This is a genomic window from Burkholderia sp. B10 (genome assembly GCF_004368385.1).
Lineage (GTDB): Bacteria > Pseudomonadota > Gammaproteobacteria > Burkholderiales > Burkholderiaceae > Burkholderia > Burkholderia vietnamiensis.
The window spans coordinates 1-89,519 of the sequence record NZ_PQMX01000021.1 but is presented as its reverse complement, the minus strand read 5'-3'; the positions used below and the strand labels follow the sequence as shown (position 1 = coordinate 89,519).

The 89,519-nt window shown below is 67.2% G+C and carries 84 protein-coding genes and 1 tRNA gene; 54 read left to right on the top strand and 31 right to left on the bottom strand.

All coding sequences use genetic code 11. The features are described 5' to 3' along the window. The first annotated feature begins 266 nt into the window (after window positions 1-266). The 17 genes from mraZ (at window position 267) to lpxC (ending at window position 19,541) form a co-directional block, all read left to right on the top strand. Entirely contained in the window at window positions 267-695 is a 429-nt protein-coding gene (gene mraZ, locus C3Y15_RS13530) for a division/cell wall cluster transcriptional repressor MraZ (RefSeq protein ID WP_006400450.1), read from the top strand. A gap of 23 nt (window positions 696-718) precedes the next feature. Beyond that, complete coding sequence (gene rsmH, locus C3Y15_RS13525) at window positions 719-1,660, top strand: 16S rRNA (cytosine(1402)-N(4))-methyltransferase RsmH (protein ID WP_124260051.1); 942 nt, start codon at window positions 719-721, stop codon at window positions 1,658-1,660. Beyond that, window positions 1,657-1,998, top strand: coding sequence for a cell division protein FtsL (ftsL, locus tag C3Y15_RS13520; protein WP_011883170.1), 342 nt, complete (start codon window positions 1,657-1,659; stop codon window positions 1,996-1,998). The genes rsmH and ftsL overlap by 4 nt, the downstream gene beginning before the upstream one ends. Continuing rightward, window positions 1,995-3,845, top strand: a complete 1,851-nt coding sequence (locus tag C3Y15_RS13515) for a penicillin-binding protein 2 (RefSeq protein WP_011883171.1) — start codon at window positions 1,995-1,997, stop codon at window positions 3,843-3,845. Before ftsL ends, C3Y15_RS13515 begins: the two co-directional genes overlap by 4 nt. Then, window positions 3,842-5,380 carry a UDP-N-acetylmuramoyl-L-alanyl-D-glutamate--2,6-diaminopimelate ligase gene (locus C3Y15_RS13510; protein ID WP_011883172.1) on the top strand — a complete coding sequence of 513 codons (1,539 nt, stop codon included), beginning with the start codon at window positions 3,842-3,844 and terminating at the stop codon, window positions 5,378-5,380. The genes C3Y15_RS13515 and C3Y15_RS13510 overlap by 4 nt, the downstream gene beginning before the upstream one ends. Continuing rightward, window positions 5,377-6,783: a UDP-N-acetylmuramoyl-tripeptide--D-alanyl-D-alanine ligase gene (gene murF, locus C3Y15_RS13505; protein ID WP_034194187.1), complete on the top strand. Its 1,407-nt coding sequence runs from the start codon at window positions 5,377-5,379 to the stop codon at window positions 6,781-6,783. The genes C3Y15_RS13510 and murF overlap by 4 nt, the downstream gene beginning before the upstream one ends. A 16-nt stretch (window positions 6,784-6,799) precedes the next feature. Beyond that, on the top strand, window positions 6,800-7,969 hold the full coding sequence (gene mraY, locus C3Y15_RS13500; protein ID WP_011883174.1) for a phospho-N-acetylmuramoyl-pentapeptide-transferase: 1,170 nt from the start codon (window positions 6,800-6,802) through the stop codon (window positions 7,967-7,969). Window positions 7,970-7,997: 28 nt separating this feature from the next. After that, complete coding sequence (murD, locus tag C3Y15_RS13495) at window positions 7,998-9,509, top strand: UDP-N-acetylmuramoyl-L-alanine--D-glutamate ligase (protein WP_069246133.1); 1,512 nt, start codon at window positions 7,998-8,000, stop codon at window positions 9,507-9,509. Continuing rightward, on the top strand, window positions 9,506-10,789 hold the full coding sequence (gene ftsW, locus C3Y15_RS13490) for a putative lipid II flippase FtsW (RefSeq protein WP_011883176.1): 1,284 nt from the start codon (window positions 9,506-9,508) through the stop codon (window positions 10,787-10,789). The genes murD and ftsW overlap by 4 nt, the downstream gene beginning before the upstream one ends. Before the next feature lie 121 nt (window positions 10,790-10,910). After that, entirely contained in the window at window positions 10,911-12,014 is a 1,104-nt protein-coding gene (gene murG / locus C3Y15_RS13485) for an undecaprenyldiphospho-muramoylpentapeptide beta-N-acetylglucosaminyltransferase (protein ID WP_011883177.1), read from the top strand. Continuing rightward, window positions 12,011-13,408, top strand: coding sequence for a UDP-N-acetylmuramate--L-alanine ligase (murC, locus tag C3Y15_RS13480; RefSeq protein WP_011883178.1), 1,398 nt, complete (start codon window positions 12,011-12,013; stop codon window positions 13,406-13,408). The genes murG and murC overlap by 4 nt, the downstream gene beginning before the upstream one ends. 1 nt (window position 13,409) lies before the next feature. Next, window positions 13,410-14,351: a D-alanine--D-alanine ligase gene (locus C3Y15_RS13475; RefSeq protein ID WP_011883179.1), complete on the top strand. Its 942-nt coding sequence runs from the start codon at window positions 13,410-13,412 to the stop codon at window positions 14,349-14,351. A 19-nt stretch (window positions 14,352-14,370) separates the two neighbouring features. Next, window positions 14,371-15,123, top strand: a complete 753-nt coding sequence (locus C3Y15_RS13470; protein ID WP_011883180.1) for a cell division protein FtsQ/DivIB — start codon at window positions 14,371-14,373, stop codon at window positions 15,121-15,123. Window positions 15,124-15,149: 26 nt separating this feature from the next. Further along, entirely contained in the window at window positions 15,150-16,382 is a 1,233-nt protein-coding gene (gene ftsA, locus C3Y15_RS13465) for a cell division protein FtsA (RefSeq protein WP_006752447.1), read from the top strand. A 111-nt stretch (window positions 16,383-16,493) separates the two neighbouring features. Continuing rightward, complete coding sequence (ftsZ, locus tag C3Y15_RS13455) at window positions 16,494-17,690, top strand: cell division protein FtsZ (protein WP_011883181.1); 1,197 nt, start codon at window positions 16,494-16,496, stop codon at window positions 17,688-17,690. A gap of 187 nt (window positions 17,691-17,877) precedes the next feature. Further along, entirely contained in the window at window positions 17,878-18,384 is a 507-nt protein-coding gene (locus C3Y15_RS13450; protein ID WP_011883182.1) for a peroxiredoxin, read from the top strand. A 239-nt stretch (window positions 18,385-18,623) separates the two neighbouring features. Continuing rightward, a complete protein-coding gene (gene lpxC, locus C3Y15_RS13445) occupies window positions 18,624-19,541 on the top strand; it encodes a UDP-3-O-acyl-N-acetylglucosamine deacetylase (RefSeq protein ID WP_134206842.1) in 918 nt (305 codons plus the stop codon). Between the two features lie 78 nt (window positions 19,542-19,619). Here lpxC and C3Y15_RS13440 read toward each other — a convergent pair whose 3' ends face one another. Beyond that, window positions 19,620-20,099: a DUF721 domain-containing protein gene (locus tag C3Y15_RS13440; RefSeq protein ID WP_011883184.1), complete on the bottom strand. Its 480-nt coding sequence runs from the start codon at window positions 20,097-20,099 to the stop codon at window positions 19,620-19,622. A gap of 269 nt (window positions 20,100-20,368) precedes the next feature. Here C3Y15_RS13440 and secA point away from each other — a divergent pair, with 269 nt between their 5' ends. From secA to C3Y15_RS13420, 4 genes are all read left to right on the top strand, one after another. Next, window positions 20,369-23,161 carry a preprotein translocase subunit SecA gene (gene secA, locus C3Y15_RS13435; protein ID WP_014722396.1) on the top strand — a complete coding sequence of 931 codons (2,793 nt, stop codon included), beginning with the start codon at window positions 20,369-20,371 and terminating at the stop codon, window positions 23,159-23,161. 143 nt (window positions 23,162-23,304) lie between these two features. Then, complete coding sequence (gene argJ / locus C3Y15_RS13430) at window positions 23,305-24,546, top strand: bifunctional glutamate N-acetyltransferase/amino-acid acetyltransferase ArgJ (protein WP_059476091.1); 1,242 nt, start codon at window positions 23,305-23,307, stop codon at window positions 24,544-24,546. A gap of 19 nt (window positions 24,547-24,565) precedes the next feature. Next, complete coding sequence (locus C3Y15_RS13425) at window positions 24,566-25,435, top strand: ATP-binding protein (RefSeq protein WP_034194185.1); 870 nt, start codon at window positions 24,566-24,568, stop codon at window positions 25,433-25,435. Next, window positions 25,432-25,890 (top strand): NUDIX domain-containing protein, encoded by a 459-nt coding sequence (locus tag C3Y15_RS13420; protein ID WP_011883188.1) that lies wholly within the window; start codon window positions 25,432-25,434, stop codon window positions 25,888-25,890. The genes C3Y15_RS13425 and C3Y15_RS13420 overlap by 4 nt, the downstream gene beginning before the upstream one ends. Before the next feature lie 65 nt (window positions 25,891-25,955). Here the strand turns inward: C3Y15_RS13420 and C3Y15_RS13415 are convergent, their stop codons facing one another. From C3Y15_RS13415 to C3Y15_RS13370, 10 genes are all read right to left on the bottom strand, one after another. Next, entirely contained in the window at window positions 25,956-26,156 is a 201-nt protein-coding gene (locus tag C3Y15_RS13415; protein ID WP_011883189.1) for a DNA gyrase inhibitor YacG, read from the bottom strand. 28 nt (window positions 26,157-26,184) lie between these two features. Then, window positions 26,185-26,940, bottom strand: a complete 756-nt coding sequence (gene zapD / locus C3Y15_RS13410) for a cell division protein ZapD (protein WP_011883190.1) — start codon at window positions 26,938-26,940, stop codon at window positions 26,185-26,187. Between the two features lie 109 nt (window positions 26,941-27,049). Continuing rightward, window positions 27,050-27,658, bottom strand: coding sequence for a dephospho-CoA kinase (coaE, locus tag C3Y15_RS13405; RefSeq protein ID WP_034194193.1), 609 nt, complete (start codon window positions 27,656-27,658; stop codon window positions 27,050-27,052). 90 nt (window positions 27,659-27,748) lie between these two features. Next, window positions 27,749-28,660: an A24 family peptidase gene (locus C3Y15_RS13400; RefSeq protein WP_011883192.1), complete on the bottom strand. Its 912-nt coding sequence runs from the start codon at window positions 28,658-28,660 to the stop codon at window positions 27,749-27,751. 39 nt (window positions 28,661-28,699) lie between these two features. Next, window positions 28,700-29,914 carry a type II secretion system F family protein gene (locus C3Y15_RS13395; RefSeq protein ID WP_011883193.1) on the bottom strand — a complete coding sequence of 405 codons (1,215 nt, stop codon included), beginning with the start codon at window positions 29,912-29,914 and terminating at the stop codon, window positions 28,700-28,702. Continuing rightward, window positions 29,911-31,188, bottom strand: a complete 1,278-nt coding sequence (locus C3Y15_RS13390; protein WP_043290764.1) for an ATPase, T2SS/T4P/T4SS family — start codon at window positions 31,186-31,188, stop codon at window positions 29,911-29,913. The genes C3Y15_RS13395 and C3Y15_RS13390 overlap by 4 nt, the downstream gene beginning before the upstream one ends. A gap of 82 nt (window positions 31,189-31,270) precedes the next feature. Further along, window positions 31,271-32,557, bottom strand: coding sequence for an HlyC/CorC family transporter (locus tag C3Y15_RS13385; protein WP_011883195.1), 1,287 nt, complete (start codon window positions 32,555-32,557; stop codon window positions 31,271-31,273). A gap of 354 nt (window positions 32,558-32,911) precedes the next feature. After that, entirely contained in the window at window positions 32,912-34,357 is a 1,446-nt protein-coding gene (locus tag C3Y15_RS13380) for a GSCFA domain-containing protein (RefSeq protein WP_014722403.1), read from the bottom strand. A gap of 458 nt (window positions 34,358-34,815) precedes the next feature. Further along, window positions 34,816-34,892: transfer RNA gene (locus C3Y15_RS13375), tRNA-Pro, on the bottom strand. A 151-nt stretch (window positions 34,893-35,043) separates the two neighbouring features. After that, a complete protein-coding gene (locus tag C3Y15_RS13370) occupies window positions 35,044-36,039 on the bottom strand; it encodes a polyprenyl synthetase family protein (protein ID WP_011883197.1) in 996 nt (331 codons plus the stop codon). A 210-nt stretch (window positions 36,040-36,249) separates the two neighbouring features. Between C3Y15_RS13370 and rplU the strand changes: the two genes are divergently transcribed. The 4 genes from rplU (at window position 36,250) to proB (ending at window position 39,355) form a co-directional block, all read left to right on the top strand. Then, window positions 36,250-36,561, top strand: a complete 312-nt coding sequence (gene rplU / locus C3Y15_RS13365; RefSeq protein ID WP_006025184.1) for a 50S ribosomal protein L21 — start codon at window positions 36,250-36,252, stop codon at window positions 36,559-36,561. Between the two features lie 24 nt (window positions 36,562-36,585). Then, complete coding sequence (gene rpmA / locus C3Y15_RS13360) at window positions 36,586-36,849, top strand: 50S ribosomal protein L27 (protein WP_006476999.1); 264 nt, start codon at window positions 36,586-36,588, stop codon at window positions 36,847-36,849. Between the two features lie 185 nt (window positions 36,850-37,034). Continuing rightward, window positions 37,035-38,147 carry an Obg family GTPase CgtA gene (gene cgtA, locus C3Y15_RS13355; protein ID WP_011883198.1) on the top strand — a complete coding sequence of 371 codons (1,113 nt, stop codon included), beginning with the start codon at window positions 37,035-37,037 and terminating at the stop codon, window positions 38,145-38,147. Between the two features lie 89 nt (window positions 38,148-38,236). Continuing rightward, on the top strand, window positions 38,237-39,355 hold the full coding sequence (gene proB / locus C3Y15_RS13350) for a glutamate 5-kinase (RefSeq protein WP_011883199.1): 1,119 nt from the start codon (window positions 38,237-38,239) through the stop codon (window positions 39,353-39,355). A gap of 102 nt (window positions 39,356-39,457) precedes the next feature. Here proB and C3Y15_RS13345 read toward each other — a convergent pair whose 3' ends face one another. Continuing rightward, window positions 39,458-40,066, bottom strand: a complete 609-nt coding sequence (locus C3Y15_RS13345; RefSeq protein WP_011883200.1) for a CNP1-like family protein — start codon at window positions 40,064-40,066, stop codon at window positions 39,458-39,460. 13 nt (window positions 40,067-40,079) lie between these two features. Further along, window positions 40,080-40,727, bottom strand: a complete 648-nt coding sequence (locus C3Y15_RS13340) for an RNA pyrophosphohydrolase (protein WP_011883201.1) — start codon at window positions 40,725-40,727, stop codon at window positions 40,080-40,082. Between the two features lie 216 nt (window positions 40,728-40,943). Here C3Y15_RS13340 and C3Y15_RS13330 point away from each other — a divergent pair, with 216 nt between their 5' ends. After that, window positions 40,944-42,680, top strand: a complete 1,737-nt coding sequence (locus C3Y15_RS13330) for a proline--tRNA ligase (protein ID WP_011883202.1) — start codon at window positions 40,944-40,946, stop codon at window positions 42,678-42,680. 21 nt (window positions 42,681-42,701) lie between these two features. Next, window positions 42,702-43,304, top strand: a complete 603-nt coding sequence (locus C3Y15_RS13325; RefSeq protein WP_011883203.1) for a MarC family protein — start codon at window positions 42,702-42,704, stop codon at window positions 43,302-43,304. A gap of 77 nt (window positions 43,305-43,381) precedes the next feature. Here C3Y15_RS13325 and C3Y15_RS13320 read toward each other — a convergent pair whose 3' ends face one another. After that, window positions 43,382-43,933, bottom strand: a complete 552-nt coding sequence (locus tag C3Y15_RS13320) for a hypoxanthine-guanine phosphoribosyltransferase (protein ID WP_011883204.1) — start codon at window positions 43,931-43,933, stop codon at window positions 43,382-43,384. Window positions 43,934-44,030: 97 nt separating this feature from the next. After that, the gene (ffh, locus tag C3Y15_RS13315) at window positions 44,031-45,398 is read right to left on the bottom strand and encodes a signal recognition particle protein (RefSeq protein WP_011883205.1); all 1,368 of its coding nucleotides are present in this window, start codon (window positions 45,396-45,398) and stop codon (window positions 44,031-44,033) included. 90 nt (window positions 45,399-45,488) lie between these two features. Between ffh and ccsA the strand changes: the two genes are divergently transcribed. The 7 genes from ccsA to C3Y15_RS13275 all read left to right on the top strand — a co-directional run bounded on the left by ccsA (window position 45,489) and on the right by C3Y15_RS13275 (window position 53,460). Then, window positions 45,489-46,382 carry a cytochrome c biogenesis protein CcsA gene (ccsA, locus tag C3Y15_RS13310; RefSeq protein ID WP_011883206.1) on the top strand — a complete coding sequence of 298 codons (894 nt, stop codon included), beginning with the start codon at window positions 45,489-45,491 and terminating at the stop codon, window positions 46,380-46,382. A 13-nt stretch (window positions 46,383-46,395) separates the two neighbouring features. After that, a complete protein-coding gene (locus C3Y15_RS13305; protein WP_011883207.1) occupies window positions 46,396-46,692 on the top strand; it encodes a PP0621 family protein in 297 nt (98 codons plus the stop codon). Window positions 46,693-46,702: 10 nt separating this feature from the next. Continuing rightward, entirely contained in the window at window positions 46,703-47,293 is a 591-nt protein-coding gene (ampD, locus tag C3Y15_RS13300) for a 1,6-anhydro-N-acetylmuramyl-L-alanine amidase AmpD (protein ID WP_034194192.1), read from the top strand. Window positions 47,294-47,756: 463 nt separating this feature from the next. Further along, window positions 47,757-50,747 (top strand): ribonucleoside-diphosphate reductase subunit alpha, encoded by a 2,991-nt coding sequence (locus C3Y15_RS13295; protein ID WP_011883209.1) that lies wholly within the window; start codon window positions 47,757-47,759, stop codon window positions 50,745-50,747. 362 nt (window positions 50,748-51,109) lie between these two features. After that, window positions 51,110-52,321: a ribonucleotide-diphosphate reductase subunit beta gene (locus tag C3Y15_RS13285; protein ID WP_011883210.1), complete on the top strand. Its 1,212-nt coding sequence runs from the start codon at window positions 51,110-51,112 to the stop codon at window positions 52,319-52,321. A gap of 82 nt (window positions 52,322-52,403) precedes the next feature. Next, window positions 52,404-52,730, top strand: a complete 327-nt coding sequence (locus C3Y15_RS13280; RefSeq protein ID WP_081056201.1) for a hypothetical protein — start codon at window positions 52,404-52,406, stop codon at window positions 52,728-52,730. A gap of 28 nt (window positions 52,731-52,758) precedes the next feature. Next, window positions 52,759-53,460, top strand: coding sequence for a histone H1-like DNA-binding protein (locus C3Y15_RS13275; RefSeq protein ID WP_134206840.1), 702 nt, complete (start codon window positions 52,759-52,761; stop codon window positions 53,458-53,460). A 217-nt stretch (window positions 53,461-53,677) separates the two neighbouring features. Here C3Y15_RS13275 and C3Y15_RS13270 read toward each other — a convergent pair whose 3' ends face one another. The 10 genes from C3Y15_RS13270 to C3Y15_RS13225 all read right to left on the bottom strand — a co-directional run bounded on the left by C3Y15_RS13270 (window position 53,678) and on the right by C3Y15_RS13225 (window position 62,237). Beyond that, window positions 53,678-54,151, bottom strand: coding sequence for a glycine zipper 2TM domain-containing protein (locus C3Y15_RS13270; protein WP_011883213.1), 474 nt, complete (start codon window positions 54,149-54,151; stop codon window positions 53,678-53,680). 19 nt (window positions 54,152-54,170) lie between these two features. Beyond that, window positions 54,171-55,109 (bottom strand): carbohydrate kinase family protein, encoded by a 939-nt coding sequence (locus tag C3Y15_RS13265; RefSeq protein ID WP_011883214.1) that lies wholly within the window; start codon window positions 55,107-55,109, stop codon window positions 54,171-54,173. Between the two features lie 94 nt (window positions 55,110-55,203). Then, window positions 55,204-55,707, bottom strand: a complete 504-nt coding sequence (tpx, locus tag C3Y15_RS13260; RefSeq protein ID WP_034194191.1) for a thiol peroxidase — start codon at window positions 55,705-55,707, stop codon at window positions 55,204-55,206. 71 nt (window positions 55,708-55,778) lie between these two features. Then, window positions 55,779-57,416 carry a DUF3426 domain-containing protein gene (locus C3Y15_RS13255; protein WP_059476092.1) on the bottom strand — a complete coding sequence of 546 codons (1,638 nt, stop codon included), beginning with the start codon at window positions 57,414-57,416 and terminating at the stop codon, window positions 55,779-55,781. A 45-nt stretch (window positions 57,417-57,461) separates the two neighbouring features. Then, window positions 57,462-58,364, bottom strand: a complete 903-nt coding sequence (gene prmA / locus C3Y15_RS13250; RefSeq protein ID WP_011883217.1) for a 50S ribosomal protein L11 methyltransferase — start codon at window positions 58,362-58,364, stop codon at window positions 57,462-57,464. Between the two features lie 2 nt (window positions 58,365-58,366). Continuing rightward, a complete protein-coding gene (gene accC / locus C3Y15_RS13245) occupies window positions 58,367-59,734 on the bottom strand; it encodes an acetyl-CoA carboxylase biotin carboxylase subunit (protein ID WP_011883218.1) in 1,368 nt (455 codons plus the stop codon). 84 nt (window positions 59,735-59,818) lie between these two features. Next, on the bottom strand, window positions 59,819-60,292 hold the full coding sequence (accB, locus tag C3Y15_RS13240; protein WP_011883219.1) for an acetyl-CoA carboxylase biotin carboxyl carrier protein: 474 nt from the start codon (window positions 60,290-60,292) through the stop codon (window positions 59,819-59,821). 64 nt (window positions 60,293-60,356) lie between these two features. After that, entirely contained in the window at window positions 60,357-60,809 is a 453-nt protein-coding gene (gene aroQ, locus C3Y15_RS13235) for a type II 3-dehydroquinate dehydratase (protein WP_034194178.1), read from the bottom strand. Window positions 60,810-61,003: 194 nt separating this feature from the next. Next, window positions 61,004-61,585, bottom strand: a complete 582-nt coding sequence (locus C3Y15_RS13230; RefSeq protein WP_014722417.1) for a TlpA disulfide reductase family protein — start codon at window positions 61,583-61,585, stop codon at window positions 61,004-61,006. Window positions 61,586-61,592: 7 nt separating this feature from the next. After that, window positions 61,593-62,237, bottom strand: coding sequence for a UDP-N-acetylmuramate--alanine ligase (locus C3Y15_RS13225; RefSeq protein WP_014722418.1), 645 nt, complete (start codon window positions 62,235-62,237; stop codon window positions 61,593-61,595). Window positions 62,238-62,459: 222 nt separating this feature from the next. On the opposite strand from C3Y15_RS13225, the gene mpl reads away from it, so the two are divergent. From mpl to pyrF, 17 genes are all read left to right on the top strand, one after another. Continuing rightward, window positions 62,460-63,845 carry a UDP-N-acetylmuramate:L-alanyl-gamma-D-glutamyl-meso-diaminopimelate ligase gene (mpl, locus tag C3Y15_RS13220; protein ID WP_011883223.1) on the top strand — a complete coding sequence of 462 codons (1,386 nt, stop codon included), beginning with the start codon at window positions 62,460-62,462 and terminating at the stop codon, window positions 63,843-63,845. Continuing rightward, entirely contained in the window at window positions 63,842-64,411 is a 570-nt protein-coding gene (locus C3Y15_RS13215; protein ID WP_011883224.1) for a YqiA/YcfP family alpha/beta fold hydrolase, read from the top strand. Before mpl ends, C3Y15_RS13215 begins: the two co-directional genes overlap by 4 nt. An 81-nt stretch (window positions 64,412-64,492) precedes the next feature. Then, window positions 64,493-66,601 carry an RNB domain-containing ribonuclease gene (locus tag C3Y15_RS13210; RefSeq protein ID WP_059735994.1) on the top strand — a complete coding sequence of 703 codons (2,109 nt, stop codon included), beginning with the start codon at window positions 64,493-64,495 and terminating at the stop codon, window positions 66,599-66,601. Beyond that, window positions 66,598-67,464, top strand: coding sequence for a shikimate dehydrogenase (aroE, locus tag C3Y15_RS13205; RefSeq protein ID WP_011883226.1), 867 nt, complete (start codon window positions 66,598-66,600; stop codon window positions 67,462-67,464). The genes C3Y15_RS13210 and aroE overlap by 4 nt, the downstream gene beginning before the upstream one ends. A 14-nt stretch (window positions 67,465-67,478) precedes the next feature. Beyond that, on the top strand, window positions 67,479-68,216 hold the full coding sequence (gene mtgA, locus C3Y15_RS13200) for a monofunctional biosynthetic peptidoglycan transglycosylase (protein WP_014722419.1): 738 nt from the start codon (window positions 67,479-67,481) through the stop codon (window positions 68,214-68,216). Window positions 68,217-68,642: 426 nt separating this feature from the next. After that, a complete protein-coding gene (locus C3Y15_RS13195; protein ID WP_011883228.1) occupies window positions 68,643-70,253 on the top strand; it encodes a peptidase S10 in 1,611 nt (536 codons plus the stop codon). Between the two features lie 64 nt (window positions 70,254-70,317). Then, window positions 70,318-70,716 carry an EF-hand domain-containing protein gene (locus C3Y15_RS13190; protein ID WP_014722420.1) on the top strand — a complete coding sequence of 133 codons (399 nt, stop codon included), beginning with the start codon at window positions 70,318-70,320 and terminating at the stop codon, window positions 70,714-70,716. Window positions 70,717-71,049: 333 nt separating this feature from the next. Then, on the top strand, window positions 71,050-71,949 hold the full coding sequence (locus C3Y15_RS13180; protein WP_011883231.1) for an IclR family transcriptional regulator: 900 nt from the start codon (window positions 71,050-71,052) through the stop codon (window positions 71,947-71,949). Then, entirely contained in the window at window positions 71,946-72,950 is a 1,005-nt protein-coding gene (locus tag C3Y15_RS13175) for a 2-dehydro-3-deoxygalactonokinase (RefSeq protein ID WP_014722422.1), read from the top strand. Before C3Y15_RS13180 ends, C3Y15_RS13175 begins: the two co-directional genes overlap by 4 nt. 13 nt (window positions 72,951-72,963) lie before the next feature. Beyond that, window positions 72,964-73,641: a 2-dehydro-3-deoxy-6-phosphogalactonate aldolase gene (locus C3Y15_RS13170; protein ID WP_041493750.1), complete on the top strand. Its 678-nt coding sequence runs from the start codon at window positions 72,964-72,966 to the stop codon at window positions 73,639-73,641. After that, window positions 73,641-74,420, top strand: coding sequence for an SDR family oxidoreductase (locus tag C3Y15_RS13165; RefSeq protein ID WP_069246367.1), 780 nt, complete (start codon window positions 73,641-73,643; stop codon window positions 74,418-74,420). Before C3Y15_RS13170 ends, C3Y15_RS13165 begins: the two co-directional genes overlap by 1 nt. A 111-nt stretch (window positions 74,421-74,531) precedes the next feature. Continuing rightward, window positions 74,532-75,527, top strand: coding sequence for an arabinose ABC transporter substrate-binding protein (locus C3Y15_RS13160; protein ID WP_011883235.1), 996 nt, complete (start codon window positions 74,532-74,534; stop codon window positions 75,525-75,527). Window positions 75,528-75,602: 75 nt separating this feature from the next. After that, on the top strand, window positions 75,603-77,114 hold the full coding sequence (araG, locus tag C3Y15_RS13155) for an L-arabinose ABC transporter ATP-binding protein AraG (protein WP_011883236.1): 1,512 nt from the start codon (window positions 75,603-75,605) through the stop codon (window positions 77,112-77,114). A gap of 79 nt (window positions 77,115-77,193) precedes the next feature. Then, window positions 77,194-78,210, top strand: a complete 1,017-nt coding sequence (araH, locus tag C3Y15_RS13150) for an L-arabinose ABC transporter permease AraH (protein WP_011883237.1) — start codon at window positions 77,194-77,196, stop codon at window positions 78,208-78,210. Between the two features lie 23 nt (window positions 78,211-78,233). Further along, complete coding sequence (locus C3Y15_RS13145; protein WP_034194169.1) at window positions 78,234-79,031, top strand: SDR family oxidoreductase; 798 nt, start codon at window positions 78,234-78,236, stop codon at window positions 79,029-79,031. Window positions 79,032-79,104: 73 nt separating this feature from the next. Then, a complete protein-coding gene (locus tag C3Y15_RS13140) occupies window positions 79,105-80,166 on the top strand; it encodes an aldose 1-epimerase (RefSeq protein ID WP_059740377.1) in 1,062 nt (353 codons plus the stop codon). 39 nt (window positions 80,167-80,205) lie between these two features. Then, window positions 80,206-81,033 (top strand): orotidine-5'-phosphate decarboxylase, encoded by an 828-nt coding sequence (gene pyrF / locus C3Y15_RS13135; RefSeq protein WP_011883240.1) that lies wholly within the window; start codon window positions 80,206-80,208, stop codon window positions 81,031-81,033. Window positions 81,034-81,223: 190 nt separating this feature from the next. On the opposite strand, the gene C3Y15_RS13130 is transcribed toward pyrF, so the two are convergent. Genes C3Y15_RS13130 through thiL form a run of 3 tightly spaced genes read right to left on the bottom strand, consistent with a single transcriptional unit; the run spans window position 81,224 to window position 83,325 of the window. After that, the gene (locus C3Y15_RS13130; RefSeq protein ID WP_011883241.1) at window positions 81,224-81,724 is read right to left on the bottom strand and encodes a CinA family protein; all 501 of its coding nucleotides are present in this window, start codon (window positions 81,722-81,724) and stop codon (window positions 81,224-81,226) included. Window positions 81,725-81,755: 31 nt separating this feature from the next. Next, a complete protein-coding gene (locus C3Y15_RS13125) occupies window positions 81,756-82,301 on the bottom strand; it encodes a phosphatidylglycerophosphatase A (RefSeq protein WP_034194167.1) in 546 nt (181 codons plus the stop codon). Next, complete coding sequence (gene thiL / locus C3Y15_RS13120) at window positions 82,291-83,325, bottom strand: thiamine-phosphate kinase (RefSeq protein ID WP_069246134.1); 1,035 nt, start codon at window positions 83,323-83,325, stop codon at window positions 82,291-82,293. The genes C3Y15_RS13125 and thiL overlap by 11 nt, the downstream gene beginning before the upstream one ends. A gap of 100 nt (window positions 83,326-83,425) precedes the next feature. Between thiL and C3Y15_RS13115 the strand changes: the two genes are divergently transcribed. The 3 genes from C3Y15_RS13115 (at window position 83,426) to C3Y15_RS13105 (ending at window position 87,156) form a co-directional block, all read left to right on the top strand. Continuing rightward, window positions 83,426-85,768 carry an NADP-dependent malic enzyme gene (locus C3Y15_RS13115; protein ID WP_269152895.1) on the top strand — a complete coding sequence of 781 codons (2,343 nt, stop codon included), beginning with the start codon at window positions 83,426-83,428 and terminating at the stop codon, window positions 85,766-85,768. Between the two features lie 376 nt (window positions 85,769-86,144). Next, entirely contained in the window at window positions 86,145-86,576 is a 432-nt protein-coding gene (locus tag C3Y15_RS13110) for a ribonuclease (RefSeq protein ID WP_011883245.1), read from the top strand. 16 nt (window positions 86,577-86,592) lie between these two features. Further along, complete coding sequence (locus tag C3Y15_RS13105; protein ID WP_011883246.1) at window positions 86,593-87,156, top strand: barstar family protein; 564 nt, start codon at window positions 86,593-86,595, stop codon at window positions 87,154-87,156. 162 nt (window positions 87,157-87,318) lie between these two features. Here the strand turns inward: C3Y15_RS13105 and C3Y15_RS13100 are convergent, their stop codons facing one another. From C3Y15_RS13100 to speE, 3 genes are all read right to left on the bottom strand, one after another. After that, entirely contained in the window at window positions 87,319-88,086 is a 768-nt protein-coding gene (locus C3Y15_RS13100; RefSeq protein WP_011883247.1) for a 16S rRNA (uracil(1498)-N(3))-methyltransferase, read from the bottom strand. Window positions 88,087-88,103: 17 nt separating this feature from the next. Continuing rightward, the gene (locus tag C3Y15_RS13095; RefSeq protein ID WP_011883248.1) at window positions 88,104-88,520 is read right to left on the bottom strand and encodes a VOC family protein; all 417 of its coding nucleotides are present in this window, start codon (window positions 88,518-88,520) and stop codon (window positions 88,104-88,106) included. A 133-nt stretch (window positions 88,521-88,653) separates the two neighbouring features. Then, window positions 88,654-89,511: a polyamine aminopropyltransferase gene (speE, locus tag C3Y15_RS13090; RefSeq protein ID WP_011883249.1), complete on the bottom strand. Its 858-nt coding sequence runs from the start codon at window positions 89,509-89,511 to the stop codon at window positions 88,654-88,656. Window positions 89,512-89,519: the final 8 nt, after the last annotated feature.

The following is an 89,519-nucleotide window of genomic DNA, read 5'->3' as shown; positions in this document are numbered from 1 at the left end:
ACGTATCACCTTCACAAGTTGCACTAGCCCATTCATTTATAACGATTTTTAGTTTGCGGGGCCGCATGAGCAACCGCGCGTAAGTCCTTGTTCTGAATAACAAAATTCGTCAAAAAAGCGGGCCGCTCCCTTGACCGTGCCAAACCCTTCCTCTAAAGTGGGAGACAGTGTGAGAAAGTGTATTTTTGTGTGATTTGGCGGGCCATTCGGGCTAAATTCTTGAGCGTTGGGCGGGTGCTTCGGTGCCCTGAACGGGAGAGCGGAACGTGTTCCAAGGGGCGTCGGCGCTGACGCTCGATGCGAAAGGCCGGATGTCGGTGCCGGCCCGCTATCGCGAAGCGCTGCAAGGACAGGCAGAAGGACGGGTGACTGTGACCAAGCACCCGGACGGCTGCCTGTTGCTGTTTCCGCGCCCGGAATGGGAAGTGTTTCGCGCCAAGATCGCCGCGCTGCCGATGGACGCCCATTGGTGGCGCCGTATTTTTCTCGGCAACGCGATGGACGTCGATCTCGACAGCGCGGGCCGGATTCTCGTATCGCCCGAGCTGCGAATGGCAGCCGGACTGGAAAAGGAAGTCATGTTGTTGGGAATGGGTAGTCACTTCGAGCTGTGGGATTCGCAGACCTACATCGCGAAGGAGCAGGCAGCGATGGCGCAGGGCATGCCCGACGCGCTGAAGAATTTCACGTTCTGATTGCGGTGACGGAGACGCCCGCGATGGGAAACGAATTGCAGCATCGGACCGTATTGCTGGACGAAGCGGTCGATTCGCTCGTGACGCGACCGGACGGCATTTACGTCGACGGCACATTCGGGCGCGGCGGCCATAGCCGCGCGGTGCTCGCGCGGCTCGCGCCGGGCGGGCGGCTGATCGCGTTCGACAAGGATCCGAGGGCGATCGAGACGGCGCAGCGCATCGAGGATGCGCGCTTCTCGATCGTGCACGACAGCTTTGCATCGATGCGCGACGCGCTTGCGGCGCGCGGTGTCGAGAAGGTGTCGGGGGTGTTGCTGGACCTGGGCGTGTCCTCGCCGCAGGTGAACGATCCAGCGCGCGGCTTCAGCTTCCGCGCCGATGGCCCGCTGGACATGCGAATGGATCCGACGCGCGGCGAGTCGGCGGCCGAGTGGCTCGCGCGGGCTTCGGTGCAGGAATTGACGGAGGTGATACGAGATTATGGGGAAGAACGGTTTGCTTTTCAGATTGCAAAGGCGCTTGTTGCTCGCCGGGCAGAGTCCGACCGTCTTGGGCCTCTCGACACCACGGGCGAGCTTGCCCAAATCGTGGGTCACGTCGTCAAAACCCGTGAGAAGGGCAAGGATCCGGCAACCCGCACCTTTCAGGCTATACGGATTCACGTCAATCAAGAGCTTGCGGACCTGCAAGTCGTACTAGACGCGGCATTGTCGTTGCTGGAGCAAGGGGGGCGGCTGGTGGTCATCAGCTTTCATTCACTCGAGGATCGAATCGTCAAGCGATTCATGCAGGCGCACGCGAGTGCGCCTGCGGTCGACCGTCGCCTGCCGATTCGCGCCGTCGACCTCCCGAGCCCGCCTCTGAAGATCATCAGCCGTCAGTTTCCGAGCGAAGCGGAAGTCGCCGCGAATCCGCGCGCCCGGTCGGCCGTGATGCGCATTGCGGAGCGCGTCACGCCATGAGCCGCTTCAACATCTTCCTGCTGATCATCGTAATGGGTTGCGCGTTGTCGGTCGTCAATTCGACGAACCAGCAGCGCCAGATCTTCATCCAGCTGCAGCGCGCGCAGTCGCAGGAGCGTCAGCTCCAGCAGGATTACGCGCAGCTTCAATATCAGCAGAGCGCGCTGTCGAAGACCTCCCGCATCGAGCAGCTCGCGAACGATACGCTGAAGATGCAGCCGATCACGACCGGCCGCACGCAGTACCTGACGCTGCCGCCGGGCGCCGCGAAGGCGATCGACGCACCGATTCCCGCGTCGGCCGATGCCGGCGCGAAGGGCCGCGGGGGCGCACGATGAAGCCGTCGCACAAGCGCCAGGACGTGAAATTCTCGTCGAGCCCCGTGCTCGGCGTGCACCTGCCGATGTGGCGCTCGAAGCTCGTCGTGTTCCTGCTGTTCATGGCGTTCGTCGCGCTGACCGCGCGCGCGTTCTGGATCCAGGGCCCCGGCAACGCGTTCTACCAGAAGCAGGGCGAGAGCCGCTATCAGCGCACGATCGAGCTGCCGGCCACGCGCGGCAAGATCCTCGACCGCAACGGGCTCGTGCTCGCGACGAGCCTGCCCGTGCGCGCGATCTGGGCCATTCCCGACGCCGTGCCGGACGACCTCGACGCCGCCAAGATCAACCAGCTCGGCAAGCTGCTCGGCATGACGCCGAAGGAGCTGCGCATCAAGCTGTCGGAAGACAAGGGCTTCGTCTACGTGAAGCGTCAGGTGCCGCTCGACGTCGCCGACAAGGTCGCCGCGCTCGACATCCCGGGCATCTATCAGCGCAACGAGTACAAGCGCTTCTATCCGGAAGGCGAGATCACCGCCCATCTGATCGGCTTCACGAACGTCGAGGACGAAGGGCAGGAGGGCGTCGAGCTCGGCGACCAGAAGTCGCTGTCCGGCACGTCCGGCGTGCGTCGCGTGATCAAGGACCGGATGGGGCACATCGTCGAGGACGTCGCCGAACAGATTCCGCCGCACAACGGCACCGACGTCGACCTGTCGATCGACAGCAAGATCCAGTACATCGCGTACGCGAACCTGAAGGCCGCCGTCGAGAAGTTCAAGGCCAAGGCCGGCGCGGCGATGGTCGTCGACGTGCGCACCGGCGAAGTGCTCGCGCTGGTCAACTATCCGACCTACAACCCGAACGACCGCACGCGCCTGACCGGCGAGCAGCTGCGCAACCGGATCCTGACCGACGTGTTCGAGCCGGGCTCGATCATGAAGCCGTTCACCGTGTCGCTCGCGCTCGACCTGCATCGCGTGACGCCGAACACGCTCGTCGAGACGGGCAACGGGCACTTCGTGCTCGACGGCGCGCCGATCACCGACGATGCGGGCTTCGGCACGCTGACGGTCGGCGGTGTGATCCAGAAGTCGAGCAACATCGGTGCGACCAAGATCGCGATGACGATGCGGCCCGAGGAAATGTGGAACATGTATACGAGCATCGGCCTCGGCCAGGCGCCGAAGGTCGGCTTCCCCGGCGCCGCGGCCGGCCGGCTGCGCCCGTGGAAGAGCTGGCGCCGCATCGAGCAGGCGACGATGTCGTACGGCTACGGGCTGTCGGTATCGCTGTTCCAGCTGGCGCGCGCGTACACCGCGATCGCGCACGACGGCGAACTGATGCCGGTGACCATTTTCAAGACCGACCCCAATCAGCAGATCACGGGCACGCAGGTATTCACGCCGACCACCGCGCGCGAAGTGCGCGCGATGCTCGAGACCGTCGTCGCGCCGGGCGGCACGTCGCCGGACGCCGCGGTGCCCGGCTATCGCGTCGGCGGCAAGAGCGGTACCGCCTACAAGCACGAAGGTCATGGCTACACGCGCAAGTACCGCGCGTCGTTCGTCGGGATGGCGCCGATGCCGAATCCGCGCATCGTGGTCGCGGTGTCGGTGGACGAGCCGACCGCGGGCAGCCACTTCGGCGGGCAGGTCTCGGGCCCCGTATTTTCGGCGATCGCGGGTGATACGATGCGCGCGCTGAACGTGCCGCCGAACATGCCGATCAAGCAGCTCGTCGTATCGGGCGACGCCGCGCCGGCGGCGCCCGCCGCGTCGGGGCCGCAAAAGCTCGCCGGCAGCGGCCACGCGAAGCATATGATCGTTTCCAGCACTACACGTAATTCACCAGGAGTTGTTCGATGAGCGCCGCTCGCAGTTCTCATCCGGCGCATCAGCAGATCGCAGCCGCGCTTGCGTGGCTGCGCCAGCATGTGGCCCCCGCGGCGCAGCTGCATGCCGACACGCGCAGCCTGCAGGCAGGCGACGTGTTTCTCGGCTATGCGGTCGACGGGGCCGACAATCGCGCGTTCATTGCCGATGCGGTGGCCCGCGGCGCGGCCGCCGTGCTGTATCAACCGGAAGGCCTCGCTGCCGCGCCGGCCGTTCCGGTCGCGTTCGCGGTGCCGGGGCTCGACCAGCTCGCCGGCGAAATCGCGAGCGGCTGGTACGGCGATCCGAGCGACGCTCTGCTCGCGATCGGCGTGACCGGTACGAACGGCAAGACGTCGTGCACGCAATGGATCGCCGCCGCGCTGACGGCGCTGCACCAGCCCTGCGCGCTGATCGGCACGCTCGGCAGCGGCATGCCGGGCCAGCTCGTGCCGACCGGCTTCACGACGCCCGACGCGCCGCAGTTGCAGCGCAGCCTCGCGCGCCTGCGCGATGCGGGCGCGAAGGCCGTCGCGATGGAAGTGTCGTCGCACGCGCTGCATCAAGGCCGCGTGAACGGCACCGCGTTCGACATCGCGGTGTTCACGAATCTCACGCAGGATCATCTCGACTATCACCGCACGTTCGACGCGTACGAGGCGGCGAAGGCGAAGCTGTTCACGTGGCGCGGGCTGCGCGCGGCGGTCGTCAATCGCGACGACGCGGCGGGCCGCCGGCTGCTCGAGAAGCTGGCCGGACGCGTGCGCACGATCGCGTACGGCATCGGCGACGCGCCGTCGGCCGGCGCCGACCGCGAGCTGGTCGCGACCGACGTGCGCGCGACCGCCGCGGGCACCGCGTTCCGGCTGCGCTCGTCGTGGGGCGAGGCCGACGTCGAGGTCGGCACGCTCGGCACGTTCAACGTCAGCAACCTGCTCGCGGTGCTCGGCTCGCTGCTCGCGGCCGACGTGCCGTTCGACGCGGCGGTTGCCGAGATCGCGCGGCTCGAGTCCGTCAACGGCCGCATGCAGCGGCTCGGCGGTCGGCCGCAGAACGACGAGCCGCTGGTGGTGATCGACTATGCGCACACGCCGGACGCGCTCGACAAGACGCTCGAAGCCCTGCGCCCGATCGCGGCGGCGCGCGGCGGCCGGCTCGTCTGCATGTTCGGCTGCGGCGGCGACCGCGATGCGACGAAGCGCCCGCTGATGGGCGCGATCGCCGAGCGGCTCGCCGACGAAGTCGTCGTCACGAGCGACAACCCGCGCAGCGAAGATCCGCAGCGCATCATCGACCAGATCGTCGCGGGCATGACGGCGCCCGATCGCGCACGCCGCATCGAGGATCGTGCGAGCGCGATCCTGCAGGCCGTGCGCGGCGCCGCGCGCGAAGACGTCGTGCTGCTGGCCGGCAAGGGCCACGAAGCGACGCAGGAAATCATGGGCAAGAAGCGCACGTTCTCGGATCAGGATCACGCGCGGCTCGCGCTGGCGGCGCGCGCGACCCACGGCAAGGGAGGCGGCGAATGACGATGCTCAGTCTCGGCGAAGCCGCGCGCCTGATTCCCGGCGCCGTCGTTCACGGCGATCCGGCCACGACGTTCGAGCGCGTATCGACCGACAGCCGTACGGCCGGCCCCGGCGACCTGTTCGTCGCGCTGAAGGGTGAGCGCTTCGACGCGCACGACTTCCTCGGCGACGTGGCCGCGCGCGGCGCAGCCGCGGCGCTGGTCGCGCACGTGCCGGCGGGCCTCGCGATGCCGGTCGTCGAAGGCGGCGAGACGCGCGCCGCGCTCGGCGCGCTCGCGCATGGCTGGCGCAAGCGCTTCGCGCTGCCGCTCGTCGCCGTGACGGGCAGCAACGGCAAGACGACCGTCAAGGAAATGATCGCGTCGATCTTCGCGGCAGCGGTCGGCGCCGACGCACGGCTCGCGACGGCCGGCAACCTGAACAACGACATCGGCGTGCCGCTGACGCTGCTGCGGCTGTCGGCCGCGCACCGCCTCGCGGTGATCGAGCTCGGCATGAACCATCCGGGCGAGACCGACGTGCTCGCGCGCCTCGCCGCGCCGACCGTCGCGCTCGTCAACAACGCGCAGCGCGAGCACCAGGAGTTCATGGCGACGGTCGAGGCGGTCGCGCTCGAACACGCGGCGGTGATCCACGCGCTCGCGCCGGACGGCGTCGCCGTGTTCCCGGCCGACGATGCGTACGCGGGCATCTGGCGCGTCGCGGCGACCGGCAACCGGATTCTCGATTTCGCGCTGCACGACGCGCAGCGGCAGGTCGACGCCCAAGTCACCGGCCGCTTGCAAGGCGGCGAGCTCGCGATCGACACGCCGTCCGGCGCGCTGACCGTACGGCTGCGCGCGCTCGGCGAGCACAACGCGCGCAACGCGCTGGCGGCCGCGGCCGCGGCGCTCGCGGCCGGCGTCGAGCTGGCCGCGATCGGGCGCGGGCTCGAAGCGTTCGAGCCGGTCAAGGGCCGCTTGCAGGTGCGGCGTGCGGACGTCGGCAGCCTCGCGGGCGCGACGGTCGTCGACGACACCTACAACGCGAACCCCGACTCGATGCGCGCGGCGATCGACGTGCTGGCCGCACAGGCGGCGCCGCGCGTGCTGGTGATCGGCGACATGGGCGAAGTCGGCGACGAAGGCCCGGCCTTTCACCGCGAGATCGGCGCATATGCCCGCGAGCGCGGCATCGACGCGCTGTTCGCGCTCGGCGATGCGTCGCGCGACGCATGCGCGGCGTACGGCGACACGGCCCGCCATTTCGGCGACGTCGGCGCGCTGCTGACCGCCTTGCTCGCGGCCGGCTACGGCGCGCACGCGACGGTGCTGGTCAAGGGCTCGCGGTACATGAAGATGGAGCGCGTGGTCGACGCGCTGACGAACCAACCCGCGGCGGGCACGGTGCCCGCCGCTCACTGAGTAGAAGGAAGGAAGCATGCTGCTGGCGCTGGCGCAATGGCTGCAAGGAGACGCAAGCTTTTTGCGCTTGTTCACGTACCTGACGTTCCGTGCGGTGATGGCTACCATCACCGCGCTCGGCATCGGGCTCGTGTGCGGACCGTGGGTGATCCGCAAGCTGACGCAAATGAAGGTCGGGCAGGCCGTGCGCAAGGACGGCCCGCAGAGTCATCTCGTCAAGTCCGGCACGCCGACGATGGGCGGCGTGCTGATTCTGATCGGCATCGCGGTCGCGACGCTGCTGTGGGGCGACCTGACGAACCGTTTCATCTGGATCGTGATGCTCGTCACGTTCGGCTTCGGCGTGATCGGCTGGGTCGACGATTACCGCAAGGTCGTCCACAAGGACCCGCGCGGGATGTCGTCGCGCGAGAAGTATTTCTGGCAGTCGGTGATCGGCCTGTTCGCGGCCGTCTACCTGGCGTTCAGCGTGTCCGAGGCGAACAACGTGCGCGTGCTCGACCTGTTCATGGCGTGGGTGAGGAGCGGGCTGTCGATGGGGCTGCCCGCGCGGGCCGACCTGATGCTGCCGTTCCTGAAGTCGATCAGCTACCCGCTCGGCGTGTGGGGCTTCATCGTGCTGACCTATTTCGTGATCGTCGGCGCGAGCAATGCGGTGAACCTGACCGACGGCCTCGACGGCCTCGTGATCATGCCGGTCGTGCTGGTCGGCGCGTCGCTCGGCGTGTTCGCGTACGTGATGGGCAGCTCGGTCTATTCGAAGTACCTGCTGTTCCCGCATATTCCGGGCGCGGGCGAATTGCTGATCTTCTGCTCGGCGATGGGCGGAGCCGGGCTGGCGTTCCTCTGGTACAACACGCACCCCGCGCAGGTGTTCATGGGCGACGTCGGCGCGCTCGCGCTCGGCGGCGCGCTCGGCACCGTCGCGGTGATCGTGCGCCAGGAAATCGTGCTGTTCATCATGGGCGGCATCTTCGTCGCGGAAACGTTGTCGGTGATGCTGCAGGTGTCGTGGTTCAAGTACACGAAGAAACGTTACGGCGAAGGGCGCCGCCTGCTGAAGATGGCGCCGCTGCATCACCATTTCGAATTGTCCGGCTGGAAGGAAACGCAGGTGGTGGTGCGTTTCTGGATCATCACGCTGATGCTGTGCCTGTTCGGTCTGTCCACCCTCAAGCTGCGGTAAAGGAAAGGTAACAAGGATGTCTGGCGAGATGTTTGGAGATCGGCAAAGGCCGATGGTGCTCGTGCTGGGGCTTGGGGAATCGGGCCTCGCGATCGCGCGGTGGTGCGCGAGGCACGGGTGCCGGCTGCGGATTGCCGATACCCGCGAGGCGCCGCCGAACCTTGCCGCGCTGCAGGCGGAAGGCATCGACGCCGAATTCGTCGGCGGCCCGTTCACGCCTGCGCTGCTCGACGGCGGCATCGACATCGTCGGGCTGAGCCCCGGCCTGTCGCCGCTCGAGCCGGCGCTCGCCGCGCTGCTCGCGGCCGCGAGCGAACGCGCGATCGCGGTGTGGGGCGAACTGGAATTCTTCGCGCAGGCGCTGCGCGCGCTCGGCACGAGCGGCTACCAGCCGAAGGTGCTGGCGATCACCGGCACCAACGGCAAGACCACGACGACGAGCCTCACCGGCTTGCTGTGCCAGCGCGCGGGCAAGAAGGTCGCCGTCGCCGGCAACATCAGCCCGGCGATGCTCGACCGGCTCGCGAGCGCGATCGACGAGACGGCGCTGCCCGAGGTCTGGGTGCTCGAACTGTCGAGCTTCCAGCTCGAGACCGCGCGTACGTTCGCGCCCGACGCGGCCGCGATTCTGAACATCACGCAGGACCATCTCGACTGGCACGGCAGCTTCGACGCCTATGCGGCGGCGAAGGGCCGCATCTTCGGCGCGACGACCACGCGCGTGCTGAACCGCGACGACGCGGCCGTGATGAAGTTCGCGCCGGCCGCGGGCGCCGCCGATGCGGCGCGCACGGTGACGTTCGGCCTCGGCGAGCCGACGCGGGACGGCGACTACGGGCTGTCGCGCGACAACGGCATCGCGTGGCTCGTCGAAGCGATCGACCGCGACGCGCCGGACGAAACGACGACGACCCGCCGGCGCAAGCGCGACGGCGCGCATACGCCCGATATCGCGCACAAGCGGCTGATGCCGGTCGACGCATTGCGCATCCGCGGGCTGCACAACGCGGCGAACGCGCTGGCCGCGTTCGCGCTCGCGCGTGCGATCGACCTGCCGGCCGCGCCGCTGCTGCATGCGCTGCGCGAATACCGCGGCGAAGCGCATCGCGTCGAGGTGATCGCGACGATCGACGACGTCGACTACGTCGACGACAGCAAGGGCACGAACGTCGGTGCGACGGTAGCCGCGCTCGACGGCCTCGCGCAGAAGATCGTGCTGATTGCCGGCGGCGACGGCAAGGGCCAGGACTTCGCGCCGCTCGTCGCGCCGGTCGCGCGCTGGTGCCGTGCGGTGATGCTGATCGGCCGCGACGCGCCGGCGCTGCGCGCGACGCTCGCCGACACCGGCGTGCCGCTCGCCGACCACGCGACGCTCGAAGGCGCGGTGCGTGCGGCCGCCGAGCTCGCCGAGCCGGGCGATGCGGTGCTGCTGTCGCCTGCCTGCGCGAGCCTCGACATGTTCCGCAACTACGCCCATCGCGCGGACGTGTTCCGCGCGGCGGTGGATGAAATCGCCATCGACAAAGGAGCGACGCCATGAGCTGGTCCGATCGCCTCGTCTCCCGCTTCAACGATCGGCGCGACACCGGCGGCAATGCCGCGGGCGGACGCGCCGCCTCGGCCACGCGCGCCGCGACGGGCGGCCTCGCGAGCGTCGTCAACGGCGTGCGGCCGAGCCGCTCGCGGATGCTCGACTTCGACTACTCGCTGCTGTGGGTCGCGATCGCGCTGCTCGGGCTCGGCGTCGTGATGGTCTATTCGGCATCGATCGCGATGCCCGACTCGCCGAAATACGCGTCGTATCACGATTACGCGTTCCTGATGCGCCACTGCGTGTCGCTCGTCGTCGCGTTCGTCGCGGCGGTGGTCGCGTTCCGCGTGCCCGTGTCGACCTGGGACAAATACGCGCCGCATCTTTTCCTGATGGCGCTGGTGGGTCTCGTGATCGTGCTGATCCCGCACGTCGGCAAGGGCGTGAACGGCGCGCGCCGCTGGATTCCGCTCGGCATCACGAACATGCAGCCGTCGGAAATCATGAAGCTCGCGGTGACGATCTACGCGGCGAACTACACGGTGCGCAAGCAGGAGTACATGCAGAGCTTCGCGAAGGGCTTCTTGCCGATGGCGTTCGCGGTTGGCCTGGTCGGCGCGCTGCTGCTGCTCGAGCCCGACATGGGCGCGTTCATGGTGGTCGCGGCGATCGCGATGGGCGTGCTGTTCCTCGGCGGCGTGAACGGCAAGCTGTTCGGCGGGCTGGTCGCGACCGCGATCGGCACGTTCACGATGCTCGTGTGGCTGTCGCCGTGGCGTCGCGAGCGGATCTTCGCGTATCTCGATCCGTGGGACGAACGCTACGCGCAGGGCAAGGCCTACCAACTCACGCACTCGCTGATCGCGTTCGGCCGCGGCGAGTGGTTCGGCGTCGGCCTCGGCGGCAGCGTCGAGAAGCTCAACTACCTGCCCGAAGCGCATACCGACTTCATCCTCGCGGTGATCGGCGAGGAGCTCGGCTTCGTCGGCGTGCTGGTGGTGATCCTGCTGTTCTACTGGATCGTGCGCCGCGCGTTCGAGATCGGCCGTCAGGCGCTTGCGCTCGACCGCACGTTCGCGGGCCTGATGGCTAAGGGCATCGGCATCTGGTTCGGCGCGCAGACCTTCATCAACATGGGCGTGAACCTCGGCCTGCTGCCGACCAAGGGCCTCACGCTGCCGCTCGTCAGCTACGGCGGCTCGGGCATTCTGCTGAACTGTGTCTCGCTGGCGGTGCTGCTGCGGGTCGATTATGAAAATCGCGTACTGATGCGGGGAGGGAAGGTATGACCTCCCTGCGTCAGTACGCGATTTCGGCGAAGGCTAACTTCGTGCGCGAAGCGCGCGAAGTTAAGCGCAGCGGCCGTAGCCAAAACGTTCGTTCATGCTTGCCGATGCGCGGAGGAAAGGTATGACCGCGTCGCGACGCACGCTGATGGTGATGGCAGGCGGCACCGGGGGCCACGTGTTCCCGGGGCTCGCGGTCGCGCACCGGATGGAAGCGGCGGGCTGGCGCGTCGTATGGCTCGGCAATCCGGCCGGGATGGAAGCGACGCTCGTGCCGAAGCACGGCATTCCGATGGAATACGTGCGCTTCGGCGGGCTGCGCGGCAAGGGGCTGAAGACCAAGCTGACGCTGCCGTTCAACCTGCTGCGCGCGTGCTGGCAAAGCCTCGGCGCGCTGCGCCGCGTGCGGCCGGACGTCGTGCTCGGGATGGGCGGCTACATCACGTTTCCGGCGGGCGTGATGACCGCGCTGTCGGGCCGGCCGCTCGTGCTGCACGAACAGAATTCGATCGCCGGCCTCGCGAACAAGGTGCTCGCCAAGTTCGCGAAGCGGGTGCTGGTGGCGTTCCCCGACGCACTGCCGCACGCCGAATGGACCGGCAATCCGATCCGCGCGGAACTTGCGCGCACGGAGGCACCCAAAGCACGCTATGCATCGCGCAGCGGCCCGTTGCACGTGCTCGTGGTCGGCGGCAGTCTCGGCGCAGCCGCGCTGAACGAAGTCGTGCCGCGCGCGCTGGCGCTGCTCGCGCCGGGCGAGCGTCCGCGCATCGTCCATCAGGCGGGCGCGAAGCACATCGATGCGCTGAAGGCGAACTACGAAGCGGCCGGCTTTGCGGGCGGCGACGACGTGCGGCTCGTGCCGTTCATCGACGACATGGCGAGCGCGTACGCGGCGGCCGATCTCGTGATCTGCCGCTCCGGCGCGATGACGGTGTCGGAGATCGCGGCGGTGGGCGTGGCCGCGCTGTTCGTGCCGTTCCCGTACGCGGTCGACGATCACCAGACGACCAACGCCGCGTTTCTCGCCGATGCGGGCGCGGCGGTGCTGGTGCAACAGCGCGACCTGTCGGCGCAACTGCTCGCCGACTGGCTGCGTGGCCAGTCGCGGGCGTCGCTCGCGGCGATGGCCGAGCGTTCGCGCTCGCTGGCAAAGCCCGAGGCCACCGATGAAGTCGCGCGCGTCTGCGCGAAGGTGGCCGGCGCGAACCTGGAACAATTGCAATGAAACACATCGTCAAACATATTCATTTCGTCGGGATCGGCGGCGCGGGCATGAGCGGCATCGCCGAAGTGCTCGTCAATCTCGGCTACGAGGTAAGCGGCTCGGACCTGTCGCGCAATGCGGTGACCGATCGCCTCGCGGCGCTCGGCGCGCGTATCGCGATCGGGCACGACGCGGCGAACATCGAAGGTGCGAACGCGGTGGTCGTGTCGACGGCCGTGCGCTCGGACAACCCCGAAGTGCTGGCCGCGCGCCACCAGCGCGTGCCGATCGTGCAGCGCGCGGTGATGCTCGCGGAGCTGATGCGCCTGAAGCAGGGCATCGCGATCGCCGGCACGCACGGCAAGACCACCACAACGAGCCTCGTCGCGAGCGTGCTCGCGGCCGGCGGCCTCGATCCGACCTTCGTGATCGGCGGGCGGCTGATCAGCGCCGGCGCGAACGCGCGGCTCGGCACCGGCGACTTCATCGTTGCGGAGGCCGACGAGTCGGACGCGTCGTTCCTGAACCTGTATCCGGTGATCGAAGTCATCACGAACATCGACGCCGATCATATGGACACCTACGGCCACGATTTCGCGCGGCTCAAGCAGGCGTTCATCGAATTCACGCAGCGCCTGCCGTTCTACGGCAGCGCCGTCGTGTGCGTCGACGATCCGAACGTGCGCCAGATCATCCCGTTCATCTCGAAGCCGGTCGTGCGCTACGGGCTGTCGGCCGACGCGCAGGTGCGCGCGGAGAACATCGACGCGCGCGACGGCCGCATGCACTTCACGGTGATCCGCGAAGGCCGCTCGCCGCTCGCGGTGGTGCTGAACCTGCCGGGCCTGCACAACGTGCAGAACGCGCTCGCGGCGATCGCGATCGCGACCGATCTCGGCGTGTCGGACGACGCGATCCAGCTCGCGCTGGCGGAATTCAACGGCGTCGGCCGGCGCTTCCAGCGCTACGGCGAGGTGCCGAGCGCGGACGGCGGCCAGTACACGCTGATCGACGACTACGGCCACCACCCGGTCGAGATGGCGGCGACGATCGCGGCCGCGCGCGGCGCGTTCCCGGGCCGCCGCCTCGTGCTGGCGTTCCAGCCGCACCGCTACACGCGCACGCGCGACTGCTTCGACGATTTCGTCAACGTGCTGTCGACGGTCGATGCGCTGGTGCTGACGGAAGTCTATGCGGCGGGCGAGGCGGCGATCGCGACGGCCAACGGCGACGCGCTGTCGCGTGCGCTGCGCACGGTAGGGAAGGTGGACCCGGTGTTCGTCGCGACGGTCGACGACGTGCCGGACGCACTGGCCAAGGTCGCGCGCAACGGCGACGTGGTGATCACGATGGGCGCGGGTTCGATCGGCGGCGTGCCGGCGAAGATCGTGCAGAACACGCAACAGAAGGGATGACATGAGCGGGATCGATCCGAAACGTTTCGGCAAGGTGGCGGTGTTGTTCGGCGGCGAGTCGGCCGAACGCGAGGTGTCGCTCACCTCGGGCCGCCTCGTGCTGCAGGGCCTGCGCGACGCAGGCATCGACGCGCATCTGTTCGACCCGGCCGAGCGGCCGCTGTCGGCGCTGAAGGACGAAGGCTTCGTGCGCGCGTTCAACGCGCTGCACGGCGGCTACGGCGAGAACGGCCAGATCCAGGGCGCGCTCGACTTCTACGGGATCCGCTACACGGGCAGCGGCGTGCTCGGCTCGGCGCTCGGTCTCGACAAGTTCCGCACCAAGCTCGTGTGGCAGCAGACGGGCGTGCCGACGCCGCCGTTCGAAACGGTGCTGCGCGGCGACGACTACGCGGCGCGCGCGACCGAGATCGTCGCGAAGCTGGGCCTGCCGCTGTTCGTGAAGCCGGCGAGCGAAGGCTCGAGCGTCGCCGTGCTGAAGGTGAAGACGGCCGACGCGTTGCCCGCCGCACTGTCGGAAGCCGCGACGCACGACAAGATCGTGATCGTGGAGAAGAGCATCGAGGGCGGCGGCGAGTACACCGCGTGCATCGCCGGCGATCTCGACCTGCCGCTGATCAAGATCGTGCCGGCCGGCGAGTTCTACGACTATCACGCGAAGTACGTCGCCGACGATACGCAGTACCTGATCCCGTGCGGGTTGCCGGCGGCGCAGGAAGCGGAGCTGAAGCGCATCGCGCGGCGCGCGTTCGACGTGCTCGGCTGCACCGACTGGGGCCGCGCGGACTTCATGCTGGACGCGGCCGGCAACGCGTACTTCCTCGAAGTGAACACGGCGCCCGGGATGACCGATCATTCGCTGCCGCCGAAGGCCGCACGCTCGATCGGCATCAGCTATTCGGAGCTGGTCGTGAAGGTGCTGTCGCTTACGCTCAACGATTGACGCAGGAACGGAACGACGTATGTGGAACAACGTTCGCCAACTCAACCTTGCCGCCAGCGCGCTGTACGCGCTGCTGCTGCTCGTGTTGGCGGCGGCCGGCTGCTACTGGCTGATCCAGCGTCCGACGTTCGCGCTGCGCGAGATCCGGATCGACGGCGACACCGAACACATCAACTCGCCGACGGTGCGCGCGGGGGTGGTCGGCCGGCTGAAGGGCAACTTCTTCACGGTCGATCTCGACACGGCGCGCGCCGCGTTCGAGCAGATGCCGTGGGTGCGCCACGCGAGCGTGCGCCGCGTGTGGCCGAATGCGCTGGCTGTCACGCTCGAGGAGTACAAACCGCTCGGAACGTGGGGCAGCGCGCAGCTCGTCAGCGTCGACGGCGAGCTGTTCACCGCGAACCAGGGCGAGCTGGATCAGGAGCTGCCCGCGTTCGACGGTCCGGAGGGCAGTGCAAGGGAAGTCGTCGCGCGCTATCGCGACTTCATGAACTGGTTTGCGCCGCTGAAGGCGGCGCCTGAAGAAGTGACGCTGTCGGCGCGTTACGCGTGGACGGTGAAGCTGTCGAACGGCATGCAGGTCGAGCTGGGCAAGGAGCGCACCAGCGAAACCCTGCACGACCGCAGCCAGCGCCTCGTCGCCGCGTGGCCGGCCGTCACGCAGCGCTGGGGCAACGACATCGAGTACGCGGACCTGCGTTATCCGAACGGGTTCGCGATACGTGCGGCAGGCATGCGGTTCCTGACCGATACCGACAAGCGCAAGCAGTAACGAGAGATCACACGCAAGAGCACTTTATGAGCAAAGACTACAAGGATCTGCTGGTTTCCCTCGACATCGGCACGTCGAAGGTGGTGGCCATCGTCGCCGAGCTGAAGGGCGAGGGCCATTACGAGGTGATCGGCCTCGGCCAGAGCGAATCGAAAGGTCTGAAGAAGGGCGTGGTGGTCAACATCGAGGCCACCGTGCAGTCGATCCAGCGCGCGCTCGAGGAAGCCGAGCTGATGGCCGACTGCAAGATCACCAACGTGTTCACGGGGATCGCGGGCAGCCACATCCGCAGCTTCAACTCGAGCGGGATGGTCGCGATCAAGGACAAGGAAGTCACGCAGACGGACGTCGCGCGCGTGATCGAGACCGCGAAGGCGATCAACATCCCGACCGACCAGCAGGTGCTGCACATCCTCACGCAGGAATTCATCATCGACGGCCAGGAAGACGTGCGCGAGCCGATCGGGATGAGCGGCATCCGCCTCGAGGTGAAGGTGCACATCGTGACGGGCGCGGTCAGCGCCGCGCAGAACATCGTCAAGTGCGTGCGCCGCTGCGGGCTCGAAGTGAACGACCTGATCCTGCAGCCGCTCGCGTCGTCGCTCGCCGTGCTCACCGAAGACGAGAAGGATCTCGGCGTGGTGCTGGTCGACATCGGCGGCGGCACGACCGACATCGCGATCTTCGCGGAAGGTGCGATCCGCCATACCGCGGTGATTCCGATCGCCGGCGACCAGATCACGAGCGACATCGCGATGGCGCTGCGCACGCCGACGCCGGACGCGGAAGACATCAAGGTCGGCTACGGGATCGCGAAGCAGGCGCTCGCCGATCCGGACGAGATGGTCGAAGTGCCGGGCCTCGGCGAACGCGGGCCGCGCACGCTGTCGCGCCAGGCGCTCGCGGCGGTGATCGAGCCGCGCGTCGAAGAACTGTTCTCGCTCGTGCAGCAGGTCGTGCGCGAGTCGGGCTACGAAGAACTGCTGAGCTCCGGCGTGGTCATTACCGGCGGCGCGTCGATGATGCCCGGCATGGTCGAGCTCGGCGAAGACATTTTCCTGAAGCCGGTGCGCATCGGCGCGCCGGAATACGCAGGCGGCCTCGCCGACGTGGTGCGCAATCCGCGCTACTCGACGGCGATGGGCTTGCTGGTCGAAGGCAGTGCGCAGCGCATGCGCGGCCGCAAGGTCGCCGTGCAGTCCGGCAACGCGGGGCAGATCTTCTCGCGGATGAAGGAATGGTTCCTGAGCAACTTCTGACCAACCGAATCGAAATTCGCGCCGGTGCCGGCGGCCGGCGCGCGACAGGGGGTTGCCCGATCTCCTGCCGAATAACGGCCGCGTAGTCTTATTTTCTTGACGGAGGCAACAATGGAATTCGAAATGCTGGAAACCGAAACCAACGGCACCATCATCAAGGTGGTCGGCGTTGGCGGCGCTGGCGGCAATGCCGTTCAGCACATGATCAACCGGGGCGTGCAGGGCGTCGACTTCATCGTGATGAACACCGACGCACAGGCGCTGTCGCGTGCACGCGCACCGTCCGTGATCCAACTCGGCAACACCGGCCTCGGCGCCGGCGCGAAGCCGGAGATGGGCAAGGCGGCGGCCGAAGAGGCGCGCGAGCGCATCGCCGACGCACTGCGCGGCGCGCACATGGTGTTCATCACGGCCGGCATGGGCGGTGGCACGGGCACGGGCGCGGCGCCGGTCGTCGCGCAGATCGCGAAGGAGATGGGCATCCTGACGGTCGGCGTCGTCAGCAAGCCGTTCGAATTCGAAGGCGGCAAGCGCATGCGCGTCGCAGAAGCAGGCTCGCAGCAACTGGAGGATCACGTCGACTCGCTGATCGTCGTCCTGAACGACAAGCTGTTCGACGTGATGGGCGATGACGCCGAGATGGACAAGTGCTTCCAGTGCGCGGACGACGTGTTGAACAACGCGGTCGCAGGCATCGCCGAAATCATCAACGTCGACGGCCTCGTGAACGTCGACTTCGAAGACGTGAAGACGGTGATGGGCGAGCAGGGCAAGGCGATGATGGGCACGGCGACGGTCGCCGGCGTCGATCGCGCGCGCCTCGCGGCGGAACAGGCCGTGGCGAGCCCGCTGCTCGAAGGCGTCGATCTGTCGGGCGCGCGCGGCGTGCTGGTCAACATCACGTCGAGCCGCTCGCTGCGCCTGTCGGAAACGCGCGAAGTGATGAACACGATCAAGAGCTACGCGGCGGAAGACGCGACGGTGATCTTCGGTGCGGTGTACGACGACGCGATGGGCGATGCGCTGCGCGTGACGGTCGTCGCAACGGGCCTCGGCCGTGCGGCGAAGAAGCAGCAATCGGCGCCGATGACGCTGCTGCGCACCGGCACCGACAACCAGCCGGTCAGCGCGGTGTCGCACGGCTATGCGCAGCCGCAGCACGTCAGCACGGCCGACTACGGCGCGCTCGATACGCCGGCGGTGTGGCGCAATTCGCGCGAAACCGCGGCATCGCACGTGCAGGCGCTGCAGGAAAAGGGTGTCGACACCTACGACATCCCGGCTTTCCTGCGCAAGCAGGCCGACTGACGGCACACTGAGGCGAAGCCGCGGCGAGCTGCCGCGGTAACGCCGGCGTGACGGATGCCACGGACCACGACAGGCCGCGTCGAAGCGACGCCGGGCCGGGAGACGTGCCCTCTTCGCGTGAGCGAAGCGGGATGGGCCGCGCTGTCCGCAACACGCCGCAAAACCGTATCGCTATGAGGGACCAGCCATGATTCAAGTGGGCGAAGCGCTGCCCGACGCGCAATTGTTCGAATACGTCGACGACGCGCGCGAAGGCTGCACGCTGGGGCCGAACGCCGTCAGCGTGCGCGAGCAGGTGGCGGGAAAACGCGTGGTGATCTTCGGATTGCCGGGTGCTTTCACGCCGACCTGTTCGGCGCAGCATGTGCCGGGCTACGTCGAGCATGCCGAGCAGTTGCGCGCGGCCGGCATCGACGAGCTCTGGTGCGTGTCCGTCAACGACGCATTCGTGATGGGCGCATGGGGACGTGATCTGCACACCGCGGGCAAGGTGCGCATGATCGCGGACGGCAGCGCTGCTTTCACTCATGCGCTGGGGCTGACGCAGGATTTGTCCGCGCGTGGCATGGGAATCCGTTCCCTGCGCTACGCGATGGTGGTCGACGACGGTGTGGTCAAGACGCTGGCCGTCGAAGCGCCGGGCAAATTCGAAGTGAGCGATGCAGCGAGTGTGCTCGCGACACTAAGGCCCTGATCGGGCGTGCACCGTTGCCGTGAGGCAACGCCGAGCAGCACCGCCAGGCCAGTTGTAACACGGGCCGATGACCGGAAACGCCTCCGTTCCGGGCATCGGCCCGTCCCGTATTCGCGCGGGTAAACAGTCGAAACAGATTGATACGCAGTTTCAACCAGCGTCGAATAGGGAATTACGCTATAATCTCACCTATCGAATATAACTCCTGATTGATATTCTCAATCAAGCAGAAGAACACCATGCTGAAGCAGCGCACCATCAAATCGATCGTGAAGACCGTGGGTATCGGTCTGCACTCGGGCCGCAAGGTCGAACTGACGCTCCGCCCGGCCGCGCCGGGCACCGGGATCGTGTTCTCGCGCGTCGATTTGCCGACGCCCGTCGACATCCCGGCCTCCGCGATGTCGATCGGCGATACGCGGCTCGCGTCTGTGCTGCAGAAGGACGGTGCGCGCGTGTCGACCGTCGAGCACCTGATGTCCGCGTGTGCGGGCCTGGGCATCGACAATCTCTATGTCGACGTGACGGCCGAGGAAATTCCGATCATGGACGGCAGCGCCGCGTCCTTCGTGTTCCTGATCCAGTCGGCGGGCATCGAGGAGCAGAACGCGCCGAAGCGCTTCATCAAGGTGACGAAGCCGGTCGAAATCCGCGATGGTGACAAGTTCGCGCGCCTCGACCCGTTTTTCGGCTTCAAGCTGAAGTTCACGATCGACTTCCGTCACCCGGCCGTGGACAAGACCGGCCAGGAACTCGAGGTCGATTTCGCGAATACGTCGTACGTGCGCGAGATCGCGCGTGCGCGCACGTTCGGTTTCGCGCACGAGGTCGAGATGATGCGCGAGCTGGGCCTCGCACGCGGCGGCAGCATGGACAACGCGATCGTGCTCGACGAATACCGGATCCTCAACAACGACGGCTTGCGCTACGACGACGAGTTCGTGAAGCACAAGATGCTCGACGCGATCGGCGACCTGTACGTGGTCGGCCATCCGCTGCTGGCATCGTACACGGCTTACAAGTCGGGCCACGGGCTGAACAACGCGCTGCTGCGCGAACTGCTCGCGCACGAAGACGCCTACGAGATCGTCACGTTCGACGATCCGCAATCCGCACCGCAGGGATTCGCGTTCGATACGCAGACGGCCTTCGCGTGATCGGCGGCAGGCACGCGCGATGAAAAAGCGACCTTCGGGTCGCTTTTTCATTGTCGGCACGCGCCGCGGCGGCGCGCTTCAACGCGGCGATTTCGGGCCGTGGCGCGCGGCCATCCGCGCGAGCGCCGCCTGCAGCGGCGACGGTTCGAGATGGTCGGCGAGCTCGCGCAGCGCCGCCACGCCGACCGACGTCATCCGCGCCTGCTTCACGTGCGGCGGTTCCGGCGCATCCTTCGGCCGCACGCGCACCCGCAGCGCGTCCACCGGCCAGCCGCGCTTTTGCAGATCGGCGAGCAGCCGGCGCTCGACCTGACGCAGCCGCGCGGCGAGCGCATTGTGCGCGGCAAAAAGGGTCAGCGTACCGTCCTTGATCGAGCCCGGTTCGACATGACTGGCGAGATAGTCGGGCAGCAGCGCGGTGAGGTCGCGCTGCAGCGACGCGACCTGTTCGACGCCGGCACGCAGCGCCGCGAACGCGTCGGTGCGGTTGAGCACTTCGGACACGGGTTGCGGGCGATACGTGGAGAGCGAGCCGAAACGCTTGGAAAATCGGTTCATCGAGGCATTCTTCGGGCGCGCACGCGCGCGGAGGTTGACGCCGATTGTACCCGCGCCGGCGCATGCACGGGCGGCTTTCGGCCGCGCGCGGTGGCTCGCCGGAACCGTTGCCGCGCGCGGCGCGCGTGCCGCGCCGACACCGGCGCGTGCTTTCCCGCGTGCTAAAATTCCTCGTTTGATTCCACTAATTCGCTAAGCCGCCGAGGCTCGGGCGTCGAGGGCGCGCAACGCGTGCCGGGCGCCGGTGCTGCGACGCAGGATCCGATCCGATGACAACCGGTTTTCTCCAGAAAATTTTTGGCAGCCGCAACCAACGGCTCGTCAAGCAATACCAAAAGACCGTCGCGGCGATCAATGCGCTCGAACCGCAGATCGAAAAGCTGACGGACGACCAGTTGCGCGGCAAGACGGACGAGTTCCGTCAGCGGATCGCGGCCGGCGAGTCGCTCGACAAGCTGCTGCCCGAGGCGTTCGCGGTGTGCCGCGAGGCGAGCCGCCGCGTGCTCAAGATGCGCCACTTCGACGTGCAGCTGATCGGCGGCATGGTGCTCCACTACGGCAAGATCGCCGAAATGCGCACTGGCGAAGGCAAGACGCTCGTCGCGACGCTGCCGGTGTACCTGAACGCGCTGGCAGGCCGCGGCGTGCACGTGGTGACCGTCAACGATTACCTCGCGCAGCGCGACGCCGAATGGATGGCGCGCCTCTACAACTTCCTCGGTCTGTCGGTCGGCATCAACCTGTCCGGCATGGAGCACGACCAGAAGCAGCAGGCCTACGCGGCCGACATCACGTACGGCACGAACAACGAGTTCGGCTTCGACTACCTGCGCGACAACATGGTCTACGAGACCGATGCGCGCGTGCAGCGGGCGCTGAACTTTGCCGTCGTCGACGAAGTCGACTCGATCCTGATCGACGAGGCGCGTACCCCGCTGATCATCTCGGGCCAGGCGGAAGACCACACCGAACTGTACGTGCGGATGAACGCGCTGCCGCCGCTGCTCGAGCGCCAGATCGGCGAGGAGAAGGCCGACGGCACGGGCGTCGAGAAGCCGGGCGACTACACGCTCGACGAGAAGTCGCGCCAGGTGTTCCTGACCGAATCGGGCCACGAGAAGGCCGAGCGCCTGCTCGCCGAGTGGGGCCTGATCGGTGAAGGCGAGAGCCTGTACGCGCCGCAGAACATCACGCTGATGCACCACGTGTACGCGGCGCTGCGCGCCCACACGCTGTTCCACAAGGATCAGCATTACGTCGTGCAGAACGGCGAAGTGGTGATCGTCGACGAATTCACCGGCCGCCTGATGGCCGGCCGCCGCTGGTCCGACGGCCTGCACCAGGCGGTCGAGGCGAAGGAGCACGTGAAGATCCAGAGCGAGAACCAGACGCTCGCGTCGATCACGTTCCAGAACTATTTCCGGATGTACGCGAAGCTCGCGGGCATGACCGGCACCGCCGACACCGAAGCATACGAATTCAACGAGATCTACGGCCTCGAGACGGTCGTGATCCCGACCAACCGTCCGCCGAAGCGGATCGACAAGCAGGACCAGATCTACAAGACGGCCAAGGAGCGTTACGACGCGGTGATCCGCGACATTCGCGAATGCTACGAGCGCGGCCAGCCGGTGCTGGTCGGCACGACGTCGATCGAGAATTCGGAGCTGCTGTCGCACCTGCTGACGCAGGCCGGGCTGCCGCATGAAGTGCTGAACGCGAAGCAGCACGAGCGCGAAGCGGCGATCGTCGCCGAAGCCGGCCGTCCGAAGCGCATCACGATCGCGACCAACATGGCCGGCCGCGGCACCGACATCGTGCTCGGCGGCAACGCCGAGAAGCAGGCGGCGTTCCTCGAGGCCGACGATTCGATCCCGCCGGACGAAAAGGCGCGCCGCATCAAGCAGCTGCACGACGAGTGGGAAACGCTGCACGAGCAGGTGAAGGCCGCGGGCGGCCTGCACATCATCGGCACCGAGCGCCACGAATCGCGCCGGATCGACAACCAGCTGCGCGGCCGTGCGGGCCGCCAGGGCGATCCGGGCTCGTCGCGCTTCTACCTGTCGCTCGACGATCCGCTGCTGCGCATCTTCGCGGGCGACCGCGTGCGCTCGATCATGGATCGCCTGAAGATGCCGGAAGGCGAGGCGATCGAGGCCGGCATCGTCACGCGCTCGATCGAATCCGCGCAGCGCAAGGTCGAAGCGCGCAACTTCGACATCCGCAAGCAGCTGCTCGAATACGACGACGTGTCGAACGACCAGCGCAAGGTGATCTATCAGCAGCGTAACGAGCTGCTCGAAGCGCACGACATCACCGAAACCATTTCGGCGATGCGTCATGGCGTGATCACCGAAGTCGTGCACCAGTTCGTGCCGGCAGGCAGCATCGAGGAACAGTGGGACGTGCCGGAGCTCGAGGAAGTGCTGCGCAACGACTGGCAGCTCGATCTCGCGATCCAGGAAATGGTGAACGAGTCGTCGTCGATCACGGCCGAGGAGATTCTCGAGGCCGTGACGAGCGCCGCGGACGAGCAGTACGAAGCGAAGGTCGCGATGGTCGGCCGCGAGTCGTTCAGCGCGTTCGAGCGTTCGGTCATGCTGCAGACGGTCGACCGCCTGTGGCGCGAGCATCTGGCCGCGCTCGATCACCTGCGCCAGGGCATCCATCTGCGCGGCTATGCGCAGAAGAACCCGAAGCAGGAATACAAGCGCGAAGCGTTCGAGCTGTTCGCCGCGATGCTCGACGCGATCAAGCAGGAAGTCACGCGCATCGTGATGAACGTGCAGATCCAGTCGCCGGAGCAGCTCGAGGAAGCCGCCGAGCAGATCGAGGAGCAGGGCGGCCATCTCGAGAACGTCGAGTTCCAGCACGCCGACTACGCCGAATCGGGCGCGCCGGTGGCGAACGTCGCGGTTGCGGCGGCCGCCACGGCCGACATGGTCGGCAGCGCGATGACCCACGGCGGCGCCGGCGGCGAGATGCCGAAGGTCGGCCGCAACGACCCGTGCCCGTGCGGCAGCGGCAAGAAGTACAAGCAATGTCACGGGAAGCTGTCATGATCGGCGGCGGCGCGCATGCGCGTGCCGCATCGTTCGCAGCTTCGAGTCAGTGATGTGAGTTGCGGCGGCCCGTTCCCGCGGCCGCCGGTTCTTCCAATCGATGCCGGCGCGTGCCGGCATTTTCCATCCGGCAGGTGTGCCCCATGGCTGTCAATTTTCCGTCGATCGATCCCGCCCAATTGCATCCCGTCGCCGGCGTCACGCTCGGCTGGGCGGAAGCGAACATCCGCAAGCCGAATCGCAAGGACGTGCTGGTCATTTCCGTCGACGAAGGCGCGACGGTTGCCGGCGTATTCACCGAGAACCGCTTCTGCGCCGCGCCGGTGATCGTGTGCCGCGAGCATCTGGCGAAGGTTCGTGCGGGCGGCGCGGGCATCCGCGCGCTGGTCGTGAATACCGGCAATGCGAACGCGGGCACCGGCGAGCCGGGCCTCGCGAACACCCGCGAAACCTGCGCGGAGCTCGCGCGCCTCGCGGGCCTCGACGCCGCGCAGGTGCTGCCGTTCTCGACCGGCGTGATTCTCGAGCCGCTGCCGATCGACCGCCTGAAGGCAGGGCTGCCGGCCGCGCTCGCGAACCGCAACGCGGCGAACTGGTACGACGCCGCGCAGGCGATCATGACGACCGACACGCTGCCGAAGGCCGCGTCGCGTCAGGTGACGATCGACGGCCACACGGTCACGCTGACCGGCATCAGCAAGGGCGCCGGGATGATCAAGCCGAACATGGCGACGATGCTCGGCTTCCTCGCTTTCGACGCGAACGTCGCACAGCCGGTGCTCGACACGCTCGTGAAGGAAGTCGCCGACCGTTCGTTCAACTGCATCACGATCGACGGCGATACGTCGACGAATGACTCGTTCATCCTGATCGCGTCGGGCAAGAGCGCGCTGCCCGCGATCACGTCGACCGATACGCCGGCCTATGCGGCGCTGCGGGACGCGGTCACGCAGGTCGCGCAGCAGCTGTCGCAGCTGATCGTGCGCGACGGCGAAGGTGCGACGAAATTCATGACCGTGCAGGTCGAGGGCGGCAAGAGCGTCGCCGAGTGCCGCCAGATCGCCTACGCGATCGGCCATTCGCCGCTGGTGAAGACGGCCTTCTATGCGTCCGACCCCAATCTGGGCCGGATCCTGGCTGCGATCGGCTATGCGGGCGTCGCCGATCTCGACGTCGGCAAGATCGACCTCTATCTCGACGACGTGCTGGTCGCCAAGGCCGGCGGCCGCAACCCGGCCTACCAGGAAGAAGACGGTCAGCGCGTGATGAAGCAGAGCGAAATCACGATCCGCGTGCTGCTTGGCCGCGGCGATGCGCAGGCGACGGTGTGGACGTGCGATTTGTCGCACGACTACGTGAGCATCAACGCGGACTACCGCTCCTGATCGCGGGCGCTCGAACGACATGGACAAGCTCGAACAGTTTCTGACGCGTGCGGAAGCGCTGCTCGGCCGCCTTGAGGGGCTGCTGCCGCCCGCGCCGGCGGACGTCGACTGGAATGCGGCCACCGCGTTCCGCTGGCGCAAGCGCCAGGGGCGCGGCTATCTGCAGCCGGTGCCGGCGGCGTCGACGATCACGCTCGACGATCTTCACAACATCGACCGGCAAAAAGGGCTGATCGAGCAAAATACGCGTCAGTTCGTGCAGCGCAAGCCGGCCAACAACGTGCTGCTGACCGGCGCGCGCGGCACCGGCAAGTCGTCGCTGATCAAGGCGTGCCTGAACGCGTACGCGAACGACGGGCTGCGCCTGATCGAAGTCGACAAGGACGATCTGCACGATCTCGGCGACATCGTCGAGCTGATCTCGCAGCGCCCGGAGCGCTTCATCGTGTTCTGCGACGACTTGTCGTTCGAGGACGGCGAATCGGGGTACAAGGCGCTGAAGGTCGCGCTCGACGGCTCGATCGCCGCGCAGTCGGACAACGTGCTGATCTACGCGACTTCCAACCGCCGCCATCTGCTGCCCGAGTACATGAGCGACAACGAGTCGTACAAGCACCTGCCGGACGGCGAGATCCACCCGGGCGAAGTGGTCGAGGAGAAGATCTCGCTTTCTGAGCGCTTCGGCCTGTGGGTCAGCTTCTACCCGTTCAAGCAGGACGACTACCTCGACATCGTCGCGCACTGGCTGCGTCATTTCGGTTGCGCGGACACCGAGATCGACACGGCGCGCGGCGACGCGCTCGTGTGGGCGCTCGAGCGCGGTTCGCGTTCGGGGCGCGTCGCGTGGCAGTTCGCGCGCGACTGGTCGGGCCGCAAGGAGCGAGCATGAGCACGGCGCATGCAACGGACGCCGGGCGCGCGCCCGACGGCCGCAAGGTGACGGAAGTCGCGGTCGGCGTGATGGTGCAGTCCGACGGGACGCCCGGCGGCTGCCGCTATCTGCTCGCGCAGCGGCTGCAGGGCAAGCCCTATGAAGGCTACTGGGAGTTCCCGGGCGGCAAGCTCGAGGCCGGCGAGAGCGTCGAGGAGGCGCTCGCGCGCGAGCTGCACGAGGAGCTCGGCATCGTCGTCACGGCGAGCGAGCGCTGGCACACGCTCGAGCACGATTATCCGCATGCGTACGTGCGGCTCTATTTCTGCAAGGTGACGGGCTGGACGGGCGAGCTGCACGGCAAGGAAGGGCAGGCGTTCGCGTGGCAGCCGCTGCCGGTCGACGTCGCGCCGCTGTTGCCCGCCGCGCTGCCGGTGCTCGAATTGCTTGAGAAGGAAGCGGCGTCGCAATGACGCCGTCGCGGCCCGCCGACTGAAAAGGCGGGCCATATCGGCCGGGGTTGGCCGGCCGTTCGGAGTCAGACGTCGCGGCGCGTGTCGCCGCCGTCTTCCTCGGACGACGGACCTTCGTCGGACGAACCGCCGATCCGATACTTTTCCGCAGCCCATGCGCCGAGGTCGAGCTGCTTGCAGCGGGCCGAACAGAACGGTCGGAACTTGTTTTCGTGTGTCCAGCGCACTTCGGCGCCGCACGACGGGCATTTCACAACGGTAACCATACGAAAGCGTAAAACCGGCACGCGGCCGTTACAGGTTGCAGAGTGTCAGATGGAACGGTACGTCGATGTCGACTGCGCGCGGACGCACATCGCCGTCCTGCATGGTGAATCGCACCCACAGCATGTATTTGTTGGCGCTCGCTTCGGGGATCACGTGCAGCTCCGGCGGCACGCGCACCTGCATCAGCTGATAGGTGCGCCCGGACAGCATTTGCTGATAGCTGCCCTGCATCGCCATCACCTTCGACGCCTGGCCCGATTCGCGTGCGAGCCGCAGCACGATCGCCGCGGCGTCGCGCAGCGGCAGCAGCGGCGCCACCCATTTCGCGATGTCCTGGCGCCGCTGTTCGGCCGGCCATTGTTGCCACGCGTAGTACGACGGCAGGTCGAACTTGCAGGTGCCGCCCGGAATGACCGCACGGCTGCGGATGCTGGCGAGCCACTCATTGTCGACCAGATGCTGCCCCGTCTTGCCCTGCATCTGCGCAAGATTGGCGAGCGTCTGCTCGATTTCGCCGAGCACGGCTTCGAGCGCATTCTGTTCGATGCCCGGATTGCCGCGGAACGGCGCGAGCGTCTGGCGCTGACGTTCGAGCTCCTTCATCAGATCCGATTTCAGGTCCGCGCGGCCGGTGACCTCGGCGATCTCGAACAGCGTCGTCAACGCGACGTGATGTTCGCGCGGGTCCTCCTGAGCCAAAAAGAACGCGAAGCGCTCGAACAGGTCCTCGAGGCGCAGCAGCGTGCGAATTCGCTCGTTGAACGGATACTCGTAAAGAATCAAGCGCGCTCGCCTCTCGGGTAGGGATAGAAACAATGCAGGACATTCTAATGCCCCCTCTCTACCCTAGCAACGCGCCAATTTCGTGCACCATCGCGCGCGAGCGCCGCGTTCAGTGTTTTGCAGCCGCGAATGCGAGGTAGCGTTGGTGCAATGCATCGACCTGTGCGGCCAGCGCGTCGGGCGTCGTCGCGTCGTTGACGATCACGTCGTCGGCAGCGGCCAGGCGCGCTTCGCGCGTCGCTTGTCGCGCGATGATCGCCTCGACCTGCTCGCGCGTGAAGCCATTGCGCTGCATCACGCGCGCGATCTGGGTGTCGACCGGGCAGTCGACGACGAGCACGCGATCGCAGCGCGCCTTCCAATTGCGCGACTCGACCAGCAGCGGCACGACGAAAATCACGTACGGGCCCTGCGCGTCGCGGGCCTCGCGTTCCGTCTCCGCGCGAATCAGCGGATGCGTGATCGCTTCGAGCCGCCTGCGCGCGTCTTCGTCGCTGAAGATGAGTGCGCGCATCCGTGCGCGGTCGAGCGAGCCGTCGGCCGCGACGAACGCGGGCCCGAACGTCTGCTCGATCGCCGGCATCGCGAGACCGGCCGGCGCGGTGATGCGGTGCGCGATCAGGTCGGTATCGACCAGCGATGCGCCGCGTGCGGCGAACAGGTCGGCGACGGTCGTCTTGCCGCTGCCGATCCCGCCGGTGAGTCCTATTGCATACATACGAGCCTCCGCCGCGCCGCCGCGATCAAGCGCGACGGCTGCGTGCGACGTAGCGAACGCGAACGAGGCGGACACGGGCGTCGCACCATGTCAGCCGCCGAGCGCCGAATAGAAAGGGGTACCGAAAAACAGCGTCGCGACGCCGCCGGCCGCGAGGAACGGACCGAACGGAATCGGCTCCTCAAAGCGCATGCGGCCGCGCCACGTCGCGACCAGCCCGACGATCGCGCCGGTCACCGCGGCGAACAGCACGACCTGCGGCAGCGCGGCCCAGCCCATCCATGCACCGAGCGCCGCGAGCAGCTTCAGATCGCCGAAGCCGATGCCTTCGATGCCGCGCAGCCATCTGAACAGCCAGTAGATCGACCACAGGAACAGGTATCCGGACATCGCACCGATCACGGCCGACTGCAGCGACGTGAACATGCCCGCGAGGTTCAACGCGAGGCCTGCCCACAGCAGCGGCAGCGTCATCGAGTCGGGCAGGTAGCCGGTCCGGATGTCGATCGCGCTCATCGCGAGCAGCGCGGCGCATAGGCCGAACGCGGCGATTGCTGCGCCGGTCGGGCCGAACGCTGCGAGCGAACCGGCGGCGAGCAGGGCGCCGGCGAGTTCGACGAGCGGATAGCGGATGCCGATGGCGTGACCGCACTGACGACAGCGCCCGCGCAACATCACGTAGCTGAGGAGCGGGACATTTTCCCATGCGCGCAATACGTGGCCGCAGTGCGGGCATGCGCTGCGCGGGCGCCACAGATCGTAGCGCTGCGGATAGCCGTCGTCGGGCGCCGCGTCTGCGTTGCCGGTCGCTTCGGCGATTTCGGCGCGCCACGCGCGCTGCATCATCACCGGAACCCGGTGCGCGACGACGTTGATGAAGCTGCCGACGCACAGACCGATCACGACGGCGAACGCATACTGCACCGCGGGCGGCAGCAGCGCCAGCGCGAGCAACGTGCCGGCGGGCGAATCGGGAACGGGGAACATGGGCGCGCGCGTCATCGGGTCAGGGTTCGGTAGGCGACGGAATCGGATGCGATGCTACACCACGTTGCCGAGCTGAAGGATGGGCAGATACATCGCGATCACGAGCGCGCCGACGAGTGCGCCCAGCACGATCACGATCAACGGTTCGCCGAGCGCCGCGAGCGCATCGAGGCGCGCGTCGAGCTGACGCTCGCAGAGCGACGCGATATCGGCCAGCATCGTGTCGAGCGCGCCGGTTTCCTCGGCGACGGCGATGGGCTGCACGACATCGTCCGGAAAGCACCCGGCCGCGTGCATCGCATCGGCGAGCCGTACGCCGCGCAGCACGCGGGCCGCGATCTGCTCGGTGGCGCGCTCGAACACCGGATGGCCGGACGCGCGTTCGAGCGTCGCGAATGCGTCGGCGAGCGGCACGCCGGCGCCGAGCAGCGTCGCGAGCGAGCGACACCAGCGCGCGGCCGCGAACCGCGCGAGCGCACTGCCGACGACTGGCGCGTTCAACATCCGCTGCGCGACCGTGTAGCGCAGTTGTGGCGAGCGCCGCAACGCGTGGCGCGCAGCGAGCGCCAGCGCGGTCGCAACGGCGACGAACGTGCCGCCCCAGGCCGAGGTCGCGGACGAAACGGCGAGCAGGGCGCGGGTCGGTGCGGGCAAGGCGGCGCCGAAGCCGTCGAAGATCTGCCGGAAGGTCGGGACGACCCACACCATCAACGCGGCCGAGATCGCGAGCGCGAACGCGATGACGGCGACCGGGTACGTGAGGGCGACGCGCGCCTTGCGCCACTGTGCGTCGGCGCGCTCGCGGTGCTCGGCGACGCGGGTGAGCACGGTGCCGAGCGCGCCCGATGCCTCGCCGACTTCGATCAGCTGCCGATACAGCGTGCCGAACTGCGCCGGATAGCGCCCGAGGGCGACGGCCAGACGCTGCCCGCCGACGATCTCGCGCGCGAGACCCGCAGCGATGCGCGGCATCCCGTCACGCGTGCGGGTGCGCGCGAGCATCTCGAGCGACGGTGCGAGTGGCAGCCCGGCTTGCAGCAAGCTCGCGAGCTGACGCGTGAAGCGCGTCACGTCGCGTGTGCCGGCGGCGGGCGGCCGCGCGGCGCCGCGCGCGTCGAGCGCCAGCACCGCGATGCCGTCCCGCGCGAGCGCGGCACGCGCGGCGGCCGCGTCGAACGCGATGACGTGGCCGCGGCACGCGCTGCCGTCGCGACGACGGCCGCGCCATGCGAACCGGGTTTCCTGACGGGGCGCGCGCATCGCGGTCATGCGTCCGGCGTCGCGGCAAGCGCTTCCGCGATACTCGTCGTGCCGTCGCGAACGTGCGCGAGCGCCGCGTCGCGCAGGTTGCGCACGCCTTCGGCCGCGGCGCATTGCGCCAGCGCACCGACGCTTGCGCGCGCGACGATGCGCTCCGCCATCTCGGCCGACACCGGCATCGTCTGATGCAGACCGATCCGCCCTCGATAGCCGATGCCGTGGCAGGCGGCACAACCGCGCGCGACGAACGGCCGCCAGCCGGACGCCAGCGCGGCGGCATCGCAACCGGCTTCGCGCAGCACGCTTGCCGGTGCATCGGAACGCACGCGGCACGCGGTGCACAGGCGCCGGACGAGGCGCTGCGCGGTCACGAGGCGCAACGCGGCCGCAAGGTTGTACGGCGCGACGCCGATGTCGAGCAGCCGTGCGACTGCTGCCGGGGCGTCGTTCGTATGCAGGGTCGACAGCACGAGGTGGCCCGTCTGCGCGGCCTTCAGCGCGACGTCGGCCGTCTCCGCATCGCGAATCTCGCCGACCATGATGACGTCCGGATCCTGTCGCAGCAGCGCACGCAGTGCGGTGGCGAAGGTGAGGCCGGCCTTTTCCGCGACGCCGACCTGGTTGATGCCGTCGAGCTGGATCTCGGCCGGATCCTCGACCGTGCAGACGTTGTGCGCGTCCCGATCGAGCATCTGCAGCGCGCAATAGAGCGACAGCGTCTTGCCGCTGCCGGTCGGCCCGGTCACGAGCACGAGGCCGTGCGGCGCACGTATCGCGGCCTCCATCGCCGCGGCCTGACGCGCGTCGAAACCGAGGCGCGCGAGCGTGAGGTCGGGCGGCAGCGTCTCGAGGCGGCGCAGCACGAGCTTCTCGCCGAACAGCGTGGGCAACGAGCTGACCCGGTAGTCGCCGCGCTTGCCGGCGTCGATCGCAATGCGCAGCCGGCCGTCTTGCGGAAGCCGCCGCTCGGCGATGTCCATCCGGGCGAGCACCTTGATCCGCGTGACGACCGCGTCGCGCAGATGAACCGGCGGGCGCAGGTGCTCGTGCAGCACGCCGTCGATGCGCAGTCGGATGCGCCAGCCCGTTTCGAACGGTTCGACGTGGATGTCGGACGCGTCGCGTACGCGCGCGGCATGCAGCGTATCGGTGAGCAGCCGTACCGCGGGGGAGTCGTCGAGCTGCGCGGCATCGAGCGAGCGCGGCGGCGCGGCCGACGACGCGGCGGAGGAGAGCGGCGGCCGCTGCATGTGCAGCGGCGCCGCGGGAGGGGGCGATTGCATGTGAGCCGGCGCTGGGCCGCCTGTTGATCGTGACCGGGAAATGGTCGCGTATCGCGAGCGGCGCCGACAGTCGGCCGTTCGGCTAGCGCACCGCGCGGGCGCGCGTGACGCGCGGCTTGAACAGTTTGACGGTGCGCACGGCCTGATCGTCGCTGCGCATCACCTCGAGCATCACGCCGCCGATTTTCACGCACACGTCGCCTTCCGGAATCTCCTCGAGGATCTCGAGAATCAGCCCGTTGAGGGTCTTCGGTCCGTCGGTGGGCAGTTGCAGATGCAGCCAGCGGTTCAGTTCGCGCAGCGGCATGCTGGCGGCGACGATGCATTCGCCGCTCTCGTTCCAACCACCCGCGCGTTCGCCGCGCGGCATCGACGTCGTGAATTCGCCGATCAGCTCCTCGATGATGTCCTCGGGCGTCACGAGCCCTTCGAGTTCGCCGTACTCGTTGACGACCAGCGCGGTGCGTTGCCGGCTTTCCTGGAAGTACTGGAGCTGCTGGACGACCGGCGTGCCGGACGGCACGTAGTAAGGCTCGGCGAGCAGCGTGCGCAGCATTTCGCGGTCGAAGTCCTGGTTGTGCAGCGCCGTCAGCGTCTTGCGCACGTGCAGCACGCCGAGCACCTTGTCGATGTCGCCTTCATACACGACGAGACGGTTGTGATAGCAGGTCTCGATCTGATGCAGGACTTCGTCGAACGGCGCGTAGAAGTTCAGCGACTCGATCTGCCGCCGCGGCACCATCACGTCGTCCACCGTGATGTTCTCGAGGTCGAACAGGTTCAGCAGGATGCTGCGGTGCTTGGTCGGCATGAAGCTGCTCGATTCGAGCACGATCGCGCGCAGTTCGTCGGCCGACATGCGCTGGTCGCGGCCGCTCTTCGTGTTGATGCGCAGCACCCACAGCACGCCGTTGGCGAGCGCGTTGACGAACCACACGACCGGCTTGAACACGCGCATCAACGGCGCGATCACGAGGCTCGCCGGCAGCGCGATGCGCTCGGGAAAGGTCGCGCCGACGATTTTCGGCGCGATTTCCGCGAACACGATGATCAGGAACGCGACGATCCCGGTCGCGATCGACAGCGCGAGGTTGTTACGGCCGAACGTGTGCAGCGCGAGCGACGTCGTGAGCACCGGGATGATCGTGTTGAACAGGTTGTTGCCGATCAGGATCACGCTGAGCAGCAGATCGGTGCGCGTCAGCAGGCCTTGCGTGGTTTTCGCGCCGAGCGCGCCCTGGCTGGCGAGATGCTTCAGCCGATGGCGGTTGAGCGCCATCATCGCAGTCTCGGAAATGGAAAAGAAGCTGGAACAGAGGAGAAGCAGGAAGACGGCGCCGATTTGCGCCCATAAGGGAATTTGGTCCACGCGTCGGAAAGGGCAGTGAAGACAGGGATGGAGGGAATATAGCAGAGGCCGACGGCGGGGATGTGTCGCGCGCGGCACGCCGGTTCGTGTGAACGGCGAAAAAGGAGTCGGAAGACGTACGCGGTGCACGTCCGGTCAAATCGCGGTCGGGCCGCGGGCATTCGATTGCGCTGCAGCCGCGGTCGTCGGAGTCGTCCCGCGTACAAGCCGTAAACCGACGATTCAGCCCATTTTCACTGCGAAGCGCGGTTCGGAAGGCCGGACCACTTGTCGCCCGAGCCGGAGGTCGGCCTTTGCTTCCGGGTAGCGCGCATTCAGTGCGCGCATCTCCAGCGGCCCGACGTCATGCGGTCGTTACGAAAAGTGCTCGATGAATGAATCGGTGATGGCCTTGACGACATGGTCGCCCACATGAAGCGCTGCATCGTCGTCGTTGCCGTAAAACGGTCCCACATGGCCGCCGAGCCAGCGCACGATTTCGAAGCTCGGCCAATAGATGACATCGGGATTGCTCGTAACGAATTCGTGGGCGACGACACGGAGCGTCGATTTGGAAATGCAATCGGCCTGTATCGCGGATTTGAACTCGAACGTGGTTTTCAACGGTACGGGGCTGACCGTAAGCACGACCTTGACGTCGGGGTTCAACGCCTTGATATTCGCGACGATGTAGTCGAGATTGTCCAGATTTTGGCCGACGGTGGTAGTCCGGAAGTCGTACATCTCTGCGAATGCTCGCGAGCCCAGTGCCGAACTGGAAGGCATCACGAATTCGCCGGATTGCCGGTCGAAGAAGGCGGGCGCAACGCCCAGCGTGTAGACGAACACCTTCGCGGTGGCCAGACGCACCCGGAGATTCTCCGGGGTGATGTTGAGGGACGCAAAGAGCTCGTCGAGGCGCTCCTTGCTTTGGCCGGTGCATTGGCCCAACGCCCAGTCCACCATCTTGCGGTTTGCGAAGCTCGAATTGATGTGTTCGACGACTTCGAAGAAATCGGCCTGATAGCCCCGTTCGATGAGACGTACGGCGATCTCTCTCGCAAAGCACGAGCCCAGAGTAAAAAAGCGGGTTTCCTTGTCGATGAAGCGTTGCTTCGGCAAGCCATCCAGCAAGCTCGTCCGGATTACGGCCGAAAGGTCGCCCCTCATTTCACGCGTGCTGGGATACTTCGCTCGTGCAATGCTCTTTCGCCGGGTGCCGTCCGAAAGCACTTTGCGGGAAAGCTCGACATCGGTCTTGTTGACGATGGCGGGGTTGAGCGTTCGTGCGTGGTCGATAAGCGCGACGGCTTCTTCAAGATCGTCGTCAGCGCGGAGTTGCGAGAGCTTTGCGTAGTGATCGGCATTCGCCGGATCGATCTTGATGAGCCAGCGATAGGCGAACTCCGCATCCTCCGGCGGCCCGACATAGCTTGCCGCTGTCGCCAGGATCTCCAGGCAGACTTTCAGTTGCGGCCAGGCCGCGGCCTGCGGCGTATTCTCGACGAGACGAAGTGCGTTTTTTGCATGGTCTCGCCGAATCGCCCAACTCTTGTGGAGGCCGGGATACCGCAACGCATCGAAGCAACCGAGAAAGAAGATTGCATCCGGATTCCGCTGGTCCTGGATGAGCGATTGCCGAAGATGCTCGACAGCAAGGTCTAGCTGCCCCGTCTGGCCATAAAGAATGCCGAGAAGGAGATTCGCTTCATGATCTGAACCGTCGATCTGCTCGTTGCCCAGCTGCGCAATGACAGCGTGCGCACCAACGTTTCCGGCGAGCGCCTGTTTTGCCTGATTCTTCCAGCTACTGATATCCACTTGACCTTCCCGTATCGAGCGTTGCGCTCTTCGATCGACTGTCCGGCTGGGCGTCGAACGGGGGCGGCGAGACGAAGATCGTCTCGCGCATCAAGTCCGTTCAGTCGCTATGTCGATGATTATCGGCATTGTGCGAGCCAAACTTAATACCGGTCGGTGCGGGCGCCGGATGGCAAGCGGGATGCTGGTCAATGCGAGTGATTGAGCGGTGGGCTGCGCGTGGCGTTCGGCGATTGCCGCCGATTGTATGGTCCGGGTTACGACGTTCGGATGAGCAGATCGCGCGGACGGTGTCTGGGCGCGTCGTTGACGGTATCGATACGATGGCGGCGGATCAATGAAAAAAGCCTCACGAACCGAATGGATTCGCAAGGCTTTATCAAAGGTTTGCACTATGTATGCTGCTGTAGTGCTGCAACGACGGCGATACTTTCCAGTCGCTGACTTTAACCAAATTCTGGTCGGGGTGAGAGGATTCGAACCTCCGGCCTCTACGTCCCGAACGTAGCGCTCTACCAGGCTAAGCTACACCCCGAATTTCTGCTGGTCCGACTTCGCTTTCTTGGTGAAGATCGCTGCGTCGTCTCAGGCAAGAACGTAACTATAACGATGTTTTTTCTAAAAGGGAATACCCTGGCGAAGAAATTTTTTCGGGGCAGGGTATTGCGTCCCGTGCGCGGCGTGTTTTACGACTGCCGCGACGTCGAGTACGAGCACAGCCCGAGCAGGCTTTCCTTGTAGATGGAGTCGGGAAACGTGGCGATCGCGGCGGCGGCGGCCTGCGCTTCCTGGCGTGCGCATTCGAGCGTATGGTCGAGTGCGCCCGAACGCGTGATCGCCTCGAAGATCGTGTCGAAGCGATCCGTGCCGCCTTGCTCGATCGCCTCGCGCGCAAGCGCCGCTTGCTCGGGCGTGCCGCGTTCGATCAGATAGATGAGCGGCAGCGTCGGCTTGCCTTCGCGCAGATCGTCGCCGGCATTCTTGCCCATCGCTTCGGCGGTGCCCGCATAGTCGAGCCAGTCGTCCATGATCTGGAATGCGGTGCCGATGCGGCGGCCGTATTCGGCCGCCGCGGCTTCGGTCGGCGCGTCGGCGCCCGACAGCACCGCGCCCAACCGGGCCGATGCCTCGAAGAGCTTCGCCGTCTTGTAGCGGATCACCTGCATGTAGCGCGACTCGTCGACGTCCGCGTCGTGCATGTTCAGCAACTGCAGCACTTCGCCTTCCGAGATGATCGTCGTCGCTTCCGACAGAATTTCCATCACGCGCATCTTGCCGACGCCGACCATCATCTCGAACGAGCGCGAGTACAGATAGTCGCCGACCAGCACGCTGGCCGCGTTGCCGAACAGCGCGTTGGCCGTCTGCCGGCCGCGCCGCAGTTCGGATTCGTCGACGACGTCGTCGTGCAGCAGCGTGGCCGTATGGATGAACTCGACGACGGCGGCCAGCACGTGCCGCTGGTGCGAGGTCTCGCCGAGCGCGCCGGCCACGAGCAACAGCAGCGCCGGACGCAGCCGCTTGCCGCCCGCACCGATGATGTACTCGGCGATCTGGTTGATCAGCAGCACGTCGGACGCGAGGCTTTGCCGGATAACGCGATTGACCTGCTCCATGTCGCTGGCGATCGGAGCGAGCAGGTGGGCGGCGCTGAGGGTGGGGGAGGCGGTGGACGACGACATGATGATCGAAATGGGTGATGCGGCGGATTATAAGTCGAATCCGCCATATGCCGGTCTGTCCGACGTGAGCGGCCCGCGATTTTGGCCATCCGGCCAGGGCTTGCGCGCGGCAATCGTGGATCGGCTTTGACTCGGCCGCTAACCCCATGTATAATCACGTGTTTTCCGCGCGTGGTGTGCGGAAAAATTGGATCCAGAGTGAGGTTCTCAATGTACGCGGTCATAAAAACCGGCGGCAAGCAGTACAAGGTTGCCGTTGGCGAAAAACTCAAAGTAGAACAGATACCGGCTGACATTGACGCTGAAATCACGCTCGACCAGGTTCTCGCAGTGGGCGAAGGCGAATCGATTAAGTTCGGTACGCCGCTGGTCAGTGGGGCTTCCGTCAAGGCCACCGTCGTGTCGCACGGTCGTCATGCCAAGGTCACCATCTTCAAGATGCGTCGCCGGAAGCACTACCAAAAGCACGGCGGCCACCGCCAGAACTACACTGAGCTGCGCATCGACGCGATCAACGCGTAAGCGCCTCGGTAAAGGAGCAATCAGATGGCACACAAAAAGGCAGGCGGCTCTTCCCGGAACGGCCGCGACTCCGAGTCGAAACGTCTCGGCGTGAAAGTGTACGGCGGCCAGGCGATCAACGCCGGCGGCATCATCGTGCGTCAGCGCGGTACGCGCATGCACGCTGGCGAGAACGTCGGCATGGGCAAGGATCACACCCTGTTCGCGCTGGTTGACGGTCACGTCAAGTTCGCGACCAAGGGCGCGGACAAGAAGCATCTGGTCATCGTTGTCCCGGCGGCTGCCTAAGTCAAGGCACCACGGGCTTCGTAGCCGAAAGGCCCCGCAGTCTTCGCGGGGCCTTTTTTTATTTGGCCGCCGCGCGCAGGTGCGCGCCGGCGGCTGTCGCGAACGGCGGGCAATCGGCCGAACGGCAGATTGTTCAAGCGTGCCGGCGCGCGGCACAATAGCGGAAATACTGGTCGGAGTGACGAATGAAGTTCATTGACGAAGCACGAATCGAAGTCATCGCCGGCGACGGAGGCGATGGCAGCGCGTCGATGCGCCGCGAGAAGTTCGTTCCGTTCGGCGGGCCGGACGGCGGCGACGGCGGCCGGGGCGGTAACGTCTACGCGATCGCCGACCGCAACATCAACACGCTGATCGACTACCGTTACGCGAAGAAGCACATGGCGCGCAACGGCGAAAACGGTCGCGGCTCCGATTGTTACGGCAAGGGCGGCGACGACATCACGCTGCGCATGCCGGTCGGCACGGTCGTGACCGACATGGACACCGGCGAGCTGATTGCCGACCTGACCGAACACGATCAGCAGGTGATGCTCGCGAAGGGCGGCTCCGGCGGCCTCGGCAACCTGCATTTCAAGTCGAGCACCAACCGGGCGCCGCGCCAGAAGACCGACGGCAAGCCCGGCGAGCGGCGCATGCTGCGGCTCGAACTGAAGGTGCTCGCCGACGTCGGGCTGCTCGGCATGCCGAACGCCGGCAAGTCGACCTTCATTTCATCGGTGTCGAACGCGAAGCCGAAGATCGCCGACTACCCGTTCACCACGCTCGCGCCGAACCTGGGCGTCGTGCGCGTCGGCCCGAGCAAGAGCTTCGTGATCGCCGATATTCCTGGGCTGATCGAAGGCGCGGCCGAAGGCGCGGGCCTCGGCCACCAGTTCCTGCGGCACCTGCAGCGCACCGGCGTGCTGCTGCATCTCGTCGACCTCGCTCCGTTCGACGAAAGCGTCGATCCGGTCGCGGAAGCGAAGGCGATCGTCGGCGAACTGCGCAAGTATGACGAGGCGCTCTACGAAAAGCCGCGCTGGCTCGTGCTGAACAAGCTCGACATGGTGCCGGAAGACGAGCGCGACGCGCGCGTTGCCGACTTCCTCGAGCGTTTTGGCTGGGACGGCCCGGTGTTCCAGATTTCGGCCCTGACCGGCCAGGGCTGCGAAGCCCTGTGCTATGCGATCTACGATTACCTTGCCGAGCATTCGGACGCGCATCGCGCGGCGGAAGAGGAAGATCTGGCCGCGGACGTGCGCTTCCGCGATGCGCCGCCGAGCGACGGCGGCGCAACCTCAGGCGGCGACGCCTGAGCGAGCCCGTCACGCACCGGGCGCTGCGCCCGGTGCCGGAAATTCATCGCGCCCGGCCGGGGCATGCATCAGACAGGAGACAGCGCACGATGCGTTCGATCATCGCGGATTCGAAGCGATTGGTGGTGAAGGTGGGTTCAAGCCTCGTGACCAACGACGGCAAGGGCCTCGATCATGCGGCAATCGGCCGCTGGGCGGCGCAGATCGCTGCGCTGCGCGCGCAGGGCAAGGAAGTGGTGCTGGTCAGCTCGGGCGCGATCGCCGAGGGGATGCAGCGTCTCGGCTGGAACAAGCGTCCGCGCGAAATCGACGAATTGCAGGCCGCCGCGGCGGTCGGGCAGATGGGGCTCGCGCAAGTCTACGAAAGCCGCTTCACCGAGCATCACATTCGCACCGCGCAGATCCTGCTCACGCATGCCGACCTGGCCGATCGCGAGCGCTATCTGAACGCGCGCTCGACGTTGCTCACGCTGCTGCGCCTCGGCGTCGTGCCGATCATCAACGAGAACGACACGGTGGTCACCGACGAAATCAAGTTCGGCGACAACGACACGCTCGGCGCGCTCGTCGCGAACCTGATCGAAGGCGATGCGCTGATCATCCTGACCGACCAGACGGGGTTGTTCACCGCCGATCCGCGCAAGGATCCGAACGCAACGCTCGTCGCGGAAGCGAGCGCGGGCGCGCCGGAGCTCGAGTCGATGGCGGGCGGCGCGGGGTCGAGCCTCGGCCGCGGCGGGATGCTGACGAAGATCCTCGCAGCGAAGCGCGCCGCGCACAGCGGCGCGAACACCGTGATCGCGAGCGGCCGCGAGGCCGACGTGCTGGTGCGGCTGGCCGCGGGTGAGGCGATCGGCACGCAGCTGATCGCACGGACCGCGCGGATGGCCGCGCGCAAGCAATGGATGGCCGATCATCTGCAGGTGCGCGGGCACGTCGTGATCGATGCGGGCGCAGTCGAGAAGCTGAGGGACGGCGGCAAGAGCCTGCTGCCGATCGGCGTGATCGACGTGCAGGGCGCGTTTGCACGCGGCGAGGTGATCGCGTGCGTCGGCCCGGACGGGCGTGAAGTGGCGCGCGGCCTCACGAACTACAGCAGCGCGGAAACGAAGCTGATTCACCGCAAGCCGAGCGGCGAGATCGAGACGGTGCTCGGCTACATGCTCGAACCCGAGCTGATTCACCGCGACAACCTCGTGCTGGTCTGATCGTCCGGCGCACGACCGGCCGCAGCCGTGCATGAAAAAGCCCGCGCGGACGCGGGCTTCTGTACGACGCCGCAAGCCGCCTGAGCGGCCCGCGTCCTGCGCTCAGCGCAACTGGCTCATCGCGGTGCGGTGGAACTTGATGTTCTCGAGGATCTGGCGGGTCGTGCCCTGCGGCATCTTGTTCGCGCAGAAATAATCCTGGTACAGCGCCGAGTGGTACGAGTTCAGCTCGCCGTTCTCGATGCGGCGCCAGTCGTTCTCGACCGTGCGGTCCCAGCCGTCGTGATCCGAATTCAGCCCCGCATACTGACGCCATTCGTAGGTGTCGCAACGGATGCCTTCGTAGTTCACGTTACGCGCGCCGGCCGGGCTCGTGATGACCACCGCATAGCGCACGACGCCGTCGGTGCCGACCGCGAGCGACTTGGCATCGACGAAGAACTTCAGCGGCGTGTTCTGCGACACGTTGAACGGCAGCAGATCGGCGGCTTGCGGAAGCGGCGGCAGCGTGTCGACCGCGTTTTCCTTCCATTCGCCCTGACGGTCCAGCAGATACACGAACGCGCTGTCGTCCTTGTTGGTCGGCGCGTTCGAGTGGGCGCAGCCGGCCAGCGCGGCCGCCGCGACGATCGACGCGAGCGCGAGAGCAATCGCTTTCAATATGCATTCCTCGTAAAAAAAGGGCGCGACACCAAGGTCGCGCCCGGTCATGCAGTCCAACTCGTCATTTGCCGATGATCACGCGGGGCGGCATCTCGTCGAGCGTGCGCGCCTCCACTTCGATCTCGGAACAGACCACCGATGTGTCGACAATCGTCAGCGTCTGCTGGGCCGGCGCGCCGCCGATGCGCGGATAGCGCAAGGGGCGCGGCCCGCGCGGCTTTTCGGCTCGCTGCGCCGGGCGGCGCAGGAAGCGCGACAACTCCGTCAGCGCCAACTGATAGACATCCCGCTTGAACTCGATCACCGCATCGAGCGGCACCCAGTACTCGTTCCAGCGCCATGCATCGAACTCCGGGTGATCGGTCGCGCGCAAGCAAATATCGCAATCGCGTCCGACCATCCGCAGCAGGAACCAGATCTGCTTCTGGCCGCGGTAATGGCCGCGTACTTCGCGTTTGATGAACTTGTCAGGCACCTCGTAACGCAACCAGTCGCGGGTGCGGCCGATTATCTTGACGTGTTCCGGATGCAGGCCCGTCTCCTCGTGCAGTTCCCGGTACATCGCCTGCATGGGGGTCTCGCCGTACTTGATCCCACCTTGAGGAAACTGCCAGGAATGCTCGCGGAGCCGCTTGCCCCAAAACACCTCGTTGCGCGCGTTCAAGAGGATGATGCCGACGTTCGGGCGAAAGCCTTCACGATCCAGCATACAACCACCTTCGAATCCTTTAAAATTGCTTTGATTATAAACAGATAACGGGCGCTGCGCACCGTGACGGAGCGAATCCGCGCGGGGTTTGCCGGCCGAAGTGTCCCTGATTTGTCTGCTAAGTCGTCTGCGCCACCGTCGTTCGCCGCGCGCAGCTTTTTCACCTTGAAACTTTTTCGGGCGCCCCGCCTGGGCGCCGTATTTGGAACCGTCCGCATGAAAGCTTCCCGTTTCTTTATCGGCACCCTCAAAGAGGCACCGGCCGACGCAGAGATCGTCAGCCACAAGCTGATGGTGCGCGCCGGCATGATTCGTCGTGTCGCCGGTGGCATCTATAACTACCTGCCGATCGGCCTGCGTTCGATTCGCAAGGTCGAGGCGATCGTGCGTGAGGAAATGAACCGGGCCGGCGCCCTCGAGCTGCTGATGCCGGCCGTGCAGCCGGCGGAGCTGTGGCAGGAATCGGGGCGCTGGGAGCAGTACGGCCCTGAGCTGCTGCGCTTCAAGGATCGCAAGGACAACGACTTCGTGATCGGGCCGACGCACGAGGAAGTGATCACCGATATCGCGCGCAACCAGATCAAGAGCTACCGGCAGATGCCGGTGAACTTCTATCAGATCCAGACGAAGTTCCGCGACGAGATCCGCCCGCGCTTCGGCGTGATGCGCGGCCGCGAATTCCTCATGAAGGACGCGTATTCGTTCGACAAGGACGCGGCCGGCCTTAACGAGTCGTACCGCAAGATGTACGACGCGTACGTGCGCATCTTCACGCGCCTCGGCCTCGAGTTCCGTGCGGTCGCGGCCGACAGCGGCTCGATCGGCGGCAACTTCTCGCACGAGTTCCACGTGATCGCCGATACCGGCGAGGACGCGATCGCATACTGCCCGACCTCCGAATTCGCGGCGAACATCGAAGCCGCTGAAGCGCTGCCGCTGATCGCCGAACGTGCGGCGCCGGCCCAGGCGATGGAGAAGGTCGCGACGCCCGGCAAGGCGAAGTGCGAAGCGGTGGCCGAGCTGCTGGCGATCCCGCTCGAGCGCACGATCAAGTCGATCGTGCTCGCGACCGACAACGAAGGCGCCGAGCCGACCATCTGGCTCGTGATGCTGCGCGGCGACCACGATCTGAACGAGATCAAGGTGTCGAAGCTGCCGGGCCTGAAGAACCACCGCTTCGCGACCGAGCAGGAAATCGTCGAGTGGTTCGGTACGCCGCCGGGCTATCTCGGCCCGGTCGGCACGAAGAAGCCGGTGAAGGTGATTGCCGATCGCACGGTCGCGAACATGAGCGACTTCGTGGTCGGCGCGAACGAGGTCGACTATCACATCGCGGGCGTGAACTGGGGCCGCGATCTGCCGGAGCCGGACGTCGCCGACGTGCGCAACGTGAAGAAGGGCGATCCGTCGCCGGACGGCAAGGGCGTGATCGACATCTGCCGCGGCATCGAGGTCGGCCACGTGTTCCAGCTCGGCACCAAGTACTCGGAAGCGATGGGCGCGACGTTCCTCGACGAGTCGGGCAAGCCGCAGCCGATGCTGATGGGCTGCTACGGCGTCGGCGTCACGCGCATCCTGGGCGCGGCGATCGAGCAGAACTTCGACGACAAGGGCATCATCTGGCCCGAGTCGATCGCCCCGTTCGAACTCGTGCTGTGCCCGATGGGCTATGACCGCAGCGAGATGGTGCGTGAGGCCGCCGACAAGCTGTACGCGGAACTGACGGCGGCCGGCGTCGACGTGATCCTCGACGATCGCGGCGAGCGCCCGGGCGTGATGTTCGCCGACTGGGAACTGATCGGCGTGCCGCATCGCCTGGTGATCGGCGAGCGCGGGCTGAAGGACGGCAAGGTCGAGTACCAGGGCCGCCGCGACGCCGAAGCCACGCTGCTGCCGGCCGATGCGGCTGCTGCGACGGTGACGGAGAAGATCCGCGCCGCGCTCGCGCACTAAGCGCGACGGCGGGAGCGCGCGGTGGAATACACCTTCCTGTCGGCCACCGTGCTGCTCGTGCTGATCACGGATCCGCTCGGCAACATCCCGCTGTTCATCACGGCGATGCGCGACGTGCCGCGCGAGCGGCGCGTGAAGCTGATCCTGCGCGAAGTGGGAATCGCGTTCGTGATCCTGCTGTTCTTCATGGTGGTCGGCGACCGCTTCCTGCGGATGATGAGCCTCACCGACCTGTCGCTGCGGCTCGGCGGCGGGATCGTGCTGTTCCTGATCGCGCTGCGGATGATCTTCCCGCATCCGGACGGCGCGCTCGGCAGCGATCCGCGCGCGGGCGGCGAGCCGTTCATCGTGCCGCTCGCGATTCCGGCGCTCGCCGGGCCGTCCGCGCTCGCGACTGTGATGCTGCTCACGTCGCAGGCGCCCGGCAAGATGTTCGAATGGGTCGGCGCGCTGACGGTCACGATGCTCGTCTGTGCGGTCACGCTGGTGCTCGCCGAGCGCATCCAGCAGTGGCTCGGCGAGCGGACCGTCGCGGCGTTCGAGCGGCTGATGGGGCTCGTGCTCGTCGCGATTTCGGTCGAGATGCTGCTGGCCGGCGTGCGCGCCTTCGTGCATCAGCTGTAACGCCGGCGGCGCGTGCCGACGAAAAAAAGCGGCGCACCGGGAACCCGGTGCGCCGCTTTTTCTTTACGACGGGGCGATCAGACGTTCGCGGTCAGCGCGCGGATCGTCGGCAGGTTGCGCCAATAGCCCTTTGCGTCCATCCCGCAGCCGAACACGTAGCGGTCGGGCACGGCGAAGCCGCAGAAGTCCGGGTGCAGCGGCTTGGCCTTCGCGAGCGTCTTCTCGCACAGCACGGCCGACATGAAGCGCTTCGCGCCCATCTCGAGGATGCGATCGCGGATCGCGGCCATCGTCTCGCCTTCGTCGAGGATGTCGTCGAGCACGAGCACGATGCGGTCCTTCACCGATTCGCGCGGCGCGACGCGCCAGTGCATCTCCGGGCTGCCCTGCGTCGTGTTGCGGTAGCGGGTCAGGTGGATGTAGTCGAACTCCAGCGGGAAATCGAGGTGCGGCAGCAGCATCCCGGTAAACACGGCGGCGCCGCCCATCACCGACAGGACGAGCGGGAACGCATCGCCGATCTCGGCGCGGATCGCGTCGGCCATGCTGGAGATCGACGCGTTGACGGCGTCAGCGGAGACGATCTCTTCGGAGTGGTCGAAAATGTGGAGGGCTTCTTCGCGGTTCATGGCTTCTGGCGGGACGGAGTCGGTATACAAATAAGGATGAAGCAGAACGGGCGGCGCGCGCTACGGCAAAAACCCGCGCGCCGGCCCACGGGCGCGATCAGCGCATGCCGGGCATCATGCCCTTCAGGCCGCGCATCATCTTGTGCATGTTGCCGCCCTTCAGCTTCTTCATCATCGTGCGCATCTGATCGTACTGGTTCAGCATCCGGTTGACTTCCTGCACCGGCACGCCGGCACCGGCCGCAATGCGGCGCTTGCGCGTCGCCTTGATGATTTCGGGTTTCGCGCGCTCGGCGGGCGTCATCGAGTTGATGATGCCTTCCATCCGGCGGATCGACTTCTCGGCCTGGCCCATGTCGGCGCCGGCCGCCGCCTGCTGGAACTGCGCGGGCAGCTTGTCCATCAGCGACGACAGGCCGCCCATGTTCTTCATCTGCGAGATTTGCGCGCGGAAATCGTTCAGGTCGAAGTCGCCGCCTTTCTTCACCTTGTCGGCGAGCTTCTGCGCGGCCTGCACGTCGACGCCGCGCTGCGCCTCCTCGACCAGCGCGAGGATGTCGCCCATGCCGAGGATCCGGTTCGCCATCCGGTCCGGGTGGAACACTTCGAGACCGTCGAGCTTTTCGGCGACGCCGACGAACTTGATCGGCTTGCCGGTCACGTGACGCACCGACAGCGCGGCGCCGCCGCGCGAATCGCCGTCGAGCTTGGTGAGCACGACGCCCGTGAGCGGCAGCGTGTCGTTGAACGCCTTCGCGGTGTTGACGGCGTCCTGGCCGAGCATCGCGTCGACGACGAACAGCGTTTCGGCCGGCTTCAGCACGCCGTGCAGCGCGGCGATCTCCTGCATCATCGCTTCGTCGATACCGAGACGGCCGGCCGTGTCGACGATCAGCACGTCATGGTAGTGGCGCTTCGCCCAGTCGACGGCGGCAAGCGCGATGTCGACGGGCTTCTGGTCCGGCGTCGACGGGAAGAAATCGGCGCCGACCTGTTCGCTCACCGTTTTCAACTGCATGATCGCGGCCGGGCGATAGACGTCGCACGAGACGGTCAGCACCTTCTTCTTGTACTTCTCGCGCAGCAGCTTCGCGAGCTTGCCGACGGTCGTGGTCTTGCCGGCGCCTTGCAGGCCGGCCATCAGGATCACGGCGGGCGGCGTGACGGCGAGGTTCAGCTCGGCGGCCTTGCCTTCGTAGTCGCCGCCGATCACGGCGGTGAGTTCCTTCTGGACCACGCCGACGAGCGCCTGCCCCGGCGACAGGCTGCTGATCACTTCCTCGCCGAGCGCCTTTTCCTTGACCTTGGCGATGAATTCGCGGACGACGGGCAGCGCGACGTCGGCCTCCAGCAGCGCGAGACGCACCTCGCGGAGCATCTCCTGGGTGTTCGCCTCGGTAAGCCGGGCTTCGCCGCGCAGCGTCTTGACGACGCGCGCCATCCGTTGAGTGAGATTGTCGAGCATGGGGAGCGTTGGACAGTGGGGGCCCGAAGGCGCGACGGAAACCGGATGAACGGACCGTCGCGAGGAGGGGGCCTAGTGTAAACTTCGAACATGGATATTGTACTGTATGCCCTCACCGCGTTCCTGTACGGCGGCCTGGCCGTCGCAGGCTGGCGCACGCACCGTCAGGCCGCCGCGCCGCTCGTCGCGAGCGTGCCGGCCGTGCCGGTTCCGGCGTCCGCCGCCTCGGGGATGAGCGCCGCCGGCCGCGCGCTGCTGCTTGCCGCGCTCGTCGCGCACGGCGTGCTGCTGCACATGACGATCTTCCCGCACGACGCGATGGTCTTCGGCTTCGCGTTCGCGCTGTCCGCGATGTTCTGGCTCGGCGCCGGCATCTACTGGATCGAGAGCTTCTTCTTCCCGCTCGACAGCCTGCGCCTGCTGGTGCTGCCGCTCGCCTGCGGCGCGTCGCTGCTGCCGCTCGTGTTCGGCGGCGTGCGGGTGCTGCCTTATGCCGCAGCGCCGCTGTTCAAGCTGCACTTCCTGATCGCCAACATCGCGTACGGGCTGTTCGCGATCGCCGCGCTGCACGCGATCCTGATGCTGATGGTCGAGCGGCGCCTGCAATCGCTGCGCAACGGCGGGCGCGACGGCTCGACCGGCTGGATCGCGAGCTGGCTCGAAACGCTGCCGCCGCTGCTCACGCTCGAGAAGCTGCTGTTCCGCCTGATCGGCGCCGGCTTCGTGCTGCTCACGCTGACGCTCGCGTCGGGCATTCTGTTCAGCGAGCAGATCGATGCGCGAGCGATGCGGCTCGACCACAAGACCGTGTTCGCGGTGCTGTCGTGGCTGATGTTCGGCGGCCTGCTGGTCGCGCACAAGACGTCCGGATGGCGCGGGCGCGGCGCCGCGCGCTGGGTGCTCGTGTCGTTTGGCGCGCTGCTGCTCGCGTATGTCGGCAGCCGGTTCGTTTTCGAGGTGCTGCTGCACCGTTCCGTGGTTTGAACGCAGGTTACCGATGCGACAGATTCTCCTCCTGATCCTTCTTTTCTTCGCGGGCTCGTGGCTCGCGCGCAAGCTGCGCCAGGCCCAGGATCACGCGCACGCGCGCACCGGCCGCGGCGCCGGCTACGGCGGCGGCCAGGCAGGCCCGGGCGCCGACACGCGCTCGCTGCCCGAGCCGATGGTGCGCTGCGCCGAGTGCGGCGTGCATGCGCCGAAGGGCGATGCGGTCGCGGGGGGCGGCGAATACTTCTGCAGCGCCGAGCATGCGCAGCGCCATCGCGCCCGCGCCAGCGACACCGATGCGCGATGAGCGGCGCACGATGAGCGACGCAGTACGGTTGTCGGTCGACGCGGACGGCTGGGTGCGCGAAGCGCGCCATGCGCGCTCGCCGAACTTCGAGGCGCGGCCGGCGGGTGCGGTGCCGACGCTGCTCGTCGTCCACAACATCAGCCTGCCGCCCGGCGAATTCGGCGGCGACGCCATCGAGGCGCTGTTCCTGAACCGGCTCGATTGCGATGCGCACCCCTATTACCAGAGTCACCTGCGCGGCGTGCGCGTGTCCGCGCACTTCCTGATCCGCCGCGACGGCGAGCTCGTCCAGTTCGTGTCGTGCGACGAGCGCGCGTGGCACGCGGGCGCGTCCGAGTTCTTCGGCCGCCCGCGCTGCAACGACTTTTCGATCGGCATCGAGCTCGAAGGCGCGGACGACGTGCCGTTCGACGCCGCGCAGTATGCGACGCTCGGCGCGCTCGCGCGCACGCTGGCCGCGCGTTATCCAATCGCTGCGGTGGCCGGGCATGCCGACATCGCGCCCGGCCGCAAAACCGACCCCGGCCCGCATTTCGATTGGCAACGCTTCGCAGGCGATGCCGGCTTTCCCGCCGAATACTTTCCTTTCCGTCAGCACTGAGCGCAGGGTTTTTGAACCGGCGAAATTTTTTTTCCGGACCAATGCCTTGTCACGTCTGCGCCTGCGCGGCGCGGGTGTGATGTCAAGACCTCAGGCGCAAATTATCCGTTTGGACGTCGTTCGAATGTCCACTATACTTGGTGCCTGTTGAGTAGTTCTGTACTAGATATAGTGTGTGCCGCAGGGAAAACCCGAGCGGCACCGGCCGGCTGGCCAAGCCGGCGGGCAGGGTTCTCAGGGCGGCGTGCCAGGCCGGGCGGTCCGGGCGTCGCGATCAAGCGCAGCGAACTTCGACGGGGCGGAGTACACATGACGAAGCACACGACCGGCTCGGTTGTCGCGCATCGGCCGAACCGGCTTTCCCGACGCATCGCTCGCCTCTTGCCGCTCGCGCACCGCATTGCGCAGCGTTCGTTCTAATCCGCGGTTCTCTCCGCACCATCCCACACCAGGAGCTTTGCACATGCAAACCACCGACAACGCGACGTCCCAGTACGAGAGCGCCTCGAGCCGTCCGCTCGGCGGGACCGAACAGGGCGCGCAGGCGCTCGCGCCGCAGGCCACGTTCGCCGACTACAAGGTGATCCGCCGCAATGGCAGCGTGGTGTCGTTCGAGCCTTCGAAGATCGCGATCGCGGTGACCAAGGCTTTCCTGGCCGTCAATGGCGGGCAGGGCGCGGCATCGGCGCGCGTGCGCGAACTCGTCGAGCAGCTCACGCACAACGTCGTGCGTGCGCTGGTGCGCAGCCGTCCGAACGGCGGCACGTTCCATATCGAAGACATCCAGGATCAGGTCGAGCTCGCGCTGATGCGCGGCGGCGAGCACAACGTCGCGCGTGCGTACGTGCTGTATCGCGAGAAGCGTCACCTCGAGCGCCAGCACGCGGGCGAGGAAGCGGCGGCAGCGGGCGCCGAGTCGAACACCGGCATCAACGTCGTCGACAACGGCGTCACGCGTCCGCTCGACATGAACGCGCTGCGCGCGCTGATCGTGTCGGCCTGCGACGGCCTCGGCACTGCGGTAAACGCTGATCCGATCGTCGCCGAGACGGTGAAGAACCTGTACGACGGCGTGCCGATGAGCCAGGTCTACGACTCGGCGATCCTCGCTGCGCGCACGATGATCGAGAAGGATCCGGCGTACAGCCAGGTCACGGCCCGCATCCTGCTGCACACGATCCGTCGCGAGATCCTCGGCGAGGAAGTCGTCCAGGCCGACATGTCGGCGCGCTACGCGGAGTACTTCCCGCAGTTCCTGAAGCGCGGCGTCGACGCCGGCCTGCTCGACGACAAGCTGCTGCAGTTCGACCTGAAGCGTCTCGGCGAAGCGCTGGACGCGAATCGCGACCTGCAGTTCGGCTACCTCGGCCTGCAGACGCTGTACGACCGCTACTTCCTGCACGTCGACGGCACCCGCATCGAAATGCCGCAGGCATTCTTCATGCGCGTCGCGATGGGCCTGTCGCTGAACGAGATCGACCGCGAAACGCGCGCGATCGAGTTTTACAACGTGCTGTCGAGCTTCGACTTCATGAGCTCGACGCCGACGCTGTTCAACTCGGGCACGCACCGTTCGCAGCTGTCGTCGTGCTACCTGACGACGGTCGCGGACGACCTCGACGGCATCTACGAAGCGCTGAAGGAAAACGCGCTGCTGTCGAAGTTCGCCGGCGGCCTCGGCAACGACTGGACCCGCGTGCGTGCGCTCGGCTCGCATATCAAGGGCACGAACGGCAAGTCGCAAGGCGTGGTGCCGTTCCTGAAGGTCGTCAACGACACGGCCGTCGCGGTCAACCAGGGCGGCAAGCGCAAGGGCGCGGTGTGCGCGTACCTCGAATCGTGGCACCTCGACATCGAGGAATTCCTCGAGCTGCGCAAGAACACCGGTGACGACCGTCGCCGCACCCACGACATGAACACGGCGAACTGGATTCCCGACCTGTTCATGAAGCGCGTGATGGAAGGCAGTGACTGGACGCTGTTCTCGCCGTCGACCTGCCCGGACCTGCACGACAAGTTCGGCGCCGATTTCGAGAAGGCTTACACGGCTTACGAAGACAAGGTCGCGCGCGGCGAGATCAAGCTGTTCAAGAAGATTCCGGCGCAGCAGCTGTGGCGCAAGATGCTCGGCATGCTGTTCGAGACGGGCCACCCGTGGATCACGTTCAAGGATCCGTGCAACGTGCGCTCGCCGCAGCAGCACGTCGGCGTCGTCCACTCGTCGAACCTGTGCACCGAAATCACGCTGAACACGAGCGACACCGAAATCGCGGTGTGCAACCTCGGCTCGGTGAACCTCGTCGCCCACCTGGTGAAGCAGGCCGACGGCAGCTACGCGCTCGACCACGACAAGCTCAAGCGCACGATCAGCGTCGCGATGCGCATGCTCGACAACGTGATCGACATCAACTACTACGCGGTGCCGAAGGCGCGTAACTCGAACCTGAAGCACCGTCCGGTCGGCATGGGCATCATGGGCTTCCAGGACTGCCTGCATCTGCTGCGCACGCCGTACGCGTCGGAAGCGGCCGTCGAGTTCGCCGATCGTTCGATGGAAGCGGTCTGCTACTACGCGTACTACGCGTCGACCGAGCTGGCCGAGGAGCGCGGCCGCTACTCGAGCTACCGCGGCTCGCTGTGGGATCGCGGCATCCTCCCGCAGGACACGCTGAAGCTGCTCGCCGAAGCGCGCGGCGGCTACGTCGAAGTCGACACGTCGGAGTCGCTCGACTGGTCGACGCTGCGTTCGCGTATCGCGGCGCACGGCATGCGCAACTCGAACTGCGTCGCGATCGCGCCGACGGCGACGATCTCGAACATCATCGGCGTGTCGGCTTGCATCGAGCCGACCTTCCAGAACCTCTACGTGAAGTCGAACCTGTCGGGCGAATTCACGGTGGTGAACGAGTACCTCGTGCGCGACCTGAAGGAGCGCGGCCTGTGGGACGAAGTGATGGTCGCCGACCTGAAGTACTTCGACGGCATGCTGTCGCGCATCGACCGCATCCCGGCCGACCTGCGCGCGATCTACGCGACCGCCTTCGAAGTGGATCCGACGTGGCTCGTCGAAGCGGCATCGCGTCGCCAGAAGTGGATCGACCAGGCGCAGTCGCTGAACATCTACATGGGCGGCGCGTCGGGCAAGAAGCTCGACGAGGTCTACAAGCTCGCATGGCTGCGTGGTCTGAAGACGACCTACTACCTGCGCACGATGGCAGCCACGCACGTCGAGAAGTCGACGGTCGCGCACGGCGCGCTCAACGCGGTGCCGACGAGCGGCGGCTCGAGCAGCGGCGGCGCGCAAGGCGCAGCGGGCGGCTTCGGTGCGGCGGGCGGCGACGTGTCGTCGGGTGGGCTCAACGCAGCAGCGCTCGCGCCGGTCGAAGCAGACGGCCCGGTGTGCACGATGCGTCCGGGCGACCCCGGCTTCGACGAATGCGAAGCTTGCCAGTAACGCGGCGCGCATGAGTTGAAGCAGTTCGGGCGACGCGCACGACAGCCGATCGAGGTTGAAGTGTGCGTCGCTCTCTACTAAAAAAATGATAAGGAATCTGCAACGCGGCACATGCGTTGCAGGCAGCGACAAGCGATCGAAACATCCCCGACGACGTCGCGTTTCGATCAGCGTTCGATGCGTCGAGCGCACCTCGCGATACATGCGCGATACGCGTCGCACTCTGCATGAACGACGATGCGTTGCTCAAAGTGTTGTATCGAGGTCGCAACGCGAATCGAAAAAAGGATTTTTCGTGAGCGAACCCTTTTATCGCTCAGGAAAAGATGGTACAAACCGTTCTAAATTGATGGTGACAATTTATGCTCAACTGGGATGACGAGAAGACTGCCGTAACCCCCGCGAGCGGAGCGCAGCAAAACGCGATGCGCACCTCCGCAGGGATGGCCGTCGGACTGCAGGCTGCAACGCCTGCCGCCCATCAGGTCCGTGACATTTTCGAAGGCGATCTTGCGGTGCCGCCGCAAGCACCGGCTGTTCCCGCCGGCGGTTCGGAAGCGCGGGTCAACGTTGCGGACAAGCGCATCATCAACGGCCAGACTGACGTCAATCAGCTGGTGCCGTTCAAGTACAAGTGGGCGTGGGAAAAGTATCTGGCCGGTTGCGCGAACCACTGGATGCCGCAGGAAATCAACATGTCCCGCGACATCGCACTGTGGAAGGATCCGAACGGTCTGACCGAGGACGAGCGCCGCATCGTCAAGCGCAACCTCGGCTTCTTCGTGACCGCCGATTCGCTCGCTGCGAACAACATCGTGCTCGGCACGTACCGCCACATCACGGCGCCCGAGTGCCGGCAGTTCCTGCTGCGCCAGGCGTTCGAAGAGGCGATCCACACGCACGCGTATCAATACATCGTCGAATCGCTCGGCCTCGATGAAGGCGAGATCTTCAACGCGTACCACGAGGTCGCGTCGATCCGCGCGAAGGACGAGTTCCTGATTCCGTTCATCCATACGCTGACCGACCCGGCCTTCAAGACCGGCACGCTCGAAGCGGATCAGAAGCTGCTGAAGTCGCTGATCGTGTTCGCGTGCATCATGGAAGGCCTGTTCTTCTATGTCGGCTTCACGCAGATCCTCGCGCTCGGCCGCCAGAACAAGATGACGGGTGCTGCGGAGCAATATCAGTACATCCTGCGCGACGAGTCGATGCACTGCAACTTCGGCATCGACCTGATCAACCAGATCAAGCTCGAGAACCCGCATCTGTGGACCGCCGAATTCCGCGCGGAGATCCGCGAGCTGTTCAAGCATGCAGTCGAACTCGAATACCGCTACGCCGAGGACACGATGCCGCGCGGCGTGCTGGGTCTGAACGCGTCGATGTTCAAGAGCTATCTGCGCTTCATCAGCAACCGCCGTTGCCAGCAGATCGGCCTCGATCCGCTGTACCCGAACGAAGAAAACCCGTTCCCGTGGATGAGCGAAATGATCGACCTGAAGAAGGAACGCAACTTCTTCGAGACGCGAGTGATCGAGTATCAGACGGGCGGCGCGCTGTCCTGGGAATAACCCGCAGCAGCGAACCCGTCACATGATGGAGTAGCCGGCGGCCTCTCGGCCCCGGCCCAAGGTTTAGGAGCAAGAACGCCTGATGCAAAGCATGCCCGGTGCCTTAACGGCCCAACGACATCATCGGCACTTTGCGAACCCTTCAGTGGGATGGGCAAACTTCCCTCCGGAAAAAGCGGACGGCCGTGTGGCCGTCGGCTTGATCAAGCGATTAGGGGTAGCGGCGCGGGGTGCGCCGGCTACCGACTTGATTTGGCGCGCGAGGCCATGGGGTCACGCGCGCCATACCGTATTCATTAGCGTAAGCGCGCAGTATCCGCGTACGCCGATGAATAGCCCGCTTCGAAGCGCACGTCCTGAACAGCGTCCGCGGGAAGCGGGTTTTGACGAAGGGTGTAGTTTGAACTGACTCTCATCTGAACCTGAAGGAGAACAACATGGCTACTGCCAAGAAGAAACCGGCTGCCAAGAAGGCTGCTGCTAAGAAGACCGTTGCGAAGAAGGCAGCTGCGCCGGCGAAGAAGGCCGCTGCAGTGAAGAAGGCCGCTGCGAAGAAGGTCGCGGTGAAGAAGGTTGCAGCGAAGAAGGCAGCGCCGGCGACGAAGGCTGCAGCGAAGAAGGCAGCACCGGCGAAGAAGGCCGCTGCGAAGAAGGTTGCAGCCAAGAAGGTGGCGGTGAAGAAGGTTGCTGCGAAGAAGGCAGCACCGGCGAAGAAGGCCGCTGCGAAGAAGGTTGCAGCCAAGAAGGTCGCAGTGAAGAAGGTTGCTGCGAAGAAGGCCGCACCGGCGAAGAAGGCTGCTGCAAAGAAGGCAGCACCGGCCAAGAAGGCTGCAGCGAAGAAGGCCGCACCGGCGAAGAAGGCTGCTGCGAAGAAGGCAGCGCCGGCCAAGAAGGCTGCGCCTGCGAAGAAGGCTGCCGCACCGAAGGCTGCTGCACCTAAGGCCGCTGCGCCGAAGGCTGCCGCCGCACCGAAGGCTGCTGCTCCGGCGAAGAAGGCCGCTGCTCCGAAGAAGGCCGTCGTGAAGAAGGCCGCGCCGGCAACCACCGCGTCGACCGCATCGGTTGCGCCGGCATCGGGCGTGAAGACGGCGCTCAACCCGGCAGCGGCATGGCCGTTCCCGACGGGCAGCCGTCCGTAATCGCGGCTGACCAGCATCACCCGGACACTCATGTGGTGTCCGCGGGTTGAGTAGCGCTACTCAATCGGTCCCGCCATCTGGCCTGGATGGCGGGATTTTTTTCGCCCGTACGCGGCCGGGCATGGACGTGATGCGCGGAGCGTGGACGAAAAAAAACGCATGTGCGACTTCGCACATGCGTTCGACCGCGGCTTGCGCCGCGTGCTGAGGATGCTCGTTAGTGCGTGACGCGCGTGACGCCGCCGCTCGACAGCAGTCGTACGCGCTCGCCTGCGCGGAAGACTTCGCCGCTGGCTGCTTGCGTGATCGAGCGCAGGTCGCCGTTGTCGAGGCGAACGGTGATTTCGACGCCGTTCGCGGTACTGAGGTTTTCGCCGACCGCGTTGCCCGCCACCGCGCCGACCAGGCCGCCTGCGATCGCCGTCAGGATCGAGCCCTTGCCGCCGCCGATCGCGCTGCCCGCGACCGCGCCGAGTGCGCCGCCGCCGAGCGTGCCGATCGCGCTGCCGCCGCCGTCCGACTGGATGCGCACCGCACGCACGCTTTCGACCGTGCCCATGCGAACCGTCTGTTCGCGCTGCGCCTGGCCGACGCTATAGACGTCGGCCGAACCGGGCGCGGTGAAGCAGCCCGCGAGAGTCAGGGTGGCCGTCAGCATCGCCGCGAGCGTGAGGGTTTTCTTCGTCAACATCTTTGCTCTCCAACAGTATTTATTTGAGACTGTAACCGAAGGCGGCCTCGAAGCGCGCGTCGACATCGGCGCGCGTCAGTGCGTAAGTCTGGGGGCCCTGATGGGCGATCTTGATCGAGCCCATCAGGCTCGCGAGGCGGCCGGTGGTTGCCCAGTCCAGACCGTTCTCGATGCCGTACAGCAGGCCGCCACGGAAGGCGTCGCCGCAACCGGTCGGATCGACGATCCGCTCTGCCTGCACGACCGGAATCTGTTCTTCGCCGTTCTTGTGAAGAATGGTAGCGCCGTGTTCGCCCCGCGTGACGATCAATGCTTGAACCCGGCTGGCGATTTCCTTCTCGGACCACCCCGTCTTGTCACTGACGAGCTTGCCCTCGTAGTCGTTGACCGCGACGAAGGTCGCGAGTTCAATGATGCGGCGCAGCGTCGCACCGTCGAACAGCGGCAGGCCCTGACCCGGATCGAAGATGAACGGGATGCCGGCCTTGGCGAATTGTTCGGCGTGCTGGACCATCCCGTCGAAGCCGTCGGGCGCGACGATGCCGAGCTTCACGCCGGGCACCTCGTCCGCACGGTTCAGATGCGATTCCATCATCGCGCCGGGGTGGAATGCGGTGATCTGATTGTTCTCCAGATCGGTCGTGATCATGGCCTGCGCGGTGTGCGCGTCGGGCACGACCCGCACGTTGGCTTTGGACAGGCCGAGGCTGTCGAGACGCTCGAGATAGCGGTCCGCGTCGTTGGCGCCGACCGTCGCCATGATGCGTGCGTCGCCGCCGAGCAGGTGCAGCGCGTACGCGATGTTCCCCGCGCAACCGCCGAATTCGCGACGCATCGTCGGCACGAGGAAGCTCACGTTCAGCAGGTGAACCTGGTCGGGCAGGATGTGCTCGCGGAACCGACCTTCGAAGGTCATGATGTTGTCGTAGGCGAGCGAGCCGCAAATCAGCGTAGTCAAGGCGTGGGTTCCTGTAGAGGGCAAAGGGAAAGCGGCCGGCCCGGCGGCCGCGGCGAGCCCGTCGGGCTGCGCGCGGCGGCCGGGCGGCTGCGGATTACTTCAGTGCGGCGAGTGCTGCGTCGTAGTTCGGCTCGTCCTTGATTTCGCCGACGAGTTGCGCGTGGATCACCTTGTCCTGCGCGTCGAGCACGACGACCGCGCGGGCCGTCAGGCCGTTCAGCGGGCCGCTCGTGACGTCGACGCCGTACGCGTTCGCGAACGCGCGGCCGCCGCGGAAGGTGGACGCCGTCACGACGTTCGCGAGGCCTTCGGTCGTGCAGAAGCGCGTGGCCGCGAACGGCAGGTCGCCGGACACGACGATCACGACCGTGTTGTCGAGCGACGACGCGGCTTCGTTGAACTTGCGCGTCGACGTCGCGCAGGTCGGCGTGTCGAGGCTCGGCACGATGTTCAGCACCTTGCGCTTGCCGGCGAAGCTGGCGAGCGTCAGATCGGCGAGGTCCTTGCCGACCAGCTTGAAGTCGGGGGCTTGCGAGCCGACGACCGGGAACGTGCCGGCGATATCGATCGGGTTGCCACCCAGCGTAACTTTGCTCATGTTCGTGCTCCGAAATAGCGCGCCGGTGCGGCGCGCGGGTTGAGACGGCGCGCATGCGCGCGCGCGATGCGTCACGGATAGAAGATCTGGACGCGGAAATTCGATGCGCTCGCGCCGTTCGTGTCGAGCCGCACGACCATCGTCTGCGTCGTGCCGGGCGGTAGCCCTGCGTCGATCGGCGTGCCCGGGCGGACGTAGTCGCGCGGCGCGAGCACGCGGCGCACGGTGACGTGATTGGTGTCGTCGAGCAGCGTCAGCTCGAGCGACGGGTACGCGAGCGCGACGCGATAGCGGTTCGTCAGCGGCGCCTTCAGCTCGAGCACGCGCGGCCCGTCGAGCTGGCGCAGGTCGGTCGCGTTGAGCCGCAGCCCGTCGATCGCGCGCGGCGGCGTGACCTTGCAGCCGAGCGGCGCGCACGCCTGACGGTACCAGCTCTGCGTGACCGGCCAGTAGATCATCACGGATTCGTGCTGCCACCACGCCAGCTGCGCGAACAGCAGCACGCCGAGCGTGGCCGCGACGACGCCGCCGAAAAAACCGGCGAGCATGCCGCGTCGTTGCGGCGCGCGGGTCTCGCGCGTCACCTCGAAGTGGGGGCGGTCGTCTTCGGTGAGTGCGGCGGGGAACGGGACGGCCGGTTGGGCGGGTGGCTTTGCCGCCGACTGGGCGTCGTCGGGCGCGTTTGCAGGTTCGTCAGCGGCCGCGACGCCACGCTCGGCAGCGTGGCTGTCGTCGGGCGCTGCGTCGGACGGCGCCGGCGTAAAGGCGAACCGCGGTTCGCGGGGAACGTCGTCTGGTTCCGGAAAGTGCGTGTGCGTGTGCGCGTCCGCGTTTGCGTTTGCGGGCGCGGTCGGGTCGACGGGATCGGCGCCCGCTTGCTCGATCAATTGCGCAGGTGCGATGAAGCGCGGTTCGCGTGGGTCGGTTTCTGCGGCTGGCAGGGTAGACGCGTCGGTGTCGTGCGGTGCCGCAGCCGGTTCGGCCGGCCATGCGGCCGCTTCGACGACGCGGCGTTCGGCAGCATCCGTCGAAATCGGCGCGGGCGTGCCGGTCTGGCGAACGGTGCCGGCGTCCGTGGTTTCTTGCCGCGTCACCGGCACGAGCGGTTCGGCGCGAATGGTGTGCGCGTTGTGCAGCAGCGACGGATCGACGCCGGCGTCGAGCCACGGCGCCCACATGTCCCAGCCCGCAGGCCTGAAGTTGCCATCCGTCGCCGCGTGCGCCGGCAGGTCGGCGGTGAAGAGCCGCGCCGGTGAGGTCGGGGAGGGCGTGTCGCTGACGGCGTCGGCCGGTGTTGGTGCGGTGGGTGTTGGTTCAGTCGGTGCTGAGTTGACCGGTGCCGACGCGGCTGGCGTTGATGAGGACGGCGGTGCTTCGACCGGGGCTGCATCGATCGGCGCTAAGTCGACCGGCACTGCTTCAATCGGCGCCGCTTCGACCGGCGTTGCTTCGACCGGCGTTGCTTCGATCGGCGTTGCTTCGATCAGAGCCGCTTCACCCGGAGCCGTTCCAACCGGAGCCGTTCCAACCGCCGCCGCTTCCCTCGACGTCGGCTCCTGCCTCACCGTCGGCTCGGGAACGAGCGAGCGCGTCGCGTCGAACACCTGCCGGCAGTGTCCGCAGCGCACCAGCCCGTCATGCAGCGTCAGCTGCTCCTGCTGCAGCCGGAAGACGGTTTCGCAATGAGGGCAGCGCGTCGCAAGAAGCATGTCGAGCCGGGCGGCCTGCTGGCCAGAGTGAAGGACAGCGCTATTCTAATGGCTTTCCCGCCGCGTTCCGGCGAGGCAAACCCAACCTTCGTGCTCGCGCCATACCGAGATGTCGACGTAGCGCGCGTACACCGCCGCGACTTCGTCCGCCTGGCGCGCGAGCACGCCCGACAGCGCGATGCGGCCGCCCGGCTTCACCTTCGACGCCAGCATCGACGCCATCAGCTTCAACGGGTTCGACAGAATGTTCGCGACGACGATGTCGAACTCGCCGTCCGGGCACGCGTCGGGTAGCCCGTACGTGACGTCCGCATGGTTGCGTTCGCTGTTCTGCCGCGCCGATTCGACCGCCTGCGGATCGATGTCGATGCCGATCACCGGGTCCGCGCCGCACTTGCGCGCGAGGATCGCGAGGATGCCCGAGCCGCAACCGTAGTCGAGCACCGACTGGCCGGGCTTCACCGTCTGCTCGAGCCATTCCATGCACAGGCGCGTAGTCGGGTGGCTGCCGGTGCCGAACGCGAGGCCCGGATCGAGCTCGAGGATCAGCGCATCCGGATCGGGCGCATCGTGCCACGACGGCACGACCCAGATCCGTTCGCCGATCGGGATCGGCTCGAACTGCGACTGCGTGAGCCGCACCCAGTCCTGCTCCTCGACTTCACGCACGTCGAACTTCGGCGTATCGGCAATGCCGATCTCGTTCGCGGCCGCCGCGAGCAGCACGGCCGGTTCGAGATCGGGCGACAGCAGCGCGACCACGCGCGAGTGCTGCCACGCGGTGCGCTCCGGAACCAGGCCGGGCTCGCCGAAGAGCGGCTGCTCGTCGGGCGTGTCGGCGTCGGCGTCCTCGACGGACACCGACAGCGCGCCGAGGTCGAGCAGTGCGTCGGACAACGCCTCCGCATGCTCGCGGGCCAGTTCGACGACGAGTTCGCGATAGCTCATGCTTACGCTTCTTCCGGTGCGACCTGCTGCTTCTGCGCGAGCCGGTGTTCGAGGTAGTGGATGCTGGTGCCGCCTTCGACGAACTTCGAATCGATCATCAACTCGCGGTGCAGCGGGATGTTGGTCTGGATGCCTTCGACGACCATTTCCGACAGCGCGATCCGCATCCGGCGGATCGCCTGGTCGCGCGTCGCGCCGTAGGTGATCAGCTTGCCGATCATCGAGTCGTAGTTCGGCGGCACGAAATAGCCGTTGTACGCATGCGAGTCGACGCGCACGCCCGGCCCGCCCGGCGTATGCCACGACGTGATGCGGCCCGGCGACGGCGTGAACTTGAACGGATCTTCAGCGTTGATCCGGCATTCGATCGCATGTCCGCGGAACTGCACGTCGCGCTGGCGCAGCGCCATCTTCTCGCCGGCCGCGATGCGGATCTGTTCCTGCACGATGTCGACGCCGGTGATCAGCTCCGATACCGGATGCTCGACCTGCACGCGCGTGTTCATCTCGATGAAGTAGAACTCGTTGTTTTCGTACAGGAATTCGAACGTGCCGGCGCCGAGATAGCCCATCTTCTTGCAAGCGTCCGCGCAGCGGTCGCCGATGCGGTCGATCAGGCGGCGCGGAATGCCCGGCGCCGGCGCTTCCTCGATCACCTTCTGGTGACGGCGCTGCATCGAGCAATCGCGCTCGCCGAGCCAAATCGCGTTCTTGTGCGCATCCGACAGCACCTGGATCTCGATGTGGCGCGGGTTCTCGAGGAACTTCTCCATGTACACCTGCGGGTTGCCGAACGCACGGCCGGCCTCCTCGCGGGTCATGTTGACCGCGTTCACGAGCGCGGCCTCGGTGTGCACGACGCGCATGCCGCGTCCGCCGCCGCCGCCGGCCGCCTTGATGATGACCGGATAGCCGATTGCGCGCGCAATCTTCACGATCTCCTTCGGATCGTCCGGCAACGCGCCTTCCGAGCCCGGCACGCACGGCACGCCGGTCTTGATCATCGTCTGCTTTGCCGTGACCTTGTCGCCCATCAGGCGGATCGTGTCCGGGCGCGGGCCGATGAACGTGAAGCCCGACTGCTCGACGCGTTCGGCGAAATCGGCGTTTTCCGACAGGAAGCCGTAGCCGGGGTGGATCGCTTCGGCGTCGGTGACTTCCGCGGCGCTGATCAGCGCCGGCATGTTCAGGTAGCTGAGGTTCGACGGGGCCGGGCCGATACAGACGGCTTCGTCCGCGAGGCGCACGTACTTGGCTTCCTTGTCGGCTTCCGAGTAGACGACTACCGTCTTGACGCCGAGCTCGCGGCACGCGCGCTGAATGCGCAGCGCGATTTCACCGCGGTTGGCAATGAGGATTTTTTCAAACATAGCGAGTATTCGTCTCTTCGAGGGGCGCGCGAACGGCGCCTGGAGAGCATCGGCGGCGCGCGGCCGGACGGCCGCGCGGCGGGCTTAGCCGATCACGAAAAGCGGCTGGCCGTATTCGACGGCCTGGCCGTTCTCGACGAGGATTTCCTTGATCACGCCGGCCTTGTCCGACTCGATCTCGTTCAGCAGCTTCATCGCTTCGATGATGCACAGCGTCTGGCCCTCCTTGACCGTGTCACCGACCTGCGCGAACGGATCCGCGCCCGGCGACGGCGCGCGATAGAACGTGCCGACCATCGGCGACGTCACGACGTGGCCTTGCGGCACGGCGGGCGCCGCGGCGCCTGCGGCCGGTGCGGCTGCCGCACCTTCGGCCGGCAGCGCGACCGACGGGGCCGGGGCGCTGACCTGCGGGGCAAATCCGCCCGTCGGCTGGACATAGACCGGCGGCGCGTTCTTGACGATACGCACCTTGCCTTCGCCTTCCGTCACTTCCAGCTCGGAGATGCCGGATTCGGAGACGAGGTCGATCAGAGTTTTCAGCTTACGAAGATCCATCGGGAGTTCCCCTTTCAATACGTGAAAGCGCCGGTCAGACCGGCGCTGAATCTAGATCGCGAAATCAGCCGCGCGACGCGCCTTGCAGCTTGTCGAGCGCGTATTCGAGCGCGTACAGATAACCTTTCCAGCCGAGCCCGCAGATCACGCCTTCGGCCTGGTCGGAAAAGTAGGAGTGGTGCCTGAACGCTTCGCGGCGGTGCACGTTCGACAAATGAATTTCGACGAACGGGATGCCAACGCCGGCGATCGCGTCCCGGATCGCGACGCTCGTATGCGTGTACGCGGCCGGATTGATCAGGATGAAATCGGTCTGTTCCTCCCGCGCGGCCTGGATGCGGTCGACGAGCGCGCCTTCGTGGTTGCTCTGGAACGACGACAGTTCGGCGCCGGCAGCCTGCGCCCGCGCGGCAAGCGCCTGATCGATCTGCGCGAGCGTGACGCGGCCGTACACCTCCGGTTCCCGGGTGCCGAGAAGGTTCAGGTTGGGGCCGTGCAGCACCAGCAATCGTGTCATGGTCGCTTCTATTTCTGCGGAATTGCGCGAACTTTAGCGCTATTTAGAGAAATTTGTCTAGTTTTGCCGAACGGCCAACGGCGCCGGGCCTGCAAGAATTACCGGGAGCTAAGCGAAGTATTCGCGAATTCCGGTGAAACTGCGGCGATCGACCTGCAAAACACCGCGAACGTGCGGGCGCCCATTCGCGCATGTCACAACGTGTCGAGGGTCTTTTTGAGCTCGGCGGGCTGGATTTGCCCCAATTTTGTTTCGCGGATCTTGCCCGTTTGGTCGATGACTACCGTGAACGGCAGCGCACCGGCCGTATTGCCGAAATTACGCGCCAGATCGGCACCCGCATATCCGCTGACGAATACCGGATAGTCGACCTTCACCTTCTGCAGGAAGTTCTTCACGTTCTGGTCGGAGTCGACGCCGATGCCGATGAAGCGGATGCCCTTCTCCTTATATTGATGCGACAGCGCGACGAGTTCCGGCATCTCCTGGACGCACGGGCCGCACCACGATGCCCAGAAATTCACCACGACCTTCTGGCCCTTGAACGACGCGAGCGTCGCCGGCTTGCCGTCTACATCGGTCAGCGCCGCGGCCCACAGCTGCTCGACCGGGCTGCCGGACGGAGCCGGCGCGGCCGATGAGTCCGATGTGGCCGATGTGGCGGCCGCCACACCGTCGTCGGCGCTGCCGCCGCGGAACCAATGGCCGGCGGCGAGCCCGCCGCCGATCGCCGCGGCCGCGACGAGCGCCACCGCCAACATGCGTTTCATCATCATCGTGGAATCATTCCGGTTCGGAAGGCGCGTCGCCGGCTTCGAGCAGCGCGCGCAACGCGGCGGCGTCGGCCCGCGCGACGCGCCCGCGTGCGTCGGCCTTGACCGCGCCGCGCAGGTCGTCGCTCGCATAGAGCGCGACGTGCACGCCGATGGCGTCCATGTCGCGCCGCGGGCGCCACAGGAAGCTGAGCGTCTCGACGTCGGCGCGACCGGCGAAATGCCGGGTCTCGGACACGTCGTACTGAACGTTCTGGTTCAGCAGGTAGATGGCGACGTCCTTCGGGTTGTCGGTGAATATCTGCAAATGGATGTCCGAATGCGCGTTCGCGGTGCCGTTCAGCACCGCGCCCGTCACGTACGGATTGAATTCGGCGAGCCGGCGCATCCAGTCGAGCGCCGCTTCGCGCAGCCGGCGGAGCTCGTCGGGCTGCGTATCGCTCTGGAACAACGCGATGTATTCGCGCAGTTCTTCTTCGATCAGGTCGTTATCGGGCAGCCATTCGCCCGCAACGCGCGTATCGCCGAACAGCTGGCGGGCGGCCTTGCGCTTCGCGCTGGCGTAATCGAGGCCGTCCTCCGCGATCAGGCGGGCGGCGGACTGGGCGATTTCCTCGCGGGCACGCCGCGGATCGACAAGAGGTTTGCGAGACATGATCCGGCAATCATACTCGATCGCCGCCGCGGCAGACCGCGGTGCGGCTGCGTGCCGCCCGCCGCGCCGGACGGCCTCGCGCGCCGTCGTTCGGCCCGGGCCGTCAGTTACAATGACGATCTTTGTGGCGCGGCGAAAGCGCTGGCCCGGACGGCGCGTCCGGCATGCCGCACACGTCCCTTTCCGAATCGACGGCGCCCGGCGGCGCGAAAGCATTCATCTATGCACATCCACATTCTTGGCATCTGCGGCACCTTCATGGGCGGTCTCGCCGTGCTCGCGCGCGAGGCGGGCCACACGGTGACGGGTTGCGACGCGGGCGTCTATCCGCCGATGAGCACGCAGCTCGAGGCGCAGGGCATCACGCTGATCGAAGGCTACGGCGCCGAGCAGATCGACCTCAAACCCGACCTGTTCGTGATCGGCAACGTCGTCACGCGCGGCAATCCGCTGATGGAGGCGATCCTCGATCGCGGCCTGCCTTACGTGTCCGGCCCGCAATGGCTCGGCGAACACGTGCTGGCCGGCAAATGGGTGCTCGCGGTCGCGGGCACGCACGGCAAGACGACCACCTCGTCGATGCTCGCGTGGCTGCTGGAAGACGCCGGCCTGAATCCGGGCTTCCTGATCGGCGGCGTGCCGCTGAACTTCGGCGTGTCGGCGCGGCTGACCGATTCGAGCTTCTTCGTGATCGAAGCCGACGAATACGATACGGCGTTCTTCGACAAGCGCTCGAAGTTCGTCCACTACCGGCCGCGCACGGCCGTGCTGAACAATCTCGAATACGATCACGCCGACATCTTCCCGGATCTCGCCGCGATCGAAACGCAATTCCACCATCTCGTGCGCACGGTGCCGCGGGTGGGCCGGATCGTCACGAACGGCCGTTCCGACGCGCTGGAGCGCGTGCTGGCGCGCGGCTGCTGGAGCGAAGTCGAGCGTTTCGGCGTCGACGGCGGCTGGCAGGCGCTGCCGGCCGAGGACGGTGTGCCGGTGGACGAGCGCTTCGCGGTGTATTCACAGGCCCAGCGCGTCGGCGAAGTCGCGTGGCAGGTGCAGGGCGACCACAACCGGATGAACGCGCTGGCCGCGATCGCGGCCGCGCGCCATGTCGGCGTGCCGCCGGCGCAGGCGGCCGCCTCGCTCGCATCGTTCCGTAACGTGAAGCGGCGCATGGAAGTGCGCGGCAGCGTCGACGGCGTGACCGTCTACGACGACTTCGCGCACCATCCGACCGCGATCGAAACCACGATCGCCGGCCTTCGTGCGCGCATCGGCCGAGAACATTCCCGCATCCTCGCCGTGCTGGAGCCGCGTTCGAACACGATGAAGCTCGGCGTGATGAAGGCGCAGCTGCCGGCCAGCCTCGCCGATGCCGACCTCGTGTTCGGCTACGGCGCGCCGAGCGGGCGCGACGCGCTCGGCTGGAACCTCGGCGACGCACTGGCGCCGCTCGGTGCGAAGGCGCACGCGTTCGACGACCTGCATCTGTTGGTGAAGGCCGTCGTCGCCGCCGCCCGCCCGGGCGACCACGTGCTGGTGATGAGCAACGGCGGCTTCGGCGGCGTGCACCAGCAGCTGCTCGACGCGCTCGGGAGCCGCGCGTGATCCTGTACCTGCACGGCTTCCGCTCGTCGCCGGAGTCGCAGAAGTCGCGGCTGCTGGCCGCGCGCATGGCGGCGCTGGGCCGCACGGCGGAGTGGCGCTGTCCGTCGCTGGCGGTGTCGCCGCTCGAGGCGATCGCCGTCGCCGAGGCCGCGGTGGCCGGCGCGCAGGACGTGACGGTGATCGGCAGCTCGCTCGGCGGCTACTACGCGACCTGGCTCGCCGAATGCCACGGCTGGAAGGCGGTGCTGCTGAACCCGGCGATCGTCCCGCAACGCGATCTCGAACAGTATCTCGGCGAGCAGCCGTTGTGGCACGGCGGCGGGTCGATCGTCGTCGAGCGCCGCCATCTGCAGGAGCTCGACGCGCTGCGCGTGCCGGCGATTTCGCGGCCCGAACGCTACTATCTGTTCGCGGCGACCGGCGACGAAGTGCTCGACTACCGCGAGATGCTCGCCCATTACCCGGGCGCGAAAACCCGCGTGATCGAAGGCAGCGATCACGGGATCAGCGAATTTGCCGACTACGTCGACGACGTTCTCGCCTTTTGCGATCAAAAAACGTCTTGAATCCGGCGTCATGCCGATCGAATTTCCATCATCATCCGGCGCCGCCGATGCGGCGCCCGGCAGTCTGAACGAGAGTACTGAGTGAACGTTTTCTTCGAGGAATCGGGCAGTTTCAAGGCGGGCAGCGTGCTGTCGCGCCAGGGCGACGCGTTTCAGGTCGAGTTGCCCGGCGGGCGGCGCGCGAAGGTGCGCGCAAAGGACGTGCTGATCGAGTTCGAGAAGCCGGCCGCGAGCGAGCTGATGCAGGAAGCCGACACGGCCGCGCAGCAGATCGACCTCGACTTCCTGTGGGAATGCGCGCCGGCGGAGGAATTCGCCTATACGACGCTGGCCGCCGAATACTTCGGCGCGGGCTACGGCCCGGTCGAGCGCGCGGCGCTGGTGCTGCGGCTGCACGGCTCGCCCGTGTACTTCCGCCGCAAGGGCCGCGGCCAATATCAGCGCGCGCCGGAAGAGCAGCTGAAGATGGCGCTCGCGTCGCTCGAGCGCAAGCGCCAGCAGGCGCTGGTGCAGGCGCAGTACGAAGAGGAGCTGAAGGAAGGCAAGCTGCCGCAAGCGTTCGCCGGCAAGGTGCTCGCGCTGCTGACGCGACCGGACAAGAATTCGATCGAATACAAGGCGCTCGAGGCGGCGGCCGGGGCGCGCGGCGTGTCGCCCGCGCGGCTGATGCTCGACTGCGGCGGCATCGAGTCCGCCCGCGCGCTGCACGAGGCGCGCTTTCTCGCCGAGTTCTTCCCGCACGGCACGGGCTTTCCGCCCGTCGCGGTCGGCCCGCTGCCGGACGACCTGCCGCGCGCGGACGTCAACGCGTTCTCGATCGACGACATCACGACGACCGAAATCGACGACGCGTTCTCGGTCGAGCATCTGGCAGACGGCCGCGTGCGGATCGGCGTACACATCGCGGCGCCGGCGCTGGGCATCGTGCGCGGCGACGCGGTCGACGCGATCGCGCGCGCGCGTCTGTCGACGGTCTACATGCCGGGCGACAAGATCACGATGCTGCCGGACGACGTGGTCGACGTCTTCACGCTGAAGGAGGGCGACTACCGCCCGGCGCTGTCGTTGTACATCATCGTCGATCGCGACACGCAGGAGATCGTCGCGAACGAGACGCGCGCCGAGCTCGTGTACGTGAAGAACAACCTGCGCCACAACACGCTCGACGAGCTGGTCAACGAGGAGACGCTCGCGGCCGGCACCGGCGATTACCCGCACAAGGACGACATTGCGGTGCTGTGGCCGCTCGCGCAGGCGCTGTTCGAGAAGCGCCAGGTCGCGCGCGCGGGCTACGGCCTGAAGCGCGAGGTGCAGCGCAATACCGACTACAACTTCTACGTCGAAGGCGAGCACGTGACGATCACGCCGCGCCGCCGCGGCTCGCCGCTCGACCTCATCGTGTCGGAGCTGGCGATCCTCGCGAACTCGACCTGGGGCGCGTTCCTGCACGATCACACGGTGCCGGGCATCTACCGCTCGCAGCGCGGCTTCGGCGCGCCGGGCCCGAAGCGCACGCGGATGCAGACGACGGCCGCGCCGCACGAAGGGCTCGGCGTCGCGCAGTATGCGTGGAGCACGTCGCCGCTGCGCCGCTACGTCGACCTCGTGAACCAGTGGCAGCTGCTCGCCTGCGTGCAGCACGGCGTCACCGCGAAGCTCGCCGCGCCGTTCAAGCCGAAGGACGCCGACCTGTACGCGGTCGTGCAGGGCTTCGACGACACCTATAGCGCCTACGCCGACTACCAGCGCCGGATGGAATACTTCTGGTGCCTGCGCTGGCTCGCGCAGGAGCAGAAGAAGCAGGTAGTCGCGAGCGTCGTGAAGGGCGATCTCGTGCGCCTCGAGGAAATTCCGCTGCTGCTGCACGTGCCGGGGCTGGGCGTGCATGCGCGCGGCACGCGCGTGCTGCTCGAGGTGATGTCGCTCGACGAGCTGACGATCGAGGCGTCGGTGCGGCCGCTGAGCGTGCTCGACGCGCCGACCGTGACGAGCGGCGATGGGGCCGACGAAGAAGACGACGCCGAAGGCGAAGGCGGCGACGACACGCTGGTCGACGCGCAGGACGCGTCGGCGGAATCGGAAGCCGAGGCGCTGGCCGAATCGGACGGCGCCGCGGCCGAAGGCGGCGACGCCGCAACCGGCGGCGAGCACGAAAGCGAGCCGGAAAGCGCACCGGGACGCGCATCATGAGCGCGACGGCGTCGACGAGCGGGGCAGACCGCTACGTGGTGTTCGGCAACCCGGTGGCGCACAGCAAGTCGCCGTTCATCCACGCGCAGTTCGCCGCGCAGACGGGCCAGGCGCTCGTCTACGAACACCGGCTCGCGCCGGTCGACGGCTTCGAGGCGGCGGTGCGCGCCTTCGTCGCCGAAGGCGGCCGCGGCGCGAACGTGACGGTGCCGTTCAAGCTCGACGCGCATGCGCTCGCCGACACGCTGTCGCCGCGCGCGGCAGCCGCGGGCGCCGTGAACACGCTGCGCATCGAGGCCGATGGCCGGATTTTCGGCGACAACACCGACGGCGTCGGCCTCGTGCGCGACATCGAGTCGAATCTTGGCGTGTCGCTCGCCGGCGCGCGCATCCTGCTGCTGGGCGCCGGCGGCGCCGCGCGCGGCGTCGTGCTGCCGCTGCTCGAGCGCGCGCCGCTGTCGATCACGATCGTCAATCGCACCGCGAGCAAGGCCGAGGCGCTGGTCGGGCAGTTCGCGCAGGCCGCGCACGACGCGGGCTGCGTGCTGTCGGGCGGCGGCCCGGACGTCGTGCGCGCCGAACCGTACGACGTGATCGTCAACGCGACGGCCGGCAGCCTCGACGCGGCGCTGCCGGCGTGCGACCCGGCCGCGTTCGGGCCGCACACGCTCGCGTACGACATGATGTACGGCGCGCAGCCGACGGTGTTCATGCAGCACGCGGCGTCGCTCGGCGCGCGCACGGCCGACGGGCTCGGGATGCTGGTCGAGCAGGCCGCCGAATCGTTCTACATCTGGCGCGGCGTGCGGCCGGACGGCGCGCCGGTGCTGGCCGCGCTGCGCCAGGCGCTCGCGGCGGGCTGAACGGGGCGCGGCAGATGGTGGCGGCAAGCGGTACGCAGCGCACGCGCACGGTGGGCCTGGCCCGCTGGATCGTCTATGCGGGCTCGGTATTCGCCGGCGCGTGGCTCGCGACGCAGCTGTTCTATCTGGTGCAGATCGCGCTGTGGTCGTTCATCAACCCCGGTTCGACCGCGTTCATGCGCACCGACGCATGGTGGCTGTCGCACGACAAGCCGCCTGCGCAGATCCAGCATCAATGGGTGCCGTACGACCAGATCTCGCGCAACCTGAAGCGCGCACTGATCGCATCGGAGGACGCGACCTTCGCGACCAACAACGGTTACGACGTCGACGCGATCCTGCAGGCGTGGGAGAAGAACAAGGCGCGCGGCCACATCGTCGCCGGCGGCTCGACGATCACGCAGCAGCTCGCGCGCAATCTGTTCCTGTCGCGCGAGAAGAGCTACATCCGCAAGGGGCAGGAGCTGATCATCACGTGGATGCTCGAAACGGTGCTCGACAAGGAGCGCATCTTCGAGATCTACCTGAATTCGGTCGAATGGGGCCGCGGCGTCTACGGCGCCGAGGCCGCCGCCCGTTACTACTACCGGATCCCCGCGAGCCGGCTCGGCGCGTGGCAGTCGGCGCGCCTCGCGGTGATGCTGCCGAAGCCGCGCTGGTTCGACGCGCATCGCGGCTCGGCCTATCAGGCGCAGCGCGCCGCAATCATCGCGCGCCGGATGGGCGCGGCCGAGCTGCCGCAATCGCAGTAAGCGGCGCGCTCGCGCCGCCGCAGCGCCGCTCATGGCGTTCATGCGCCGATGCTGCGGCGCAGCGCAAGCAGGCCGCCGGTAGGCCGGGCGCAATCCGTTAGACGAATCCGTCTATTTCGCTTTTCCGAGCAATCTCCTCCGCACCGCGACGTTCGTTGCGGGCGTCGCACGCAATCCGTGCGCCTCTCCTAGTTTGTCCGCAGCGCGAACGCCGTTGAAAGCTGCACGAAATCGGACAGTTCGGTAATCGAAGCGTTGATGAAAGGTGTGCGCCGCACCGAACTTCAGGCGAATATTTCCAAATTTTTCAAAGCCGGAACGCTCGCGTATATTGGCCAGCGCCTCGGCTCATCGGCCGCAAGCGAGGCGGGGGGCGGCTTACCGGGCTGCTCGACACAAAAAACATTCGAGAGAAGGAAAGCAACGATGCCAGCGAGCAAAGCGAAGCTGTTGTTGGGGGTCGTGTTCTCTTCGCTGATTCTGACGGCCTGCAACGACGACGTGACGTCGTCGGCCGCAGCAGGCGCCGCCAGTTCGGCCGATCCCGCCGCCCAGACGGACCAGCCGTACAACGATCCGAACAGCTATTCGTCCAGCGCGAGCGCGTCGCTCGACGCATCCGCCGCGGTCGAAAAGGCCGCCGTCACCCATCACCAGATCACGCTGAACGGCCAGACCATCCGCTACACGGCCAGCGCCGGTCACCTCGTCGCCCGCAATCCGCAGACGGGCGCGCCCGAAGCGTCGTTCTTCTACGTCGCCTACACCGCCGACAACCAGCCCGCCGCGAAGCGTCCGGTCACGTTCCTGTACAACGGCGGCCCCGGCTCCGCATCGGTGTGGCTGCATCTCGGCTCGTTCGGCCCGAAGCGGATTCAGACCGGCGATCCGAACGCGAACACGTCGAGCTTTCCGTTCGTCGACAACGCGGAGAGCCTGCTCGACACCACCGACCTCGTGTTCGTCGACGCGATCGGCACCGGCTTCTCGGAGGCGATCGCGCCGAACACGAACCAGACGTTCTGGGGCGTCGATCAGGACGCCGGCGCATTCCGCGACTTCGTCACGCGCTACCTCACGGTGAACCAGCGCAACGCTTCGCCGAAATACCTGTTCGGCGAGTCGTACGGTACGCCGCGCACCGACGTGCTCGCGAACCTGCTCGAGACGGCCGGCGTGAAGCTCGACGGCATCGTGCTGCAGTCGTCGATCCTGAACTACAACACCAACTGCGACATGGCGAGCGACTATGTCGGCAACTCGAACAACGGCGCGAGCCCGGTGAGCTGCGCGGGCTTCGTGCCGTCCTACGGCACCGTCGGCGCGTACTACCAGCTCGACAATCCGAACCCGTCGAACCTGCCGCAGTACGCGGACCAGATGCGCCTGCTCGCCGCCGGCAGCTACGCGCCCGCGGTGAACGCGTATCTCGCGAGCCATACGCCGCCGCCGTCGTCGCTCGTCACGACGATGGTCAATGCTACCGGCGTCAAGCAGGCGCTGTGGAACGCGGACTTCAACGTGGTGCCGACCTTCTTCGACAACAGCTTCCAGGTGTCGCTGATCCCGGGCACGCTGATCGGCCGCTACGACGCGCGCGTGAACGTGCCGTCGTCGAGTCCGCTCGCGGCGGACGGCGATCCGTCGAGCACCTTCATCACGAAGCCGTTCACCGACACGATCGGCAGCTACCTGCCGAACGTGCTGAAGTACAGCGCGCAGTCCGCGTATTCGGTGAGCAGCGACGCGATCCAGACGTGGGACTGGACGCACGACGGCCTCGCGATGCCCGACACGATTCCCGATCTCGCGACTGCGCTGACGCTGAATCCGTCGCTGAAGGTGCTGTCGCTGAACGGCTATCACGACATCGCGACGCCGTTCTATCAGACCGAGCTCGACCTCGCGCGGCTCGGCACGCAACCGAACCTGACGATCAAGGACTATCAGGGCGGGCACATGGTCTATCTCGACGACACGTCGCGTCCGCAGGAGAAAGCCGACCTCGTGACTTTCTACGGCGCGGCCGCGCACTGATGCGATGTGCGGGCCGGCGCACGGCGCCGGCCGTCGACGACCTCATTCCAGACTGGAGCCTGACATGAACAAACGTTTCCTCGTGGTGGCCGTCGCGCTCGCATGCGCGGCGGCGTCAGCAACCGCTGCCGCATTCGCGCAGGCCGGCGACGCCGCCGCGCCCGCGCGGGCCCGCCAGGCGCAGCTCGGCGATCCGTACGTGCCGCCGGCCGCGCGCAAGCCGACCGCCGGCACGCAGACCACCGGCGCCGCGCTGCACGCGCAGGTCGTGCGCAAGCTCGCGCGGCAGTTCGGCGCGGCCGACACGCAGAACAACGGTTCGATCACCGAAGCGCAGGCGCGCGCGGCCGGCCTCGGCTACGTCGCGAACCACTTCCGGCAGATCGATGCGAGCGGCAGCGGCCGCGTGTCGTTCGCCGACGTGCAGCGCTACATGCAGGCGCGCAGCACGAGCCAGCAGTAAGCGCGGCGCAGGCGAACAACGGGGGCGGAGCCTGCGGTGCGCGGGCTCCGCCCCCGTGCGCATCGCGCCGCCGGCAGCACGGCGGCGCGTACTTCTCATTATCTGGACAACGCATTCAAATATTGGAGACGAGTGCGTGCGCTCCTACAATCCGAAGCACATCGACAGCTTCGGACCCACGCACCGCGCGGCGCCCGACGCATACGGAGACACCTTCCATGACCTTCGCCGGGCGCTTTCCTCGGTGCATCGACTGCCGCGTCGCCGCGACGCCCGCGCTCGCTTGCGCGTCGCGACGGCGGCTTCACCGATTCCGTTGACGAAGCCCGCTCCATGACCAACATGCCCGACACCCTTGCTCTCGACGCCCGGCGCGCGACGCCGGACGATGCGCCGCTGACCGACAGCATCGGCGCGACCAGCACGCCGCTCGACCTCGCCGCGCAGCAGGCCGGCACGCAGACGCTGCTGCGCGGCCTCGCGATCCTCGAAGCGATCGCGAACGGCGCGCGCGACATGCGTTCGATCGGCGCCGCGCTCGGCACGACGCGCAGCACGACGCACCGTCTCGTCAGCAGCCTCGTGCAGGCGCGCTACCTGCGTCAGGTGCAGGGCGGCTATCTGCTCGGGCCGAAGCTGATCGAGCTCGGCACGATCGCCCTCGAGCAGATGCCGCTGACGGCGGTCGCGCGCCCGCATCTCGAAGCGCTCGCCGAAGCGACGCTCGACACGATCCATCTCGGCGTGCGCGACGGCGACGACGTGCTGTACATCGACAAGATCCCCGGCACGCGCGGGCTGGAAATGCGTTCGCGCGTCGGCCACCGGATGCCGCTCGCGTCGACCGGCATCGGCAAGGCGATGATGCTCGACCTCGACCCGGACCTGTGGCGCTCGCTGTTCGAAGCCGCGCGGCGCGCGCTGGCCGGCGTGAATTTCAAGCCGGACAACCGGCCGGAGACGAGCGCGTTCCTGCAGCGCATGGCGCACTACGCGGCCGGCGGCTACACGTTCGACCTCGAGGAAAACGAGGCGTCGATCCGCTGCGTGGCCGCGCCGATCCGCGATGCATCGGGCGCGATCGTGGCGGCCGTGTCGGTTGCCAGCACGATTCCGTACATGCCGCACGACCGGATGGACGAACTGATTCCGCTCGTGCAGCGCGAAGCGCGAGCCATTTCCGCGGAGCTGGGCTGGAGCCCGCCGCAGGGTACCCGCAGGATCAAACGATGACCAATTCGACCGGGACCGCTCCGGACGCCGCACCGTCGCTGATCGCGCTCGACTGGGGCACGACGTCGCTGCGCGCCTATCTGTTCGACGCGCACGGCGCGCTCATCGACACGCGCAGCCGCGCGGCAGGCGTGATGCACGTGCCCGCCGACGGCGCGCGCGCGTTCGACGACGTGTTCGAAGAGGCGTGCGGCGACTGGCTCGACCGCGCGCCCGGCGTGCCGGTGCTGGCCGCCGGGATGGTCGGCAGCGCGCAGGGCTGGCGCGAGGCGCCGTACGTCGCGGTGCCGGCCGGCGCCGATGCGCTCGTCGCCGGTCTCGTCACGGTAAGCACCGCGCGCGGCACGACGGTGGCGATCGTGCCGGGCGTGATCGCGACGGGCGAACTGCCGGACGTGATGCGCGGCGAGGAAACCCAGATCTTCGGCGCACTCGCGAACGATCCATTGCTTGATGCCGATCGTTCAGGCGTACTGATCGGGCTGCCGGGCACGCATGCGAAGTGGGCGTGGGTGAAGGACGGGCTGATCGAGCGCTTCCAGACCTTCATGACCGGCGAGCTGTACGCGGCGCTGCGCGATCACACGATCCTCGGCCGCACCATGCGCGCGAGCGCGTCGTCCGACCGCGCGGCGTTCGAGCGCGGCGTCGCGGTCGCGCGCGGCGCGCGGCACACGGGGCTGCTCGCGACCGTCTTCAGCACGCGCACGCTCGGCCTGACCGGGCGGCTCGCGCCCGATGCGCAGGGCGATTACCTGTCCGGCCTGTTGATCGGCCATGAACTGAATGCGCTCGCCGCGATGCTCGCGGAGCGCGGCGTCGCGCTCGCGAACCAGCCGCTGCTGCTGATCGGCGACGACGGCTTGTGCGCCCGCTACGTCGATGCGCTGCGCGGGTTCGGCTGCACCCATGCGCGCGTCGTCGCGCAGGCGACCGAACGCGGCCTGTGGTGGATCGCCGCGCGCGCCGGGCTGGTGCGCGCCGACCAACGAACCGATTGAAGAGGAACCGTCCATGCCGTCCGACCTCACGCTGCCCGCACCGTACACGCCGCACCCCGCCTTGATGCATGCGTTCGACGCGTGTCCGCTGATCGCCATCATGCGCGGCATCACGCCCGCGGAAGCCGTCGATCACGGGCTCGCGCTGCATGAAGCCGGCTTCCGGATCGTCGAGGTGCCGCTCAATTCGCCCGAACCGTTCGCCAGCATCGCCGCGCTGCGCCGCGCGTTGCCCGACGACATGATCGTCGGCGCAGGCACCGTGCTGCGCGCCGAATTCGTCGAGCGCGTGCGCGACGCGGGCGGCGCGCTGATCGTGATGCCGCACTCGGACGCCGCCGTGATCCGCCGCGCGCGCGAGCTGGACCTCGCCAGCGCGCCGGGCGTCGCGACGCCGACCGAGGCGTTCGCCGCGCTCGCCAACGGCGCCGACGTATTGAAGATGTTCCCGGCCGAGCAGCTCGGCGTGCCGGTCGTGAAGGCGTGGCGCGCGGTGATCGACCGCGCGGTGCCGCTGATTCCGGTCGGCGGCGTCACGCCGGACAACATGCAGCCGTTCCTGGCGGCCGGCGCGAACGGCTTCGGGCTCGGCTCGGCGCTGTATCGGCCGGGCCAGACGGCGGACGCGACGGCCGCGAACGCGCGCGCGTTCCAGGCCGGCCTGCGCGCGGCGCGCGGCGGAGCCGCATGATGGCGCGGCTGGCCGGCAAGGTCGCCGCGGTGACGGGCGCGGCACGCGGCATCGGCGCGGCGATCGCGCATGCGTTCGCGCGCGAGGGCGCGTGCGTCGCGCTGCTCGACGTCGACGTCGAGCACGCGCAGCGCACCGCCGCCGCGATCGCCGCCGAGGTCGACGGCGCGCGCGTGCTCGCGCTGCATGCGGACGTCACGCGCCAGGACTCGATGCGCGCTGCGCTGGCGCGCATCGAAGCCGAATTCGGCCCGCTCGACGTGCTGGTGAACAACGCGGGCATCAACGTGTTCGCCGATCCGCTGACGATGAGCGACGACGACTGGCGCCGCTGCTTCGCGGTCGACCTCGACGGCGTGTGGCACGGCTGCCGCGCGGCGCTGCCGGGCATGGTCGAACGTGGCCGCGGCTGCATCGTGAACATCGCGTCGACGCATGCGTTCAGCATCATTCCGGGCTGCTTTCCGTACCCGGTCGCGAAACACGGCGTGCTCGGGCTCACGCGTGCGCTCGGCATCGAATACGCGGCGCACAACGTGCGGGTGAACGCGATCGCGCCCGGCTACATCGACACGCAGCTCACCCGCGACTGGTGGGAGGCGCAGGACGACCCGGCGGCGGCACGCGCGCAGACGCTCGCGCTGCAGCCGATGAAGCGCATCGGCCAGCCGGACGAAGTCGCGATGACGGCCGTGTTCCTCGCGTCCGACGAGGCGCCGTTCATCAATGCCACGTGCATCACCGTCGACGGCGGGCGCGCGGCGCTGTACCACGACTGAGGCGCCTGACGTAACGATTCGAAAGACCGCACGTGCGACGGCCGCGCGCACGCTGCGTCGAAACCAACAAGCGGCTGCATCCCGTTCGATGAAGACAAGGAGACACTGGACATGAAACGCAGAACCTTCGTAACACTGGCCGCGGCGGCCGCGGTGGTGATCGGCAGCCCGCTCGCGCAGGCGGCCGATCCGGTCAAGATCGGCTTCCTCGTGAAGCAGCCGGAAGAGCCGTGGTTCCAGGACGAATGGAAGTTCGCCGAGATCGCCGCCAAGGACCGCGGCTTCACACTCGTGAAGATCGGCGCGCCGTCGGGCGAGAAGGTGATGAGCGCGATCGACAACCTGTCCGCGCAGAAGGCGCAGGGCTTCATCATCTGCACGCCCGACGTGAAGCTCGGGCCGGGCATCGTCGCCAAGGCGAAGTCGCACAACCTGAAGATGATGACGGTCGACGACCGCCTCGTCGACGGCGCGGGCAAGCCGATCGAATCGGTGCCGCACATGGGCATCTCCGCGTACAACATCGGCAAGCAGGTCGGCGACGGCATCGCGGCGGAGATCAAGAAGCGCGGCTGGAACATGAAGGAAGTCGGCGCGATCGACATCACCTACGAGCAGCTGCCGACTGCGCACGACCGCACGAGCGGCGCGACCGACGCGCTGGTCGCCGCCGGCTTCCCGAAGGCCAACGTGATCGCCGCGCCGCAGGCGAAGACCGACACCGAGAACGCGTTCAACGCGGCGAACATCGCGCTCACCAAGAACCCGCAGTTCAAGCACTGGGTCGCCTACGGCCTGAACGACGAGGCCGTGCTCGGCGCGGTGCGCGCGGCCGAAGGGCGCGGCTTCAAGGCCGACAACATGATCGGGATCGGCATCGGCGGCTCGGAGTCGGCGCTGAACGAGTTCAAGAAGCCGCAGCCGACCGGCTTCTACGGCACCGTGATCATCAGCCCGAAGCGCCACGGCGAGGAAACCTCGGAGCTGATGTACGCGTGGATCACGCAGGGCAAGGCGCCGCCGCCGCTCACGCTGACGACGGGCATGCTCGCGACGCGCGAGAACGTGGCGAAGGTGCGCGAGGAGATGGGGCTCGCGTCGAAGTAAGCGAGCAAGCGGGATGCCGGCCGCCGCGGCGATGCGGCGGCCGGCGATCGATCGATCTGGAAGTGGGGAGACGACGTGTCAGCGGCACTGCGTTTTGACAATATCGGCAAGGTATTTCCCGGCGTGCGCGCACTCGACGGCATCTCGTTCGACGTGCATGCGGGCGAGGTGCATGGCCTGATGGGCGAGAACGGCGCGGGCAAGTCGACGCTGCTGAAGATTCTCGGCGGCGAATACCAGCCCGATGCGGGCAGCGTGCTGGTGGACGGCCAGCCGGTGCATTTTTCGAGTGCGGCCGCGTCGATCGCGGCCGGCATCGCGGTGATTCACCAGGAACTGCAGTACGTGCCCGACCTGACGGTCGCGGAGAACCTGCTGCTCGGCCGGCTGCCGAACGCGCTCGGCTGGGTGAAGAAGGGCGACGCGAAGCGCCACGTGCGCGAGCGGCTCGCCGCGATGGGCGTCGATCTCGACCCCGACGCGAAGCTCGGGCGGCTGTCGATCGCGCAGCGCCAGATGGTCGAGATCTGCAAGGCGCTGATGCGCAACGCGCGCGTGATCGCGCTCGACGAACCGACCAGCTCGCTGTCGCATCGCGAGACGGAAGTGCTGTTCAAGCTCGTCGACGATCTGCGCGCGCAGGGCCGCGCGCTGATCTACATCTCGCACCGGATGGACGAGATCTACCGGCTGTGCGACGCGTGCACGATCTTCCGCGACGGCCGCAAGATCGCGTCGCACCAAGCGCTTGCCGACGTGCCGCGCGAGCGGCTGGTCGCCGAGATGGTCGGGCGCGAGATCGCGGACATCTACCACTACGCGCCGCGCGCGCTCGGCGACGTGCGGTTTTCGGCCGAAGGCGTCGATGGCCCGGCGCTGCGTGAGCCGGCGAGCTTCTCGGTGCGCGCGGGCGAGATCGTCGGCTTCTTCGGGCTGGTGGGCGCGGGACGCAGCGAGCTGATGCGGCTCGTGTACGGCGCGGACCGCCGGCGCGCGGGCGTGCTGACGCTCGACGGCCGGCGCATCGACGTGAAGCGCACCGGCGACGCGATCCGTCACGGCATCGTGCTGTGTCCGGAGGACCGCAAGGAGGAAGGGATCATCGCGATGGCGTCGGTCGCGGAGAACATCAACATCAGCTGCCGCCGCCATTCGCTGCGCGCGGGGCTGTTCATCGACCGCAAGACCGAAATCGAAACGGCCGACCGCTTCATCCAGCGGCTGAAGATCAAGACGCCGAACCGCCGGCAGAAGATCCGCTTCCTGTCGGGCGGCAATCAGCAGAAGGCGATCCTGTCGCGCTGGCTCGCGGAGCCCGACCTGAAGGTCGTGATCCTCGACGAGCCGACGCGCGGCATCGACGTGGGCGCGAAGCACGAGATCTACGACGTGATCTACCGGCTCGCGGAGCGCGGCTGCGCGATCGTGATGGTGTCGTCGGAGCTGCCCGAAGTGCTGGGCGTGTCCGATCGCATCGTCGTGATGCGCGAAGGGCGCATCGCGGGCGAGCTGCCGCGCGAGCGCGCGAACGAGCATGCGGTGCTGAGCCTCGCGCTGCCGCAGACGAGCGCCGCGCAGGCGGCCTGAGGCGGCCGCACGCGGCCGGGACATTCGAATCGATCACGCGCGGCACGGGCCGCGCGAAGCAGGAGCAGGAGACACAACCATGCAAGTCAGGGAAAACCTCGCGAGCGCAGCCGTGAAGCCGTCGGCCGACGCGCTGGTGCCGCAGCAGAGCGATCGCCAGAAGTGGTGGCAGCACCTCACCGAATACAGCCTGATCGCGATCTTCGCGGTGATGTTCATCACGATGTCGCTGACGGTCGATCACTTCTTCTCGATCGACAACATGCTCGGCCTCGCGCTGTCGATCTCGCAGATCGGGATGGTCGCGTGCACGATGATGTTCTGTCTCGCGTCGCGCGACTTCGATTTGTCGATCGGCTCGACCGTCGCGTTCTCCGGCGTGCTGTGCGCGATGGTGCTGAACGCGACCGACAACACGCTGGTCGCGATCGTCGCGGCGGTCGCGGCCGGCGCGGCGATCGGCTTCGTGAACGGCGCGGTGATCGCGTATCTGCGCATCAACGCGCTGATCACGACGCTCGCGACGATGGAGATCGTGCGCGGGCTCGGCTTCATCGTGTCGAAGGGGCAGGCGGTCGGCGTGTCGTCGGATACCTTCATCGCGCTGGGCGGGCTGTCGCTGTTCGGTGTGTCGCTGCCGATCTGGGTCACGCTGCTGTGCTTCATCGTGTTCGGCGTGCTGCTGAACCAGACCGTGTACGGCCGCAACACGCTCGCCATCGGCGGCAACCCGGAGGCGTCGCGCCTCGCCGGGATCAACGTCGAGCGCACGCGCGTCTACATCTTCCTGATCCAGGGCGCGGTGACCGCGCTCGCGGGCGTGATCCTCGCGTCGCGCATCACGTCGGGCCAGCCGAACGCCGCGCAGGGCTTCGAGCTGAACGTGATCTCCGCGTGCGTGCTCGGCGGCGTGTCGCTGATGGGCGGCCGCGCGACGATCTCGGGCGTCGTGATCGGCGTGCTGATCATGGGCACGGTCGAGAACGTGATGAACCTGCTGAACATCGACGCGTTCTATCAGTACCTGGTGCGCGGCGCGATCCTGCTCGCGGCCGTGCTGCTCGACCAGCTGAAGAACCGCGGCGTACGCGACTGACCGATTCCACGGAGACGATCCGCATGACTCTCGACACTTCCGCGCAGCACGCGCGCTATGCGCGCTACCCGAGCCTCGCCGATCGCGCGGTGCTGATCACGGGCGGCGCGACCGGCATCGGCGCGTCGTTCGTCGAGCACTTCGCGCGGCAGGGCGCGCGCGTCGCGTTCGTCGACCTCGACGCGCCGGCCGGCGCGGCGCTGGCCGAACGCCTCGCCGGCGAGCCCGAGGTACGCCACGCGCCGCTGTTCGTCGCGTGCGACCTGACCGACATCGACGCGCTGCGCGGCACGATCGACGCGATCCGCGCGCGGCTCGGCGCGATCGACGTGCTCGTGAACAACGCGGCGAACGATGCGCGCCACGCGATCGCCGACGTGACGCCCGCGTCGTTCGACGCCGGCATCGCGGTGAACCTGCGTCACCAGTTCTTCGCCGCGCAAGCCGTGATCGACGACATGAAGCGTCAGGGCGGCGGCGCGATCATCAATCTCGGCTCGATCAGCTGGATGCTCAAGAACGGCGGCTACCCCGTCTACGTGATGGCGAAGGCGGCCGTGCAGGGGCTCACGCGCGGGCTCGCACGCGATCTCGGGCCGTTCGGGATCCGCGTGAATTCGCTGGTGCCCGGCTGGGTGATGACCGACAAGCAGCGCAGGCTGTGGCTCGACGACGCGGGCCGCGCGGCGATCAAGGCCGGCCAGTGCATCGACGCCGAATTGCTGCCGGACGATCTCGCGCGCATGGCGCTGTTTCTCGCGGCCGACGACAGCCGGATGATCACCGCGCAGGACGTGGTGGTCGACGGCGGCTGGGCCTGATTGCGATGTCGCGTTCGCACGGCGCCGCGCGAGCGCGCCGTATCGTTTCATCGACGAAGGAAAGGAGTTCGACATGACTGCCACGCCCTCGCGCGCATCGTCGTCCACGAGCCAGACGCGCCGCGCGCGCCTGGCTGCCGCCGCGCAGCCGGTCAGCGCCGGCCCGCAGACCGCCGCGTTCGCGCAGGGCGTCGGCGCCGCGCATGCGGCGGCCGTCACGCTGTCGAACGCGTTGCTGCGGCTCGACGTGCTGCCGCATCTCGGCGGCGGCATCGCGCGCTTCGACTGGCGCGGCGATCACGGCGTGGCGGTGCCGGTGTTCCGCCGTTGCGAGCAGCCGGATAGCGCGACCGATCCGAACGCGCTCGCGTGCTATCCGCTGCTGCCTTACTCGAACCGGATCGGCAACGGCCGCTTCGAATGTGACGGGCGCAGCATCACGGTGCCGCGCAACCGGCGCGACGAGCCGCTGCCGATTCACGGCGACGGCTGGCTCGCGCGGTGGCAGGTCGACGACGCGACCGCCACGTCGCTGCAGCTGTCGCTCGACCGCGCGAGCGGCGCGCCGTATGCGTTCCGGGCGATCCAGTCGTTCGAGCTCGACGACGCGACGCTGTCGATCGCGCTGTCGATCGAGAACGCCGGACGCGCGCGGTTGCCGTTCGGGCTCGGCCTGCATCCGTTCGTGGTGCGCGACGACACGACCGAGCTGGCCGCCGCCGCCGGCGGACTGTGGCTGTCGGGCGCCGATTTCCTGCCGGTGCGGCACGTGAGCGTGCCGCCCGCGTGGCAGTTCGGCGTCGCGTATCCGCTGCCGCCCACGCTCGTCAATCACGCGTTCACCGGCTGGGGCGGCCACGCGACGATCGGCTGGCCGCGCCGCGCGCTGTCGCTGACGATCGCCGCCGACGTCGACGCGTATGTGCTGTACACGCCGCCCGGCGAGGATTTCTTCTGCTTCGAGCCGGTCGATCATCCGATCAATGCGGTGAACCTGCCGGGCGGCGCGGCCGCGCACGGGATGACGCTGCTCGCGCCCGGCGAACGGCTCACGCGGCGCTTTTCGTTCACCGTCGCGCGCACCGATGCGCGGGTCGACGCGGCCGCGCGCGAAGCGCGCTGGCGACGCGGGTAAAATACGCGGTCTACCAACGGTTTGCCGCGAGTATCCGCCATGTCTTCCCCGCTTACTTTCATCGAATCGCTGCGCGCCGCGTGGCAGCGCACGAATTCGCTGCTGTGCGTCGGCCTCGATCCCGAGCCGTCGCGCTTTCCCGTGCAGTTCGACGGCCAGCCCGATGCGATCTTCGAATTCTGCCGGCAGATCGTCGACGCCACCGCGCCGTATGCGAGCGCGTTCAAGCCGCAGATCGCGTACTTCGCCGCGCATCGCGCGGAAGACCAGCTCGAGCGGCTGATCGCCCATATCCATCTGCAGCATCCGGGCCTGCCCGTGATCCTCGACGCGAAGCGCGGCGACATCGGCAGCACGGCCGAGCAGTACGCGCGCGAAGCGTTCGAGCGCTATCGCGCGGACGCGGTCACGGTCAATCCGTACATGGGCTACGACTCGGTCGAGCCGTACTTCGAGCATGAAGGCAAGGGCGTGATCGTGCTGTGCCGCACGTCGAACCCGGGCGGCTCCGACCTGCAGTTCCTCGACACCAATGGCCGGCCGCTGTACCAGGTCGTCGCCGATCTGGCCGCGAACAAGTGGAACGCGAAGAACGGCCAGCTCGGCCTCGTGGTCGGCGCGACGTTCCCGAACGAGATCGAGGTCGTGCGCGGGATCGTCGGCGACATGCCGCTGCTGATTCCGGGCATCGGCGCGCAGGGCGGCGACGTGCAGGCGACCGTCACCGCGGGCCGCACCGCCGACGGCACCGGGATGATGATCAACTCGTCGCGCGCGATCCTGTACGCGAGCCGTGACGAGGATTTCGCCGAGGCCGCCGCGCTCGCCGCGCAGAAGACGCGCGACGCGATCAACGCGTATCGCTGACCTTGCCGGCCGCCCGTTCGGGCGGCCGCTCGCCGCGCCGGCGTGCGCAGCCGCATTCGTGGACCGCGAACTGCGCGCGTCGATCGCGCTTGTCACCGATCCTTAACGACGGCACGCCGGTGAGACGGCAGACGGAAACCGGATCGTCGTGAAGCACGACGCGATCCGGCAAGCGGGCGGGGCGGGCGGATCAGCCCTCGCGTTCGTCGAGCAGCTTCAACAGCCCGCGCAGCGCATGCGCGGCCGCCTGCGTGCGGATCTGCTCGCGGTCGCCCTTGAACACGAGCGTCTCGACGTCGGTGTGCAGCCGGTTGCTCCACGCGAACGACACGGTGCCGACCGGCTTCTTCTCGCTGCCGCCGCCCGGCCCGGCGATGCCGGTGACCGACAGCGCGACCTGCGCGCGGCTGTTGCGCAGCGCGCCTTCGGCCATCGCGCGGGCGACCGGCTCGCTGACCGCGCCGTGCTTCTCGATCAGGTCGGGCGGCACGCCGATCATCTCGCTCTTGGCCTGGTTCGAATAGGTGACGAAGCCGCGCTCGAACCACTGGCTGCTGCCGGAGATGTCGGTGATCGCGGCGGCGATCATGCCGCCCGTGCAGGACTCGGCGGTGGCGAGCGACAGGTGCTCGTCACGCAGTTTGTTGCCTGCGCGGATCGCAAGCTGATGGACGACGGAATCGGTTGGCATGCGCGTCGGGAAACGGGAGTCGGGAAATCGGTCAGCCGACGACCGAGCGCCACAGCGCGATCACGAGCAGCGTCATGAACGCGGCGACCAGATCGTCGACCATGATGCCGAGCCCGCCTTTCACGCGGCGGTCGAAGTAGCGGATCGGCGGCGGCTTCAACATGTCGAACAGGCGAAACACGACGAACGCCCACAGCTGGCCGACGAAGGTCGCCGGCGTGACGAACAGCATCACGAGCCAGATCGCGACGATTTCATCCCAGACGACGGGGCCCGGATCGGCGTTGCCCATCTTGCGTGCGGTGAAGCCGGTCAGCCAGGTGCCGGCGGCGAAGCCGAGCGCGATCAGCGCCCACCATTCTGGCACCGTCAGATAGCGGTTGAGCACGACGAACGTCAGCCAGCCGAACAGCGTGCCGAACGTGCCGGGCAGGAACGGCGCGAGCCCGCTGCCGAAGCCGAGCGACACGAGGTGCGCCGGGTGCGACAGCATGAAGCGCGCGCTCGCGCGCCGCGGGGCGAGCGGGGCGGCGCCGGGCGCTGCCTCGGCTTGCGCGTGCGTCGGATCAGTGTGCATCGAAGTGGTCGAAGCCGTGCAACGTGAGGGTGAGGGGCGCGCCGGCGGCGTCGCGCCACGCGATCGCGGGCCGCTCCGACGGCGAAGACAACGCGCGTATTGTACCGATTCGCGTGACCCGCACCGCCGCGCTCGCGCCGGCTGCCTCGACCGCCCCGCGGGCCGCGGGCGGCGCGGTGAAGCACAGCTCGTAGTCGTCGCCGCCGGCGAGCGCGCAGCGCCGCTGCACGTCGGGCGGCAACGCCGCGAGCGCCACCGAGCGCGGCACCGCATCGGCGTCGACGTCCGCGCCCACGTTCGAGCGCGTGAGGATGTGCTGGAGATCGCCGGCGAGCCCGTCCGAGATGTCGAGCGCCGCATGCGCGACGCCGGCGAGCGCGAGCCCGAGCGCAATGCGCGGCTCGGGACGCTCGAGCGCGCGGCGGAACGCCGCTGCGTCGTCGGCGCCGGCGCGCCATTCTCCGCGTGCGATGCCGAGGCCCGCGCGCGCGTCGCCGAGCGTGCCGGACACCCAGACGTCGTCGCCGGGGCGCGCGGCATCGCGCCGCAGCACGGCGTCCGGCGCCACTTCGCCGAACACCGTCACGCACAGGTTCAGCGGCCCGCTCGTCGTGTCGCCGCCGATCAGCTCGCAGCCGAACCGGTCGGCGAGCGCGAACAGCCCGCGGCTGAACGCGTCGAGCCACGCGGCATCCGCGCGCGGCAGCGCGCACGCGAGCGTGAACGCGCGCGGCGCGGCGCCCATCGCGGCGAGGTCGGACAAATTGACCGCGAGCGTCTTGTGACCGAGCGCGTCGGGCGCGACGTCGGGGAAGAAGTGGCGGCCTTCCACCAGCATGTCGGTCGAAATGGCCAGCAGTTTTCCGGAACGCGGCTCGAGCAGCGCGCAATCGTCGCCGATGCCGAGCGTCGACGTGCGGGTGCCGCGGGCCGCGCGGCGCGCGAAGAAGCGATCGATCAGCGAAAACTCGGACAGGGCGGCTGGCACGGCGGACGGACCCGGAAGCGGTGAAAGGAACGGCATTGTACGAGGCGAACGGCGCCGTTTCTGCACCGTTCAGTCCATTTTTGTCGCGGCTGTTGCACCCGAAACGCCGGTCTGACGGGGTTGGATTGGCGCTACAATGCCGTGGAACAGTCATTCTAATCCGCCCGCCACGAGACACATGTCGACTCAAGCCTCCTCCAAAGCCAAGCTCCGCGAAGCCGCCCTCGACTATCACGAATTCCCGACGCCCGGGAAAATCGCGATCGCCCCCACCAAGCAGATGATCAACCAGCGCGACCTCGCGCTCGCGTATTCGCCCGGCGTCGCGTTCGCGTGCGAGGAGATCGTCGAGAATCCGCTGAACGCCGCGCGCTTCACCGCGCGCAGCAACCTGGTCGGCGTCGTCACGAACGGCACCGCCGTGCTCGGGCTCGGCAACATCGGCCCGCTCGCGTCGAAGCCGGTGATGGAAGGCAAGGCCGTGCTGTTCAAGAAGTTCGCGGGCATCGACGTGTTCGACATCGAACTGAACGAGTCGGACCCGCACAAGCTCGTCGACGTGATCGCCGCGCTCGAGCCGACCTTCGGCGGGATCAACCTCGAGGACATCAAGGCGCCCGACTGCTTCATCGTCGAGCGCGAAGCGCGCAAGCGGATGAAGATTCCGGTGTTCCACGACGACCAGCACGGCACCGCGATCGTCGTGGCCGCGGCCGTCACGAACGGCCTGAAGGTCGTCGGCAAGGACATCAAGAAGGTGAAGCTGGTCGCGTCGGGCGCCGGCGCGGCCGCGCTCGCGTGTCTCGACCTGCTGGTCGACATCGGCCTGCCGCTCGAGAACATCACGGTGACCGACCTGGCCGGCGTGGTGTACAAGGGCCGCGCCGAGCTGATGGACCCGGACAAGGAGCGGTTCGCGCGCGAAACCGACGCACGCACGCTCGCCGAGGTGATGGAAGGCGCCGACATCTTCCTCGGCCTGTCGGCCGGCGGCGTGCTGAAGCAGGAGATGGTGAAGGGCATGGCCGAACGGCCGATGATCCTCGCGCTCGCGAACCCGACGCCCGAGATCCTGCCCGAACTCGCGCTCGAAGTGCGTCCGGACGCCGTGCTGGCCACGGGCCGCACCGACTATCCGAACCAGGTCAACAACGTGCTGTGCTTCCCGTTCATCTTCCGCGGCGCGCTCGACGTCGGCGCGACGACGATCACGCGCGAGATGGAGATTGCGGCGGTCAATGCGATCGCCGAGCTTGCGCAGCACGAGCAGAGCGACATCGTCGCGACCGCGTACGGGATCCAGGATCTGTCGTTCGGCCCCGAATACCTGATTCCGAAGCCGTTCGACCCGCGCCTGATCGTCAAGATCGCGCCGGCCGTCGCGCAGGCCGCGATGGACGGCGGCGTCGCGACGCGCCCGATCGAGGACATGGAGGCGTACAAGCAGCATCTGCAGCAGTTCGTCTATCACAGCGGCACGACGATGAAGCCGATCTTCCAGATCGCGCGCGCCGCGCCCGGCGAGAAGAAGCGCGTCGTGTTCGCGGAGGGCGAGGAAGAGCGCGTGTTGCGCGCGGTTCAGATCATCGTCGACGAGAAGCTCGCGAAGCCGATCCTGATCGGCCGCCCGTCGGTGATCGAGCACCGTATCCAGCGCTACGGGCTGCGCCTGACGCCGGGCGCCGATTTCACCGTCGTCAACACCGAGCACGACGAGCGCTACCGCGACTTCTGGCAGACGTACTACAAGATGATGGCGCGCAAGGGCATCAGCGAGCAGCTCGCGCGTGTCGAGATGCGCCGCCGCACGACGCTGATCGGCTCGATGCTGGTGAAGAAGGGCGAAGCGGACGGGATGATCTGCGGCACGATCAGCACCACGCACCGCCACCTGCACTTCATCGACCAGGTGATCGGCAAGCGCCCGGGCTGCAGCGTCTACGCGGCGATGAACGGCCTCGTGCTGCCGGGCCGCCAGATTTTCCTGGTCGACACGCACGTGAACGTCGATCCGACCCCGGAGGAGCTGGCCGAGATCACGATCATGGCCGCCGAGGAAGTGCGCCGGTTCGGCATCGAGCCGAAGGTCGCGCTGCTGTCGCACTCCAATTTCGGGACGAGCAACGCGCCGTCAGCGCAGAAGATGCGCGATACGCTCGCGATCCTGCAGGAACGCGCGCCGGAGCTGAAGGTCGACGGCGAGATGCACGGCGACGTCGCGCTCGACGCGGCGCTGCGCAAGGAGATCCTGCCCGAATCGACGCTCGAGGGCGACGCGAACCTGCTGATCCTGCCGAACATCGATTCGGCGAACATCGCGTACAACCTGTTGAAGACGGCCGCCGGCAACAACATCGCGATCGGGCCGATCCTGCTGGGCGCCGCGCAGCCGGTGCACGTGCTGACCGAATCGGCGACCGTTCGCCGCATCGTCAACATGGCGGCGCTGCTGGTCGCCGACGTGAACGCGTCGCGCTGAGCCAACACGCGGGTGCCGCCCGGTCGAACCGGCGCGGCACAGCAGATGAAATTGTCAACAAAGGCAAAAAGAGGCGTGCCCGCAACGGGCACGCCGTCGGGTATCGCGCGAAGGCGCTTTCCCTAATCAACAACGGCATCTCTCCACTCCGGGTAATGAGCGTGGCAAGGAGGCAGATCTCGCCAGGTGACAGATGCCGCCGCCATTTTATCCTATGAAAGATAAAAGTGATGTGATTTAGGTAAAAAATGCCCGTTGCGGCGGGGCATCGGGCTTTCGGTTTCCAAACGAACATTGATTCGCGGGAACAATAGCGCTACGCTAACGCCTTTGGTTGGTCGTCAACTACTTGATTTAACAGCGGGAACCCTGGTTCATGGCACGCAAGTGGCTCCGCAACGGCGCGCTCGCGTCCGTCTTCGCGATGTTTGCGATGGGTATCGTCGGCGCGCCGACGGGCAGTCTGGTTTCCGCCGCATACGCACGGCAGGCCGCTTCGGCCGACGTGGCCGCAGCCGGGGTCGATACGGTCCCCGCGGCGCGTTTGCCGCGCGAGGCCGTGACCACGCTTGGCCTGATCGCCGACGGCGGCCCCTATCCTTACGAGAAGGACGGCGTCGTGTTCGGCAATCGCGAACGGATCCTGCCCAAGGCGAAGCGCGGCTACTACCACGAGTACACGGTCCCGACGCCGCGCGCGCGCAATCGCGGCGCGCGTCGGATCGTCTGTGGCGGGCCGCTGCGCCGGACCGACAACTGTTATTACACAGACGACCACTACAACAGTTTTAAACGTATTGTTGAATGACTTCGGGATGAACGGCATGAGCGACTCCATCTACGCGCACGATACGGCGGCGGCGGAACTGTTCGCGGCCGGCGACGGCAATCTGTTTCAGCGCGTGATGCAACTACACGCGGCGGCACAGGCCGGCGGCGCGCCTGAGCAACAGGCGGCCGAGCCCGGGCTTTCATCGAACGAGGAGCCTATGAGCCTTTTCACGACCGTCCGACCCAATCTCGTGCAGTCGATCCGCGCGTTCCGCGTGCAGGATCTCGCCGACGAAGCCGGTCGGCTCGGCCAGCATTTCCTGTATGCGTATTGCGGCGCCGCGCAGTCGAAGCAGGAAGTGATGGAGACGATCGCGACGTCGTTTCTGTTTCCAAAGCATTTCGGCAAGAACTACGACGCGCTGTACGACTGCCTGACCGACCTCGTCGCGAAGGCCGGCGCACAGCCCGGTTTCGTGATCGTCCTCGAAGGGCTGCCGATCGCGCAGAAGTTCGACAAGGAAGGGCGCGAGACGCTGCTCGACGTGTTCCGCGAGGCCGCGGAGTTCTGGGCCGAGCGCAAGGTCGCGTTCCGCGTGTTCTATTCGTTCGCGTAAGCGCAGGTGCGGCGGCCGCCTACGCGGCCCATCCTGCAGGAAGCCCGCGTCGAGCGGGCTTTTTTGCGTCCGCGCTCGCGCGGGCCGGGCGCAGCCGGTGCTCGATATGCGACTCGCCGAGAGTTCGGGGCCGCCGCTTGCCACGCGCGGCGGCCCGCCGCATCACCACCCGCCCCAGCGCGCGGCCAGCGCCGCGAGCACGGCCGCGCCGGCCGTTTCGGTGCGCAGCACGCGCGGGCCGAGCGACAGCGCGGTGAAGCCGTGCGCACGCGCCGCGTTTTCCTCGTCCGGCGACAACCCGCCTTCCGGCCCGATCAGCAGGGTGACCGTAGCCGCGGGCGGCTGATCCGGCAGCGACGCGAACGGAATGCTCGCGCGCGGCGACAGCAGCAGCCGCAACTCGCCGTCGGCCGGCGCCGCGGGCAGCGCGTCGAGCCACGCGCCGAACCCGCGCACCGCGGCGACCTCGGGCACGCGGTTGCGCCCGCACTGCTCGCACGATGCGCGCACGACGCCGCGCCAGTGCGCGACGCGCTTGTCCGCGCGCTCGCCCGACAGCTTCACGACGCCGCGCGCCGTCGTCAGCGGCACGACCGCCGCGACGCCGAGTTCGACGGCCTTCTCGATCACCCAGTCCATCTTGTCGCCGCCGGCGATGCCTTGCGCGAGCGTCACGCGGTACGGCGGCTCGGCCTCGACCGGCTCGAACGCGTCGAGCTGCGCAAGCGCGTTGCGCTTGTCGATCTCGACGAGCTGCGCGCGGTACTGTCCGCCGCTGCCGTCGAACAGCACCAGCGCGTCGCCGGGCTCCAGCCGCAGCACCTGCGCGTGACGCGCGACGTCGGCCGGCAACGCGAGCGTCGCGCCGGCGCGCAGCGTCGCTTCGACGAAAAAGCGCGGCACGGCCGCGGTGGTGGTCGCCTCGTTCATCTGGATTGCGGCTCCGTTCATGGGCGCACCCGGCACGCGAGTGCCCAGCGGTAGCCGTCGAGATCCTCGATCTGCGCGAAGCGGTCGCCCCAGAACTGGTCCTGCGGCGCGCTCAGCGACTTCGCGCCCGCATCGAGCGCGCGCTGCCAGGTCGCGTCGACGTCGTCGACGTACAGATAGAACGACTGCGGCGCGGTCGCGTTCGCATGCTTCGGCGTGAGCGCGGTCGAGCCGAACGCGCCTTCGGGCGCGAACATCACGATCAACTGATCGTGATAGGTCATCTCGACGTGCATGATCGCGCCGTCCTCGTCATGGACGTCGCGCAGCGCGAAACCGAATGCGGCCTTGAAGAAGTCGATGGCGGCGCGCGCGTTGCGCACGGCCAGATAAGGCGTCAACCAAGGCACGTTGGCCGGACGTGGATCGGTCATCAAATCTCCTGTGGAAAGGTCGTCGCGCGGGCGTTCGGCCGCATGCGGCCGCCGCGACGGGCGTTTACCGCGCCCGCCCGCTGCGCGCCGACGAGCGCGCGATCAACCGGCATCACGACGCGTTGCGCCAAGCTCAGCGGCGCCCGCCCAGTGTATCGCGCAGCGCGCGCGGCAGGGCAAAGAGGGCCGCATGAAGTCGCGCATCGTAGTAGCGCAATCCGTGCACGCGGCGGGCGGCGAGCCGCTCGTCGACGTCGTGTGCGAACAGCGCGGCCGCGTCGAGCGTGTCGCTCGCGATCGCCATCAGCCATTGGGAGCCGTACAGCGGCACGTGCGCGGACAGCGGGTCGACGAACGCGAAGCTCGCGCGCAGATCGTCGAGCAGCGCGGCGATGCGCGCCGCATGGAACAGCGGCGAGCCCAGATGCATCGACAGCGCGGCGCGCGGCGTCAGGATCCGCTTGAGCCGCGCGTAGAACTCGCGCGTATAGAGGCCGGCCGCCGGCGAGTCGGGCGGCGTGAGGTCGAACACGACGAGATCGAAATGCTCGACGGTCGACGCGACGAACTGCGCGGCGTCGCCGATCACGACCTCGACGCGCGGATCGTCGAGCGCGCCCTGGTGCACGTCGTCGAGATAGCGGCGCGCCATCCCGACCACTTCGTCGTCGAGTTCGGCGACGACGATCCGCTCGATGCACGCGTGCTTGAGCAACTGGCGCGCGGCGCCGCCGTCGCCGCCGCCGAGCACGAGCGCCTTCTTCGGGCACGGATGCGCGAGCGCGGCCGGGTGCGTCATGCACTCGTGGTACACGTATTCGTCGCCGACCGACGTCATCGGCCGGCCGTCGAGCGTGAACAGGCGGCCGAGCTGCGGGGTGTCCCACACTTCGATGTGCTGGTGCGGCGAGGCGACGTGCGCGAGCCGTCGCGCGTTGGGAAAGCCGTACGCGGCGTCGGGCGTGGGATGAAAAAGGAGGGTCGTGCTCACGGGGGGGC

What these genes read in the sequence shown, in the direction of transcription:
- murG (WP_011883177.1), top strand. Translation starts at nt 10,911, where the DNA reads ATGACCGCGTCGCGACGCACGCTGATGGTGATGGCAGGCGGCACCGGG.
- C3Y15_RS13230 (WP_014722417.1), bottom strand. Translation starts at nt 61,585, where the DNA reads ATGATGATGAAACGCATGTTGGCGGTGGCGCTCGTCGCGGCCGCGGCG.
- ampD (WP_034194192.1), top strand. Translation starts at nt 46,703, where the DNA reads ATGAGCGACGCAGTACGGTTGTCGGTCGACGCGGACGGCTGGGTGCGC.
- rpmA (WP_006476999.1), top strand. Translation starts at nt 36,586, where the DNA reads ATGGCACACAAAAAGGCAGGCGGCTCTTCCCGGAACGGCCGCGACTCC.
- C3Y15_RS13515 (WP_011883171.1), top strand. Translation starts at nt 1,995, where the DNA reads ATGAAGCCGTCGCACAAGCGCCAGGACGTGAAATTCTCGTCGAGCCCC.
- C3Y15_RS13160 (WP_011883235.1), top strand. Translation starts at nt 74,532, where the DNA reads ATGAAACGCAGAACCTTCGTAACACTGGCCGCGGCGGCCGCGGTGGTG.
- lpxC (WP_134206842.1), top strand. Translation starts at nt 18,624, where the DNA reads ATGCTGAAGCAGCGCACCATCAAATCGATCGTGAAGACCGTGGGTATC.
- C3Y15_RS13110 (WP_011883245.1), top strand. Translation starts at nt 86,145, where the DNA reads ATGGCACGCAAGTGGCTCCGCAACGGCGCGCTCGCGTCCGTCTTCGCG.
- C3Y15_RS13275 (WP_134206840.1), top strand. Translation starts at nt 52,759, where the DNA reads ATGGCTACTGCCAAGAAGAAACCGGCTGCCAAGAAGGCTGCTGCTAAG.
- C3Y15_RS13370 (WP_011883197.1), bottom strand. Translation starts at nt 36,039, where the DNA reads ATGTCGTCGTCCACCGCCTCCCCCACCCTCAGCGCCGCCCACCTGCTC.
- ftsA (WP_006752447.1), top strand. Translation starts at nt 15,150, where the DNA reads ATGAGCAAAGACTACAAGGATCTGCTGGTTTCCCTCGACATCGGCACG.
- rplU (WP_006025184.1), top strand. Translation starts at nt 36,250, where the DNA reads ATGTACGCGGTCATAAAAACCGGCGGCAAGCAGTACAAGGTTGCCGTT.
- C3Y15_RS13115 (WP_269152895.1), top strand. Translation starts at nt 83,426, where the DNA reads ATGCCGTGGAACAGTCATTCTAATCCGCCCGCCACGAGACACATGTCG.
- C3Y15_RS13130 (WP_011883241.1), bottom strand. Translation starts at nt 81,724, where the DNA reads ATGCCAACCGATTCCGTCGTCCATCAGCTTGCGATCCGCGCAGGCAAC.
- rsmH (WP_124260051.1), top strand. Translation starts at nt 719, where the DNA reads ATGGGAAACGAATTGCAGCATCGGACCGTATTGCTGGACGAAGCGGTC.
- C3Y15_RS13145 (WP_034194169.1), top strand. Translation starts at nt 78,234, where the DNA reads ATGACTCTCGACACTTCCGCGCAGCACGCGCGCTATGCGCGCTACCCG.
- C3Y15_RS13285 (WP_011883210.1), top strand. Translation starts at nt 51,110, where the DNA reads ATGCTCAACTGGGATGACGAGAAGACTGCCGTAACCCCCGCGAGCGGA.
- C3Y15_RS13165 (WP_069246367.1), top strand. Translation starts at nt 73,641, where the DNA reads ATGGCGCGGCTGGCCGGCAAGGTCGCCGCGGTGACGGGCGCGGCACGC.
- C3Y15_RS13470 (WP_011883180.1), top strand. Translation starts at nt 14,371, where the DNA reads ATGTGGAACAACGTTCGCCAACTCAACCTTGCCGCCAGCGCGCTGTAC.
- ccsA (WP_011883206.1), top strand. Translation starts at nt 45,489, where the DNA reads ATGGATATTGTACTGTATGCCCTCACCGCGTTCCTGTACGGCGGCCTG.
- mpl (WP_011883223.1), top strand. Translation starts at nt 62,460, where the DNA reads ATGCACATCCACATTCTTGGCATCTGCGGCACCTTCATGGGCGGTCTC.
- C3Y15_RS13425 (WP_034194185.1), top strand. Translation starts at nt 24,566, where the DNA reads ATGGACAAGCTCGAACAGTTTCTGACGCGTGCGGAAGCGCTGCTCGGC.
- C3Y15_RS13140 (WP_059740377.1), top strand. Translation starts at nt 79,105, where the DNA reads ATGACTGCCACGCCCTCGCGCGCATCGTCGTCCACGAGCCAGACGCGC.
- aroQ (WP_034194178.1), bottom strand. Translation starts at nt 60,809, where the DNA reads ATGACACGATTGCTGGTGCTGCACGGCCCCAACCTGAACCTTCTCGGC.
- C3Y15_RS13420 (WP_011883188.1), top strand. Translation starts at nt 25,432, where the DNA reads ATGAGCACGGCGCATGCAACGGACGCCGGGCGCGCGCCCGACGGCCGC.
- C3Y15_RS13390 (WP_043290764.1), bottom strand. Translation starts at nt 31,188, where the DNA reads ATGCAATCGCCCCCTCCCGCGGCGCCGCTGCACATGCAGCGGCCGCCG.
- C3Y15_RS13100 (WP_011883247.1), bottom strand. Translation starts at nt 88,086, where the DNA reads ATGAACGAGGCGACCACCACCGCGGCCGTGCCGCGCTTTTTCGTCGAA.
- C3Y15_RS13340 (WP_011883201.1), bottom strand. Translation starts at nt 40,727, where the DNA reads ATGCTGGATCGTGAAGGCTTTCGCCCGAACGTCGGCATCATCCTCTTG.
- ftsL (WP_011883170.1), top strand. Translation starts at nt 1,657, where the DNA reads ATGAGCCGCTTCAACATCTTCCTGCTGATCATCGTAATGGGTTGCGCG.
- murF (WP_034194187.1), top strand. Translation starts at nt 5,377, where the DNA reads ATGACGATGCTCAGTCTCGGCGAAGCCGCGCGCCTGATTCCCGGCGCC.
- C3Y15_RS13175 (WP_014722422.1), top strand. Translation starts at nt 71,946, where the DNA reads ATGACCAATTCGACCGGGACCGCTCCGGACGCCGCACCGTCGCTGATC.
- tpx (WP_034194191.1), bottom strand. Translation starts at nt 55,707, where the DNA reads ATGAGCAAAGTTACGCTGGGTGGCAACCCGATCGATATCGCCGGCACG.
- C3Y15_RS13280 (WP_081056201.1), top strand. Translation starts at nt 52,404, where the DNA reads ATGCAAAGCATGCCCGGTGCCTTAACGGCCCAACGACATCATCGGCAC.
- C3Y15_RS13330 (WP_011883202.1), top strand. Translation starts at nt 40,944, where the DNA reads ATGAAAGCTTCCCGTTTCTTTATCGGCACCCTCAAAGAGGCACCGGCC.
- ftsW (WP_011883176.1), top strand. Translation starts at nt 9,506, where the DNA reads ATGAGCTGGTCCGATCGCCTCGTCTCCCGCTTCAACGATCGGCGCGAC.
- C3Y15_RS13415 (WP_011883189.1), bottom strand. Translation starts at nt 26,156, where the DNA reads ATGGTTACCGTTGTGAAATGCCCGTCGTGCGGCGCCGAAGTGCGCTGG.
- C3Y15_RS13190 (WP_014722420.1), top strand. Translation starts at nt 70,318, where the DNA reads ATGAACAAACGTTTCCTCGTGGTGGCCGTCGCGCTCGCATGCGCGGCG.
- murC (WP_011883178.1), top strand. Translation starts at nt 12,011, where the DNA reads ATGAAACACATCGTCAAACATATTCATTTCGTCGGGATCGGCGGCGCG.
- C3Y15_RS13510 (WP_011883172.1), top strand. Translation starts at nt 3,842, where the DNA reads ATGAGCGCCGCTCGCAGTTCTCATCCGGCGCATCAGCAGATCGCAGCC.
- C3Y15_RS13255 (WP_059476092.1), bottom strand. Translation starts at nt 57,416, where the DNA reads ATGCTTCTTGCGACGCGCTGCCCTCATTGCGAAACCGTCTTCCGGCTG.
- aroE (WP_011883226.1), top strand. Translation starts at nt 66,598, where the DNA reads ATGAGCGCGACGGCGTCGACGAGCGGGGCAGACCGCTACGTGGTGTTC.
- C3Y15_RS13270 (WP_011883213.1), bottom strand. Translation starts at nt 54,151, where the DNA reads ATGTTGACGAAGAAAACCCTCACGCTCGCGGCGATGCTGACGGCCACC.
- proB (WP_011883199.1), top strand. Translation starts at nt 38,237, where the DNA reads ATGCGTTCGATCATCGCGGATTCGAAGCGATTGGTGGTGAAGGTGGGT.
- mtgA (WP_014722419.1), top strand. Translation starts at nt 67,479, where the DNA reads ATGGTGGCGGCAAGCGGTACGCAGCGCACGCGCACGGTGGGCCTGGCC.
- C3Y15_RS13180 (WP_011883231.1), top strand. Translation starts at nt 71,050, where the DNA reads ATGACCAACATGCCCGACACCCTTGCTCTCGACGCCCGGCGCGCGACG.
- araH (WP_011883237.1), top strand. Translation starts at nt 77,194, where the DNA reads ATGCAAGTCAGGGAAAACCTCGCGAGCGCAGCCGTGAAGCCGTCGGCC.
- prmA (WP_011883217.1), bottom strand. Translation starts at nt 58,364, where the DNA reads ATGAGCTATCGCGAACTCGTCGTCGAACTGGCCCGCGAGCATGCGGAG.
- C3Y15_RS13225 (WP_014722418.1), bottom strand. Translation starts at nt 62,237, where the DNA reads ATGTCTCGCAAACCTCTTGTCGATCCGCGGCGTGCCCGCGAGGAAATC.
- cgtA (WP_011883198.1), top strand. Translation starts at nt 37,035, where the DNA reads ATGAAGTTCATTGACGAAGCACGAATCGAAGTCATCGCCGGCGACGGA.
- accB (WP_011883219.1), bottom strand. Translation starts at nt 60,292, where the DNA reads ATGGATCTTCGTAAGCTGAAAACTCTGATCGACCTCGTCTCCGAATCC.
- C3Y15_RS13295 (WP_011883209.1), top strand. Translation starts at nt 47,757, where the DNA reads ATGCAAACCACCGACAACGCGACGTCCCAGTACGAGAGCGCCTCGAGC.
- thiL (WP_069246134.1), bottom strand. Translation starts at nt 83,325, where the DNA reads ATGCCGTTCCTTTCACCGCTTCCGGGTCCGTCCGCCGTGCCAGCCGCC.
- C3Y15_RS13395 (WP_011883193.1), bottom strand. Translation starts at nt 29,914, where the DNA reads ATGACCGCGATGCGCGCGCCCCGTCAGGAAACCCGGTTCGCATGGCGC.
- C3Y15_RS13440 (WP_011883184.1), bottom strand. Translation starts at nt 20,099, where the DNA reads ATGAACCGATTTTCCAAGCGTTTCGGCTCGCTCTCCACGTATCGCCCG.
- C3Y15_RS13320 (WP_011883204.1), bottom strand. Translation starts at nt 43,933, where the DNA reads ATGAACCGCGAAGAAGCCCTCCACATTTTCGACCACTCCGAAGAGATC.
- C3Y15_RS13475 (WP_011883179.1), top strand. Translation starts at nt 13,410, where the DNA reads ATGAGCGGGATCGATCCGAAACGTTTCGGCAAGGTGGCGGTGTTGTTC.
- mraY (WP_011883174.1), top strand. Translation starts at nt 6,800, where the DNA reads ATGCTGCTGGCGCTGGCGCAATGGCTGCAAGGAGACGCAAGCTTTTTG.
- C3Y15_RS13345 (WP_011883200.1), bottom strand. Translation starts at nt 40,066, where the DNA reads ATGACCGGGCGCGACCTTGGTGTCGCGCCCTTTTTTTACGAGGAATGC.
- accC (WP_011883218.1), bottom strand. Translation starts at nt 59,734, where the DNA reads ATGTTTGAAAAAATCCTCATTGCCAACCGCGGTGAAATCGCGCTGCGC.
- C3Y15_RS13105 (WP_011883246.1), top strand. Translation starts at nt 86,593, where the DNA reads ATGAGCGACTCCATCTACGCGCACGATACGGCGGCGGCGGAACTGTTC.
- ftsZ (WP_011883181.1), top strand. Translation starts at nt 16,494, where the DNA reads ATGGAATTCGAAATGCTGGAAACCGAAACCAACGGCACCATCATCAAG.
- ffh (WP_011883205.1), bottom strand. Translation starts at nt 45,398, where the DNA reads ATGCTCGACAATCTCACTCAACGGATGGCGCGCGTCGTCAAGACGCTG.
- coaE (WP_034194193.1), bottom strand. Translation starts at nt 27,658, where the DNA reads ATGTATGCAATAGGACTCACCGGCGGGATCGGCAGCGGCAAGACGACC.
- C3Y15_RS13170 (WP_041493750.1), top strand. Translation starts at nt 72,964, where the DNA reads ATGCCGTCCGACCTCACGCTGCCCGCACCGTACACGCCGCACCCCGCC.
- C3Y15_RS13400 (WP_011883192.1), bottom strand. Translation starts at nt 28,660, where the DNA reads ATGACGCGCGCGCCCATGTTCCCCGTTCCCGATTCGCCCGCCGGCACG.
- argJ (WP_059476091.1), top strand. Translation starts at nt 23,305, where the DNA reads ATGGCTGTCAATTTTCCGTCGATCGATCCCGCCCAATTGCATCCCGTC.
- C3Y15_RS13305 (WP_011883207.1), top strand. Translation starts at nt 46,396, where the DNA reads ATGCGACAGATTCTCCTCCTGATCCTTCTTTTCTTCGCGGGCTCGTGG.
- murD (WP_069246133.1), top strand. Translation starts at nt 7,998, where the DNA reads ATGTTTGGAGATCGGCAAAGGCCGATGGTGCTCGTGCTGGGGCTTGGG.
- C3Y15_RS13450 (WP_011883182.1), top strand. Translation starts at nt 17,878, where the DNA reads ATGATTCAAGTGGGCGAAGCGCTGCCCGACGCGCAATTGTTCGAATAC.
- C3Y15_RS13125 (WP_034194167.1), bottom strand. Translation starts at nt 82,301, where the DNA reads ATGCACACTGATCCGACGCACGCGCAAGCCGAGGCAGCGCCCGGCGCC.
- C3Y15_RS13195 (WP_011883228.1), top strand. Translation starts at nt 68,643, where the DNA reads ATGCCAGCGAGCAAAGCGAAGCTGTTGTTGGGGGTCGTGTTCTCTTCG.
- C3Y15_RS13095 (WP_011883248.1), bottom strand. Translation starts at nt 88,520, where the DNA reads ATGACCGATCCACGTCCGGCCAACGTGCCTTGGTTGACGCCTTATCTG.
- pyrF (WP_011883240.1), top strand. Translation starts at nt 80,206, where the DNA reads ATGTCTTCCCCGCTTACTTTCATCGAATCGCTGCGCGCCGCGTGGCAG.
- secA (WP_014722396.1), top strand. Translation starts at nt 20,369, where the DNA reads ATGACAACCGGTTTTCTCCAGAAAATTTTTGGCAGCCGCAACCAACGG.